At 62.9% G+C, this 114,768-nt stretch carries 94 protein-coding genes, 3 tRNA genes and 2 pseudogenes (2 of these 99 cut by a window edge); 60 read left to right on the top strand and 39 right to left on the bottom strand.

Going from position 1 to position 114,768, the window contains the following annotated elements; translation table 11 throughout:
- Together RTH74_RS24130 and RTH74_RS04820 are read right to left on the bottom strand one after the other, a co-directional pair.
- Positions 1–736, bottom strand: the 5' portion of a protein-coding gene (locus RTH74_RS24130) for a methyl-accepting chemotaxis protein (protein WP_420713136.1). The gene continues 308 nt to the left of window position 1, outside the view; the window shows 736 of its 1,044 coding nt (coding positions 1–736); its start codon is at positions 734–736; the stop codon falls past the left edge of the window.
- A gap of 1,017 nt (positions 737–1,753) precedes the next feature.
- Positions 1,754–3,367 (bottom strand): PleD family two-component system response regulator, encoded by a 1,614-nt coding sequence (locus RTH74_RS04820; protein WP_316913915.1) that lies wholly within the window; start codon positions 3,365–3,367, stop codon positions 1,754–1,756.
- Between the two features lie 258 nt (positions 3,368–3,625).
- Between RTH74_RS04820 and RTH74_RS04815 the strand changes: the two genes are divergently transcribed.
- The 7 genes from RTH74_RS04815 (at position 3,626) to RTH74_RS04785 (ending at position 9,774) form a co-directional block, all read left to right on the top strand.
- Complete coding sequence (locus RTH74_RS04815) at positions 3,626–4,687, top strand: DUF2333 family protein (protein ID WP_316913914.1); 1,062 nt, start codon at positions 3,626–3,628, stop codon at positions 4,685–4,687.
- Positions 4,687–5,238 (top strand): NUDIX hydrolase, encoded by a 552-nt coding sequence (locus RTH74_RS04810; RefSeq protein ID WP_316913913.1) that lies wholly within the window; start codon positions 4,687–4,689, stop codon positions 5,236–5,238. The genes RTH74_RS04815 and RTH74_RS04810 overlap by 1 nt, the downstream gene beginning before the upstream one ends.
- 353 nt (positions 5,239–5,591) lie before the next feature.
- Positions 5,592–5,963, top strand: coding sequence for a translation initiation factor Sui1 (locus tag RTH74_RS04805; RefSeq protein ID WP_099522625.1), 372 nt, complete (start codon positions 5,592–5,594; stop codon positions 5,961–5,963).
- Positions 5,964–6,084: 121 nt separating this feature from the next.
- Complete coding sequence (speA, locus tag RTH74_RS04800; protein ID WP_316913912.1) at positions 6,085–7,998, top strand: arginine decarboxylase; 1,914 nt, start codon at positions 6,085–6,087, stop codon at positions 7,996–7,998.
- A gap of 282 nt (positions 7,999–8,280) precedes the next feature.
- Positions 8,281–8,721 (top strand): GNAT family N-acetyltransferase, encoded by a 441-nt coding sequence (locus tag RTH74_RS04795; protein WP_316913911.1) that lies wholly within the window; start codon positions 8,281–8,283, stop codon positions 8,719–8,721.
- Between the two features lies 1 nt (position 8,722).
- Complete coding sequence (locus RTH74_RS04790) at positions 8,723–9,346, top strand: NAD(P)H-dependent oxidoreductase (protein ID WP_316913910.1); 624 nt, start codon at positions 8,723–8,725, stop codon at positions 9,344–9,346.
- Positions 9,343–9,774, top strand: a complete 432-nt coding sequence (locus RTH74_RS04785) for a carboxymuconolactone decarboxylase family protein (protein WP_316913909.1) — start codon at positions 9,343–9,345, stop codon at positions 9,772–9,774. Before RTH74_RS04790 ends, RTH74_RS04785 begins: the two co-directional genes overlap by 4 nt.
- A gap of 3 nt (positions 9,775–9,777) precedes the next feature.
- On the opposite strand, the gene RTH74_RS04780 is transcribed toward RTH74_RS04785, so the two are convergent.
- The 3 genes from RTH74_RS04780 to RTH74_RS04770 are packed head-to-tail and all read right to left on the bottom strand — an operon-like array spanning position 9,778 to position 12,650.
- Positions 9,778–10,239 (bottom strand): DUF2214 family protein, encoded by a 462-nt coding sequence (locus RTH74_RS04780; RefSeq protein WP_316913908.1) that lies wholly within the window; start codon positions 10,237–10,239, stop codon positions 9,778–9,780.
- A 12-nt stretch (positions 10,240–10,251) separates the two neighbouring features.
- Entirely contained in the window at positions 10,252–11,289 is a 1,038-nt protein-coding gene (locus tag RTH74_RS04775; protein ID WP_316913907.1) for a sensor domain-containing diguanylate cyclase, read from the bottom strand.
- Positions 11,290–11,303: 14 nt separating this feature from the next.
- Positions 11,304–12,650: an MATE family efflux transporter gene (locus tag RTH74_RS04770; RefSeq protein ID WP_125833475.1), complete on the bottom strand. Its 1,347-nt coding sequence runs from the start codon at positions 12,648–12,650 to the stop codon at positions 11,304–11,306.
- 145 nt (positions 12,651–12,795) lie between these two features.
- On the opposite strand from RTH74_RS04770, the gene RTH74_RS04765 reads away from it, so the two are divergent.
- The 4 genes and pseudogenes from RTH74_RS04765 (at position 12,796) to RTH74_RS24120 (ending at position 22,221) form a co-directional block, all read left to right on the top strand.
- Positions 12,796–17,694: an alpha-2-macroglobulin gene (locus tag RTH74_RS04765; protein ID WP_316913906.1), complete on the top strand. Its 4,899-nt coding sequence runs from the start codon at positions 12,796–12,798 to the stop codon at positions 17,692–17,694.
- A gap of 68 nt (positions 17,695–17,762) precedes the next feature.
- Positions 17,763–20,087 (top strand): peptidoglycan glycosyltransferase PbpC, encoded by a 2,325-nt coding sequence (gene pbpC, locus RTH74_RS04760; RefSeq protein ID WP_316913905.1) that lies wholly within the window; start codon positions 17,763–17,765, stop codon positions 20,085–20,087.
- Positions 20,088–20,289: 202 nt separating this feature from the next.
- Positions 20,290–21,357, top strand: a pseudogene (locus tag RTH74_RS24125) (cache domain-containing protein); the annotation flags it as partial.
- 126 nt (positions 21,358–21,483) lie between these two features.
- Entirely contained in the window at positions 21,484–22,221 is a 738-nt protein-coding gene (locus RTH74_RS24120) for a methyl-accepting chemotaxis protein (protein WP_420713135.1), read from the top strand.
- Between the two features lie 3 nt (positions 22,222–22,224).
- On the opposite strand, the gene RTH74_RS04750 is transcribed toward RTH74_RS24120, so the two are convergent.
- Both RTH74_RS04750 and RTH74_RS04745 read right to left on the bottom strand, forming a co-directional pair.
- Positions 22,225–23,352, bottom strand: a complete 1,128-nt coding sequence (locus RTH74_RS04750; protein ID WP_099522614.1) for a sensor domain-containing diguanylate cyclase — start codon at positions 23,350–23,352, stop codon at positions 22,225–22,227.
- A gap of 160 nt (positions 23,353–23,512) precedes the next feature.
- On the bottom strand, positions 23,513–23,962 hold the full coding sequence (locus RTH74_RS04745) for a DMT family transporter (protein ID WP_316913904.1): 450 nt from the start codon (positions 23,960–23,962) through the stop codon (positions 23,513–23,515).
- Between the two features lie 251 nt (positions 23,963–24,213).
- Here RTH74_RS04745 and RTH74_RS04740 point away from each other — a divergent pair, with 251 nt between their 5' ends.
- Together RTH74_RS04740 and RTH74_RS04735 are read left to right on the top strand one after the other, a co-directional pair.
- A complete protein-coding gene (locus RTH74_RS04740) occupies positions 24,214–24,924 on the top strand; it encodes a hypothetical protein (RefSeq protein WP_316913903.1) in 711 nt (236 codons plus the stop codon).
- A 101-nt stretch (positions 24,925–25,025) separates the two neighbouring features.
- Complete coding sequence (locus RTH74_RS04735; protein ID WP_316913902.1) at positions 25,026–25,823, top strand: hypothetical protein; 798 nt, start codon at positions 25,026–25,028, stop codon at positions 25,821–25,823.
- Between the two features lie 33 nt (positions 25,824–25,856).
- On the opposite strand, the gene RTH74_RS04730 is transcribed toward RTH74_RS04735, so the two are convergent.
- From RTH74_RS04730 to RTH74_RS04705, 6 genes are all read right to left on the bottom strand, one after another.
- On the bottom strand, positions 25,857–26,339 hold the full coding sequence (locus RTH74_RS04730; RefSeq protein ID WP_316913901.1) for a GNAT family N-acetyltransferase: 483 nt from the start codon (positions 26,337–26,339) through the stop codon (positions 25,857–25,859).
- A 16-nt stretch (positions 26,340–26,355) separates the two neighbouring features.
- On the bottom strand, positions 26,356–26,910 hold the full coding sequence (locus RTH74_RS04725; protein ID WP_316913900.1) for a DUF4136 domain-containing protein: 555 nt from the start codon (positions 26,908–26,910) through the stop codon (positions 26,356–26,358).
- Between the two features lie 21 nt (positions 26,911–26,931).
- Positions 26,932–27,513: a DUF4136 domain-containing protein gene (locus RTH74_RS04720; protein WP_316913899.1), complete on the bottom strand. Its 582-nt coding sequence runs from the start codon at positions 27,511–27,513 to the stop codon at positions 26,932–26,934.
- Positions 27,514–27,588: 75 nt separating this feature from the next.
- Positions 27,589–28,338 (bottom strand): methyltransferase, encoded by a 750-nt coding sequence (locus RTH74_RS04715; protein ID WP_099522607.1) that lies wholly within the window; start codon positions 28,336–28,338, stop codon positions 27,589–27,591.
- Positions 28,335–28,640 carry a nucleotide pyrophosphohydrolase gene (locus tag RTH74_RS04710; RefSeq protein WP_316913898.1) on the bottom strand — a complete coding sequence of 102 codons (306 nt, stop codon included), beginning with the start codon at positions 28,638–28,640 and terminating at the stop codon, positions 28,335–28,337. The genes RTH74_RS04715 and RTH74_RS04710 overlap by 4 nt, the downstream gene beginning before the upstream one ends.
- 83 nt (positions 28,641–28,723) lie before the next feature.
- Positions 28,724–29,581, bottom strand: a complete 858-nt coding sequence (locus RTH74_RS04705; RefSeq protein WP_316913897.1) for a MaoC/PaaZ C-terminal domain-containing protein — start codon at positions 29,579–29,581, stop codon at positions 28,724–28,726.
- A gap of 190 nt (positions 29,582–29,771) precedes the next feature.
- On the opposite strand from RTH74_RS04705, the gene RTH74_RS04700 reads away from it, so the two are divergent.
- The gene (locus tag RTH74_RS04700; RefSeq protein WP_316913896.1) at positions 29,772–30,764 is read left to right on the top strand and encodes an AraC family transcriptional regulator; all 993 of its coding nucleotides are present in this window, start codon (positions 29,772–29,774) and stop codon (positions 30,762–30,764) included.
- A 140-nt stretch (positions 30,765–30,904) separates the two neighbouring features.
- Here the strand turns inward: RTH74_RS04700 and RTH74_RS04695 are convergent, their stop codons facing one another.
- Positions 30,905–32,260 carry a 3-oxoacyl-ACP reductase gene (locus tag RTH74_RS04695; protein WP_316913895.1) on the bottom strand — a complete coding sequence of 452 codons (1,356 nt, stop codon included), beginning with the start codon at positions 32,258–32,260 and terminating at the stop codon, positions 30,905–30,907.
- Between the two features lie 374 nt (positions 32,261–32,634).
- Here RTH74_RS04695 and RTH74_RS04690 point away from each other — a divergent pair, with 374 nt between their 5' ends.
- From RTH74_RS04690 to RTH74_RS04665, 6 genes are all read left to right on the top strand, one after another.
- On the top strand, positions 32,635–33,912 hold the full coding sequence (locus tag RTH74_RS04690; protein WP_316913894.1) for an acetyl-CoA C-acetyltransferase: 1,278 nt from the start codon (positions 32,635–32,637) through the stop codon (positions 33,910–33,912).
- Between the two features lie 384 nt (positions 33,913–34,296).
- On the top strand, positions 34,297–35,736 hold the full coding sequence (locus tag RTH74_RS04685; RefSeq protein WP_017678789.1) for a cytochrome ubiquinol oxidase subunit I: 1,440 nt from the start codon (positions 34,297–34,299) through the stop codon (positions 35,734–35,736).
- Positions 35,737–35,738: 2 nt separating this feature from the next.
- Positions 35,739–36,746, top strand: a complete 1,008-nt coding sequence (gene cydB, locus RTH74_RS04680) for a cytochrome d ubiquinol oxidase subunit II (RefSeq protein ID WP_099522600.1) — start codon at positions 35,739–35,741, stop codon at positions 36,744–36,746.
- 10 nt (positions 36,747–36,756) lie between these two features.
- A complete protein-coding gene (locus RTH74_RS04675) occupies positions 36,757–36,906 on the top strand; it encodes a DUF2474 domain-containing protein (RefSeq protein ID WP_099522599.1) in 150 nt (49 codons plus the stop codon).
- A 70-nt stretch (positions 36,907–36,976) separates the two neighbouring features.
- Complete coding sequence (locus RTH74_RS04670; protein WP_316913893.1) at positions 36,977–38,419, top strand: TldD/PmbA family protein; 1,443 nt, start codon at positions 36,977–36,979, stop codon at positions 38,417–38,419.
- Positions 38,419–39,738 carry a metallopeptidase TldD-related protein gene (locus tag RTH74_RS04665; protein ID WP_316913892.1) on the top strand — a complete coding sequence of 440 codons (1,320 nt, stop codon included), beginning with the start codon at positions 38,419–38,421 and terminating at the stop codon, positions 39,736–39,738. Before RTH74_RS04670 ends, RTH74_RS04665 begins: the two co-directional genes overlap by 1 nt.
- A gap of 8 nt (positions 39,739–39,746) precedes the next feature.
- Here RTH74_RS04665 and RTH74_RS04660 read toward each other — a convergent pair whose 3' ends face one another.
- A complete protein-coding gene (locus RTH74_RS04660) occupies positions 39,747–40,871 on the bottom strand; it encodes a class I SAM-dependent methyltransferase (RefSeq protein ID WP_316913891.1) in 1,125 nt (374 codons plus the stop codon).
- A 226-nt stretch (positions 40,872–41,097) separates the two neighbouring features.
- On the opposite strand from RTH74_RS04660, the gene RTH74_RS04655 reads away from it, so the two are divergent.
- The 7 genes from RTH74_RS04655 to RTH74_RS04625 all read left to right on the top strand — a co-directional run bounded on the left by RTH74_RS04655 (position 41,098) and on the right by RTH74_RS04625 (position 47,191).
- On the top strand, positions 41,098–41,757 hold the full coding sequence (locus tag RTH74_RS04655; RefSeq protein ID WP_256579229.1) for a GntR family transcriptional regulator: 660 nt from the start codon (positions 41,098–41,100) through the stop codon (positions 41,755–41,757).
- Between the two features lie 237 nt (positions 41,758–41,994).
- On the top strand, positions 41,995–42,894 hold the full coding sequence (locus RTH74_RS04650; RefSeq protein WP_316913890.1) for a transporter substrate-binding domain-containing protein: 900 nt from the start codon (positions 41,995–41,997) through the stop codon (positions 42,892–42,894).
- Positions 42,895–42,963: 69 nt separating this feature from the next.
- Positions 42,964–43,701, top strand: a complete 738-nt coding sequence (locus tag RTH74_RS04645) for an amino acid ABC transporter permease (protein ID WP_106732613.1) — start codon at positions 42,964–42,966, stop codon at positions 43,699–43,701.
- Between the two features lie 2 nt (positions 43,702–43,703).
- Complete coding sequence (locus tag RTH74_RS04640) at positions 43,704–44,396, top strand: amino acid ABC transporter permease (RefSeq protein ID WP_106738781.1); 693 nt, start codon at positions 43,704–43,706, stop codon at positions 44,394–44,396.
- Between the two features lie 13 nt (positions 44,397–44,409).
- Entirely contained in the window at positions 44,410–45,144 is a 735-nt protein-coding gene (locus tag RTH74_RS04635) for an amino acid ABC transporter ATP-binding protein (RefSeq protein ID WP_017361410.1), read from the top strand.
- Positions 45,145–45,159: 15 nt separating this feature from the next.
- Entirely contained in the window at positions 45,160–46,338 is a 1,179-nt protein-coding gene (locus RTH74_RS04630; protein ID WP_106732616.1) for a glycine hydroxymethyltransferase, read from the top strand.
- A 76-nt stretch (positions 46,339–46,414) separates the two neighbouring features.
- Entirely contained in the window at positions 46,415–47,191 is a 777-nt protein-coding gene (locus RTH74_RS04625; RefSeq protein WP_316913889.1) for a ferredoxin--NADP reductase, read from the top strand.
- On the opposite strand, the gene RTH74_RS04620 is transcribed toward RTH74_RS04625, so the two are convergent.
- A complete protein-coding gene (locus RTH74_RS04620; protein WP_106732618.1) occupies positions 47,192–48,217 on the bottom strand; it encodes a CNNM domain-containing protein in 1,026 nt (341 codons plus the stop codon).
- 196 nt (positions 48,218–48,413) lie between these two features.
- On the opposite strand from RTH74_RS04620, the gene RTH74_RS04615 reads away from it, so the two are divergent.
- Positions 48,414–48,662 (top strand): YdcH family protein, encoded by a 249-nt coding sequence (locus RTH74_RS04615; protein ID WP_316913888.1) that lies wholly within the window; start codon positions 48,414–48,416, stop codon positions 48,660–48,662.
- A gap of 68 nt (positions 48,663–48,730) precedes the next feature.
- Positions 48,731–49,018 (top strand): DUF465 domain-containing protein, encoded by a 288-nt coding sequence (locus tag RTH74_RS04610; RefSeq protein WP_316913887.1) that lies wholly within the window; start codon positions 48,731–48,733, stop codon positions 49,016–49,018.
- Between the two features lie 75 nt (positions 49,019–49,093).
- Here RTH74_RS04610 and RTH74_RS04605 read toward each other — a convergent pair whose 3' ends face one another.
- Positions 49,094–49,588: a GNAT family N-acetyltransferase gene (locus tag RTH74_RS04605; protein WP_316913886.1), complete on the bottom strand. Its 495-nt coding sequence runs from the start codon at positions 49,586–49,588 to the stop codon at positions 49,094–49,096.
- Positions 49,589–49,685: 97 nt separating this feature from the next.
- Here RTH74_RS04605 and radA point away from each other — a divergent pair, with 97 nt between their 5' ends.
- Together radA and RTH74_RS04595 are read left to right on the top strand one after the other, a co-directional pair.
- Positions 49,686–51,044 (top strand): DNA repair protein RadA, encoded by a 1,359-nt coding sequence (gene radA / locus RTH74_RS04600; protein ID WP_316913885.1) that lies wholly within the window; start codon positions 49,686–49,688, stop codon positions 51,042–51,044.
- A gap of 183 nt (positions 51,045–51,227) precedes the next feature.
- Positions 51,228–51,374: a hypothetical protein gene (locus RTH74_RS04595; RefSeq protein WP_179545810.1), complete on the top strand. Its 147-nt coding sequence runs from the start codon at positions 51,228–51,230 to the stop codon at positions 51,372–51,374.
- Between the two features lie 161 nt (positions 51,375–51,535).
- On the opposite strand, the gene RTH74_RS04590 is transcribed toward RTH74_RS04595, so the two are convergent.
- Complete coding sequence (locus tag RTH74_RS04590) at positions 51,536–51,907, bottom strand: PilZ domain-containing protein (RefSeq protein ID WP_099522584.1); 372 nt, start codon at positions 51,905–51,907, stop codon at positions 51,536–51,538.
- 165 nt (positions 51,908–52,072) lie between these two features.
- Between RTH74_RS04590 and RTH74_RS04585 the strand changes: the two genes are divergently transcribed.
- Positions 52,073–52,579 (top strand): DUF3015 domain-containing protein, encoded by a 507-nt coding sequence (locus RTH74_RS04585; RefSeq protein WP_179545808.1) that lies wholly within the window; start codon positions 52,073–52,075, stop codon positions 52,577–52,579.
- A 61-nt stretch (positions 52,580–52,640) separates the two neighbouring features.
- Here the strand turns inward: RTH74_RS04585 and glyA are convergent, their stop codons facing one another.
- On the bottom strand, positions 52,641–53,894 hold the full coding sequence (glyA, locus tag RTH74_RS04580) for a serine hydroxymethyltransferase (RefSeq protein WP_316913884.1): 1,254 nt from the start codon (positions 53,892–53,894) through the stop codon (positions 52,641–52,643).
- Between the two features lie 147 nt (positions 53,895–54,041).
- Complete coding sequence (locus RTH74_RS04575; RefSeq protein ID WP_316913883.1) at positions 54,042–58,262, bottom strand: EAL domain-containing protein; 4,221 nt, start codon at positions 58,260–58,262, stop codon at positions 54,042–54,044.
- 401 nt (positions 58,263–58,663) lie between these two features.
- Here RTH74_RS04575 and ettA point away from each other — a divergent pair, with 401 nt between their 5' ends.
- Entirely contained in the window at positions 58,664–60,331 is a 1,668-nt protein-coding gene (gene ettA, locus RTH74_RS04570) for an energy-dependent translational throttle protein EttA (protein WP_099522581.1), read from the top strand.
- Between the two features lie 64 nt (positions 60,332–60,395).
- Here the strand turns inward: ettA and RTH74_RS04565 are convergent, their stop codons facing one another.
- Together RTH74_RS04565 and RTH74_RS04560 are read right to left on the bottom strand one after the other, a co-directional pair.
- The gene (locus tag RTH74_RS04565) at positions 60,396–60,728 is read right to left on the bottom strand and encodes a PilZ domain-containing protein (RefSeq protein ID WP_316913882.1); all 333 of its coding nucleotides are present in this window, start codon (positions 60,726–60,728) and stop codon (positions 60,396–60,398) included.
- A 9-nt stretch (positions 60,729–60,737) separates the two neighbouring features.
- Positions 60,738–63,062: a DUF1631 domain-containing protein gene (locus RTH74_RS04560; protein WP_316913881.1), complete on the bottom strand. Its 2,325-nt coding sequence runs from the start codon at positions 63,060–63,062 to the stop codon at positions 60,738–60,740.
- 206 nt (positions 63,063–63,268) lie between these two features.
- Between RTH74_RS04560 and RTH74_RS04555 the strand changes: the two genes are divergently transcribed.
- From RTH74_RS04555 to RTH74_RS04545, 3 genes are all read left to right on the top strand, one after another.
- A tRNA-Asn gene (locus RTH74_RS04555) sits at positions 63,269–63,344 on the top strand.
- A 9-nt stretch (positions 63,345–63,353) separates the two neighbouring features.
- A tRNA-Pro gene (locus RTH74_RS04550) sits at positions 63,354–63,430 on the top strand.
- A 5-nt stretch (positions 63,431–63,435) separates the two neighbouring features.
- Positions 63,436–63,511: transfer RNA gene (locus tag RTH74_RS04545), tRNA-Lys, on the top strand.
- A gap of 46 nt (positions 63,512–63,557) precedes the next feature.
- On the opposite strand, the gene RTH74_RS04540 is transcribed toward RTH74_RS04545, so the two are convergent.
- The 5 genes from RTH74_RS04540 to RTH74_RS04520 form a co-directional block, all read right to left on the bottom strand.
- On the bottom strand, positions 63,558–65,438 hold the full coding sequence (locus tag RTH74_RS04540; protein WP_316913880.1) for a potassium transporter Kup: 1,881 nt from the start codon (positions 65,436–65,438) through the stop codon (positions 63,558–63,560).
- A gap of 187 nt (positions 65,439–65,625) precedes the next feature.
- Positions 65,626–66,927: an NAD(P)/FAD-dependent oxidoreductase gene (locus RTH74_RS04535; protein ID WP_316913879.1), complete on the bottom strand. Its 1,302-nt coding sequence runs from the start codon at positions 66,925–66,927 to the stop codon at positions 65,626–65,628.
- Positions 66,928–66,990: 63 nt separating this feature from the next.
- Positions 66,991–67,164: a DUF3094 family protein gene (locus tag RTH74_RS04530; protein ID WP_099522576.1), complete on the bottom strand. Its 174-nt coding sequence runs from the start codon at positions 67,162–67,164 to the stop codon at positions 66,991–66,993.
- 162 nt (positions 67,165–67,326) lie between these two features.
- Complete coding sequence (locus RTH74_RS04525) at positions 67,327–67,881, bottom strand: MOSC domain-containing protein (protein ID WP_316913878.1); 555 nt, start codon at positions 67,879–67,881, stop codon at positions 67,327–67,329.
- On the bottom strand, positions 67,878–68,507 hold the full coding sequence (locus RTH74_RS04520; protein WP_316913877.1) for a DUF1780 domain-containing protein: 630 nt from the start codon (positions 68,505–68,507) through the stop codon (positions 67,878–67,880). The genes RTH74_RS04525 and RTH74_RS04520 overlap by 4 nt, the downstream gene beginning before the upstream one ends.
- Positions 68,508–68,704: 197 nt before the next feature.
- Here RTH74_RS04520 and RTH74_RS04515 point away from each other — a divergent pair, with 197 nt between their 5' ends.
- Together RTH74_RS04515 and RTH74_RS04510 are read left to right on the top strand one after the other, a co-directional pair.
- Positions 68,705–69,394, top strand: coding sequence for an energy-coupling factor ABC transporter permease (locus RTH74_RS04515; RefSeq protein ID WP_106732628.1), 690 nt, complete (start codon positions 68,705–68,707; stop codon positions 69,392–69,394).
- Positions 69,395–69,500: 106 nt separating this feature from the next.
- A complete protein-coding gene (locus RTH74_RS04510; RefSeq protein ID WP_316913876.1) occupies positions 69,501–69,716 on the top strand; it encodes a hypothetical protein in 216 nt (71 codons plus the stop codon).
- Between the two features lie 47 nt (positions 69,717–69,763).
- On the opposite strand, the gene yacG is transcribed toward RTH74_RS04510, so the two are convergent.
- The 5 genes from yacG to pilB all read right to left on the bottom strand — a co-directional run bounded on the left by yacG (position 69,764) and on the right by pilB (position 74,536).
- Positions 69,764–69,958: a DNA gyrase inhibitor YacG gene (gene yacG / locus RTH74_RS04505; RefSeq protein ID WP_112211224.1), complete on the bottom strand. Its 195-nt coding sequence runs from the start codon at positions 69,956–69,958 to the stop codon at positions 69,764–69,766.
- A complete protein-coding gene (coaE, locus tag RTH74_RS04500) occupies positions 69,955–70,563 on the bottom strand; it encodes a dephospho-CoA kinase (RefSeq protein WP_316913875.1) in 609 nt (202 codons plus the stop codon). Before coaE ends, yacG begins: the two co-directional genes overlap by 4 nt.
- 176 nt (positions 70,564–70,739) lie before the next feature.
- Positions 70,740–71,609, bottom strand: coding sequence for a prepilin peptidase (locus tag RTH74_RS04495; protein ID WP_146746851.1), 870 nt, complete (start codon positions 71,607–71,609; stop codon positions 70,740–70,742).
- Entirely contained in the window at positions 71,610–72,830 is a 1,221-nt protein-coding gene (locus tag RTH74_RS04490; RefSeq protein ID WP_106732630.1) for a type II secretion system F family protein, read from the bottom strand.
- 2 nt (positions 72,831–72,832) lie between these two features.
- Positions 72,833–74,536, bottom strand: coding sequence for a type IV-A pilus assembly ATPase PilB (gene pilB, locus RTH74_RS04485; RefSeq protein WP_106732631.1), 1,704 nt, complete (start codon positions 74,534–74,536; stop codon positions 72,833–72,835).
- 234 nt (positions 74,537–74,770) lie between these two features.
- Between pilB and RTH74_RS04480 the strand changes: the two genes are divergently transcribed.
- Both RTH74_RS04480 and RTH74_RS04475 read left to right on the top strand, forming a co-directional pair.
- Positions 74,771–75,202, top strand: a complete 432-nt coding sequence (locus RTH74_RS04480; RefSeq protein WP_420713134.1) for a pilin — start codon at positions 74,771–74,773, stop codon at positions 75,200–75,202.
- A 263-nt stretch (positions 75,203–75,465) separates the two neighbouring features.
- Positions 75,466–76,857: an O-antigen ligase family protein gene (locus tag RTH74_RS04475; RefSeq protein WP_106732898.1), complete on the top strand. Its 1,392-nt coding sequence runs from the start codon at positions 75,466–75,468 to the stop codon at positions 76,855–76,857.
- A gap of 555 nt (positions 76,858–77,412) precedes the next feature.
- Here the strand turns inward: RTH74_RS04475 and nadC are convergent.
- Positions 77,413–78,261, bottom strand: coding sequence for a carboxylating nicotinate-nucleotide diphosphorylase (nadC, locus tag RTH74_RS04470; RefSeq protein WP_316913873.1), 849 nt, complete (start codon positions 78,259–78,261; stop codon positions 77,413–77,415).
- A gap of 422 nt (positions 78,262–78,683) precedes the next feature.
- Here nadC and RTH74_RS04465 point away from each other — a divergent pair, with 422 nt between their 5' ends.
- The 5 genes and pseudogenes from RTH74_RS04465 (at position 78,684) to RTH74_RS24110 (ending at position 84,987) form a co-directional block, all read left to right on the top strand.
- Positions 78,684–80,987, top strand: a complete 2,304-nt coding sequence (locus tag RTH74_RS04465) for a DUF1631 domain-containing protein (protein WP_316913872.1) — start codon at positions 78,684–78,686, stop codon at positions 80,985–80,987.
- Positions 80,988–81,213: 226 nt separating this feature from the next.
- Positions 81,214–81,765: a 1,6-anhydro-N-acetylmuramyl-L-alanine amidase AmpD gene (ampD, locus tag RTH74_RS04460; protein ID WP_099522563.1), complete on the top strand. Its 552-nt coding sequence runs from the start codon at positions 81,214–81,216 to the stop codon at positions 81,763–81,765.
- A 2-nt stretch (positions 81,766–81,767) separates the two neighbouring features.
- Positions 81,768–82,601, top strand: coding sequence for a regulatory signaling modulator protein AmpE (ampE, locus tag RTH74_RS04455; RefSeq protein ID WP_099522562.1), 834 nt, complete (start codon positions 81,768–81,770; stop codon positions 82,599–82,601).
- A 388-nt stretch (positions 82,602–82,989) separates the two neighbouring features.
- Positions 82,990–84,132, top strand: a pseudogene (locus RTH74_RS24115) (HAMP domain-containing protein); the annotation flags it as partial.
- 141 nt (positions 84,133–84,273) lie between these two features.
- A complete protein-coding gene (locus tag RTH74_RS24110) occupies positions 84,274–84,987 on the top strand; it encodes a methyl-accepting chemotaxis protein (protein ID WP_371919666.1) in 714 nt (237 codons plus the stop codon).
- Positions 84,988–85,065: 78 nt separating this feature from the next.
- Here RTH74_RS24110 and RTH74_RS04445 read toward each other — a convergent pair whose 3' ends face one another.
- Positions 85,066–85,845: a TatD family hydrolase gene (locus RTH74_RS04445; protein ID WP_316913870.1), complete on the bottom strand. Its 780-nt coding sequence runs from the start codon at positions 85,843–85,845 to the stop codon at positions 85,066–85,068.
- 136 nt (positions 85,846–85,981) lie between these two features.
- Here RTH74_RS04445 and RTH74_RS04440 point away from each other — a divergent pair, with 136 nt between their 5' ends.
- Complete coding sequence (locus tag RTH74_RS04440) at positions 85,982–88,036, top strand: AsmA family protein (RefSeq protein ID WP_316913869.1); 2,055 nt, start codon at positions 85,982–85,984, stop codon at positions 88,034–88,036.
- Between the two features lie 48 nt (positions 88,037–88,084).
- Here the strand turns inward: RTH74_RS04440 and cra are convergent, their stop codons facing one another.
- Complete coding sequence (gene cra / locus RTH74_RS04435; protein WP_316913868.1) at positions 88,085–89,071, bottom strand: catabolite repressor/activator; 987 nt, start codon at positions 89,069–89,071, stop codon at positions 88,085–88,087.
- A gap of 182 nt (positions 89,072–89,253) precedes the next feature.
- On the opposite strand from cra, the gene ptsP reads away from it, so the two are divergent.
- The 4 genes from ptsP (at position 89,254) to RTH74_RS04415 (ending at position 97,103) form a co-directional block, all read left to right on the top strand.
- On the top strand, positions 89,254–92,115 hold the full coding sequence (gene ptsP, locus RTH74_RS04430; protein WP_316913867.1) for a phosphoenolpyruvate--protein phosphotransferase: 2,862 nt from the start codon (positions 89,254–89,256) through the stop codon (positions 92,113–92,115).
- A complete protein-coding gene (pfkB, locus tag RTH74_RS04425) occupies positions 92,115–93,035 on the top strand; it encodes a 1-phosphofructokinase (RefSeq protein WP_316913866.1) in 921 nt (306 codons plus the stop codon). The genes ptsP and pfkB overlap by 1 nt, the downstream gene beginning before the upstream one ends.
- A 12-nt stretch (positions 93,036–93,047) precedes the next feature.
- Positions 93,048–94,772, top strand: coding sequence for a fructose-specific PTS transporter subunit EIIC (locus RTH74_RS04420; RefSeq protein WP_316913865.1), 1,725 nt, complete (start codon positions 93,048–93,050; stop codon positions 94,770–94,772).
- Positions 94,773–94,922: 150 nt separating this feature from the next.
- Positions 94,923–97,103: a hypothetical protein gene (locus RTH74_RS04415; RefSeq protein WP_316913864.1), complete on the top strand. Its 2,181-nt coding sequence runs from the start codon at positions 94,923–94,925 to the stop codon at positions 97,101–97,103.
- 143 nt (positions 97,104–97,246) lie between these two features.
- Here RTH74_RS04415 and cobB read toward each other — a convergent pair whose 3' ends face one another.
- The 3 genes from cobB to RTH74_RS04400 all read right to left on the bottom strand — a co-directional run bounded on the left by cobB (position 97,247) and on the right by RTH74_RS04400 (position 102,292).
- Positions 97,247–97,978: a Sir2 family NAD+-dependent deacetylase gene (cobB, locus tag RTH74_RS04410; protein ID WP_316913863.1), complete on the bottom strand. Its 732-nt coding sequence runs from the start codon at positions 97,976–97,978 to the stop codon at positions 97,247–97,249.
- Between the two features lie 236 nt (positions 97,979–98,214).
- Complete coding sequence (locus RTH74_RS04405) at positions 98,215–98,922, bottom strand: response regulator (RefSeq protein ID WP_316913862.1); 708 nt, start codon at positions 98,920–98,922, stop codon at positions 98,215–98,217.
- Positions 98,897–102,292: an ATP-binding protein gene (locus RTH74_RS04400; protein WP_316913861.1), complete on the bottom strand. Its 3,396-nt coding sequence runs from the start codon at positions 102,290–102,292 to the stop codon at positions 98,897–98,899. The genes RTH74_RS04405 and RTH74_RS04400 overlap by 26 nt, the downstream gene beginning before the upstream one ends.
- 329 nt (positions 102,293–102,621) lie before the next feature.
- Between RTH74_RS04400 and urtA the strand changes: the two genes are divergently transcribed.
- The 10 genes from urtA (at position 102,622) to RTH74_RS04350 (ending at position 114,666) form a co-directional block, all read left to right on the top strand.
- Complete coding sequence (urtA, locus tag RTH74_RS04395; RefSeq protein ID WP_316913860.1) at positions 102,622–103,854, top strand: urea ABC transporter substrate-binding protein; 1,233 nt, start codon at positions 102,622–102,624, stop codon at positions 103,852–103,854.
- A 98-nt stretch (positions 103,855–103,952) separates the two neighbouring features.
- Positions 103,953–104,870 carry an urea ABC transporter permease subunit UrtB gene (gene urtB, locus RTH74_RS04390; RefSeq protein WP_196446702.1) on the top strand — a complete coding sequence of 306 codons (918 nt, stop codon included), beginning with the start codon at positions 103,953–103,955 and terminating at the stop codon, positions 104,868–104,870.
- A gap of 163 nt (positions 104,871–105,033) precedes the next feature.
- Complete coding sequence (gene urtC / locus RTH74_RS04385; RefSeq protein WP_316913859.1) at positions 105,034–106,203, top strand: urea ABC transporter permease subunit UrtC; 1,170 nt, start codon at positions 105,034–105,036, stop codon at positions 106,201–106,203.
- Entirely contained in the window at positions 106,200–106,961 is a 762-nt protein-coding gene (gene urtD, locus RTH74_RS04380) for an urea ABC transporter ATP-binding protein UrtD (RefSeq protein WP_316913858.1), read from the top strand. The genes urtC and urtD overlap by 4 nt, the downstream gene beginning before the upstream one ends.
- A gap of 97 nt (positions 106,962–107,058) precedes the next feature.
- Positions 107,059–107,748 carry an urea ABC transporter ATP-binding subunit UrtE gene (gene urtE, locus RTH74_RS04375; protein WP_072423130.1) on the top strand — a complete coding sequence of 230 codons (690 nt, stop codon included), beginning with the start codon at positions 107,059–107,061 and terminating at the stop codon, positions 107,746–107,748.
- A 304-nt stretch (positions 107,749–108,052) separates the two neighbouring features.
- Positions 108,053–109,282 carry a formamidase gene (gene fmdA / locus RTH74_RS04370; RefSeq protein WP_017678855.1) on the top strand — a complete coding sequence of 410 codons (1,230 nt, stop codon included), beginning with the start codon at positions 108,053–108,055 and terminating at the stop codon, positions 109,280–109,282.
- A gap of 96 nt (positions 109,283–109,378) precedes the next feature.
- Entirely contained in the window at positions 109,379–109,726 is a 348-nt protein-coding gene (locus RTH74_RS04365) for an FmdB family zinc ribbon protein (RefSeq protein WP_017678856.1), read from the top strand.
- Between the two features lie 205 nt (positions 109,727–109,931).
- The gene (locus tag RTH74_RS04360; RefSeq protein ID WP_099522547.1) at positions 109,932–110,972 is read left to right on the top strand and encodes an aliphatic amidase; all 1,041 of its coding nucleotides are present in this window, start codon (positions 109,932–109,934) and stop codon (positions 110,970–110,972) included.
- Between the two features lie 94 nt (positions 110,973–111,066).
- Entirely contained in the window at positions 111,067–112,089 is a 1,023-nt protein-coding gene (locus RTH74_RS04355; protein WP_316913857.1) for an AAA family ATPase, read from the top strand.
- Between the two features lie 162 nt (positions 112,090–112,251).
- Positions 112,252–114,666 carry a membrane-bound PQQ-dependent dehydrogenase, glucose/quinate/shikimate family gene (locus RTH74_RS04350; protein ID WP_316913856.1) on the top strand — a complete coding sequence of 805 codons (2,415 nt, stop codon included), beginning with the start codon at positions 112,252–112,254 and terminating at the stop codon, positions 114,664–114,666.
- Between the two features lie 38 nt (positions 114,667–114,704).
- Here the strand turns inward: RTH74_RS04350 and RTH74_RS04345 are convergent, their stop codons facing one another.
- A protein-coding gene (locus RTH74_RS04345) for a peptide chain release factor 3 (RefSeq protein WP_316913855.1) crosses the window boundary here: on the bottom strand, positions 114,705–114,768 show its end. 1,520 nt of this gene lie beyond the right edge of the window; 64 of the gene's 1,584 nt are visible here — the last part of the coding sequence; its start codon lies beyond the right edge, outside the window — the gene reads right to left on this strand; its stop codon occupies positions 114,705–114,707.

Raw genomic sequence — 114,768 nt, 5'->3', positions numbered from 1 at the left:
GATGCGCCGCCTGTTGCAGGCGACCGATGACGTCCTGGATTTCCGCCGTGGCGCTGCCGGTGCGCTGCGAGAGTGAGCGCACTTCGTCGGCGACCACGGCGAAGCCACGGCCAGCCTCTCCAGCGCGAGCAGCCTCGATGGCGGCGTTGAGGGCGAGCAGGTTGGTCTGTTCGGCAATACCGCGAATCACCGTCAGTACACCGCCAATGGTGGCGGTTTCGTCGGCCAGGCGTTCGATGGCCTGGGCGTTGCCCTGAACTTCTGTCACCAGGGCATGCAGACCTTCCAGGCTCTGGCCGATGACCTGTTGGCCCTGGGCCAGGGCGCGGTCGGCGTCGCGGCTGGCGTCGGCTGTTTGACTGGCGTCCTGGGCGACCTGGCCGATTGTCGCTTCCAGCTCGCCTAGCGCGTCGCGGATCAGAGCGGTATCGCCGGCCTGGCGTTCGGCGCCGCCGTGCAGGCCGCCGCTGAGGTCGGCTAGGGTGCGGCTTGAACCAGCAACATGCTCGGCATGGCCGCGGATGCTGGCGACCAGCTCTACCAGATAGCCGCGCAGGTGATTGAGCGAGTCTTCGATGTCGCGCAACTCGCGGGTGCGGGAGTGGATGCTGATCGGCGTCGCGAAATCACCGCTCGCCCATTGCGACAGCGCCGGTACCAGACGTTCGAGCACCTGTGCCAGGCGCCTTTGGATGCGGTCGATAACCAGGGCAATCAGCAGGATCAGGCCGATCATCAGGCCCTGAATCAGCCTTACCTCGCCCTGAATGCGCGCGTACTCACCTTTTACCAGCGGCTCCAGCGCGGCCAGTGCCTGCTGCACCTGGGTCACGCGCTCGGTCGTGGTCACGGCCAGTTGCTGGCGTTGCTCAACCAGCTCGCGGGTGCGTTGCAGTTCGCTGGGGTAGCGGCGCACCAGCGTCCCCAGTTCACGTTTCAGGTCGATGCCGCGATCCTGCGCCTGTCGCTCCTGCTGGGCGTCGTCCAGTCCGAGCAGCGCGGCGAAACCGACGCTGGCAGAGCTGTCGGCCTGTTGCACGCCAAGTAGCGGCAGCTTATCCAGCGTCTCGACCTGCTGGGCAAGGGCCTTGAGTTCGCGCTCGACATCGCCGAGCAGTTCACTGCGCCCCTGGCTGATGAAGCGTTCACGGGCGTGAGCGAGCTTCAGCAGGCGCGAGCCCGCGTCCTGCAGCGGCTGGCGATAGTCACCGGCTGCCGGGCCGCTGCCACTGGCTGCGTACTGGTTGAGCTGTTCCAAAGCGGCGAGCATCTCGCGCTCGGCTTGCAGCAGCAGACCCTGCGGATCGCCAGCCAGCTTGCCGGCGGCCAGCAATTGATTGGCGCTGAAGTCGCGCAGTTGCTCCAGGCTGGGGCGCAGCTCGGCGGTCAGTTGTTGCGGCAGTTGTTCAATGGATTCGTCGAAGGCGTCGATGGCCTGGGTTGCGGCGCTGTGTTGCACGGCATTGCCGCTGGCCAGATAGGCTTGGATGTTGTCGGCCACCTCGCGCTGAAACTGCTGGGATAGCGTCAGGTAGCGCTCCATCAGTTGCACCGGCTGCTGCAGTGCGCGCTGTGACCACCACAAGGTTGCCGCCAGGGCGACACAGACGGTGACCAGCAACAGAGTATTGAGGTTGGTAAGCAGCTTGAGGCGCATGACGGGCTCGATCGACAACTGAACGATGCCCGCGAGCGTATTGCGATTTGGTTACATCCTGATGACGCCGTGAACGGCGTCACGTTTGGCGGCGCTTTATTCCTCGTCGTACAGCTCCGCGCGGTTACGACCACCATGTTTGGCCTTGTACAGCGCTTCGTCGGCGCGTTTGGACAGTGCGTTGCCGTCCAGGCCGGGTTGCAGCATGGCGATGCCACAACTGAAGGTGCAGGACAGGTCCTGCGGCTGGGCTGGGTAATGGATTTCGGCGAAGCGCTGGCGAATTTCCTCCAGTACCTTGAGCGCCGATTGTTCATCGGTGTCGGGCAGTACCACGGCGAATTCTTCGCCGCCATAACGGCCGATATGGTCGGTCTTGCGCAGGCGTTGCTTGAGAAACAGCGCCAGGCTCTTGATCACCCGGTCGCCCATGGGGTGGCCGTAGGTGTCGTTGACCTTCTTGAAGTGGTCGATGTCGAGCATGGCGAAGGCCAGCGGTTGCTCTTCGCGGCGTGCGCGGAAGCAGGCGTCGTCGAGCAGTTGCAGGGTGTGAGTGTGGTTGTACAGGCCGGTCAGGCTGTCACGCACCATGCGCGCCTTGAGGTTGCGCGCACGTGCCGCGCGGTTGCGTACGGTGGCGATCAGGTGGCGTGGTTTGATCGGCTTGGTGAGGAAGTCGTCGCCGCCCTCGCTCATGGCATCGAGCTGCTTGTCGAGGTCGTCCTCGGCCGACAGATAGATGATCGGCACGCTGACGTAGCGGTCGTTGTGGCGGATCACCTTGGCCAGTTCGGTGCCGTTGCACTCGGGCATGTACATGTCGAGGATGATCAGATCCGGCTGGAACTCGGCCAGCGCATCCATTGCCAGGATAGGCTCGGTAAGGGTGTGGGTGAGGATGCCGGCGCTGTTGAGTACGCGCTCGGTGTGGGTCGCCTGGGCTTTGGAGTCGTCGACGATCAGTACCTTGTACGGGTCGTATTGCGAGACGTGAGTCAGCACTTCGATGCGTTCGAGCAGGCTCGATGCATCCAGCGAGCCAGTGAAAAACTCCTGGCCGCCGGCGCGTACGGCGGCCAGGCGTGTCGGGGTGTCGGTGTCGCAGTGGCTGAAGAACAGCAGCGGAATCTTCTGCTCCAGGCCTTCCTGCACCGAGCCTGCCAGCTCCAGCCCGGCGCCAGCGAAGTCGACGTCCATGACGATGGCGGCGGGGTGGCGTTCGGTGATGGCGGCGCGGAAAGCACGCTCATCGCTCAGTGCCTGTGCGGCCAGGCCGAAGAACTCCAGTTGTTGAGCCAGGCGTTCGGCGCGCTGTGCATCCTGCAGGGCCAGGTAGACCGGTTTGCGCAGCGGTGGCAGGAAGGTTTGCTCGAAGGCGTCGCTATGGCGCAGGCCGGTACGTGAAAGGCGTTGCATGGCCTGATTGAGGCGAGCGATCAGCGTACTGTTGAGACGGCCGCGATTTTCCACGACCTCGTCGAGGCTGGTGCCAATGCTTTGCGCCAGTTGCGCATGCTCGATCTGCTCGAAGCGTTCGGCATAACGTAGCAGGCGCAAGTTGGCTTCGGTCAACTCGGCCATGCCGGCGTCGTTCCATTCGCTGCGCTGCAGGCGCTGCCATACTTCCAGCACCTGGCGCGCCTGATGAATCACGCGCTGGGCGAAGTGATGCTTGAGGCGGTCGCGACTGGGATCCGGGTGCTCGGTCATGGGCCGACTTCTATAGGTGGTTAAGTCAGTGGTGGCTTGATGCTATCACTTGCTGCGGGCGCTGGCATTGCCGCCGATCAATTGACGGCCGTATTTCTGTCGAATAAGCGACAGAAATGTAGTTTTCCCGTACCAGCGGTAAGTTTGCGCCTGCGCCCTGCGTTTTGCAGTGGGCTTGCCTTATAGTGCGGAATAGGTCGCAACCCGTTGGCCAGGTTGTGGTCGAACACTCGAATTCGCTTAAAAAGGGACACTGTCATGCTGGACTGGAAGAATCGCTCGACGAACTCGCAGGGCAGCGCCGATAAGGCCTCAGGGCGCGACCGCAGCGGTGGCAACCTGATCGCTCGATCACTAGGCGGCCTGATCGGTGTCTATCTGCTGATCGCCCTGGTGGTTGGTTGGTACTGGAGTCAGGAGCCGTCTGCGTTTCAGGTGCAGCAGCATGCTCAGAGCGAGGCGCAGCAGGCGCAGCGCCAGATGGTGACCGGTTACACCACGGTGGAAACCCTCAAACAGGTCGCCAGCACGCTGCTCGACAAGCCGGGCGGCTACCTGTCCAACGACCTCGCGCCGCCCGGCCTGTGGCTGGACAACATGCCGAGCTGGGAATACGGCGTACTGGTGCAGGTGCGTGATTTCTCCCGTGCGCTGCGCAAGGATTTCGCCCGCTCGCAGTCGCAGTCGACCGAAGACCCGGACCTGGCCAAGGCCGAGCCGCGTTTCCACTTCGATAACAAGAGCTGGGCATTGCCGGCGTCCGAGTCTGAATACCGCGAGGGCATCAAGTCGCTGGATCGCTACCTGGCTCGTCTGTCTGATACTGGGCAGAAGAATGCGCAGTTCTATGCCCGTGCCGACAACCTCAACAACTGGCTGGGCGATGCCGGCACTCGTCTCGGCTCGCTGTCGCAGCGCCTGTCGGCCAGCGTCGGCCAGGTGCGCCTGAACGAGAACCTGCAGGTGGGCAACGACGCCGAAGAGTCCGGACTGGTAGGGCGAGATGGCGTGTACGAGACGCCGTGGCTGCAGATCGACAACGTGTTCTACGAAGCTCGCGGTCAGGCCTGGGCGCTGGCTCACCTGCTGCGCGCGATCGAGGTCGACTTCGCCGACGTGCTGGCGAAGAAGAACGCCACTGTCAGCGTGCGTCAGATCATTCGTGAGCTGGAAGCAGCGCAAGCCACTCTGTGGAGCCCGATGATCCTCAACGGCAGTGGCTACGGCATCCTCGCCAACCATTCGCTGGTGATGGCCAACTACATCTCCCGTGCCAATGCCGGCATGATCGATCTGCGTCAACTGCTGAGCCAGGGTTGATGGTCGCGATTTCGGCAGCGGAAGCGGCGCATCGCGTCGCTTCCGATCAGGAGCGGGTGGCCTGGGTCGATGAGCATGATCAGCCACTGGGTGGTGTTTCCCGGGCCGAGCTACGCGAGCAGCGCCTGATCGGACGCGGCACCTACATCCTGTTGTTCAATTCGGCTGGGCTGCTGTGCGTGCACCGGCGCACCCTGAGCAAGGCGCTGTATCCCGGCTATTGGGACGTAGCTGCCGGCGGCATGGTGCTCGAAGGTGAGGACTATCGGCTCTCTGCCGAGCGTGAGCTGGCCGAGGAGCTGGGTATCGTCGATGCCGAACTGATCGAGCATGCGCACTTTCTTTATGACGCACCGGAAAGCCGCCTGTGGTGCATGGCGTATTCCGCGGTGTCCGATGCGCCACTGCAGCTACAACCGGAGGAAGTTCTGGAGGCGCGCTTCATCAGCATTGAGCAGGCGCTGGAGGAAACTCACCGCCTACCTTACTGCCCGGACTCGTTGGCGGCGCTGGAGCGCTATATGAACAGGCCGCTTGCGGCCTCCCGATGACCCTCTCCCATTTATGGGAGAGGGTGCCCGAAGGGCGGGAGAGGGTAGTTTTGTTAGCTCCTGCGCGTAGGGTGCGCTGTGCGCACCGAAGCTCCGTCTCAGATCTAAAGGCGGTGCGCACGGCGCACCCTAGGGCGTCGTTGATTCCGAGCGCTCCGTGCACGATGGCGAACAGCGTCGCCAAAGTACCGAACAATGACGCAAATTTGGTCTTAGCAAGCCCGGCCTTTGCCGTTAAACTGCGCGGCCTTTTCGGCGGACGTCTGTCCGCCTGCGCTGCCCCTGCCTGAGTGGGGCTTCGCGGCTGAATCCGTTCAGCCAGTCGCTATCCTGACCCCTACGAGGACAAGCCGGTGGTCAAGAAAGCCTCTTCATTCTCCGCCCTGAGCGGTCTCGTCTATTCCACCGATGGTGGTCGCCATTGCCCGGATTGCAATCAGGCGGTGGATGCCTGCATCTGCAAACAGACGCGCATTCCCGATGGTGACGGTATTGCCCGTGTGCGCCGGGAAACCAAGGGCCGTGGCGGCAAGACCGTCACCACCGTCAGTGGTGTGCCGTTGGCCGAAGAGCCGCTCAAGGAGCTGGCCAGCGCGCTGAAGAAGCGCTGTGGCACCGGTGGCGCGCTCAAGGACGGGGTGATCGAGATCCAGGGTGATCACGTCGAGCTGTTGTTGGCCGAGCTGAGCAAGCGCGGGTTTACCGCGAAGAAGTCCGGCGGCTGATAAGCCCTTTTCTAAACTTCGATGACGTTACTACGGTCAACCGCCGAGCAAACGTCATCTTGCTTTCATCATTTCTAAACTGGCCGCCAGCAAGGTCAGGCTTTTCTCATGGGAGAACCCGATGTCCGCACGACGCACCCGCAAAGACGACGGCAGCCAATGGACCGTAGCCGATAGCCGCAGTGTCTACGGCATTCGCCACTGGGGCGCCGGCTATTTCTCGATCAACGACGCCGGGCGTATCGAAGTGCGTCCCAACGGCCCGGACAGCCAGCCCATCGATCTCTATCAGCAGGTCGACGAGCTGCGTCAGAGCGGTCTGTCGCTGCCGCTGTTGGTGCGCTTCCCGGACATTCTGCAAGATCGCGTGCGCCGTCTGACCGGAGCCTTCGACGCCAGTATCGAACGCCTGGAATACCAGAGCCGCTACACCGCGCTGTACCCGATCAAGGTCAACCAGCAGGAGGCGGTGATCGAGAACATCATCGCCACGCAGAATGTCTCCATCGGCCTCGAAGCGGGCTCCAAGCCCGAGCTGCTGGCGGTGCTGGCGCTGGCGCCGAAGGGCGGCACCATCGTCTGCAACGGCTACAAGGACCGCGAGTTCATCCGTCTGGCACTGATGGGGCAGAAGCTCGGCCACAACGTATTCATCGTCATCGAGAAGGAATCGGAAGTCGCCCTGGTGATCGAGGAGGCGGCCGAGCTCAAGGTCGCGCCGCAGATTGGCTTGCGCGTGCGCCTGTCCTCGCTGGCGTCCTCGAAGTGGGCCGACACCGGTGGCGAGAAGTCCAAGTTCGGCCTGTCTGCGGCGCAGATCCTTTCGGTGGTCGAGCGTTTCCGCGCGGCCGGGCTGGACCAGGGCATCCGCCTGCTGCACTTCCATATGGGCTCGCAGATCGCCAACATCGCCGATTACCGCAAGGGCTTCCGTGAGGCCATCCGCTACTACGGCGAGCTGCGTGCCATGGGCCTGCCGGTCGATCACATCGACGTCGGCGGCGGCCTCGGCGTGGACTACGACGGTACCCACTCGCGTAACGCCAGCTCGATCAACTACGACATGCAGGACTACGCCGATGCCGTGGTCGACATGCTCAAGGAATTCTGCGACCGCCAGGAAATCCCCCATCCGCACATCTTCTCCGAGAGCGGCCGGGCGATGACTGCGCACCACGCCGTGCTGCTGGTGCAGGTGACCGACGTCGAGCGGCACAACGACAAGGTGCCGGAGATCGACGCCAGCGTCGAACAGCCGGAAATCCTCCAGGTACTGATCGAGCTGCTCGACGACAGCGACCCGGAAATGGTCGCGGAAACCTACTGGCGCGCCACCCACTACATCGAGGAAGTGGCGGCTCAATATTCGTCCGGCAAGCTCAGCCTGGCGCAGAAGGCGCTGGCCGAGCAGTGCTACTTCGCTATCTGCCGCCGCCTGCACAACCAGCTCAAGGCCCGTCAGCGCTCGCACCGTGCGGTGCTCGACGAGCTCAACGACAAGCTCGCCGACAAGTACATCTGCAACTTCTCGGTGTTCCAGAGCCTGCCGGACACCTGGGCCATCGGCCAGATCCTGCCGATCCTGCCGCTGTCGCGCCTGGACGAGGAGCCGCTGCGCCGCGCCGTGCTGCAGGACCTGACCTGCGACTCCGACGGCAAGATCCGCCAGTACGTCGACGAGCAGTCCATCGAGACCAGCCTGCCGGTGCACGAGGTTCGCGAAGGTGAGGATTATGTGCTGGGCATCTTCCTGGTCGGCGCCTACCAGGAAATCCTCGGTGACATGCACAACCTGTTCGGCGACACCGATTCGGTGAATATCTACCAGGCCGCCGATGGCAGCGTGGTGCACGCCGGTATCGAGACCCATGACACCATCGAGGACATGCTGCGCTACGTGCACCTGTCGCCCGAGGAGCTGATGACCCACTACCGCGACAAGGTCGCCAGCGCCAAGATCAGCGCCCGTGAGCGCACGCAGTTCCTCGATGCGCTGCGCCTGGGCCTGACGCGTTCGTCCTACCTGGCGTCCTGATCCTCAGCTGATCGCCGTCGCCAATCGCCGAGCCAGGTGCAACGCCTGCTCGGTGCTGGCGATGGTGTTGAGCATCAGCCGCAATCCGCCCCCGAAAGTACGCTGCTGCACCCAATCCGAACGCCCTGACTAGCCATCCCGATAGCCAGGGCGCGCTCGTCTTCCTGCCAGGCAGGGCGGTGGTGGGCGAGTGGTGTTGTCCTAGTGATTTTGAAAGGTTTTGGCTCTGTCAGCTATGCCAGTCTCTGCCTAGAGTGGCGGCATCTTCGCTGGAGAACTGCCATGACCCTCGCTACTGACTGCCGTTACGACTGGCTCGTCGCCCCGGACGAGTTACGCGCCTGCTTCCCCCTGATGCGAGTTCTGCGCCCAGACCTGAGCGACGCTGATGATTTCCTTCAGCGCTTGCAGCGCCAGGCCGAGCAGGGCTATTGCCTACTGGCCGCGCGTGCTGGTGACGAGGTGCTGGGCCTGGCCGGTTGCCGCCAGCAGGAGAACCTGCTGCACGGGCGCTTCTTCTATGTCGATGATCTGGTTACCCGTGAGGACCAGCGCAGTCAGGGTATCGGCGAGCGTCTGCTGAGCGAGGTACGCGCACAGGCGCGGCGGCTGGGCTGCGTCAATCTGGTACTGGATACCGCGCTGGGCAATGCGCGCGGGCAACGTTTCTACTACCGTCAGGGTTTGCTGGGTCTGGGCATGCATTTTCGCGAGGCGCTTTGAAATGCAGCGAATTCTGTTGTTGGAGTGCGGCCCTTATGGGCAGCAGAGTCGTGGTAGTCGCCTGGCTCAAGAGCTGGTCGAGCGTTTGCGTCAGCGTCATCCTGCGGCGCAGCTTCTTGAGCGTGACCTGGCCCGCGAGCCCTTGCCGGCGTTGACGGCGGACTATGCCGGAGCCCTGGTTGCACGGGCGCGGAACGATGATCCAGCGCTGGAAGTTTCCGAATGCCTGATCCAGGAGCTGGAAAACAGCGATTGCCTGGTGATCGCCACGCCGATGCACAATTTTACGGTGCCGGCCGCGCTCAAACTGTGGATCGACTACGTGCTGCGCATCGGTCGCAGCTTTGCCGCCACCGAGGCCGGCAAGGTCGGGCTGCTGGCGGATCGGCCGACTTTCGTGGTGGTCAGTTCGGGTGGCTACTACCGTGGCGAGCAGGCCCGTCAGCCGGATTTCCTCACCTCCTACCTGCGCCATGTGCTGAGCACCATCGGTATTCACGACCTGGAGTTCATTCACCTGCAGGGCCTGGTGCGCGGTCAGGAACACGCTGAATCGATGCTGGCGCAGGCGCGCGAGCAGGTGGCTTTCAACCCCCATCTCGTGGCTCAAGGAGAAGCGTCATGAGCGCATTGCGTCAGCCCTATTACGAATTATCCGCCGAGGCGATGCAGGGCCTGCTTGCCACCAAGGCGGCGCTGGAGCGTGGCCCGCTGGGCAAGGCGCTGGTGGAGTTGCTCTACCTGCGTGTGTCGCAGATCAACGGCTGCGCCTACTGCCTGGAGAAACACAGTGAGTCGCTGCGTGAGGAGGGTGTGCCACAGATCAAGCTGGACAGCCTGGCAGGGTGGCGGGTGAGTCGTCATTTCGACGCGCGAGAGCAGGCGGCACTGGCCTGGGCCGAATCGCTGAACGATGTCGCCAGCAGCCACGCCGCCGATGGGGATTATCTGCCGTTGGAGGTGCATTTCTCGCCCCGGGAAATCTCCGATCTGACCATCGCCGTGGCCCTGATGAGCGGGTTGAACCGGTTGGCCATCGGCATGCGTCTTTGAGCGCTAACCCGTTGCGATCACGCCATAGCCGCGCGCCATCAGCGCGGCTAGCAATGGAATGAATAGCAGCGCCAAGAGTTCCAGGCGAATGCTCCAGGTCACCAGGCGAAGCTGCCGAGCGCTTGGCTCGGGTACCTGGCCAGCTTTCACGGCGCTACGCCATTTGATGAATACCAGCGTGGGCAGGATCGACAGCAGGCCGACAAGGACGAAAAGCCCGACCTTGGCATGGAACAGGCTGTTGCCCATGTAGTAGGCGGCACCCTTGCCGAACCACAGCACGCGGGCAACACCGGTGGCCAGCACCAGAACGGCGCAGATGCCATAGGCCAGGTCGGTGATCATCAGGCTGCGCGCACGGGACAGATCCAGCGGCGTCTTGAACAGCACGTGCTCGATGCTGAGCAAGGCGAACAGGGCGAAGATCGACAGGTAGTGCAGATAGGCGACGAACGCAGCTGCCATGCGTGCTTCCTCTCAGTGGTGGCAGGGCGCGAATTCGGTGCGATTGCGGCCGCCGTGCTTGGCTCGGTACAGCGCCTGATCGGCACGCTTGAGCGCATCCGCGCTGCTCTCCTCGGGGCCCAGCAGGGCACAGCCGAGGCTGGCGGTCTGCTGCAGTTGGGCCTGCTCCAGCTGCATGGGCTGGCTGGCGATAGCCAGGCGGATGCGCTCGGCAATCTGCAGCAGTTCCTGCTCATCGTGCACCCGGGTGAGGATGACGAATTCCTCACCGCCATTGCGGGTCACTACATCCTGCGGACGCACCGCGCCGCTCATGCGTCGCGCGCTCTCCCACAGCACGTGGTCGCCGCCATCGTGGCCATGGGTATCGTTGACCCGCTTGAAATGATCCAGGTCGCAATAGATCAGGCCCAGGCGTAGCTGGCTACGCTCGGCCGCGGCCTGCTCCAGCGGCAGAAAGTGCAGCAGCCCGGCGCGGTTCCAGAGTTGCGTCAGTGGGTCGAGCATGCCCTTGCGCTGCTCGCGGCTGAGGGCGTCGCGCAAATCATCGAGCTGCAGCGAGTTCTGCTGCAGTTGCAGGTAGCCTTCGGTCAAGTAGGCCAGGTCGCGCAATTGGGATTTCTCTCGCTCGCTCAGTTGGCGTGCTTCAGGGTCGGCCAAACACAGGGTGCCCAGCGGGATGCCCTCTGCGTCGTGCAGCGGCCAGCCGGCGTAGAAGCGCGCGCCAGGATTGCGTAAGGCCAGCTCGGTACCGGCAAAGCGCACGTCGACGTGGCTATCCTCGATAAACAGGGGCTCGTCCTGCATCACGGCGTGGGAACAGTAGGATAGGCTACGTGGTGTTTCCGACAGGTCCAGGCCTTGGCGGCTCTTGAACCACTGGCGGTCACGGTCGACCAGGGTGACCAGCGCCGTTCTGACGCCGAACAGGTCGTGCGCCAGGCGAGTCAGTGTGTCCAGATAAGGGTCGGCAGGGGTGTCGAGTAGTTCCAAGCGATCGAGCGCCTGTTGGCGCAGGGTCTCGTTAACGGGACTCGGGGTATCGAGCATGGGGCGATCTCTCCTTAAGCAGGGGAAGGGAACCACAGGTCGCGACGGCTCAGTTGCCAAGCATAGACAGCCAACACCAGACTGCGCAGCCCCATGAATGCCAGAAATGCCAACCACAGCCCGTGGTTGCCCAGGCTTTGCAGCCACCAGGCCAGCGGCAACGCCAGGGCCAGCGCGATGAGCATGGCGTCGCGCATCTCACGGGCGCGCGTAGCGCCTATGAACAGACCGTCGAGCAGGTAACTCCACACCGCCAGCAGCGGCAGCACGGCCAGGTACGGCAGGAAGGTCAGCGCCAGTTCACGTACTTCGGCGATGTTGGTGAGCATGCCGACGAACCAGTGGCCGCCAAACAGGAAGAACAGCGCGAAAGCGGCACTGGCCAGCAGCGACCAAGTTCCGGCCACCAGCAGCGAACGGCGCAGCGCATCGCGGTCACGCGCGCCCAGCGCATGGCCGCAAAGGGCCTCGACGGCATGTGCCAGGCCGTCGAGGGCGTAGGCGGTCAGCGTCAGTCCATTGAGCAGCAGTGCGTTGGCCGCCACCGTGGCATCGCCCAGGCGCGTGCCTTTCACGGTGATCAGAAAAAACACCAATTGCAGTGCCAGGGTGCGGATGAAGATATCGCGGTTGACTGCCAGCAATGGGCGCCAGTTGCTCCAGCGTTTCAGCGCGCTGCTGTCGAGGCGGCCGGGATAGCGTGCCAGCGCGCTGCGGGCCAGCCACAGGCCGAGCAGGGCGCCGCTCCATTCGGCGATCACCGAGGCCCAGGCCGCACCGGCCACGCCCCATTGGAGACCGAGCACGAATAGCAGGTCGAGTGCCACGTTGATCAGGTTGGCAGTCATCAGAATGGCCAGCGGGCCTCGCGCGCTCTGCGTGCCCAGCAGCCAGCCGATCAGGGCATAGGTCGCCAGGCTGGCGGGCAGGCCGAACAGGCGAATCTGAAAGTACTGGCGCGCCAACTGATCCAGCTCGGCGGAGGGTTGCATCAGGCTCAGCGCCGCACCGCTCAACGGCAGTGCGAGCAGGCCCAGCAGCAAGGCCATGAACACGCCCAGCCCGAGCCCCTGCACCAGCACCTGGCGCAGGGCGCTGCCGTCCTCGCGACCTGCGGCCTGGGCCGCGAAGCCGGTACTGCCCATGCGCAGAAAACCCATCGCCCAGGTCAGCAGGGTATAGAGGCTGCCGCCTACCGCTACGGCCGCCAACTGGTGGGCATGCGGCAAGTGGCCGACCACGGCGGTATCGACCAGCGCCACCATGGGCACTGACAGGTTGGAGAGAATCATCGGGGCGGCCAGGGCCCAGACCTTTCTCTGGGTCGGCGCGTGGCGCCAGGCTTCGAACAGGGTGTACATGGGGGCTTCCGTTCCAGCAAAGCGCCGATTATAGGCACAGGGTGGACTGTGCGCAGCTTGGCGGATTTCGTCGCTTCGCCTCGTCGGCGCTGTAGCCGCTCGGCTATAGTATCGGCCTTCGCGCCCCCACTCTCCGGAGCCCGCAATGCCGAACAAAGGACTGCTTCTGGCCTTGGTGCTGAGCCTGCTCAGCGCTTGTGATTCTTCTGAACCCCCTGCCACGGTGACCCCCGCCGCTCCTGCTGCGCAGCAGCCGCAGGCGCCCAAACCAGCAGTCGATCGCGACGCGCTGGCCAAGCGCTATGCCGGACGCGAGCTGGAAGTGGTCGACGTTTCCGAGGTGCAGCTCGACGGCGCCAGTGCACTGTCGGTGACCTTCTCCATCCCATTGGACCCCGACCAGCCCTTTGCCGAACGCTTGCATCTGGTCGACAGCACTGCCGGCAAGGTCGACGGCGCCTGGGAGCTGACCGACAACCTCAGCGAGCTGCGCCTGCGCCACCTGGAGCCGCAGCGCAAGCTGGTGCTGACCATCGATGCCGGCCTGAAATCGATCAATGGCGGCAAGCTCGCCAAAGAGCAGGTCAGCCGCATCGAAACCCGCGATCTGCAGGCCAGCGTCGGTTTCGCCAGCCGTGGCTCGCTGCTGCCGACCCGACTGGCCGAAGGCCTGCCGGTGATCGCGCTGAACGTCGACAAGGTCAACGTCGAATTCTTCCGCATCAAGCCCGAGGCGCTGCCGCGCTTCCTGTCCCGCTGGGGCCGGGCCAGCAATCTGGATACCTGGGAGGCGCGCGAACTGCTGCCGATGGCCGATCTGGTCTATGGCGGACGCTTCGACCTCAATCCGGCGCGCAATACCCGTGAAACCTTGCTGCTGCCCATCGCCGGCCTGGAGCCGTTCAAGCAGCCGGGTGTGTACCTGGCAGTGATGCGTGAGGCCGGCAGCTACAGCTACTCGCAGCCGGCGACGCTGTTCTCCCTGAGTGATATCGGCTTGTCCGCGCATCGTTATCGCGACCGTCTCGACGTGTTCACCCAGGCGCTCGAAGGTGGCAAGGCGCAGTCCGGCGTGCAGCTCGAGCTGCTCGATGGTGAAGGCGCGCTGCTGGCTGAAGGCAAGACCGATTCGGCTGGCCATGCACAGCTGCCCTTGCCGGAAAAGGCTCAGGTGCTGGTGGCCAAGCAGGACGAGCAGACCAGCCTGCTGCGCCTGAACACACCGGCGCTGGACCTGGCCGAATTCGACATCACCGGGCCCAAGGCACATGCCCTGCAATTCTTCGTGTTCGGCCCGCGCGATCTGTATCGCCCTGGCGAAACCGTGCTGCTCAATGGCCTGCTGCGTGACGCCGACGGCAGCCCGGTCAAGGCTCAGCCGGTCAGCGTCGAGGTGCGTCGCCCGGATGAGCAGATCAGCCGCAAGTTCGTCTGGAATGCCGGTGATGACGGTCTCTATCAGTATCAGCTGCCACTCGCCGAAGAGGCCCCGACAGGCCGCTGGCAACTGTTGCTCGACCTGGGTGACGGCAACCCGCAGCTCTACGAATTCCTCGTCGAGGACTTCCTGCCCGAGCGCATGGCCCTGGAGCTCAAGGGCCAGGAGCAGCCTTACGCGCCGAGCGACAGTGCCGAGTTCGCGGTGACTGGCCGCTACCTCTACGGTGCCCCGGCCGCTGGCAACCGCCTGACCGGGCAACTCTACGTGCGTCCGCTGCGTGAGGCGGTGGCGAGCTTGCCGGGCTATCAGTTCGGCGACATCACCGAGGCCGACCTGAGCCAGGACCAGGAGCTCGACGAGCAGAATCTGGATGACCAGGGCCGCGCCATGCTGCGCCCGGAAAATCGCTGGAGCGACGCCAAGTCGCCGCTGCGCCTGATCCTCCAGGCCAGCCTGCAAGAGTCCGGTGGTCGCCCGATCACCCGCCGCATCATCCAGCCGGTATGGCCGGCCGAGCGTTTGCCGGGCCTGCGTGGGCTGTTCGACGGCGAGGAAGTCGACGCCGACAGCCTGGCCGAGTTCGAAATCCTCGTGGCCGACGCCGCCGGCAACAAGCTGGCGGCCGACAACCTCAACGTGCGCCTGGTGCGTGAGCGCCGCGATTACTTCTGGAGCTTCTCCGACGGTGAGGGCTGGCGTCACAACTACAACGAGAAATTCCTCACCCTCAGCGACGAGCCGCTGAAGATCGCTGCCGGTGGGACTGCCAAGGTCAGCTTCCCGGTGGAGTGGGGCCCATACCGGGTCGAGGTTGTGGACAGCCAGACCGGCCTGGTCAGCAGCCTGCGTTTCTGGGCCGGCTACCGCTGGCAGGACAACGCCGACGGTGGCGCAGTGCGCCCGGACCAGGTCAAACTGGCGCTGGACAAGCCTGCCTACGCCGCGGGCGAGGTGGCCAAGATCACCGTCACCCCGCCGGCTGCCGGCAATGGCTACCTGCTGGTCGAGTCCAGCGAGGGGCCGCTGTGGTGGCAGGAAATCAGCGTGCCGGCCGAGGGTAAGACCTTCGAGCTGCCCATCGACAAGAAATGGGCGCGTCATGACCTCTATCTCAGTGCTTTGGTGGTTCGTCCCGGCGAGCGCAAGGCGCAGGTCACGCCCAAGCGTGCCGTCGGCTTGCTGCACCTGCCGCTGGAGCGCGCTCCGCGCAAGCTGGCAGTCAGCCTGGAAGCACCGGAAAAAATGCGTCCCAAGCAGCCGCTGAAGGTCAAGGTCAGCGCACGCAATGCCGACGGCAGCATCCCTGACAAAGTGCATGTGCTGGTTGCTGCGGTCGACGTGGGCATCCTCAATATCACCAGTTACGCCACCCCCGATCCTTTCGCCAATTTCTTCGGGCGCAAGGCCTATGGCGCTGACCAGCTGGACATCTATGGCCAACTGATCGAAGCGCAGGGGCGTGTCGCCAGCCTGGCCTTCGGCGGTGACGCCGGCCTCGCCGCCGGTGGCAAACGTCCGGATACCAGTGTGCTGATCGTCGCCCTGCAGAGCGATGCGCTGAAGCTGAATGACAAGGGCGAGGGCGAAGTCAGCCTGGATATCCCCGACTTCAACGGTGAGCTGCGCCTGATGGCGCAGGCCTGGACCGACGAGCGCTTCGGCATGGCCGAGGCCAAGACGGTGGTGGCCGCACCGCTGATCGCCGAACTGTCGATGCCGCGCTTCCTTGCCGGTGGTGACGAAACCACCCTGGCGCTGGATCTGACCAACCTGTCTGGCAGCGAGCAGAAGCTCGACGTGCAACTGGGCGTGGAGGGCCAACTGCGCCTGCTCGGCAAGGGTGAGTCGCCGATCAATCTGAAGGATGGCCAGCGCACCACCTTGCGCATTCCGGTGCGCGCCGAAGGTGGCCTGGGCCAGGGTCGTATCCATGTCGAGGTTCAGGGCCTGGCTCTGCCGAACGAGGATCTGGCTGACTTCAGCCGCGAGTGGACGCTGGGTATTCGTCCGGCCTATCCGGCGCAGTTGCAGCACTTCCGCGCGGTACTGGGGGAGGGCGAGCCGTGGAGCATGCCGGCGGGCACCCTCAATCAGTTCGAACCTGCCGGGCTGGAGGCCGTGTTGGCGCTGTCGAGCCGTCCGCCGCTGAACCTCGGTGAGCAGATTCGTGCGCTCAAGGCATACCCCTACGGCTGTCTGGAACAGACCACCAGCGGCCTGTATCCGTCGCTCTACGCTGACGCCGCGAGCCTCAAGCGCCTCGGCCTGGAAGGCGAGCCGGACGAGCAACGGCGCAAGAGCATCGAGCTGGGTATCGAGCGTCTGCTCGGCATGCAGCGTCACAGTGGCGGCTTCGGCCTGTGGAGCGCCGAGAGCGAAGAGGAATACTGGCTCACCGCCTATGTCACCGACTTCCTCCTGCGTGCTCGCGAGCAGGGCTTCGGCGTGCCGCCAGAGGCCCTGAAGAAGGCCAACGACCGCCTGCTGCGCTACCTGCAGCAGAGCAGCCTGATCGAAGCCAGCTACAGCCAGGACTTCGCCCACACCCGCTTCGCCGTGCAGGCCTACGCCGGCTACGTGTTGGCGCGAAGCCAACAGGCGCCGCTGGGTGCGTTGCGCAGCCTGTTCGACCGTCGTAACGATGCGCGCTCTGGTTTGCCGCTGGTGCAACTGGCCGCCGCATTGAAACTGATGGGCGATGCACCGCGTGCCGAGCAGGCGTTGAATCAGGGCTTGATCCAACAACGCGATGGCGAACGCTGGATGGCTGACTATGGCAGCCCGCTACGTGATCAGGCGCTGATTCTCGCCCTGCTGGAAGAGCACGATCTGGCGGCTGGCCAGCGCGAGCAGCGTCTGTTCAACCTGGCGGATGAGCTGGCCGGTCAGCGCTGGTTGTCGACCCAGGAGCGCAACTCGCTGTTCCTCGCCGGTCGCGGCATTCTCGGCAAACCCGAGCAAAGCTGGAGCGCCAAGCTGGCCAGCGGCGCCTTCCAGTTCGACCTGAGCAACCAGCAGCCCGGCATCAAGCTGGAGCGTGGCGAGCTGGCCGAACCGCTGAGCGTGAGCAACGCCGGCAGCGCCACGCTGTATCAGCAGCTGACCCTGTCCGGTTACCCGACCCAGGCGCCGCGCGCCGGTGGCGAGAACCTCAGCATCGAGCGCGAATACCTCGGCATGGATGGCCGTCCGCTCGATTTGCAGCGCCTGGACAGCGGCGAGCTGGTGCTGGTGCACTTGGCCGTGCGCGCCAAGCAGCGTGTGCCGGACGCCCTGGTCGTCGACCTGCTGCCGGCCGGCCTGGAGCTGGAGAACCAGAACCTGGCGCAAAGCGCGGCGAGCCTCGACGACGCCGGCAGCAACGTCAAGGAATGGCGCCGCTCCATGCAGAACGCGCGGATCAAACACCAGGAATATCGCGGCGACCGCTACGTGGCCGCCGTGGATGTGGAGGAGTACGGCACCACCCATCTGCTCTACCTGGCCCGTGCGGTGACGCCGGGCAGCTACCGCGTACCGCCACCGCAGGTGGAGTCCATGTACCGGCCGAGCTGGCAGGCGCTGGGTAGTGCGCCGGATAGTCTGGTGGTGAGGGGGCGCTAAAAGCGATCCCGGATTCATTTGGGCTACAGTCTGCGTAGCCTGGGTGAATCCGGGAGCTTGTACTGACCATGCCATTCAAACGCTGGCGGCGTTGGCTGCTGATCCTCCTGCTCCCCCTGACCCTGCTCTGGCTAGCCGACCAACTCTTCCCACTACCCCTGCCCGAGGATGATCTGGCGCGGGTGGTGCTGGCCGAGGACGGCACGCCGTTGTGGCGCTTCGCTGACCGTGATGGCGTATGGCGCTACCCGGTGACGCCCGAAGAGGTCTCGCCCTATTACCTGGAAGCGCTGCTGACCTACGAGGACCGCTGGTTTCGCCAGCACCCTGGGGTCAATCCGCTGGCGCTGGGGCGCGCGGCCTGGCAGAACCTCACCGGCGGGCGCGTGGTGTCCGGCGGCAGTACGCTGTCGATGCAGGTGGCGCGGCTGCTCGATCCGCATGGACGTGACCTGCCCGGCAAGCTCAAGCAGCTGTGGCGCACGGTGCAGCTGGAATGGCACCTGTCCAAGGACGAAATCCTCACCCTGTACCTGAACCGCGCGCCTTTCGGCGGCACCCTCGAGGGCGTGGCGGCGGCCAGCTGGAGTTACCTGGGCAAGCCGCCGAGCCAACTGACCCGTGCCGATGCCGCGTTGCTCGCGGTGCTGCCGCAGGCGCCCAGCCGCTTGCGTCCGGACCGCCATCCCGAGCGCGCCCAAGCCGCGCGGGACAAGGTGCTGCGGCGCCTGGGCGAGTTTCAGGTGTGGCCCCAGTCCCAGGTAGACGAAGCGCTGGAGGAACCGGTGTTTCTCGCGCCGCGCCGTGAGCCAAGCCTCGCGCCCTTGCTGGCGCGGCGGCTGAACCGTGCCGGCAGCCCACCGCTGATTCGCACCACTCTCGATGCCGGCTTGCAGCTGCGCCTGGAAGACCTGCTGCTGGGCTGGCGCGCGCGCCTGCCAGAGCGCACCTCGGCGGCGATTCTGGTGGTCGAGCACGAGAGTATGGCGGTGCGTGCCTATCTCGGATCGGTGGATATCGCTGATACCTCGCGCTTCGGTCATGTCGACATGGTCCGAGCCCTGCGTTCGCCCGGCTCGACGCTCAAGCCCTTCCTCTACGGCATGGCCCTGGATGCCGGCCTGATTCATTCCGAGTCGCTGCTGCAGGATGTGCCGCGGCACTATGGCGACTACCGGCCCGGCAACTTCGCTGCCGGCTTCATCGGACCAGTGTCGGCTAGCGAGGCGCTGGCCACCTCGCTCAACCTACCCGCCGTGCAACTGCTCGAAGCCTACGGGCCGAAACGCTTTGCCGGTGAGCTGCGCAGTGCCGGTGTGCCGATTCGCCTGCCTGCGCTGGCTGAGCCGAATCTGGCACTGATCCTCGGGGGCGGCGGTTCGCGCCTGGAGTCGCTGGTGGCAGGCTACAGCGCCTTCGCGCGCGGTGGTATGGCGGCCAAGCCGCGCCTGCAGCCGAGTGATGAACTGCGCGAGCGGCGCCTGCTGTCACCCGGCTCGGCCTGGATCATCAGGCGCATTCTCAGCGGTCAGGCGCGCCCTGATCGTGACCCGCGCGCCTACCTGGCGCAGCGCCCGACCCTGGCCTGGAAAACCGGAACCAGCTACGGCTTTCGCGATGCCTGGGCCATCGGCGTCGGCCCGCGTCACCTGATCGGTATCTGGATCGGTCGCCCGGACGGCACGCCGGTGCCCGGCCAGTTCGGCCTTGCCTCTGCCGCGCCGCTGTTGCTGCAGGTTCACGATCTGCTGGTCAACCGCGACAGCCAGCGCGGTATCGCCACACCGCCCGATCCACAACCTGCCGAGGTGGGCGTGGCGGCCATCTGCTGGCCATTGGGGCAGCCGATGAGCAAGGACGACCCCAACTGCCGGCGCCTACGCTTCGCCTGGACGCTCGAAGGCACCACGCCACCCACGCTGCTGGCAGCCGATCAGCCACTGGGGAGCGGTTTGCGCGAGCGCTATTGGGTCAATGCCCAAGGGCTGCGCGTCGGTTCCGGTTGTGCCGGGGCCGAAGCGCGTGAACTGGCCTTGTGGCCTGCACCGCTGGAGCCCTGGTTGCCGCGCCGGGAACGGCGTACCGCGCGCTTGCCACATATCGATGCGAGCTGCCCGCCACCACAGAGCAGTCAGTTGTCACCGCTGTCCATCGTCGGTGTGCGCAATGGCGATCGCTTGCGTCGGCCGCAAGGCAGTCACGAACCGCTAAGGCTCAATCTTTCGGCCCTGGGCGGCAGCGGTCGGCGCTGGTGGTTCCTCGATGGCCAACCTATTGGGGAGAGCACTCAGGATGCTCCCTTCAACCACGCGTTCGCCAGTGGCCGGCATCAACTAAGTGTGCTCGACGAAGGCGGCCAGACCGCTCGTCTGGAATTCAGCGTCGGGCCCTGAGGGCAATCGGCTACCACTCTGTAGGCGCCGGCAGCTCTGGGCTGAGGACCTGATCATGGCTACGAATGATCCTGGCTGGAGGTAATAAAGCTTGGCCGTGATCCGCCGATATGAATTCTGGCGGTAACCTAATTGCAATTTGTGTACATTTTTGTATCCAATTGCCTGGCCAAACTCCACACCACCACCAGGAGAAGCCTCCATGCGCCTCTGGCAACGCAGTATTCAGTGGCAATTGATCCTCAGCATGGGCGCAGCCCTGCTGGCCAGCATTCTGATCGTCGTCGGCATCTACTCGGCGGTGGTCAATCGCCTGACCGAGCGCTACCTGATCGAAGAAGCGCTGCCAGCGCGGGTGCTGGCTATCCGTAACGATCTGGAGCGGGTGCTGACTGCGCCGATTACCGCCAACGCCTCGATTGCCGAGAACAGCCTGGTGCAGGACTGGCTGGCCGCTGGTGAGGATGCGGCCCGGCGTGATGAGTTCGCGCGCTACCTTGAGGGCGTGCGTGCCCAGCAGAACGCGATGACCACCTCCATCGTCGCCCTGACCAGTGGCAACTACACCACCGGTGAAGGGCTGATGCGCACCCTCGACCGCAGCCAGGCGGAGAACCAGTGGTTCTACCGCCTGGTCGACAGCGACCGTGACCGAGTGCTGGAAATCGACATCGACAAGACTACGCGGCTGCCCACGCTGTTCATCAACCAACGCATCAAGCAGGGCGGCAAGACCCTTGGTGTGGCCGGGCTAGGCTACAACCTGGCGGATATGTCGAAGATGATCAGCGAGTTCCGTTTCGGCGAGCGCGGCCAGGTGTTTCTCATCGACAGTCAGGGCAACGTCAAGGTGCATCCGCGTTCGGAGCTGAGCGGCACTGGCAAGCTCGGCGAGCTCTTCGGCGCCGATGCCAGCCGTCAGGTGCTTGTGGGCGATAGCCGGGCAGTACGTTTCGAGCGCGATGGCGAGACCTTTCTCGCCGTGGCGCAGAAATTCGCCAGTATCGACTGGCTGCTGGTCAGCGAAGTGCCCGAGGCTGAAGTCTATGCCGAAGCGCGCCAGGCGCTGCTGATGACCAGCCTGATTGGCGTCGCCGTGGCGCTGTTGTTCCTTGGCCTGGTAGTGCTGCTGGCTCGCGGTCTGGTGCGACCGATCCGTCAGGTGACTCAGGCACTGGTGGAAATCGGTGGCGGCGGTGGTGACCTGACGCGCCGTCTGGATGAATCGCGAGCCGATGAATTAGGCGACCTGGCGCGAGGCTTCAACCGTTTTCTCGCCAGTCAGCGCGACCTGATCGGCGATGTGCTGGCCACCAGTGAGCGGCTACGTACGGCGGTCGTTCAGGTAGCGCGGGTGGTGGAAAACACCGCAGGGCGCGCCGGCCAACAGCAGGAAATGACCGATATGGTGGCCACAGCCGTGCACGAGATGGGCCTGACCGTGCAGGAGATCGCGCGTAACGCCAGCAACGCCGCTCAGTCCTCGCGCAGTGCGCGCGAAGAGGCGCAAACGGCGCGCCAGGTGGTGGGCCAGTCCATCGCCCACATAGAACGCATGTCTGCCGATATTGGCAGTGCGGCCGGAGCGGTGACCGAGCTGGCCGAGCAGGTCGCTTCCATCGACCAGGTGCTGGCAGTGATTCGCGGTATCTCCGAGCAGACCAACCTGCTGGCGCTCAACGCGGCCATCGAGGCCGCGCGCGCCGGGGAGATGGGCCGCGGCTTCGCCGTGGTCGCCGATGAGGTGCGCACGCTGGCCAGCCGTACCCAGGCGTCGACGGACGAGATCCAGCAGATGATTCAGCGCCTCAAACAGGGCGCGGAAACGGCCGTCAGCTCCATGCACGCGGGGCAGTCGGCTACCGGCACTGGCGTCGAATCCAGTCAGCGCACCGGGCAGTCGCTCGGCGCGATTACCGAGCAGATCGAGCGTATCAGCGACATGAACACTCAAGTGGCTTCGGCGACTGAAGAGCAGAGCTCGGTGACCGAGGAAATCAACCGCAACGTGCAGGGCATCGCCGATCTGGCCCATGCCACTGCCGGTGAGGTGCGCGCCTGCCGTGAGGATTGCCAGACCTTGAGCCGCCTGGCCGATGATCTGGCTGGGCAGATGGGCAAGTTCCGGCTGTAATCCTCAGTGATCTGCCGCAACCAGGCGGTTGCGGCCTTCGCGCTTGGCGCGGTAGAGCGCACTGTCGACGCGCTTGAAGAAGGCGTCGGCATCGGCGTCATGGCTGTTGCTGAAGCAACCGATGCCAAGACTGGTGGTCAGCTCCAGACGCTGATCGTCCAACTGCAGGCCTTCCACCTCCAGCTCCTGACGAAAGTGCTCGGCCAGATCCCAGGCTTGGGCCAGGGTGGTGCCTGGCAGCAGCACGCCGAACTCCTCGCCACCCAGGCGTAGCAGTGCGTCGGCATCGCGGCGAAACACCTTGCGCATGTGTTCGGCGAAGGCGCTCAGGCAGGCATCGCCACCGGCGTGGCCGTGTTCATCGTTGACCTTCTTGAAGAAGTCGATGTCCATCAGTACCAGCGACAGCGGCTCGCCCTGGCGCACTGCATTGGCCACCAGGCTGGGAAACAGGTTATTGAATTGATAGCGGTTGCCGAGCTGGGTCAGGCTGTCGGTGCGACTGAGTAGATCGAGCTGACGCTGCTGCTCCAGCAGCTTCAGTTCCAGTTCGAGGGTGGCGCGGTACTCACGATGGTTGCGCCCCAACACCAGCACCAGATAGCTGAGGTAGAAGATCAGGGTGACCAGTATCGTGTGTTTCTGCTGCCAGTTCAGCGCCATCACTGCCAGGCCCGGCAGATAGAGCAGGGCCAGCGCCAGGAGTGCGCGGCCGCGGCGCATGGCGAAGTTAAAGGTCATCGCCGTGGCGAAGGCCACCGTGGCCAGGGTGGCGATCATTTCCGAGTCGTTGTAGGCGTTGCTGTATACCGCCAGCGCATGGGCCTGGCCCCAGCACAGCGAGGTCAGGAGAATCAGGCCCCAGTGACGGTCGAGCCAGCGCTGCAACTGCTCGGGGCTTTCGAGGCCATCAGGGCGGTGCAGCAGTCGCGCGGCCAGCAGTGCGGCGAATAGCAGGCAGCCCAGCACCCCGCTGAACATCAGGCTGCCGGGTGCTGCGCTGAAGACCCAGGTCAGCAACCAGGCCAGAAAATAGAAGAAGCCACCCAGGCGCGTGCGGATGCGGGTGTCATCCACTTCACGCCACAGGGCGAAGGTATTGGGTTGGCGCGGTACTTCGGCGTCGGTCATCGTTTTCGGCCTGCCACCGCTGGCGGCCACCTCCGGGCCGTCGCAGGCGACGTCAGAACCTTCTCCACGGGGCTTTTGTGATCACAGAAACGGCATGCCTGAGGATAGCGCCTTTTCGTGATCCCTGGAGTGTCCATTTGCCAGTATTCGTGGCCACCCGTCAGCCGCGACGGATCATCCAGATGCCGGCGACGATCAACAGCAGACCTGCCACCTTGCCGAAGGTGATCGGATTTTCGCGGAAACCGGCCCAGCCGAAATGATCGAGGGTGATGGCCATGGCCAGTTGTCCGGCGATTACCAGCACCATGAACAGCAATGCCCCGACGCGCGGCCCGGCGAAGGCCGCGGTCGCGATGAAGAAAGCACCGAGCAGGCCGCCGCTCCAGTGCCACCAGGTCAATTCCTTGAGCGCACCGAGGCCAGGCATTTCACGCTGGCTCAGGGTCATCAGCAGTAACGCCAGGCTGCCAACAGCAAAGGAAATCAGTGCGGCGGCGAAGACACTGGAGAGGTGACGGGCAAGCTGGCCATTGATCCCGGCCTGCAGAGGCAGCACCGCGCCGGCAAGGAAGGGCAGGGCCAGCAGCCAGCCGCTGAAGTGGTTCATGGTGAGCTCCGAGGACTACTAAAGAGCGCAATTATGCGGCGCTCTGTTGCAGGGTGCAGCTGACAACTCTCTGGTATGTCCAGTGACTCTGATCACCGCCATCCAGAATTGGCTACTGCAGCACGTATGTAAAAACCATTTGGATTCTGTGCGATGTGCCTGCTTTGCATGGTGGCCAAATAGCATTACTCTTGCGCGCTTGTCTCTGGCCCTTCGTGTCAGGCTCACTTACACAAACATGGATGAACACTATGAAAGGAATTCGTGCCGGTCTGGCTGTTGTATTCGTTGCACTGGCTGCACTGACCGGTTGTGCCACTCCTCAGCCGCCGGTTGCCATGGATCAAGCGTTCTGGGCTGAGAAGCAGGATCGCATTGGCATCGCCATTACCGAGATTCCAGCGCCTTCGGTTCAGATGACCGGGCAGCAGGGCCTGCTGGACATTGCCGTCAACAAGGGTATGGCCTCAGGACTGACCAAGAAGGTCGAAAGCTGGGACTCCACCAGTCTGCGCGGCTTGCAGCAGAAGGTCGCCGAGCGCCTGCAAGATCAGGGCTACACCGTCAAGCTGCTGGACAAGCCCTATGACTTCAAGGACTTCAAGAAGGCCGAACGCAAGCTGGGGTACGCCGACCTCGACATGACGCCGCTCAAGGCTCAGGAAGGGATCGATAAAGTGGTTCTGCTCATGCTGGGGGTTAACGGCACGACTCGCAGCTATTACGGCATGATCCCGACCAGCGATCCTGTGTCCGTGGTGACGATGGTTACCACCATTGTCGACCTGGATGACAACCGCCTGATCTACTTCCAGCCCTCGGCTGTCAGTCGTGCAGCGGAAGGCGAGTGGGATGAGTCGCCTGAGTATCCCAATCTGACCAATGCGTTCTACAAGGCGTTGGACGAAGCCGAGCAAAAGATGCTGCTGCCTTTTGACGCGCAGCAGCTATCCAGTAACTAATCGTGCGACTCGGGCTGGTCGGTGCCGGTCTACTGGGGCTTGCAGTATCAGGCTGTGCGTCCCATCCAAACCTGGCGCCTGCTCGCAGCGACACATTGGAAATGCAGCTGGCACAGGGCTTTCAGCTGGTCATCGAAGCCCCGGAAGATGGTTGGTTGAATGCGGATGTAGTGATCGATGGTTCTCGGCTTTCCGAGGCAGGTGAGCAAACTTCCAGGCATCTCAGCGGTACCATGCAGGGTGTTGCGAACTCCGGTGCTGGAGCAGGTGGTGGTGCAGCCGTCGCAGGCACGGTCATTGGCTCGATGCTACTGGCCAACCTGTCGCAGTCAGCGATCGAGCGGGATGCTCGTCGGGCCGCCAAGGGCCAGATCGATCCTGTTGATCAGGCTCTGAGCGGTCATGACTGGGCCGACTACTACCACCTTGCGTACAGCCGAGAGTTGAGTAAGCAAGGCTATGCGCCGTCCCTGGCCGCAGATATCAGCCTGCGAATCGTCCCACGAGTGCGTTTCAGCGAGAGAATGCAGGTGTTGCGTCTGGTGACTGAAGCTCGGCTGACCCAAGGCAACAAAGTTCTCTATGCCGGGCGCATCGAGTCGTTTGCCGAACCGATGCAATGTGAAGATTGCCTGAGCCTTTGGCTGGCGCAGGACGCGGCCCATTTGCATGCCGCTGCCAATGCTGGCGTGGATGACAGCGCCGCATTGTTGGCAAGCGACTGGCGCACGAGCAGATTCTCCGGTATCGCCAGTCAGGAGCAGACGCTGCGCTATCAGCTTGGTACGGCTCGTCATGTCGAACGCGGCCGTTTACTACCGCTGGGAAACTCCCGCTCGGTTTTTCTTGATCTGCGCGGATGGCTCAAATCCATGCCGGTTGCTGTCGATGCTCGCTAACGAGTCGCCAGCAGGGCAAACCGCCGGCGAGCTCTAGAGTCGTTTTTCCAGCTGCACCAGGGCGACACGGCTGCCATCCGGGGCGCGGCGTTCGACGATACCGACGGTCTTATAGCCAAGACGGGTGTAGAGCAGCAGGCCGCCAGCGTTGGCGTTGAAACAGGACACTTTCATCAGCGGCGCCTTGTAGCGCTCGCGGGCAATCCCTTCCATCACTTCCACCAAGTGCTGAGCCACGCCTTGGCTGCGTGCCCAGGGTGCCACCATCAGGTTGCCGAGGGCGCAGAACTCGCCGTGCTGCCATTGGTAGAAATTGGCGAAGCCGGCGACTTTTCCAGCCAGTTCCACCACGGTGCTTTCACGCCGCTCGGCGATGGCGGCAGCGAGCTGGCCGACGTTGAGTGGCCAGATAGCCTTGGGGTAGCAGAAGAACAGTTCATCGACGTTCTGCGGGAAGCCGACCACGTCACCGAGGTCGGTGGCCGTGGCCGGGCGGTGTTGCAGGTTTGCGTTCAAACGGGGCGGTCCTTGTTCAGCGCGGTGGATACTGAGAGAGCACCTGGGTGACGGTTTCGCGGATCGCCCGCTCGCGCTCTTCCGGTGTCGGTGGCTGGCTGCGCATCACCTGCTCACCGCTGCCGCGCCAGACCAGTTTGCCGTCTTTGCCGTCGTACAGGTCGATCTGCAGCGTCGCGATCTTGTAGTCCACACGGCGCGTTTCGGTGAAGGCCGGGCCGCCCCAGTAACCTCCCCAATAGCCGCCCCAGCCACCACCGTACTGGGTGGTGATCTGATCCTGGCGCTCGTCGACGATCAGCACGCTCTGCACTTTCAGGTCGCCCTTGCCATCGGCCGCCTGGCGCAGGCCGCGTTGCTCGAGTTGCTCGGCGACAGCCTGGCTGATTCGCGCTTCGGTGATGTCGCTCTTCAGGCGTGCGTCATCGGGTTGGTAGGCGAGCTTGTCGTCCATCCAGCTCCAGCTGCGATAGGCGCCGAAGTCACGGCTGGGGTCGAAGTCGCGCTCCAGGCTGACGCTGGCGCAGCCGCTCAGGAGCAGCGCCGCGATCAGGTAGGACAGGTTACGCATGGTGCTCTCCAGGGCTGTCGATCAATAGGGTGGGTAGCCGTTCAGCGCGCTGCGGATGGCCGCACGCATGGCGTCGGCCTGCGCCGCCTGGTCCTTGCCGGCCACCGCTTCGCCGCTGCCGGACCAGACCACCTGGCGGTCGCGTGGGTCGATCAGTTCAATGCGCACCACGGCCACTTTTTGCTCGTAGGTGCGCACGATGGGGACGCTACCATAGGCGCCGTAGCGACGGTCCCAGTGGCTGCCGGTGCCGTAGTAGCCGCCGACGTTGTCCTGGTATTGGCGCAGGCGGGTTTCCTGGTTGATGCTGGCGCTGACCAGCACGTCGCCAGGGCCATTGAGCGCCGGGCGCAGGCCATACTGGTCGAGGCCGGCGCTGACGCTGTCGGCCAACTGATCGCCGCCAGGCGCGCGGCCATCCAGCCAGCTCCAGCTGCGGTAGCGGCCATAGTCACGCGGCGCGGCAGGGTAGGCGCTACGGTCGAAGGTGGTGGCCGCTTCAGGCGGCGCCGGTGGCATGGGTAGCGACTCGGCCTGGTAAGGGTTCTTGCTCTGGCAGGCGGCCAGCAGCGGCAAGATGAATAGGGCTATGGCGGTGCGCATGGTCGTCTCCGTGGTCGCGTGCGGCATCCCCGATGGTTTCAGGCTACGCCGGCCTGCCAGCTTCGTCCAACGCACTCAGCGTGGTCGGCAGATCCAGTGCAGGTAGCGGCCGAGCCCCTCGAAGCTGGGATGGCGGCGGTGCGCCAGCTCCATTTCCAGCAGGTCGATCAGTTCGGCCTTGGCCTGGAATTGCTGCGGCATGTAATCGTGGAACACGCGTACGCCGCTACGGCTTTCGACCTGCCAGTCGGCGGCGAGTTGCGTGCTGAGCTCGCGCGGGTCGACCGGCTGCTGTGGCGTCAGGCTCTGCTTCTCGCCGGCGAAGTGTTCCTTGCGCAGTTTGCGGAAATGCCCCTTGAGCAGGTTGCGGTAGATCAGCGCGTCCTTGTTGTAGAAGGCCAGCGACAGCCAACCGTTCTTGGCCGTCAGCTGGTGCAGTACCGGCAGGATGGCCGCCGGCTCGGCCAGCCACTCCAGCACGGCGTGGCACAGCACCAGATCGAAGGGCTCCTGCAACTGGCCGAGCAGATCCTGCCAGGGTGCCTGGAGGAAAGTGGCATTCTGGCCTGCCTCGGCGAAGCGCTGGCGAGCACCTTCGAGCATGGGTTCGGCTGGCTCGGCCAGGGTGATCTGATGGCCACGTTGGGCCAGCCACAGGCTCATGTGGCCCAGGCCGGCGCCGACGTCCAGCACGCGCAGCGGGCGATCCGGCAGCGCTTCAGCGAGATCAGCCTGCAGCACTGCGAGGCGTATGGCGCCCTTGGCGCCGCCATAGATCTTCTCGGCGAAACGGGTGGCGAGTTCGTCGAAGTGGCGGTCGCTCATTTGAGGAAGCGCCGTTCGTTATCGGCGAGCTTGTCGAGCACCGCCTGATTCATGTCGATGCCCAGTTCACTGCACAGCTGCACGAGATACAGCACTACGTCGGCTACTTCCTGCCCGGCGTGGGCGAGCTGGTCGACAGGCAGCTGGCGCGACTGCTCTTCGCTCAGCCACTGGAAGATCTCCACCAGCTCGGCCATTTCCACGCTGGCGGCCATGGCCAGGTTCTTAGGGCTCTGGTAACGGCGCCAATCGTTGTGATCGCGAATGGCGTGCATGCGGGCGGTGAGTTCAACGAGGTTCATGGTGTGGCTCCGTTCGAGCCGCATAGCTTCGGCTCGAACGGAGCGTGCTGCAAGATGTCCTGCGCTCTTACAGGATGTGGATATCAGTTTTCCAGCGGCTGCCAGCTCCCAGCCATATGCGGGGTGTCACCTTCGCCGATCAGGCGGAACTGGCCGCTGGCGTCAGGCTCGCTGGCTTGCAGGGCAACCTGGGTGGGCAGCAGCACGGGCTTCTGGAAGCGTACGTCCACCACGTAGCCGGCCTGCGGCAGGTGGGCGTGCAAGGCCGCGAGGCTGCGCGCCTTGTTCCACAGACCATGAGCGATGGCGCGCGGGAAGCCGAACAGACGTGCCGTTACGGCGTAGAGGTGGATCGGGTTGTAGTCGCCGGCCACACGCGCGTAACGCCGGCCTGTATCGGCAGGGGCGGCCCAGTCGGCCAGTGGCGTCAGCTCCAGCGACGGCTGTTCGGCGCGTAGCGGCGCCTGGCCGTCGAGACGCAGGGCGCGGCAGAGAATGCGGCTGTCACCTTCCCAGAGCAGGCCGAGCTGATCTTCCAGGCGGGTGATCAGGCTGAACGTGGCGCCTTTGTCATGCGGCTGCAGGTCGGTCACCTGCACGCTGATCTGGAACGGTCCGAGCCCGCCCATTGGGCGCAATACGCGGATACGGTTCTCCAGATGTACCAGGCCCAGCAGCGGGAACGGAAAGCGGCGGTCGGTGAGCAATTGCATCTGCAGACCGAAAGCCAGCACATGCGGATAGACCGGTGGCAGGTAGGGACTGTCTGCGATGGCGCAGACCTGGCGATAGCGAGCCAGGTGCTTCGGGTCCACGTCCACGCGGCAGCGCAGGCCGATATTGGGTAGCTGGCGGCCGGTCACCTTGCGACGCAGGGCCGCGCGTAGGAACAGGCCGGGCAGAGCCGGAGGTGTATCGAGGTCGAGCCAGTCGATGGCCATTGGCGAACTCCTTGGCGAATGAATGACAGCAGCTTAACCCTCAGACCTACACTGGCATTGGCTGTTCTGCCCAGCTTGTGTGTAGGCCAGTCAATCCGACCTGCGACGCGGTTTGCGCGCGGTGGCTCGCTGACCCTAAGATGGCGCCGCTCACGAAAAATGCTCACTAATAAGAAGAACAGCAGGAATCATGCGTGATCTGACCGACGATGTGGCGCTGATGCGCCCGGTAATCGATGCCCTGCGTGCCAGCGGAACCGATCCTGACCGCGTGCTGGTGCGCGTTGGCCTGCCTCCTGGTGGGCTGCCGGCTGGCCGCTTTCCTCACGCCGCCCAGGCGCCATTCTGGAAGGCCGCCAGCGAAGAGTGTGGCGAGGAGCATGTCGGCCTGTACCTGGCGCAGCACCTGCCCGCCTTCCATGGCCTGCTGTTGGAATACCTGTTTCTCTCCAGCGAAACCTTTGGCGTTGGCCTGCGCCACGCGCTGCGCTATGTGCGCCTGCTCTCCGACACCCTCAGCGCGCGCCTGGACGTGGAAGGCGACGTGGCCGTGCTGACCCTGGGACTGGAGGCCGATACGCCGCGGCACTTTCCGGAGATGCTGGCAGGGGCGGTGATCCGCCTGTTCGCGGCACTGACCGAAAATGATTTCCGCCCACGTGAAGTGCGCTTCATGCATGCTGAGGGCGCGCCCGCTGAGCGCTACCAGGCGGTCTATGGTTGCCCGGTACGTCTGGGCGCCGTGGACTGTGCACTGCTGTTCGATGCTGCAGTGCTGGACAAGGCCTCGCGCCACGCAGCCCCGGAATTGCTGCGCATGCACGAGTCGCTGGCGCGGCGGCAGTTGGCGGAAGTGGAGAGGCTGGACCTGGTGCGCCAGGTGCGAGAGCTGATCGCTGAGCTGCTGGTCGATGGCGGAGCGACGCTGGAGCAGGTGGCCGGTCGCCTGAACATGCCAGCGCGACGCCTGCGTGAGCGTCTGGCCATGGCCGGGGTACGCTTCAACGACCTGATCACCGATTACCGCTGCCGCCTGGCCAAGGAGCTGTTGCTCAAGACCGACGAGCGTATCGAAGTGATCGTCGAACGCACCGGCTTCTCCGAGCCGAGCACCTTTTACCGCGCGTTCAAGCGCTGGGTCGGGGAAACGCCAGTGGAATTTCGCAAGCGCGGCAAAGCCTGAAGTCGTAGGGTGCGCCGTGCGCACCACGCATCCGCTGGATGAATGGTTGACCTCGGTGCGCGCGGCGCACCCTACACGAATCGCTCTGGCAGTAGGGTGGGCTGGGCGGCGATCCGCTTCAGCCCACCCTCGCAACGGTCTCAAGCCCCCAACAAACTTTGCCCGCACACGCGCAGCACCTGCGCAGTCACTGCGCCGGAACCCGGCTGGGCGAACCAGGCCACGGCCTCGGCGACGTCCTGCGGCAGGCCACCCTGACTCATCGAGTTCATCCGTCGCCCGGCTTCGCGGATACCCAGCGGAATGGCGGCGGTCATCTGGGTTTCGATGAAGCCAGGGGCCACCGCGTTGATGCTGATGCCTTTCTTCGCCAGGGTCGGCGCCCAGGCCTGAGCCAGGCCGATCACGCCGGCCTTGCTCACCGCGTAGTTGGTTTGACCCATATTGCCGGCGATGCCGCTGATCGAGGCGATCAGCACCACGCGGCCGTTGTCGTGCAGCTTGTCGGCGTCCAGCAGCGCTTGGGTCAGTACTTGCGGCGCCTTGAGGTTGACGTCGATCACCGAGTTCCAGAAGGCGTCGCTCATCTTCGCCAGGGTCTTGTCGCGGGTGATGCCGGCGTTGTGCACGACGATGTCGAGGCCGTCGGGCAGGGCTTCTACCAGGCGCTGCGGCGCATCTTCGGCGCAGATATCCAGGGTCACGGCGCGTCCACCCAGGCGCGCCGCCAGCGCCTGCAGCGCATCGGCTGCCTGGGGCACATCGAGCAGCACCACCTCGGCGCCGTCACGGGCGAGCACTTCGGCGATGGAGGCGCCGATGCCGCGCGAGGCCCCGGTGACCAGCGCTTTCTTGCCGGCCAGCGGGCGTGTCCAGTCCCTGACCTGTTCACTGCAGGCGCCGAGCCGCAGCACCTGGCCGGAAACGTAAGCGCTCTTCGGCGAGAGGAAGAAGCGCAACGCGCCTTCCAGTTGCTGCTCGCCACCTTTGCCGACATACAGCAACTGCACGCTCCCGCCGCGACGAATTTCCTTGCCCAGAGAGCGGGTAAAGCCCTCCAGTGAGCGCTGCACGCTGGCGGCGATTGGGTCTTTGAGCGACTCGGGCGCACGCCCCAGCACTACTACACGAGGGCTGTTGGCCAGCCCCTTCAAGGCGGGCTGGAAGAAGTCGCGTAGCTCGATCAACTGCTCGAAACGGGTCAGGTGGCTGGCGTCGAAGACCAACGCCTTGAGCTTGGGGCCGTGCTCGGCGGTCCAGCGGGGCAGGTCGAGCTGGCCGTCGCGCGCGGTGAACAACTGATCCGTGAACTTGCTGGCGAAAGGCTGGATGGCCTTGACCAGGTCGCCTTCACCGCCGAACAGCAGGGCACCATCGATCGGTCGTACGCGGCCGGCCATCCAGCGTTCCAGGCGCACCGGCGCCGGTAGACCGAGGGCGCCAACCAGGCGGCGGCCGGTGGAGGAGTTGGCGAAGGCGAGGTAACGATCAGACATGAAGGGCTCCTGCGGGAGAATCGAAAGTCGTGTCACTGTACGCGGCAGTCGGCAAAGCGCAATTGACTCTGTTGCCTCACGCGCCGGCGAGGCGGCCAATGTTCGCGGCTATTCAAGGTTTAGCCTGTACGACCATAGGGCTAAAGTGTCAGAACCTGCTCACGATCTGCTGCGCGTCGGCCCTACTGCGTTAAAAACAGCCTCGGACTGCTCATTTACAGCTCGTAAACTGCGCGTCCTCGCCTGTTTTTGCCTTGTAGGGCTCTAGCTCGCGAGATCGTGAACAGATTATACGTCTCATATTTCTGGGAACCGGCTGACGGGCAATAGTTCGCCACAGGTTTCTTCGATTTCTCGACCAGCAAGGAGTCCACATGACCCAGTTGCGCCGGGTCGCCATCGTAGGCGGCAACCGTATCCCGTTCGCGCGTTCCAACACCGTCTACGCCAGGGCGAGCAATCAGGAAATGCTGACCAGCGCCCTTGAAGGGCTGGTGGAGCGCTTCAATCTGCATGGCGAGCGCCTCGGTGAGGTGGTGGCCGGGGCTGTGCTCAAGCACTCGCGGGACTTCAACCTGACCCGTGAATGCGTGCTGGGCTCGCGCCTGGCGCCGGAGACGCCGGCCTACGACCTGCAGCAGGCCTGCGGCACCGGCCTGGAGGCGGCGATTCTGGTGGCCAACAAGATCGCTCTTGGGCAGATCGACTGCGGCATCGCTGGTGGCGTCGATACCACCTCCGACGCGCCCATCGGCGTCAACGAGGGGCTACGGCAGATTCTGCTGGAAGCCAATCGCAGCAAGGGCACCGGCGACAAGATCAAGAGTCTGCTGAAGATTCGCCCGCGCCACCTGGCGCCGCACATTCCACGCAATGGCGAGCCGCGCACCGGCTTGTCGATGGGCGAGCATTGCGAGCTGATGGCGCAGCGCTGGGCCATCCCGCGTGACGAGCAGGATCAGCTGGCACTGGCCAGTCACCAGAAGCTCGCGGCGGCCTACGCCGAGGGTTGGCACGATGACCTGATGACGCCGTTTCTCGGTCTGACCCGCGACCAGAATCTGCGCCCGGACATCAGTGCGGAGAAACTCGCGACCCTCAAACCCTGCTTCGAACGCGGACCGCGCGGCACGCTGACCCCGGCCAATTCCACGCCGCTGACCGATGGCGCCTCGCTGGTGCTGCTGGCCAGCGAGGAATGGGCCAAGGCTCGTGGCCTGCCGGTGCTGGCCTACCTGCGCGACGGCGAGGCGGCGGCGGTGGATTTCGTCCAGGGCAAGGAGGGCCTGCTGATGGCACCGGTCTATGCGGTGCCACGCCTGCTGGCGCGCAACGGCCTGACCCTGCAGGACTTCGACTACTACGAGATCCACGAGGCCTTCGCCGCTCAGGTGCTGTGCACGCTCAAGGCCTGGGAGGACGCCGAGTACTGCAAGGAGCGCCTGGGTTTGGACGCCGCACTGGGGACCATCGACCGCAGCAAGATGAACGTCAAGGGCAGTTCGCTGGCTGCCGGCCACCCGTTCGCGGCCACTGGCGGACGCATCGTCGTCAACCTGGCCAAGCTGCTGTCGGTGGCCGGTGAGGGGCGCGGTCTGATTTCCATCTGCGCGGCAGGTGGTCAGGGTGTGACCGCAATCCTCGAGCGGTAATCCAATACGGGTGGTCGCAAGTCATCGCGATCACTCGATGTAAGCAACTCCGTGATTCGAGCGGCCCGTGTAGCGCGTGGCCGCTCTTTTTTTGCGCGCCGAGCGGCTGTGGGAGGGGCTTTAGCCGCGATGACCGCCTGCAATGAGTGGTTGCTGCGGTGGCCTGTCGCGCGGCAAATCACCACAGCGCCGGTTATGCCTTTAGCGGCTAGTCTTTTAGTGCGCATTGATCCAGATCAATACGCCTTTTCGCGCGTTACTCAGCAGCTTCTCGGCTGCATACCATTTCCATAAGAACAATTTCAGTTCGTTTGACTCCAAGACCTGGAGTCTATGGATCGGCTTGCGTGCTGGGGCCGAAATAACCCTGAATGAGGATGTGACATGTTCGGCCTAGAGGCGCTTGATCTCGCCCGAATCCAGTTTGCCTTCACCATTTCCTTCCACATCGTCTTTCCGGCCATCACCATTGGTTTGGCCAGCTACCTGGCGGTGCTCGAAGGTCTTTGGTTGAAGACCAGCAATACCCTGTACCGTGATCTCTATCATTTCTGGTCGAAGATCTTCGCGGTCAACTTCGGCATGGGCGTGGTCTCCGGCCTGGTCATGGCCTATCAGTTCGGCACCAACTGGAGTGCCTTCTCCGACTTTGCCGGGGCGGTCACCGGGCCGCTGCTGACCTACGAGGTGCTCACCGCGTTTTTCCTCGAAGCGGGGTTCCTCGGCGTCATGCTGTTCGGCTGGAACCGCGTCGGGCCTGGCCTGCACTTCTTCTCCACGGTGATGGTGGCCATCGGCACGCTGATCTCGACCTTCTGGATTCTCGCCTCCAACAGCTGGATGCACACGCCGCAGGGTTACGAGATCATCGATGGCCGGGTGATTCCGGTGGACTGGTTCGCCGTGGTGTTCAACCCGTCGTTCCCTTATCGCCTTGCGCATATGGCGACCGCCGCGTTCCTTGCCACCGCCTTCTTCGTCGGCGCTTCGGCGGCCTGGCACCTGCTGCGCGGGCGTGACAACCCGGCTATCCGCAAGATGCTGTCGATGGCGCTGTGGATGGCTCTGCTGGTGGCGCCGATACAGGCTTTCATCGGTGACCTGCATGGCCTCAACACCCTCAAGTACCAGCCGGCGAAGATCGCCGCCATTGAAGGACACTGGGAAAATGTCGGTGACGAGCCGACCCCGCTCATCCTCTTCGGCTGGCCGGATATGGAGCGTGAGGAAACCCGTTTCAAGGTGGAAATCCCCGCGCTCGGTAGCCTGATCCTGACCCACAGCCTGGATAAACAGGTGCCGGCCCTGAAGGACTTCCCGCCGGAAGACCGCGCCAATTCCACTATCGTGTTCTGGACCTTCCGCATCATGGTCGCCATGGGCCTGATGATGATCCTCACCGGCCTGTGGGGCACCTGGCTGCGCCGCGGCGAGCGGCTGTACACCTGCAGGCCGTTCCTGCACCTGGCGGTGTGGATGGGGCCGAGCGGGATCATCGCCATCCTCGCCGGCTGGTACACCACCGAGATCGGTCGTCAGCCGTGGATCATCCATGGGCTGATGCGTACCGCCGATGCTTCGTCAGGGCATAGCGCGGCGCAGTTGGGCTTTACCCTGGCGCTGTTCGTGGTGGTTTATTTCGTGCTGTTCGGTGCGGGGATCGGCTACATGCTGCGCCTGGTGCGCAAGGGGCCGAAGATCGACGAGGGCAAGGAAACGTCCGAAGGCGGGCCAGGCCAGCCGCGTACGCCAGCGCGTCCGCTGTCGGCGGCTGAAGAAGGCCTGGAAGATGGTGAAACCGACACCTTGCCGGAGAGGAGCTGAACATGGGTATCGACCTTCCGCTGATCTGGGCGGTGATCATCGCCTTTGGCGTAATGATGTACGTGGTGATGGATGGCTTCGATCTGGGTATCGGCATCCTCTTTCCCTTCGTCCGTGACGACGGCGAGCGCGACGTGATGATGAACACTGTCGCGCCGGTCTGGGACGGCAACGAGACCTGGCTGGTACTCGGCGGTGCCGGCCTGTTCGGCGCCTTCCCGCTGGCCTATGCGGTGGTACTCGACGCGCTTTATCTGCCGCTGATCCTGATGTTGCTGGGGCTGATCTTCCGTGGTGTGGCCTTCGAGTTTCGCTTCAAGGCCAAGGCCGCCAAGCGCCATCTGTGGGATAAGGCCTTCATCGGCGGCTCGCTGACTGCCACCTTCTTCCAGGGCGTGGCACTGGGCGCCTATATCGACGGTTTCGAGGTGGTCAATCGCAGTTTCGCCGGCGGTGCCTTCGACTGGCTGACACCCTTCTCGGTGTTCTGCGGCCTGGCCCTGATCGTTGCCTATGCGCTGCTTGGCTGCACCTGGCTGATCATGAAAACCGAAGGTCGCCTGCAACAGCAGATGCATGACATGGCGCGGCCACTGGTGTTCGTGGTGCTGGCGGTGACCGGCATCGTCAGTCTGTGGACACCGTTCGAGCACCCGGCGATCGCCGAGCGTTGGTTCAGCCTGCCGAACCTGTTCTGGTTCATGCCGGTGCCAGTATTGGTGCTGCTGTGCACATACGCACTGCTGCGCTCGGTGGCCAACAACCGCAACTACTCGCCATTTCTGCTCACCCTGGCGCTGATCTTCCTCGGCTACAGCGGCCTGGGCATCAGCCTGTGGCCGAACGTGATTCCGCCATCGATCAGTATCTGGGAGGCCTCCGCACCACCGCAGAGCCAGGGCTTCATGCTGGTGGGCGCGTTGTTCATCATCCCCTTCATTCTCATGTACACCGCCTGGAGCTATTACGTTTTTCGCGGCAAGGTGACGGTGGATGATGGCTACCACTGAGGGGCGTGAAATGACCAAGGTCGAGCAGGATAAAAAACCGCTGTGGCAGCGTCTGGGTTGGCTGGTGCTGATCTGGGCCTGCAGCGTCACCGCGCTGGGTATCGTGGCCTGGCTGCTGCGCCAGTTCATGAGCGCGGCGGGGTTGGGGACGCCGGGCTGAGCACGCGGTTGATCCCGGCGCGTGCTTGTTCCCATACTGGCCTCCTTTGTTCACACGCCAAGGAGGCTCGATGTTCGCCCTCAGCGATACCCTCAAACGCCGCTTCGCCGCGCTGAAATCCACTGCCGACTACTGGTCGCTGCGCCATGTGCGCGAGAGCAGGGAGTCCTACTGGGTGCGGCGGCGTGTGGCGCAGGCGCCTTCCTTCGTCGACGATGGTGGTGCCATGCTCACAGTGCGTATCGCCGGTGTCGAAGCCTATGCGGCCACCAGCGATCTCAGTCAGGCTGGCTTGCAGGCTGCACTGGAACACGCCGAGCAGATGGCCCGTGCCCTGGTCGGGCATAACCTGTTGGATCTCGCCAGCCTGTCGTACCCCACCGAGCACAGCGACGATGTGATGCCGGGCTACGAACAACCGCTGGCGGGGGCTGCCCACTGGTTCGAGCTGTTGATGGCAGAGTCGGCATTGATACCCCGCGATGCGCGTCTGGTGGATAGCCATGTCGGCCTGACCTTCACCTGCCATGAGCAGATATTTCTCAACAGCGCGGGCGCCTGCCTGCGGCGTGCCCAGCGCTATGTGTTCCCGCAGGTGGGCGTTACCGCCAGCGACGAACACGATAGCCAGAGCCGCAGCTTCGGCGGCACGCATCTGGCGCGCCAGGGCGGCGCCGAGGTGTTGCAGCAGTTGGGTGTGATCGGCAGCGCCGCGCGCATCGCCGACGAAGCATTGCAACTGCTGCTGGCGCCCAACACCCCGAACGGTTCGCGTGACCTGCTGTTGATGCCGGATCAGATGATCCTGCAGATTCACGAGTCCATCGGCCATCCGTTGGAGCTGGACCGCATTCTCGGTGACGAGCGCAATTTCGCCGGCACCAGCTTTATCCGTCAGAGCGATTTCGGGCATTACCAATATGGCTCGCCGCTGCTCAATGTCAGCTTCGATCCGGACGTGCCTGGAGAGTTGTCCAGCTACCGCCATGACGATGACGGCACGCCGGCCGAACGGCAGCTACTGATCCGAGACGGCATCCTTCAGCGTCCGCTAGGCGGTGCGCTGTCGCAATGGCGCAGCGGCTTGCCAGGCGTGGCTAACAGCCGCGCCTGCAGCTGGAACCGGCCGTCCATCGACCGTATGGCCAATCTCAATCTGGAACCGGGCGATCAGCCACTGGCCGAACTGATTGGCGGTATCGAACGCGGGATTCTGATGAGCAACAACCGCTCCTGGTCGATCGACGACGCGCGCAACAAATTCCAGTTCGGCTGCGAGTGGGGCCAGTTGATCGAAAACGGCGAGCTCAAGGGCACAGTGAAGAACCCTAACTACCGAGGCATCAGCTCGCGGTTCTGGCGCAACCTGCGTGCGGTGGGGGACACCAGCACCTTCGAGGTGATGGGCACACCCTATTGCGGCAAGGGTGAACCCAATCAGGTGATTCGCGTGGGGCACGCTACGCCAGCCTGCGTATTCGCCGATATCGACGTTTTCGGAGGGGCGGCCTGATGAATGCACGTCAGCATTTCAGCGCGTTGCTCGAACATCTGCAGGCGCAAGTCGTGGGCGAGGAGGGTTTCACCCTGGCCTATGGCGCCGAGGTGTCCAGCTTCATCCGGTTCAATCAGGGTCAGGTGCGCCAGGCCGGCGATGTGCAGCAGGTCTACGTCACTCTGTCGCTGTACCAGGGGCAGCGACATGCCGAGAGCAAACTGGCACTCAGCGGTGTGCTCGACGAGGATCTGCCGCGTCTGCAGCAGATAGTGCAGCGCCTGCGAGGCGTGCTGCCAACCTTGAGTGATGACCCTTATCTGCGCTTGAACCGTGAGGCTTGGCGCAGTGAGGTGGCGAGTGAAGCAGGTTCGCTCGACAGTGCGGTCATGGCGCAGCAGATCGTCGCTGCGGCTGCTGGTCTGGATCTGGTTGGCTTTCTGGCCGTGGGCCCCCAGTACCAGGGCTTCGCCAGTTCCTGGGGCGCATTCGGCTGGTACGCCGCGAGCAGTTTCAACTTCGAATTCAGCCTGTTTCACGGCAATGGCCAGGCGGTGAAAAGCGCCTATGCCGGTGAGCAGTGGGACGCCCAGGCGTTCGCCCGCAAGCTGGACCGCGCGCGGCAACAGCTGGAGTTTCTCGGCCGGCCGGCGAAGGCGCTGGAGCCGGGGGCTTATCGCGCCTACCTGGCACCGGCTGCGCTGGAAGATCTGGTCAGCCTGTGCTGCTGGGGCTTCGGCGCCCAGGCGCTGGCGTCGGGTGGCAGCCCGTTGCAGCGGCTGTTCAACGGTAAATCCGCGCTCAGCCCGTTGGTGACCATGGACGAGCGCATCGAAGGCGGCCTGGCGCCGGCCTTTACCGCAGAAGGGCCGCGTCGGCCGTTGCGCCTGATCAGCCAGGGGCGACCCGGCGAGCGCCTGGTCAGCTCGCGCAGTGCCGCGGAATATGGCCTGATCGCCAATGGCGCGTGCAGCGGCGAATACCCGCTGTCCTTACGGATGCATGGCGGTGAGCTGGACGAGCAGGACGTGCTGCAACGGCTCGGCACCGGGCTGTATATCGGTAACCTGTGGTACGGCAATTTCTCCGACCTGCCCGCGGCACGCCTGACTGGCATGACCCGCTTCGCCACCTTCTGGGTCGAGGATGGGCAGATCCAGGCGCCGGTCGACACCATGCGTTTTGACGATTCGCTGTTCGACTTCCTCGGCCTGCAGCTGGAAGCCCTGACCCGCGAGCCGGAGCTGCTGCTGCCGGGCGGGACCTACGGGGCCAGGCAGACGGGCTCGATGGCGTTGCCCGGCGCGTTGTTGTCGCGGTTTACCTTGACCTTGTAGTAGTGGGCCTATTTTCTCGCCTTGAGCACCACGAACTTTGGATTGGCCGCCACCTGTTCGACACCGCGGAACAGCCGCGCCAGCTTGGCGTGGTAGCCCAGGTGGCGGTTGCCGACTATCCACAGTTCACCGCCAGTGACCAGCGCGGCGCGGGCTTGCTGGAACATGCGCCAAGCGAGGAAGTCACCGACCACCTGCTGCTGGTGGAAGGGCGGATTGCACAGCACCAGATCCAGCGAGTCAGCCGGCTGCTCGGCAAGGCCATCGCCAGCGCGTATGGTCACTGGCCGCTCACCGAGTGCCGCCCGCCAGTTTTCCTGCGCTGATTGCACGGCCATGTACGACTCGTCCACCAGCGTCAGCTCCGCTTGTGGGCTGCCCAGAGCATAGGCGATGCCGAGCACGCCGTTACCACAACCCAGATCGGCGACGCGGACGCGGCCGAGGTGGCGTGGCAGATGCGAAAGAAAGGCGCGTGTACCGATATCCAGGCCGTCGCGGCAGAACACATTGGCGTGGTTGATCAACTCCAGCGCCGGTTTATCCAGGTGGTAGCGAGTGGGGTAGGGCGAGTGCGGCGCCGCCTTGGTTTCAGGCGTGGCCACGAGCAGCCGGGCTTTCTTCACCGCCAGCGAGGCTTGCACCGGGCCGATGTATTGCTCCAGCAGATCACCGGCAGCGCGCGGCAGGTGTTTGATCATTGCCCCAGCCACCACACGGGCATTCGGCGCCAACTGGTCGTGCAGACGGATCAGTTGTTCCTCGAGCAGCGCCAGGGTCTTCGGCACGCGGATCAGTACCCAGTCGAACGGCCCCTGCGGCGTTTCGCTGGACGTCACAAAGCGGACCGCCTCCACCGCCACACCATTGCGCGCCAGGTTCTTCTGCAATGCCAGATGGCCGAGGTGCGAGTCGCCGCTGCTGGTCACCTGGCAGTGTGTGGCCAGCGAGCAGGCGAGGGCGCCGAAGCCATCGTTGAGCACCAGCACCCGGCTCGTGGCGTCGATGCCCTGCTCGTGCACATGACTCAACAGGTATTCGTCGGCAGCATCGAAGGCCTGCAGAGGTTCGTTCTGCTGTTCGGGCTGGCGAATCAGGTCGAGGTCGGCGAATGGGGTGACGAGTGACGGCATGGCAGGCGTTTTCCGGAGGCGTGTGGAGCTGGCGCATCATAGCCGCTGGCGTCGCTGCACCCCAACATTCCTGAAGGCAGCCTCATGTGCTGCTGGACAAGTGTGTGCGCCAGTGGCTAAGTCTCACCCAGCGGTCTGGCGGGCGATCTGCCGGCAGGCCTTGGTAAGGCATGAGCGAGAGACAAGATTGAGCGTTTCCGAAGCAAGACCCATCCGGCGCCGAACGTTGCACAGTGAAATCGTCGACCATCTGCGTGAGCTGATCGTCAGCGGCGAGCTGGAGCCGGGTCAGAAAATCCCCGAGAAAGCCCTGTGTGAACGCTTCGATATCTCGCGCACCCCGCTGCGTGAAGCGCTCAAGGCGCTAGCGGCCGAAGGCATGATCGAACTGTTGCCGCAGCGTGGGGCCCGCGTGGTCACCATCACCGATGAGGAGTTGCAGGAGCTGTTCCCGATCATCGCCAGCATCGAGGCGCTGGCTGGCGAGCTGGCCTGCGAGAAGATCAGCGACGCGCAGATCGACGCTATCCGCCAGATGCACGAGGACATGATCGAAGCCTATCGGGCGTCACGCTCGTTGGAGTATTCGCGGCTCAATCGAGCCATTCACTTCGCCATTTTCGAGGCGGCCGACAATGCGTCGTTGCTGGCGCTGTACCGCAACCTGGAACTGCGCATTCGCAACATCCGTCACACCGTGCGCCAGGCCCCGCGGGATTGGAAAGAGGCGGTGAGCGACCACGAGAAGATCCTTCAGGCCCTCGCTGCCCGTGATGGCAGTCGGCTCGGCAAGATCATGCGTCAGCACGTGATGAACACCGCGCGCACGGTGCGTCATTCCATCGACGAGTTGCAGGACTCGGCGCTCGTCAGCGATCAAGAATAGTCGCTCACCTTCTGCATAAATCCCTCTCTTGCTGGGCGTTTTTACGCCCGATATTCGAGCATTTGCGCGAAAAATTGCTCTATCTTCGTGCAATTAAAATGAATTCATTATTTATTATTCTTTTTTGTTGACGGTGCCCTTTACCGTCCCGCAGAGTGCTCTGGCGATGCTTGCTAGGGCACGCCGGCACCCCATGAAAGGGAGTCGTTGCGCGATAACAAAACAGGGGGCAAAACCATGAAGAAGATTTTTGCGGCTTCGTCGATGATGCTGATGTTCGCAGCAGCGGGAGTGTCGGCACAGGAAGGCACACTGGCGAAGATTGCCGAGCTGGGGGAGATCAGCGTCGGCCACCGTGATGGGGCTGTGCCCTTTTCCTACTACGATGATCAGCAGCGCCCCATCGGCTATGCCATGGACCTGTGTGCGAAGGTCGTCGATGCGATCAAGCTCAAACTCGACGAGCCGGAGCTGAAGGTCAGCTACCTGCCCGTGACCGGCGCCACCCGCATGCCGTTGCTGGCCAACGGCACCATCGACATGGAGTGCGGCACCACCACCAACAATGCCGAGCGCCAGCGTCAGGTGAGTTTCTCCAACACTTATTTCGTTGCAGGCGTGCGCATCCTCTCCAAGAAGAGCGCCCCGATCGAAACCATGGCCGATGCGAAAGGTAAGACCGTGGTTACTCTCGCTGGCACCACTAGCGTCAAGGTCATCAGCGACCTCAACGCAGCACAGAACCTCGGCCTCAACGTGCTGAGCGTGAAGGACCTGGCCGAAGGCATGCTGACCCTGCAGACCGAACGCGCCGTGGCGCTGATCTTCGACGATGTGTCCATTGCCGGCGCCGCCGCGACCTCGAAGAACCCCGGAGACTTCGTCATGTCCGCTGAGCCGCTGTCGGTCGAGCCATACGGCATCATGCTGCGCCGTGGTGACGATGACTTCAAGGAACTGGTCAACGCCACCCTCGACGAGCTGTACGCCAGCGGTGAAATCAACGCCATCTACGACAAGTGGTTCGTGCAGGCGATTCCGCCGCGCGGCATCAACATGAACTTCCCGATGTCCAGCCAACTGAAGAAAGTCATCGCCGAGCCCACCGACGATCCGAACCCCGAGCTGTATCGCTGATCGAGTGGCGCCAACCCGGTCGGTGCCCTGCGCCGACCGGGCCATGACATGTACTGGATGGGCTAGGCCATGAGTTACAACTGGAACTGGTGGATCTTTTTCGAGCCTTCGCTCGATGGCACCAATACCTACCTGATGACGCTGATCTGGGGCGCCTGCTGGACGGTCGCCACGGCCCTCGGCGCCTTCACCATCGCCATCGTGCTCGGCTCGCTGGTCGGTGTAGCGCGCACCTCGCCGCTGGCCTGGATGCGTGCGCTGGGTACCGGCTTCGTCGAGCTGTTCCGCAACATTCCGCTGCTGGTGCAGATGTTCCTCTGGTACTTCGTGCTACCGGAGCTGCTGCCCACCGACCTGGGGCGCTGGTTCAAGCAACTGCCCAACGCCGCGTTCTACACGGCGGTGATCTGCCTGGGCTGCTACCACGCCGCGCGTATGGCCGAAGTGGTGCGTGCCGGGCTCGAGAGTCTGTCCCGTGGGCAACGCATGGCCGGGCTGGCCATGGGCCTGACGCTGGTGCAGACCTACCGTTATGTGCTGTTGCCGATGGCCTATCGCATCGTGGTACCGGCCATCACCTCCGAATTTCTCAGTTGCACCAAGAACACCTCGGTTGCCCTGGCCATCGGTCTGATGGAACTGACCGGCAGCGCCCGTGCGATGCAGGAGAACAGCTTCCAGACGTTCGAGGCGTTCACTGCGGCAACCACCCTGTATCTGGTGCTCAACCTGATCATCGTCTTCGCCATGCGTGCCGTCGAGCGCAAGGCCGCTGTGCCGGGCTACGGCCTGCGGAAGGAGAGCTGAACATGTTTGGCAGTTTCGACCTGGGAGTGGTGGTCGACTCGCTCCCCTATCTGTTCTACACCGGCATGAGCTTCACCCTGACGCTCACGCTGTTCGCCACCATTGGCGGCATCTTCTTCGGCTCGCTGCTGGCGATCATGCGCCTTTCGCGTTATCGCGCGCTGTCGATGTTCGCCGGTGGCTACGTCAACCTGCTGCGCTCGCTGCCGCTGGTGCTGGTGATCTTCTGGTTCTACTTCATGGTGCCCTTCGTGGTGCAGTGGATCACCGGTGCGCCGCGTCCGGTTCGCATCGACCCGTTCTGGTCGTCAGTGATCACCTTCACCCTGTTCGAGGCCTGCTACTTCTGCGAGATCATCCGCTCCGGTATCCAGTCGCTGCCCAAGGGCCAGACCCAGGCGTCGATGGCGCTGGGCCTGACCAATCGCCAGGGCCTGTTCTACGTGGTGCTGCCGCAGGCGCTGCGCAACATGCTGCCGCTGATGCTCACGCAGACCATCGTGCTGTTCCAGGACACCTCGCTGGTCTACATCCTCTCGATCACCGACTTCCTCGGCGCCGCGGCGAAGATCGCCCAGCGCGACGGGCGCCTGCTGGAGATGTACGTCTTCGCCGCGCTCGTCTACTTCGTGATCTCCCTGCTCGCCTCCTATGCCGTACGCCGCCTGCAAAAGCGCGTCGCCATCATTCGCTAAGAGTGCCTTCGCCATGATAACCATCAGCGATGTCTGTAAATCCTACGGTTCGTTCCAGGTGTTGACGCACTGCTCGACCACTGTTGCCAAGGGCGAGGTAGTGGTGGTGTGCGGGCCTTCTGGTTCGGGCAAGTCCACCCTGATCAAGACGGTCAACGCGCTGGAGCCCATCGACAGCGGTGAGATCACCGTCGATGGCATCAGCGTCACGGCCAAGGACACCAATCTGCCCAAGCTGCGCTCGCGCGTCGGCATGGTGTTCCAGCATTTCGAGCTGTTTCCGCACCTGTCGATCATGGAAAACCTGATGCTGGCGCAGATCAAGGTGCTCGGTCGCAGCAAGGCCGAGGCCGAGAAGAAGGGCCTGCAACTGCTCGAACGCGTCGGCCTCAAGGAGCACGCGCACAAGCATCCCGGCCAGCTCTCGGGTGGCCAGCAACAGCGCGTCGCCATCGCCCGCGCCCTGGCCATGGACCCGGTGGTGATGCTGTTCGACGAGCCGACTTCGGCGCTCGACCCGGAAATGGTCAACGAGGTGCTCGACGTCATGGTGCAGCTCGCCCACGAAGGCATGACCATGATGTGCGTGACCCACGAGATGGGCTTCGCGCGCAAGGTCGCCGACCGGGTGATCTTCATGGACGCCGGACAGATCGTCGAAGACTGCCCGAAGGAAGAATTCTTCGGCGACATCAACGCCCGCTCCGACCGCGCCCAGCAATTCCTGTCGAAAATTCTCTCTCACTAACGCCGGACGAAGATCATGGAAATGCCCAACGAACAGCAACTGCTGGCGATGGCGGCTGCGCGCGGCGCGGCGCTGCGTGATGGTCGCGTGGTGCTTTACGCCGGTGCCAACCTGCCCAGCGCCGAGTCGCAGCAGGCCTATGCGCCCGAGCTGAGCGCCTACCCGGCGATGGGGCCTAGCTATACCAAGGAACAACCGGATACCGATCTGGTTTCTGGCCTCGAAGTGGCCGTGCGCGAGCGCATCTGCAGCCTGTTCGGCGCGGCCTGGGCTGAGCCGCGCCTGCCCAGCTGTACCATCGCCAACCTAGCGGTGTTCCACGCTTTCAGCCGGCCGGGTGACCTGCTGCTGGCGCCTGCCGCGGCCCATGGCGGGCACCTCAGTCAGCGCCGCGGCGGCACGCCGGAACTGGCCGGGCTGCGCGTGGCCGATCTGCCATTCGACAGCCGCGCCTGCCGTCTGGACGCACAGGCCGCCGCTGAGCAGGTGCGTACGCTGCGGCCGACTCTGGTGATGCTCGGCCGCTCGGTGGTCATCACGCCGGACGATGTCGAGCCGGTGGTAGCTGCCGCTCGCGAAGTGGGGGCAAAAACCATTTTCGATGCTTCGCACGTGTCCGGGCTGATCGCTGGCGGTACCTTCCCCAACCCATTGGAACTGGGCGTCGATATCCTCACCAGCTCCACCTACAAGACCCTGCCGGGTCGCCCACACAGCCTGATCGCCGGTCGTCATACCGAAGATGGCGAGCGTCTGGCGCGTTTCATCGACCGCGCATTACTGGCCAACTACGATGCCGGCAAGCTGCCATCCTTTCTGATCACCCTGCAACAGGCCGAGGCGGACAAAGGCTCCTACGCGCGGCGCATCTGCAGGGCAAGCGAAACCTTCGCCAAGGTGCTGCGCGAGCTGAACGTGGCAGTGATCGCGCCTGGCAAGGGTCAGATTTTCACGCATCAGGTGCTGGTGCCGATGAGCGCGGTGAGGGATGCAGCTGCCACGATCAAGGCGCTGGAGCAGGAGGGCATTCTGGTCGGCACCTGCAACGACCCGACCACGCCTGGCGGCTATGCCCTGCGTGTCGGCACCCAGTTCATCGTCGCTCAGGGCCAGGACGAGCAGGTGGATAACATCGCCCGCTGGCTGGCCGCTGCCCTGCGTCGTGAGCCGGATGGACGCATGACCGTGGTCTGATGCCCCTGCGATCTGCCGGTTTTTGTCGCGCGGCTTTTGCGCGACACTGCCGGCATCATTCGCTCAGGAGTTGCACATGACCATCAGCGATGACAAGTTCACACGCGAGCGCCTGCTCGACGTACAGACACTGACACCAAGCCTGTTCACCTTGCGTACCACCCGTGATGCCGGTTTTCGTTTTCGCGCCGGGCAGTTCGTGCGTCTAGGGGTGGAAAAGGCAGACGGTTCGGTGGTCTGGCGACCCTATTCGCTGGTTTCGGCGCCGCACGACGAGTTTCTCGAGTTCTTCTCCATCGTGGTGCCGGATGGCGAGTTCACCAGCGAGTTGAGTCGGCTGCGTGTTGGCGACACCCTGCTGGTTGAGAAGATGGCTACCGGCTACCTGACCCTGGATCGTTTCGTCGACGGCAGCGACCTGTGGTTGCTCGGCAGCGGCACCGGCATCGCACCGTTCCTGTCGATCCTGCAGGACTTCGAGGTGTGGCAGCGCTTCGAGCGCATCGTGCTGGTGTACAGCGCAAGAACCTCTGCCGAGCTGGCTTACCAGCCGCTGATCCGGGGGCTTGCCGAGCTGGAGCACCTGGCCGAGTTCGCCGACAAGCTCACCTACCTGCCGGTGGTCACCCGTGAGCAGGCGCCGGATTGCCTGAGTGCGCGCATCACCGAGCTGCTCGACAGCGGCGAGCTGGAACGGGCCGCCGGGCTTGAGCTGACGCCTGAGCATTCGCGAGTGATGATCTGCGGCAACCCACAGATGATCGACGACATTCGTCAACGCCTGAAGGCGCGCGGTCTGAACCTGAGCCTGACCCGGCGGCCGGGTCAGGTGGCAGTCGAAAACTACTGGTGATCAGTCTTCGCGGATCGCCTTGAGTCGGTGCTCCCAGCGGCGCTTGGCGAAGCGGCGCATGTTGGGGATGTCGTCGGTCTCGTCGAGGATCGGCTTGCCGATGATGGTTTCCATGATGTCTTCCAGCGTCACCAGACCGCGCCAGCTACCGAATTCGTCGTACACCAGGCACATGTGCTGGCGCTCCTGCATGAGCAGGGTCATCAGGTTTTCCACGTTCATGCTTTCCGACACGACCTTGAGCGGCTTCATGATCTGGGTGATCGGTTCGGCGTCGTTCTCGGCGGCCAGGGCGTCATAACGGAACACCACGCCCAGCGGCGACTCGTCCTCGCCGATTACCGGGTAGCGGGAGAACTGGCTCTCGCGGGCACGGGTCTTGAACGCGGCGATCGATTCATCCGGTGCGGCGGATTCGCAGACGATGCGCGGCGTCATGATGTCGCGCAGACGAATCTCGTGCAGGTCGAGGATGTTGCTGATCACCCGATGCTCGTCTTCGTCGAGCTTGCCCACTTCGCGGCCGAGCAGGGTCAGCGCTTTGATTTCCTGGCGAATGTCATGCTCCGGCTCCTTGCCGCCGAACAGGCGCATGATCAGGTCTGAAAGCACGATGAACGGCTTGAGCAGCAGGATCATCGCTCGCAGCAGGCTCGGCAGGAAGGGGGCCAGGGCGCGCCAGTAACGGGCGCCGATGGTCTTCGGCAGAATCTCCGAGAGCACCAGAATCAGCAGGGTCATGACCGCCGAGGCGATACCCAGGTAACCGTCGCCGAAGACGATTGCCACCTGCGCACCGACACCGGTCGCACCAACGGTGTGCGCCACGGTATTGAGAGTCAGGATGGCCGCCAGCGGCTGGTCGATCTTGTCTTTGAGCTCTTTCAGCCTTTCGTACAGCTGAGGTTTTTCGACCTTCTGCTGAGCGATGTAACTGGGCGTGAGGGAGAGCAGGGCGGCTTCGAGGATGGAGCAGATGAACGAAACCAGAATGGAGAGGACAGCGAACGCTATCAGGAGTGTCATGTAGGGGGATAAGTAGCCAAGGGCCGATGAATTTAGCGCAAGAGCGGTAGGAAAAGCAGAAAAGCTGCAACATTTCATTTCGAAGTGCGGGCACAGGCAGTGCTCGTCGACTGACGGCTGGCTTGCTGATCGCTCATTGGCGGCACGCGGCCCAGCTTCGACTAGGCTAAAGGGACACTCTTTGGGGAGGTCCTCCATGCCGCTTGAACATCACCCGTTGACCCGCGAATTCCCTCAGCAAGGCGATACCATGCGCAAGCTGATGCAAATTGACCCACACTTCCCTCGCCTGGCTGGCGAGTACGAGGCGCTGGACAAGCGCATCTACGAAATAGAGGACGGCCGTGAAGCTGCCGACGACCTGACATTGCAGGGGCTAAAGCTGCAGCGTGTGGGCCTGAAGGACGAGATCGCCGATCTGCTGCGTAAGGCGGGCAGTGCTTGATCCGGATCAAATGAACGGTCGACGTGCAGCGCTAGGCTGGAGTCATCTTCCTTGTCAGAGGCTTCATCATGCACGTCGACCACCATCCGTTGGTTCATGACTTCCCCGAACTGCGCAACGAACTACAGCGCCTGCGCCAGAGCGATGAACAGTTCTCACGCCAGGCCGAAGAATACGAAGTGTTGGACAAACGCATCTGCCGTATCGAGGACGGTATCGAACTGCTCGATGACGTCACCCTCAGCGCGCTGAAACTCAACCGTGTTGCGCTCAAAGACGAACTTGCTCGTCAGCTCAAGCGTGCCTCCGAGCAGTGCTGTGGCTGTGGCAACGGTTGCAAGGGTTGCAAGGGTTGAGCGTAGGGGCCGGCTTGCCGGCGATATTTGTGGCAGGTTGATCGCCCGCAAGCGGGCGCCTACGGCCAAACGCTTTCAATGCACGGGCGGGTTGATCAGATAAGTCAGCAGCCCCTCTGCCTCATCTTCCGTCCAGACCGCCCTCGGCGGTCTTGGCAGCTCGCTCATCAACTGTTGCCAGAAAGCCAGGGCCACATCGTCCTGGCGGTAGAAGCGCAACAACCAGGTGCTGCCGTCGCCCATCGCCTGCTGCACCAGTGCACGACCGATACCCAGTCGGCGGTAGCGCTTGAGGATGAACAGATCGGCGAATTCCGGTGCATCGATGGCGGGCAGTTCGCTGCGCTCGACCAGCAGAAAACCGGCGATGAACCCATCAGCCAGGATCAGGCTGGCGCTCCAGCCCGGCTCCTGCCAATAGCGCTGCAGGTGCTCCTCATGGATGTAGAAACGACCGTCGACCTCGACGTCCTCCTGCTCCCAGTCCGAGCTGTCGTAGGAGTAGAACTGATAAAGATTGCGGATCAGCGGTAATTGCTCGGCGGTGGTGGGTAGCAGTTCGATCTGCATGGTGTTCCCTGGTGAAGGTCTGTGTCGGTGGTCTGTAAATCTATCCAGTAGTTCGGTATCGTTCCAGCCTTCGCTCAACAGGCAGGACGATTTCCCCATGGCCAAGGCAAAACGCATGTACGGCTGCACCGAGTGTGGCGCCACTTTCCCCAAGTGGGCCGGGCAGTGTGGCGAGTGCGGCGCCTGGAATACCCTGGTGGAAACTGTGATCGAGGGCGCCACGCCCAGCGGTCGCACCGGCTGGGCCGGCGACAAGGCCAATATCAAGACTCTGGCTGAGGTCAGTGTCGAGGAAATTCCGCGTTTTTCCACCGCTTCCGGTGAGCTGGATAGGGTGCTCGGCGGCGGTCTGGTCGATGGCTCGGTGGTGCTGATCGGTGGTGACCCAGGCATCGGCAAGTCGACCATCCTGCTGCAGACGCTGTGCAATATCGCCACGCGTTTTCCCGCCCTCTACGTCACCGGCGAAGAATCGCAGCAGCAGGTGGCGATGCGTGCACGGCGGCTGGACCTGCCGCAGGACAAGCTCAAGGTCATGACCGAGACCTGCATAGAGACGATCATCGCCACTGCCCGCCAGGAAAAACCCAAGGTGATGGTGATCGACTCGATTCAGACCATCTTCACCGAGCAGCTGCAGTCGGCGCCAGGCGGTGTCGCCCAGGTGCGCGAGAGTGCGGCGCTGCTGGTGCGTTTCGCCAAGCAGAGCGGCACGGCGATCTTTCTCGTCGGCCACGTGACCAAGGAAGGCGCGCTGGCTGGTCCGCGCGTGCTGGAGCACATGGTCGATACCGTGCTGTATTTCGAGGGTGAGTCCGACGGTCGTCTGCGCCTGCTGCGGGCAGTGAAGAACCGCTTCGGCGCGGTCAACGAGCTGGGTGTGTTCGGCATGACCGACAAGGGCTTGAAGGAAGTCTCCAACCCCTCGGCGATCTTCCTCACTCGCGCTCAGGAGGCGGTGCCCGGCAGTGTGGTGATGGCCACCTGGGAAGGCTCGCGGCCGATGCTGGTGGAGGTGCAGGCGCTGGTCGACACCAGTCATCTGGGCAACCCCCGCCGCGTCACCCTGGGCCTCGATCAGAACCGCCTGGCCATGCTGCTGGCGGTGCTGCATCGCCATGGCGGCATCCCGACCTATGACCAGGACGTGTTTCTCAATGTGGTTGGTGGGGTCAAAGTGCTGGAAACGGCGTCTGACCTGGCGTTGATGGCGGCGGTGATCTCCAGCTTGCGTAACCGGCCTTTGCAGCACGACCTGCTGGTGTTCGGCGAGATCGGCCTGTCTGGCGAGATCCGCCCGGTGCCGAGTGGTCAGGAGCGGCTGAAAGAGGCGGCCAAGCACGGCTTCAAGCGTGCCATCGTGCCCAAGGGCAACGCGCCCAAGGAGGCGCCGCCTGGGCTGCAGGTCGTCGCTGTCACGCGGCTGGAACAGGCGCTGGATGCGCTGTTCGAATAAGCAGAGTCGTGGCTAAAGCCCTTCCCACAGGCGTCAGGAGTCCGCTGTGGGAGGGGCTACAGCCGCGATCCACGCATGCGGCGTTCTGCCGCGAGTGGGGCGAGGCGAAAACTGACCGAGATCAATAGGTAGCAGGCTATCGGCGCGCAGCATGAAGGCGTATCCACTGAAGGAGATGCCATCATGTTCCTGTTCTTCGATTTCTTTTCCCGGGCTTTCAACTTCGACGCCAAAGCAGTCGAGTCGCGCGATGCACGTCGTGAGGCGCAGCGTATTCAGGCGCGTCGCCAGCGTCGTGAGCAGGCAGAAGCGGCCTGCCTGCGTCACTGACCACTAGGCTCTGTACGAAAAGTGCCTGCGCTCGGTGATGCTTCGTTAAAAACCGGTTCGGAATGCTCATTTACCACTCGTAAACTCGAGTGCGAGCCCAGTCCGTTCCTCACCGGTTTTTGCCTCGCCTGACCTTCGCTCGACGACTTTTCGTATAGAACCTAGTCGTCTTCGCCCAGCGCTGCCAGTTCGCGTTCCAGAAGCTGTTCATCGCCAAGGTTGAGTTCGACCAGGCGGCGCAGGTGGCTGATGGAGTCCAGATCGATATGGCGGCAGACGAAGCCGAGGGACTGCGGCTGAGTGCGCGTCAGCACCACCTCCATCTTTACCTTGGCTTCGTCTCCCAGTTCGATAAGGGCTTCGAAGGGCTGGTTCGGGTCACCGTTCCAGTCACGCGGGGTCTTGATCAGCAGGCCCTTGAGTGAAACATCGTGCAGAGCTGCCGACCATTGCCGCTCACCTTGAGCGATGACGGTGGGGGCGTCGAAGGCAATGCGCTGAAAGCGCCGACGCTCGTTGGCTGATTCACTCATGCCCATACTCCTGAAGGATTTACATCACTATAGCCAAGGCTGACGGCCCCGTGCTTTGCCGCTGTGTCGCAGGGCACAGCTGAGGCACATCAGTTTGACAGGTGGCCAAGTCTCACCAAAGCTCCTTGTGTGGTTTTCATTACTCGATAATGCGGAGCGATAGACATGAGCAAGCGACTGCTAGGCAAAGGTTTGGTCTTCGGCCTGTTGAGCATGGCCAGTGTTGGCGCATTTGCCGACGCTGCAGGTGGCAATGGCTGCGGCTGGGGCAACATGTTGTTCGAAGGGCAGCGTGGCATAGCCCCGCATTTTCTGGCCACCACCACCAACGGCACTTTCGGTAATGCCACCTTCGGTATGACCTCGGGTACCAACGGTTGCGACACCAGCGGTGCGCTGGGCTACAACGGCCGCTCCATGCTGGCGATGAACGGTATGCTCGATTCCATCGCCGAGGACATGGCCATGGGCCAGGGTGAAGCGCTGGACGCCTACGCCACCTTGCTGGGTGTGGAGGCCAAGGATCGTGCGCACTTCGCCAAGGTCACCCACGACAACTTCGGCAGCATCTTCAGCCAAGCCGACGCCACCAGCGAGCAGGTGCTGGCCGCGACCCTCGGCGTGATGAGCCGTGATGCGCAACTGGCGCGCTATGTGAAACAGCCGGCCTGAGGCAAATTGAAGGCAAAAAGAAGCCCGCCAATTGGCGGGCTTCTTCGTTTCAGGCTGAGCCTTAGTTGCCGTAAACCGGGAACTGGGCGCACAGAGCTTTGACCTGCTCACGCACGCGGCCTTCGACTTCATCGTTGCCGATGTTGGCCAGTACGTCGCAGATCCAGCCTGCCAGTTGACGGCACTCGTCTTCCTTGAAGCCGCGAGTGGTGACTGCAGGGGTACCGATACGCAGGCCGGAGGTGACGAACGGCGAACGCGGATCGTTCGGCACGCTGTTCTTGTTGACGGTGATGAAGGCGCGACCCAGGGCTGCGTCGGCATCCTTGCCGGTGATGTCCTGCTTGATCAGCGAGAGCAGGAACAGGTGGTTCTCGGTGCCACCGGAAACCACGTCGTAGCCGTTTTGGATGAACACCTGGGCCATGGTCTGGGCGTTCTTGATCACCTGCGCCTGGTAAGCCTTGAACTCAGGCTGCAGCGCTTCCTTGAAGCATACGGCCTTGGCGGCAATGACGTGCTCCAGCGGGCCGCCCTGGCCGCCCGGGAATACGGCGGAGTTGAACTTCTTCTCCAGCTCTTCGTTCTTGCGCGCCAGGATCAGGCCGCCGCGCGGGCCGCGCAGGGTCTTGTGCGTGGTGGTGGTGACCACATCGGCGAACGGGACCGGGTTCGGGTACAGACCGGCGGCGACCAGACCGGCCACGTGAGCCATGTCGACGAACAGGTAGGCGCCGACCTTGTCAGCGATGGCGCGGAAACGCGGGAAGTCCAGCACCTGCGAGTAGGCGCTGAAGCCGGCGATGATCATCTTCGGCTTGTGCTCGACGGCCAGGCGCTCGACTTCGTCGTAGTCGATCAGACCCTGGTCGTTGATGCCGTACTGCACGGCGTTGTAGATCTTGCCGGAGAAGCTGACGCTGGCGCCGTGGGTCAGGTGGCCGCCGTGGGCCAGGCTCATGCCCAGCACGGTATCGCCGGCGTTGAGCAGGGCCATGTACACGGCGCTGTTGGCCTGGCTGCCGGAGTGCGGCTGGACGTTGGCGTAGTCGGCGCCGAACAGTTCCTTGGCGCGGTCGATGGCGAGTTGCTCGACCACGTCGACGTACTCGCAGCCACCGTAGTAACGCTTGCCCGGATAGCCTTCAGCGTACTTGTTGGTCAGCACGCTGCCCTGGGCTTCCATCACCGCTGGGCTGGTGTAGTTTTCCGAGGCGATCAGCTCGATGTGCTCTTCTTGGCGCTGAGCTTCTTGCTCCATCGCGGCAAAGAGTTCGGCGTCATAACGAGCGAGGTTCAAATCACGGCTGAACATGGCAATCCCCTGAAAACCAGTTGGGCGGAAGAAATAGGCGGCGGATTCTACCGCAAAGGTCGCATTCAGGCATATGAAGGTCGGTCATGAGCCTGACAAATGGCCTTCATGCTGAGTTGGGCGCAGGGCCTGCTGGTGTTCGGCCAGTCAGCTGAGCATGAACAGCGCTGCGCCGCTGAACTGGGCAGTGAGCTGGCGAGCGGGCATCGGTCTACCCAGCAGGTAGCCCTGCACTTCGTCGCAGTCGTGTTCGCGCAGGAAGTCCAGTTGTGCCTGGCTCTCCACGCCCTCGGCGATCACCATCATGTTCAGGCTGTGTGCCATGGCGATGATGGCGCGAGCGATCTGCGCGTCCTGCTCACCATCGGGCAGGCCGTCGACGAAGCTTCGATCAATCTTCAAGACGTCGATGGGGAACTGCTTGAGGTAGTTCAGCGACGAGTAGCCGGTGCCGAAGTCATCCACCGCAATGCACAGTCCCAAACGCTTGAGGTTGCCGAGCGTCTGCATGGCGCTGGCGACGTCACGCATCAGTATGCTTTCGGTCAGCTCCAGCTCCAGACAGGCCGGGGCCACGCCGGTTCTGTCCAGAATGGTGGCGATCCGTGCGCTCAGATCACCTTCGGCGAACTGACGGGCCGACAGGTTGACCGAGATCTTGGGGATACGTATCTGCTCTTCTTGCCATGCCTTGAACTGGCGGCAGGCTTCCTCCAGTACCCATTCGCCGACCTGGACCACCAGGCCGAGCTCTTCCAGCACCGGAATGAACTCGGTGGGTGATACCAGGCCGCGGCTCGGGTGGTTCCAGCGCAGCAGCGCTTCGGCCCCGGTCAGGCGACTGCCGTCGCCGGAGAACTGTGGCTGATAATGCAGAACGAACTGGCCCTGCTCCTGGGCGTGGCGCAGATCGCTTTCCAGCTCCAGACGCTCCAAAGCGCTGGCGTTCATGTCAGCCTGGTAGAACTGGAAGTTGTTCTTGCCGCGCTCCTTGGCGTGATACATCGCAGTGTCTGCGTTCTTCATCAGTTGGCTCAGTTCGCTACCGTCCTGCGGGGCGAGGGCGATGCCGATACTGGCGGTGACGAAGAACTCGCGGCCTTCGAGCACGAAGGGGCGGGCCAGGCTGCAGAGAATCTGCTCAGCGACATGAATGGCGCGATTCAGTGCGCCCTCGCGGGTGGCGCGCGGCTGCAGCAACAGGGTGAATTCGTCGCCGCCCATGCGCGCCACGGTGTCGTCGCCATCGACGCAGGCCGACAGGCGCACGGCCACATCCTTGAGCATACGGTCGCCCGCAGCGTGGCCGAGCGAGTCGTTGATCGGTTTGAAGCGGTCGAGGTCGAGGAACATCAGCACCACCCATTCATCATGCCGATCCGCATGTTGCAGGGCACTGTGCAGGCGATCCTGGAACAGGGTGCGGTTGGGCAGGTGGGTCAGGGCGTCGTAGTAGGCCAGACGATGGATGCGCTGTTCGCTGGCCTTGCGTTCGCTGATGTCGCTGAAGAAGCACACATAGCTGACCAGGTCGCCTTCCTCGTCATGTACCGCGGTGATGCCGACCCAGGCCGGGAAGTTTTCCCCACCCTTGCGCTTGAGCCACACCTCGCCCTCCCAGCTGCCACGCTGGTTGAGTTGGCCGAGGATGTACTGCAGGTGTGCCGCCTGCTGGCGATCGGCGGTGAGCATGCCTGGAAGCTGGTCGAGCACTTGCCCGGCGGAATAACCGCTGACGCGGCTGAAGGCCTTGTTGACTTGTACGATGTAACCGGCCGGGTCGGTCACCAGAATCGCTGCTGTGGAGTGTTCGAACACCGTGGCAGCCATGCGCAGGTCTTTTTCCGCGCGACGTTGCTGGCTGACGTCGCGGCCGACGCCGAGGATGCCCTCGAAGCGACCGTTCTCGTCCCACATCAATACCAGGCGCAGTTCCACCGGGATCTTGTGGCCATCGGCGCGCAGGCAGTCGAAGACGAACAGCTGGTCTGGCAGTTCATCGCGCAAGCGGTTGAGTCGATCCTGCTCGCCGAGTGAGTCGCGAATCCGCTCGAGCAGCAGGTAGAGGCTGGCGAGCTGCTGCGGGTTGGCCGCGAGGCCTTGCAGGCCGTTGGCCGTTACCCATTCGGCGTCGTAACCAAGCATGGCTTCCACCGACGGGCTGACGTAGTTCAGGTTCAGGCTGTCGTCGGTGGAGACGATCACGTCGCTGATGCTTTCCGCCAGCAGACGGTAGCGTTGCTCGCTGTCACGCAGCGACTGGTTGCGCTCGATCTGCTTAGTAATGTCCTTGGCCACGCCGATCAGGCGGCTGACGCGCCCGCGATCATCGCGCGCCAGGGCCTGTTCGCGGATGCTGAACCAGCGCCACTGGCCGTCGCGGTGACGCCAGCGCAGCACTGATTCGAGCAGCAAACCGTTGCCGACCACTTTCTGCAGGTTGCGGATGCGCCAGTAGTATTCGCTGTCGTCCGGGTGCAGTACCTGCTCCCAGAAGTCCCTGCTCATCGCCTTGAGCTCGCTGATGCTATAGCCCAGCTGCAGTCCGAGGCTGTGGTTGCTGAACAGCACCTGCTTGTTCTGCATGTCATGCACGTAAAGCAAGTCGGGAACCGAGCGAACCACTTCGGACCAGAAACGCTCACGCTCGATCAGCGACAGCTCGATGCGCTTGCGGCTGGTGATGTCGCTGATGCTCAGGGTGACTGCCTGATAGTCCTGGAGCATTTCCGGCAGGCGCAGCACCAGCCAGACGTGACGCTGCAAGCCTTGTGCGGTGACCAGCTGGGTTTCCAGCTCCATCAGGTTGGGGCCTTCGAGCACGGCTACGGCCAGGCGGTAACACAGGTCGTCCGGCTGTACCGGGCCGTTGTCGATCAGTTGTTGCCAGGCCTGTTCGGTTGACTTCACCCCGAGCAGGTTGAGCGCCACCTGGTTGGCCTCGGTAATGCGCAACTGCTCGATCAGCAGTTGCTGATGCTCGGCATCGGCCTGCAACCAGCGTTGCAAACCCGCCGCATCGCGCAACTTGTGCTGCAGCAACAGGCTGCGCAGGCCGGACAGGTCGAGCACGCACAGGGCCACGCCGGTACCATCGAAGATGTCCTGGTAGCGCCTGCGGGTTTCCTGCAGCACGCGCATGGCCTGCTGTTCATCGGTCACATCGCGCAGCACCCAGACGTAACCGGCATGGCGCCCGACCTCGCTGATATCGCTACGGGTCACGGCGAACAGGCGCTCGCGCCCCTCGCTTTCGACTCTGATCAGCTCTGCTCCCAGATCACTACTTAATTGCGGGCTGTTGAGCAGCAGGGGGTCGAGATCGGGCAGTAGATCAAGCAAATGGAGTTCCCTGGCCACGCCGCTAGGAACCCCGAACAACGCTTCGGCCTGTGGGTTCAGGTAGCGCACTTTGCCGTCGGCCTGAGTAACCAGAATGCGCTCTTCGACGGCGCCCAGGGCACTGGCGGCCTGGCGAAGCGAACGGCGTGTTTCGGTATTCAGGCGCTGCAGACTGCGTTGCTCGCGTTGCAGGCCGTACAGAACCAGTAGGGTAAGCAGGCTGCACAGTGCGAACAGCAAGAACTTGCCGGCCAGGGTCGGCATCAGCTCGTTACCGGCGCGCTCTGCATCGAACAGGGCGCGCAGTTGCCAGTCACTGCCGGGCAGGGTGATCAGCTCCAGGCTCTGCGCCTGTTCTGCCGCGGTAACCGGGGCGATGATGCTGCCTGCCTGTTGCAGGTCGTCGGCGCGCGCTATCACGCGGTGGCTGAGCAGATCTTCAAGTAACCAGTTGTACTCGCTCTGGTGCTGCTCGCGCAGCCAGCCGCGCAGCGCACTGGTGCGCATGCGCAATACTCGGTGACTGTCGTCAGGCTGACGCAGCAGCAAGTAGAGAGCGCCGCCGTCCAGTGCGCTAAACGCGAAGTGATAGGGCTCCGTACCGCTGCGTTGCTGCTGGTTGCGAATGAAACTGAGGTCGCGTGACTCACTGGCGCTGTCGGCCAGCAACTGCCCGTTGGCATCGAGCCAGGCCACGCTGTCGAGGGTCGGGAAAATGCTGCGCAATGAGGCGACCAACGCGCTGCCGTCGCCAGCTCGTGCCGGACTGCCTTGCAATATCGCCTGGCCCGCCTGCGCCTTGAGGCGCATGTTCAGGCTCAGGTGCTTGGCCAGTTGGATGCTGTAACCCTGGCTCAGCTGCTTCTGGCTATCGAGCAACTGTCGATATTCCTGGGTCAGTTGCCAGGACAGCAATCCCAGGATCGCCAGCACCAACACGACCAGTGCGCGCCTCAGCGCCATGCGGCGCTTCGGTGCGCGCGACTCGCCCGGGGAGAAGGAAGGCAGGGATGAGGGAGTCGACACGTTCTGAGAACCTGCAGCCAGTGCTGGGCTATTTTAGGCGTTGGGACGCGCGAGCATGCCTGCGCTCGCGAGAGCCGGCTAGCATGCCTGCAAACGTGGCCAAGTGCCAGCTATGCCGACGAACGTAGGTTTGCCCTGTCACGCACATTCCGGTAGTTTTGCGCCGCGCGCGTGAACTGTCCGCGCGGTACTTGGCGTTCGCCTCCGCAGGGGCTAAGGTCTCTGCAAACGCCTCGCTGCAGGCTTGGTAAAGCCGGCCTGCAGCCGGTAATACGGCGGCCTGGCCGGTATGCGTCAGATGGTCAGACTGCAGGCGTTGCCGGTTTCGTCACTCGCAACGTTCTCGCAGTGCCTGCAAGGCCCGCCATTTTCAGCCCTCATTCTCACCAGTCAGGTTCTCCATGGCTCAGTACGTCTACAGCATGCATCGGGTCAGCAAGGTCGTCCCGCCGAAGCGTGAAATTCTCAAGGACATCTCCCTGTCATTCTTCCCAGGCGCCAAGATCGGCGTGCTGGGCCTCAACGGTGCCGGCAAGTCCACGCTGCTGCGCATCATGGCCGGTGTCGATACCGAGATCGACGGTGAAGCCCGTCCGATGCCGGGTATCAAGGTCGGCTACCTGCCGCAGGAGCCGCAGCTCGACCCGAGCAAGACGGTACGCGACATCGTCGAAGAGGCGGTAGGCGAGATCAAACAGGCCCAGGCCCGTCTCGACGAGGTCTACGCCGCCTATGCCGAGCCAGACGCCGACTTCGACGCCCTGGCTGCCGAGCAGGCCAAACTCGAAGCCATTTTGCAGGCTTCCGATGGCCACAACCTGGAGCGCCAGCTGGAAGTCGCCGCCGACGCTCTGCGTCTGCCGGCCTGGGACGCCAAGATCGAGCACCTGTCCGGTGGTGAGAAGCGCCGCGTGGCGCTGTGCCGCCTGCTGCTGTCGGCCCCCGACATGCTGTTGCTCGACGAGCCGACCAACCACCTGGATGCGGACTCGGTGGCCTGGCTGGAGCGCTTCCTGCACGACTTCCCTGGCACCGTGGTGGCCATCACCCACGACCGTTACTTCCTCGACAATGTCGCCGGCTGGATTCTCGAACTCGACCGCGGCCACGGTATTCCCTACGAGGGCAATTACTCTGGCTGGCTGGAGTCCAAGGCCAACCGTCTGGCCCAGGAAGCCAAGGCCGAGGCGTCGCACGCCAAGGCGATGAAGGCCGAACTGGAATGGGTGCGCCAGGGTGCCAAGGCGCGTCAGTCCAAGTCCAAGGCGCGCCTACAGCGTTTCGAGGAAATGCAGTCGCAGGAATTCCAGAAGCGCAGCGAGACCAACGAGATCTACATCCCGGCTGGCCCGCGCCTGGGCGACAAGGTCATCGACTTCGTCAATGTGTCGAAGTCCTTCGGCGACCGTGTGCTGATCGATGGCCTGTCCTTCAGCATCCCCAAAGGCGCCATCGTCGGCGTGATCGGCGGTAACGGTGCGGGTAAGTCGACGCTGCTGCGCATGATTACCGGCAAGGAGCAACCGGACGCCGGCAGCATCGAAATCGGTGAAACCGTGCAGATCGCCAGCGTCGAGCAGAGCCGCGAGGCGCTCGAAGGCAACAAGACCGTATGGGAGCAGATTTCCGACGGTTTCGACATGATCAAGGTCGGCAACTATGAAGTGCCGTCGCGCGGTTATGTCGGTCGCTTCAACTTCAAGGGCGCCGACCAGCAGAAGTTCGTCAAGGACCTCTCCGGTGGTGAGCGCGGTCGTCTGCACATGGCGCTGACCCTGAAGCAGGGCGGCAACGTGCTGCTGCTCGACGAACCGTCCAACGACCTCGACGTGGAAACCCTGCGTGCGCTGGAAGAGGCGCTGCTGGACTTCCCGGGCGCCGCGGTAGTGATTTCCCACGATCGCTGGTTCCTCGACCGTATTGCCACGCATATCCTCTCCTACGAGGACGATGGCAAGGTCAACTTCTTCGAAGGCAACTACACCGAGTTCGAAGCCGATCGCAAGAAACGCCTGGGCGATGCCGCCGCGCAGCCGCACCGCGTGCGTTACAAGAAGCTGGCGCAGTAAGTTCGTCAGATGAAAAAACGGAGCCTTCGGGCTCCGTTTTTCGTTGTGCTGGCGCGTGGCTGGTTCAGAGCCTGGCCAGCAGGCTCTCCAGCGCTTTGGCCTGGTCCTCGGCCAGATCGATGATGTGAAAGCCCGCCCAGCAATGCTGGCCGTCAGCGCCGGGGCGGCTCCACAGGCAATCGGCGCCCAGATGTACTTCCTGTACCGCATCGCTACCTGTGGTGCACACCAGGCGGCATTCCAGCACCGCATCAGCGGTGTGGAGGGTGTCGCTGAACAGCATGAAGCCATCGGCAGACAGGTCGACGATGCGGCCCAGGCGCTGCCCGCTGTTCAGGTCGAAGACCTCCAGCTGCATCTCGGTGCCATGGCGGCTGTGTTGACGACGCTCTTCCATGGAAATTCCTCAGCGGGGTTCGGCTGTGCGCCCAGTGAAGCGCTGCAGCACACGGTAGATGGCAGTCAGCGCGCGATCAACCAGTGGTGTCGCGCGTTCGGGTGTCACGATACGGGCCAGGCCCTTTTCCATCTCACTGGCCAGCAGGGTTAGAGGCTTGATCGCCACGCGCTGGCCACTGTGGTCGACGAACATGTAGTTGTGCGTGGTCGGGCTAAACCAGGAAAGCTTGAGTACGCGGCTCTTGCTGCCATCGACGAACTCGAACCAGGTGCCGAATTCGACGTTGGCCAGTTCCTTGGCCAGGGCTTGTGCGCGCGCCGAGAGCTTGCTGCGCGAAGGTGCCTGGCGAGCCAGGTCGGCATCCTCGCCGAGCATGGCGCCCAACGGACTTTCTGGCAGGGTGGGTTTGAGCTGGGCGGCCAACTGCGGTTGTTTGGCTTGCACCGCATGCTGGCAGGCCACCAGGTCCTGCAGTAGACGACGGATACCGTCTTCGTGATAGCCGCCGAGCAATTCCAGGCCCTTGCGCAGGTCGCTGAGCATCGGCACGCGCTGCTCCTGCAACTGCAGCGCCTCGGTCTCGTTCAGCGGGGTGCCGCTCCAGGCCAACTGCTCGGCCACTTCGCAGGAGCGCTTCCACTCCGTGCTCTGCTCGCCATGGCGCAGCAGGACGAAAACCAGCACATCGGCCCAGGTCAGCTCGAGGAAATTGCGGATGATTGTCGGTAGGTTGCGCTGCCCGATGCAGCGCTGAATCACCTCGAGTGCCTGCTCGCGAGCCCCCAGTAGGCGATCACGGCCCTTGGCTGCCTCGACTGCGCGGCGTTCGCGCAGCTCGACCTTGTGGCGCAGGGTTTCGACGTATTCGTTGAACTCCTCGATCAGGCTGTCAAACAGCCCCAGATCGCCGTTGAAACCGTGAATCACCCGTTCGACCACCCACTGCATCTTGGCCAGCAGGCCGCGTTCGTCGCCCTCGTTGCCATACAGCACGCCGGCTTGGGCCATGGTGTTGAGCAGGCGCCGCGCCGGATGGTGGTGCTGGGTAAACAGCGCCTTGTCTTGCAGCGCGATTTTCAGATAGGGCGTATGCAGGTGCGACAGCGCTGTCTTGCAGGCGTCCGGCAGGTTCTCGTCATCGAGGATGAAGTCGAACAGCATGCCAACCAGGTCGATCACGTCGGCTTCCTGGTCGGACACCTTGCTATCGCCGGGCAGGCTGCTGTGTGATTCCAGCTGCTGCTGCAGGTCGGCTTTGAGGCCTTCAACGGCCTGCGGTTGATGCAGGCGCTGGGCCAGTTCGTGGGCTGACTGCTGTTGCATGCGGTTGAGCGCAGCGAGCAGTTCGCTGGCGCTGTAGGTGCGGCTGGCATCACGCGGGGAAAAGCTGATGATGCTTCGTGTGCCACCGAGTAGTGGGGCATCAGGTTGGCTCTGACGGTGCTCGCCGAGCAGGCTGGACAAGCCGCTGAACAACGCGCCCGGCTCGCTGGGCGGTGGTGCGCTGAGGTCCAGGTCGAGCAGTGCCGGCTCTGCGGGCGCAGGGTTTTTACCCGGTCTGCCTGATGTTTGCTGTTGGGGCGTCGGGGCTTCTTTCGTTGGGGCGTCGGGGCGGCTGACGCTTTGAGTGATCTGTGCGCTGTACTTGAGGTTGGGCAGCACGCCGGCATCGATCAGGCGCTGGTTGAGCGCGCCATAGAGTGAATCGAGGCTTTGCATCACATGGCGATCGAAGAGCATGTAAAGGATGGTCTTGATCTGCAGCGGGAAGGGGCAGGGCGCCAGCGCATCGCGAAACGCCTGGGCAATCGCCTGGGGGCCGAAGGGGTTGCTGTCCTCACCGAGCTTCTGACCATTGTTGAGCAGCGCCAGGCGCTGTTCCAGGGCAAATAGTGGCTGGGTGCAGCGTGCCTTGACCCGGCTGACCATATTGGTGACCTGCAGGGTTTCTTCGTAATCCTCGTTCTGCACCAGGGCCAATTGTTCGGGGTCGAGTGTGGCCGGTGTCTGATCCTGCAACTTGCCGTCGAGGAAATCGGAAAAATTGTTGGCGATGGTCTGGTGGTAGCTGCGCTCGATCTGCGGGCGCTGGCGGCGGATCTCGCGCATGTTGTCGAAGAACAGCGTCTGCACCTTGTTGTTCTCGGCCTTTTCGGCGCATTCGAACAGGGTGTCATCGACCTGGCCGAATACACCACTCAGATGCTCCGCCAGGCGATTCATCACCAGTTTGCGGCAGGCTTGTACCAGGTCGCTGAAGCGCGGCTGTATACCGCGGCTGGCGAGGCTGACCACCTTGGGATGAATGGGGGGCTTGTCCTGGTTGCTCATGGACTGTCCTGGCTGGCGTCTTCGGCTGGCGCGTCCTGCGTCGTGCCACAGTTCGATGAAACATATAGTAGTCCATGGCTTGCCTGCAAAGCATTGTCGTAAAAGCAGTTTACAGGGGTTGACAGGGAAATTTTGCTACGTAAAATGGCGCGCCTCTGAAGCGGTAAAGCGAAAGCCAAAGCGCAGAAGAGCTGGAAGACCGAAGTTCCGCGATAGCTCAGTCGGTAGAGCAAATGACTGTTAATCATTGGGTCCCTGGTTCGAGTCCAGGTCGCGGAGCCAACTTCCTATCGGGGTATAGCGCAGTCCGGTAGCGCGCTTGCTTTGGGAGCAAGATGTCGGGAGTTCGAATCCCCCTACCCCGACCATTTTTGGGTCGTTAGCTCAGTTGGTAGAGCAGTTGGCTTTTAACCAATTGGTCGTAGGTTCGAATCCTACACGACCCACCATACAACGACGAAGCCCGCCAAGTGCGGGCTTCGTCGTTTCTGCGTTTCAGATTTCCACTTGAGTACCCAGTTCGATCACGCGGTTCAGCGGCAGGTTGAAAAAGCGCAGGCTGCTGTTGGTGTTCTTCAGCATGAAGGAGAAGATCATCTCGCGCCAACGCGCCATGCCAATGCGGTGGGTCGAGACCACCGTTTCCCGGCTGATGAAGTAGGTGGTGTGCATCGGTTCGAAACTCAGCCCGGGAACCTGGCATTGGCTGAGCGCCAACGGCACATCGGGGCGTTCGCTGAAGCCGAAATGCAGCAGTACGCGGTAGAAGCCTTCGCCATGCTCCTGAATTTGCACGCGCTTGCTGGCGGCAACGCGCGGGCTGTCCTCGCTGATCACCGTCAGCAACACCACATGCTCATGCAGCACCTGGTTGTGCAGCAGGTTGTGCAACAGCGCATGCGGCACGCTGTCGGTGCGTGCGGTCAGAAACACCGCAGTGCCTTTGACGCGATGTGGGGGCTGGCGGGCGATGCTGTCGCTGAACACCTCGAGTGGCAGGGCATTCTCGCCCAGGCGCTCGAAGACGATCTCCTTGCCGCGCTTCCAGGTGGTCATCAATACGAACAGGACGATCCCGGCGACCAGCGGGAAAGCGCCGCCGGCCAGCACCTTGGGCAGGTTGGCGATGAAGAACAGGCTGTCGACCAGCAGGAAGCCACCGAGTATCGGCAGCGAGAGCCACTTGGGTAGGTTCCACAACAGCAGCATCACCGCAGCGGCCAGCAGCGTGGTGATCAGCATGGTGCCGGTCACCGCCACGCCATAGGCCGAGGCGAGGGCACTGGATGAGCCGAAACCGAGCACCAGTAGCACGACGCCGATCATCAGCATCCAGTTCACCGTACCGATGTAGATCTGCCCCTGTTCGGTATCCGAGGTGTGCTGGATGAACATGCGCGGGATATAGCCCAGCTGGATGGCCTGGTGGGTCAGCGAGAACGCGCCGGAGATTACAGCTTGGGAGGCGATCACCGTGGCCAGGGTGGACAGGGCCACCATCGGCAGCAACGCCCAGCCCGGTGCCAGCAGGAAGAACGGATTGTGTGCGGCGGCCGGGTTGGCGAGGATCAGCGCACCCTGCCCCAGGTAATTGAGCAACAGGCCCGGCAGCACCAGAAAGAACCAGGCGCGGGCGATCGGCTTGCGACCGAAGTGGCCCATGTCGGCATACAGTGCCTCGGCGCCGGTCAGTGCCAGCACCACGGCGCCAAGGATGGCCAGGCCGATGCCGGGGTGGACGATGAAGAAGTGAATGCACCAGTAAGGGTTCAGCGCCTTGAGCGCTTCCGGGTACTGGCTGATGCCATGGACGCCTAGCAGTGCAAGCACGCTGAACCAGAGCAGCATGACCGGCCCGAAAAGAATGCCAAGGCGTGCTGTGCCGTGTTTCTGGATCAGGAACAGGCTGACCAAGATCACCAGCGCCAGTGGCACGACCCAGCGCTCGATGCCGTCGAAGGCGACCTGCAGGCCTTCGACCGCCGACAGTACCGAGATTGCCGGGGTGATCATGCTGTCGCCGAAGAACAGCGCCGCGCCGAACAGACCGATCAGCAGCAGCACTTTGCGCAGACGTGGGTAGTTGCGTGCGGCACGTTGAGCCAGCGAGGTCAGGGCCATGACGCCGCCTTCGCCGTCGTTGTCCGCGCGCAGAATGAACAGTACGTACTTGACCGATACCACCCAGATCAATGACCAGATGATCAGCGAGAGAATGCCCAGTACGCCCTCATGGTTGGGCGCTACGCCGTAATTGAACACTTCTTTCAAGGTGTACAGCGGGCTGGTGCCGATGTCGCCGTAGACCACGCCGGTAGCGGCGATCAGCAGTGCAATGGCCGAGGGTTTGGCGGCAGTCGTATTGCTTGGGTGCATCTGCGATGCTCCGTTGCAGGCGGATTCTGGAATGGGGATGTCAGGTAGTTGCCGAATCTGTGGCTCGGCTGAAGGCGGGGCGTTGCCGGGTCATTGCGTATTCATGCGCGATGCCTCGAATGGGCAGATGTTGGCGAGCAGGACGCTCGCCAGCGACTGGGGCGTCCGTGCCCCAGTATAGACAGCTTCAGTGCAGCTTGAGACGTGGTTCGGTGCTGCGCCCGATGCGGTCGCTGAGCATCAGCAGCAGGGTACGTGGTACGCCATACAGGGCCATCTGGTGCATGCGATAGAGCGATACGTAGAACACTCGCGCCAGCCAGCCTTCGAGCATGACGCTGCCGGTCAGGTTGCCCATCAGGTTGCCGACTGCCGAGAAGCTCGACAGCGAGATCAGCGAGCCGTAGTCGCGATAGCGGTATTCCGGCAGCGGCTGGGCGCTGATCTTCAAACGTAGCGATTTGGCCAGCAGCGACGCCTGTTGGTGTGCGGCCTGGGCGCGTGGCGGCACGTTGCGGCCCTCCGTGCCCGGCTGCGGGCAGGCTGCGCAGTCGCCAAAGGCGAATACGTCGTCATCGAGGGTCGTTTGCAGGGTCGGACGCACCTGCAGCTGATTGATACGGTTGCTCTCCAGGCCGTCGAGATCCTTGAGGAAGCCGGGGGCGCGAATGCCGGCCGCCCAGACTTTCAGACTGGCCGGGATGAAGTTGCCGTCGGCGGTTTTCAGGCCATCGGCAGTCACTTCACTGACGGCGGCGCCGGTCAGTACGGTGACGCCGAGCTTCTCCAGGGTCTGGTGCACCGGGCGGGCGATGCGCTCGGGCAGGGCTGGCAGTACACGCGGCCCGGCCTCGATCAGGGTGATGCGCATGTCTTCGGGGCGAATGCGATTGAGGCCATAGGCAGCCAGTTGTTTGGCAGCGTGGTGCAGTTCTGCAGCCAGCTCGACACCGGTGGCGCCGGCACCGACGATAGCGATATCGATCTTCGAGCCGTCTTCGCTCTCGCTGGCATGCGCGCGCAGGTAGTGGCTGAGCATGCGCCGGTGGAAGCGTTCGGCCTGCGCGCGGGTGTCGAGGAAAATGCAGTGCTCAGCGGCGCCGGGCGTGCCGAAGTCATTGGTGGTGCTGCCGACGGCGATCACCAGGCTGTCATAGCTGATGCTGCGCTCAGGCATCAGCACCTGGCCGTCGTCGTCCAGCGTCGGTGCCAGGGTGATGCTCTTGCCGGCACGGTCCAGGCCGGACATGCGGCCGAGCTGAAACTCGAAATGGTTCCACTTGGCCTGGGCCACGTAGTTCAGTTCGTCTTCCGAGGAGTTCAGCGAGCCGGCGGCCACTTCGTGCAGCAGGGGCTTCCAGATGTGGGTAAGGTTGGCGTCGACCAGAATGATCCGGGCAGCGCCACTCTTGCCCAGTTTTCTACCAAGGCGGGTGGCCAGCTCCAAACCGCCGGCGCCGCCGCCGACAATCACGATGCGATGGGACATGGATATTGCTCACAAGGCTTTGAAAAATGCGGTGTGAGTGCGAGAGGGCGAGCGCAAGGCAGCTCATAGCACCAGTCGACTCAGAAGGCGGCTCAGCAGGCCCAGGCCAATGGTTACGACCAGGACCACCGCCAGCAGCCGCCAAACGCGAAACGGTTGACGTTCGACCTGATGCTGCGGTGCGCTCAGGTATTGGTCGACTTTCTGTTGGTCTTCGGGGCTCAGGCGACTGGTCATGGGTGGGCCTCTGCTTGAATACGGCTATCTTAGCAGGCTGTTGTAAAACTATCTGCGTTGCCACTGCTGCGTTAAAAACAGGCTCAAAATGCTCATTTACAGCTCGTAAACTCCGCTTTTTCGCTTGTTTTTGCCTTGCATTGGCTGCCTCGCCTACGTTTTTCAACGGCCTGCTAGGCGTGCCCGCCAGCCTTGGCGAGCGTCGTTGTCCTGCGGGTCAGATATCGTTTCGAGGGTTTCCACGCTTACGTCGTCCTCCAGGCGGATGATGCCGCCTTCTATCACGCGAGCGGTGATACCGCCATGGCCACGCATGGCCTGGAAGGTACCGCGCCCGAGACGTTCCTCCAGGCGGGCGCAGGGTTGGCACCAGCCGGTGGTCTCCAGCAGTGCCTGGCCGATGCGAAAACGCCGACCCTTCAGGCTGAACAGATTGATGCCGGCAACCGCGATATTGCGGCGCAGCTCGCTGGGTAGCATGGGCGCATCGCGGCCGAGCAGGGCGGCAACCACGGCTAGGTGCTCCCACTGGATCAGCGTGACCTGGCGTGCATTGCGTGGCCCGGGGCGGCTGTGATCGCCGGTCAGGCCGGCTTCACGCCGCGCTTCCACGGCCTCGACTTCGAGCATCGCCTCGCGCGCCTTGGGGCGAACCCCTATCCAGCGTACCTGGCCGACCTGCGGCACCTCGGCGAGCAATTCCTGCAAGGGGCTCATAGGCCGATTCCGATGTCGAACAGCAGACTGCGCCCGAGGTTGTGCCGCAGAAAATCCGGCGCGTCCGGGTGAGCGAACAGCACGCGGGCGAAGCGCGGGCCAACCAGCGACAGCGAGCGCCAGCCCTGGCGCAGATATTCGGTGGGCGGCGGGAAGTGGCTGTTGCAGTCGAGCACAGCGCGCTTGAGGCTGACGAAGGCGACCAGATCGAGTTCGCCGAGGTCGATGCCACGCTCGCGATAGTTATGCGCCTTCTTGCGCAAGGTCGGCGCCAGACGCGCCTGCATCTCGCTGGCTGGAATACGTTTGGGGCGCGCTTCGCGCCTGACCAGTTGGCTGAGGGAAAAGGCGCTGCGGCGACGTTCCAGCTCGGCGCGCCACTCGTCATTGAGGCGCCGACCTTCATCGAGCACGAAGAACACTTCGAAATTGGCATCGCGAAACAGCACGTCCGGTGGCTCCTGGCCACTGGGTGTGAAGTCGTCGCTGTGATGGCGTATGTTCAAGGCCTGCAGTAGGCGCTGACAAACCCAGCGCTCACGCTCCCATTTCTTCGCGTTGGAGAGGAAGGCATTGGCCTGTTCGGCCTGGTGCGTGAGTAAGCGCAGGTAATCGGAATCGTCCATGACCAAAGCTTAGCCGTAGCGCTTACCCGCATGCCAGTGCTGCAACTCCAGTCGTTCCGGTGAGCGTGGAAATCCAGCAGGGTTTCGTTGGCTGTTGTCGATCAATGGCAGGGCAAGTGCTCTGCCGGCAAAATCAAGTCCGAGTACCGGTGTAGACTGCCGGGCATGGCGATGAATGAAGGAGAGGGTGTGCGCGCATGATCGCTTCCAACCTGCTGGCGTTCTCCACCTTGTTGGTCGGCTGGCTGGTCTACGGGCTAGCTCTGCTCTGGGCGGTGGCGCGGGCGCCCTGGGTCGAGCTGTTCAGTGATCTACGCCGCCAGCATCTGCTGTTCGGCACCATGCTCGCGCTGTTCTTGCTGTGGCTGGTGCGTCGCGATTTCGACTCCGGGCTTTCCTATCACTTCATCGGTATGACTGCCGTGACCCTGCTACTCGACTGGCCACTTGCCGTGCTGGCGGGCCTGGCGGCGCAGCTTGGCCTGCTGGCTATCGGCCGTATGGATCTGGCCTCGCTCGGCATCAACGGCGTGTTGCTGGTGCTGGTCCCTACTCTGATCACCGAGTTGTGCGCGCTACGTGTGGAGCGCGCGCAGCCGCGCAACCTGTTCGTCTATATCTTCTTCTGCGGGTTCTTCCCGGCGGCATTGGCGACCCTGATGACCTTGCTCGGCGGTCTCGCCCTGTTGTGGATGGACGGGCTGTTCCCCATGCCGCCCTGGCTGGACGACTTTGCCGGCTACCTGTGGCTGGTGGCGTTCCCCGAAGCCTTCATCAACGGCACCATCGTCACTGCGCTGGTGGTGTTTTACCCGGACTGGCTGGAAACCTTCAACCGCAGCCGTTACCTGCAGGCGCCCTGGAAGGAGAGCGATCGCGGCGAGTGAATGACGCCGTATTGGCCGATTGAATGCCGCCGAGCGGATTGATCCCCGTCAATATCCGAAACGGGCCTGCCGCCATGCTGTGAGAAACGCCTCCGAGGGACTCGATATGAGTGTTCACAGCTGGGCAAGAAACGCTGTTCAGGACGATTTGCATGACGCCGAAACGCAGGGCTACGAGACAGTCGTGGCATTGCGTGCGCTGCTGTCGGAGGTCGTCCAGCGGAGCAAGGCGCTACGTGATCCCCAGGAGTTGGCGCACGAACTGCAGTTTCTCGCCGACAACCTCGACGATGACCGCGACTACGCCTTTATGCGCCCCTGATGCGCGCAAGACGCTACTGTAGGAGCGGCTTTAGCCGCGATTGCTCGTCAATGCGGCCGCGTCGGCAGATCGCCGCTGAACATCTCGTCTTCCAGGTCATTGCCGGGAATCGCATGTTCCTCAGCGGCCCAGGCGCCCAGGTCGATCAGCTTGCAGCGCTCGCAGCAGAATGGACGATAGGTGCTCTCGGCTTTCCACTCGACGGGCGCACCGCAGGTGGGGCATTGAACGATCGTGGTCATGGTTGGCCTCCGCGCAGGGTCAGATAGAAGTTGTGCAGGCGCTCGACCTCCGCGTCCAGCCAAACCCTGTCTCGATCATTGACCAGTACGTCGTGGGCATGGCACAGGCGCTCTTCGCGGCTGGCCTGAGCCTGCATGATGGCGCGAACCTGTTCTTCCGAACTCTGGTCGCGGGCGATGGTGCGCTGCACCTGCAACTCGGCCGGCGTGTCGACGACCAATATGCGTTGGGTCATCTGCCGCTGACCGGACTCGACCAACAGTGGCGACACCAGAATCGCATAGGGCGATTCTGCGCGCGCCAGAACCTGAACGATCTCCTGGCCGATCAGCGGATGCAGCAGGCTTTCCAGCCAGCGGCGCTGCTCGGGGGCGGCAAATATCAGTTTGCGCAGCGCGGCGCGGTCCAGTTCACCATTGGCTTGCAGTACGCCTGCACCGAAGTGCTCGACGATCTTGGCCAGCGCCGGACGACCTGGTTCGACTACCCAGCGCGCGGCATGATCCGCGTCGACCACGTGCACACCGCGCTCGATAAAGCCTTGCGCCACTGCGCTCTTGCCGCTGCCAATGCCGCCAGTCAGGCCGAGTATCCAGGGTTTCATGACGCCAATGCAGCCTCGTTATTGCTCAAGGCCGCGATTGTAGGGGGGATTGCTGGATGATGCGAACCGCGTGTGCCGCGATCCGTCATCCCCGCGAAGGCGGGGACCCAGCTGTGAAGTCAGGATAACTCCTGGTCCCCCGCCTTCGCGGGAGTGACGAGTGTTACTGGGTTAGCTCAAAACCCAGCGAACTTCAGATAACTGCCGGTAATCACATCACCCCACAGCAGGGCGATCCACCCGGCAATCGCCAGGTAAGGGCCGAAGGGAATCGGCGTGCCGGAATCGCTACCGCGCATGCGCAGCAGGATTACCCCCAGCACCGCCCCGACCAGCGACGACAGCAGAATGGTCAGCGGCAGAATCTGCCAGCCACCCCAGGCGCCGAGCATGGCGAGCAGCTTGAAGTCGCCATAACCCATGCCTTCCTTGCCGGTGATCAGCTTGAACAGCCAGTACACCGACCACAGGCTCAAATAGCCGACAATCGCCCCCCACAGAGCATCTTCCAGGCTGGTGAACAGCCCGAAGTAATTGACGATCAAGCCCAGCCAGAGCAGCGGCAGCACCAGTGCATCCGGCAGGATCTGGTGGTCGGCATCGATCAAACTCATTGCCAACAGCCCCCAAGCCAACACCAGCATCGCCCCGGCTTGCCAGGTAAAACCGAAATGCCAGGCGACGTATGCCGAAAGCAGCCCGCAGGCCAGTTCGACGATGGGGTAACGTTTGCTGATCGGCGTTTTGCAGTTAGAGCACTTGCCGCGCAGGAACAGATAGCTGATGACTGGGATGTTCTCCCAGGGGCGGATCTCATGGCCGCAGTTTGGGCATGAGGAGTTGGGGAGGATCAGGTTGAAGGTCTGAGCGGTTGGTGCCGGCGGCAATTCCAGCACCTCGCGCGCCTGACCCTGCCAGTCGCGCTGCAGCATCACGGGTAGGCGGTAAATCACTACATTGAGGAAGCTGCCCACCAACAGGCCCAGCAGCAGAGCACACAAAACAAACGCCAGCACATGGCTGGCCAGGAAGTAGATCACAAGCATTTAGACGACGGAACCCAGCTGGAAGATAGGCAGGTACATAGCGATGATCAGACCGCCGACCAGTACACCGAGAACAGACATGATCAGAGGCTCCATCAGGCTGGTAAGGCCGTCGACCATATTATCCACTTCAGCCTCATAGAAGCTGGCCACTTTGTCGAGCATTTCATCCAGTGAGCCCGATTCTTCGCCGATGGCGGTCATTTGCACCGCCATGCTGGGGAAGGTGCCGGTGGTACGCATCGAGAAGTTCAGCTGCATGCCTGTGGAAACGTCCGCCTTGACTTTGTTGGTAGCGTTCCTGAACACAACATTGCCGGTTGCACCCGCTACCGAATCGAGCGCATCTACCAGCGGTACGCCTGCCGCAAATGTAGTGGAAAGGGTTCGTGCAAAGCGGGCAACGGCAGACTTATAGAGGATGTCGCCAACAATAGGGAGCTTCAGGACGCCACGGTCAACGGAGTCACGAAGCTTTTGCGAGCGCTTCAAGGCTTCTTTGAAGGCAAAAGCCGCAGCGAATATTATGATCAGGAAAACGAACCACCACTCTTGCATGACTTGGGAAATACCTATCACCATTTGAGTGAAGGCTGGAAGCTCGGCGCCAAAATTGGCAAATACTTCCTCAAATTGTGGTACCACCTTGATCAGCAAAATGGCTGAAACGATGACTGCAACCACGATTACTGCAATAGGATAATTCATCGCCTTCTTGATTTTGGCTTTCAGTGCCTCGGTTTTTTCCTTATAGGTAGCGATGCGATCCAGTAGGTTCTCAAGAGCGCCTGCCTGTTCACCGGACTCCACCAGATTGCAATACAGCTCATCGAAGTATTGCGGTTTCTTGCGTAGTGATGCAGCAAAGCTGTTACCACCAGCTACTTCTTGCTTAACCTCATCAACTAGTTTGCGCATATTCGGGTTGTCGAAGCCCTCGGCGATGATGTCGAAGGACTGCAGCAGCGGCACACCCGCCTTCATCATGGTGGCCATTTGCCGCGTAAACAGCGCGATGTCCATTGGCTTGATTTTCTTGCCTGCGCCACCCAAGGATAGGCTCGACTTCTTGCGCACCTTGGTGGGGTTGATCCCCTGCTTGCGTAGGTGTGCCTTAACCAAGGACGGGTTCTGTCCGTTGATTTCTCCTTTTACGACGGCACCGCTTTTATTCTTGCCTTCCCAGGTAAAAACACTGGTCTTTAGAGCTTTTTCCGCCATGGTTAATCCTTGGTTACGCGGTTGACTTCCTCAAGGCTGGTGACCCCTTGCATGGCCTTGAGCAAAGCGGAGGTGCGTAGGTCATTAAAGCCGTCTTTACGCATCTGCTTGGCAATATCGATGGAGTTGCCTTCCTCCATGATAATCCGCTGCAGGTTGGGCGTGTTTTTAACCACTTCATAAATACCGACGCGGCCTTTGTAACCGCCCTTACAGTTTTCACAGCCAGCAGGGCCATAAATCTTGAAAGTCCCGATCTTGTCCTCGGGGAAGCCTTCGGCCAGCAGGGTTTCGCGCGGTACGTTCACTTCCTTCTTGCAGCTGTTGCACAGCTTGCGCGCCAGGCGCTGGGCAATAATCAGGTTGACGGAGGTGGCGATGTTGAAAGATGGCACACCCATATTGCGCAGGCGGGTCAGGGTTTCCGCGGCGCTGTTGGTGTGCAGAGTCGACATCACCATGTGCCCGGTTTGCGCGGCCTTGACGGCAATGGAGGCCGTGTCCAGGTCGCGGATCTCACCGACCATGATGATATCCGGGTCCTGCCGGAGAAAGGCGCGCAGCGCCTGGGTGAAATCCATGCCCTGCTTGGGGTTGACGTTGACCTGGTTGATACCCTCCAGGTTGATCTCCACCGGGTCTTCGGCGGTGGAAATATTCACATCAGGCGTATTGAGGATGTTCAGGCCGGTATAGAGCGATACGGTTTTCCCCGAACCGGTGGGGCCGGTGACCAGAATCATGCCCTGCGGCTGCTTGAGGGCAGACATATACAGTTCTTTCTGTTCCTCCTCGTACCCCAGTGCATCGATACCCATCTGTGCGCTGGTGGGGTCAAGAATTCGCATCACGATCTTTTCGCCCCACAGCGTGGGCAGGGTGTTGACGCGAAAGTCGATGGCCTTGCTCTTGGAGATTTTCATCTTGATCCGGCCATCCTGCGGCTTGCGCCGCTCGGAGATATCCAGCGCGGCCATCACCTTGAGGCGGGCGGAAATACGCGGTGCAAGTTGAATGGGCGGGCGGGCAACCTCATGCAGGATGCCGTCGGTGCGAAAGCGTACCCGGTAGGCTTTTTCGTAAGGCTCGAAGTGCAGGTCGGAGGAGCCGCCTTTAATCGCATCCAGTAGCATCTTGTTGACGAAGCGCACCACAGGCGCATCGTCAGCGTCAGCGCCGCCGTCGCCTACAGTTTTGTCGTCATCCACGGCCTGTACATCTAGGCTGTCGAGGTCGACATCGGCCAGATCTTCCATACCGCTATTGGCTGAGTCGAAGAACTTGTCGATTGCATCGCCGAGCTTGTCGTCCTCGACCAGGATGGCCTCTGTATTCAGGCCTGTGCTGAACTGTACGTCGGTGACGGCCTGGTGATTGGACGGGTCGGAAAGGCCGACGAACAGCTTGTTGCCGCGACGCCATAAAGGCAGTACGCGGTGCTGGCGTACCAGCTTTTCGCTGATAAGGTCACGTGGCTGGCTTTCCTTGTCGAGGGTGTTGAGGTCGAGAAAGGAAACGCCGAACTGCTCCGAGGCCAGTTCGGCCAGGGCGCGACTCTTTACCAGCTTGTTCTGCACCAGATAAGTGACCAGCGACAGTTTGTTGCGCTGGGCTTGTTGCTGAGCCTGTTGGGCGGCTTTTTCGTCCAGCAGCTCGGCAAGGACCATCTGCTTGGCCAGGCCGGAAAGGGAAATGCTGTCGTTCATTACGGGCTCCACACATAATTCCTGCGTTATAGCCCAGTTGAAGGTGGCCTGCCAAACCGTGCTGGTGCAGGTGACGAAAAACGGCAGTTAGTGGCGTGTGTCGTACTGTGATGCGCGCATGTGGCTCGCTAAAAGCCTGTAGAAGAGAAACTTTGGAAGTTGGCACGCCCTGTGCTTTCCCTCCTGTCAGGTCAATGGGCCTGTTCAATTTCGGAGAGAATCATGAAAGCTCAAATGCAAAAGGGTTTTACCCTGATCGAATTGATGATCGTTGTTGCGATCATTGGTATTCTGGCTGCTATTGCTCTGCCCGCCTATCAGGATTACACCAAGCGTTCCAAGATGGCTGAAGTGGTTGGGTTTATGTCTTCCGCGCGTATCGCAGTAGCGGAAACCTATTCCACCACCAACACCCTGACTGGCATTGATAACGCTAAAGCTGGGCTGGCCGCCAATACCCAAGCGCTGGGTTCGTACATCAGCGGCTTGACGGTGGCTGACGGTGTGATCACTGTTGCACTAAACACTGGGATCGATTCGAGCTGCACGGGATCTGCTGCACTTACTCTGACTCCAACTGCTGATGCCACCACCGGCTCGCTGACTTGGGCGGGTAGTTCCAACACTAACTGCACCAAGTTTGTGCCTGCTAACTTCCGCAGCTGATAGTTATGGATTTAAAGCGGGCTTATAGCGCGGCGTGGCGTTTTCACGAAAGCTTGCGTCGATAGTCATAAGTTCACTATGCCAATTGATATATTTAGCACCCCGCTATCACGCGGGGTGTTTTATTTTAAGTTGTTGGCTGAGTTAGTATTAGCACTGTTGAGCGTATCTATGGACGTCAATGTCACGTGTTGATTTCTAATGGGGCGCGCAAAAAAAATCTTTTGCCTTTCATGTTTTCTTTAGGGTGTTGCTTGGTGAGGATGAATAGTTCTACTCCAGCTATAGTTTTTTATTCCCTGCTCGCCATATTGGCAATGGTTTTTTGTTTTTCTGCTGTGGCGCTATGGAGCAGTGGCTATACGTGGCATGACCAGCAGCGCATCTCTCAGCTTCTTCTGTTGTGCGCCTGTGCCCCGCTCGCTGCGCTATTACCTCAAGTTCATCTGCCACGTTCTGCTCTGCTGCTTTTGGCAGGACTGTTTCTACTGGGGCTGTTTTCGTCTGTATTTGCCGATTACCCGCTATGGGCGCTCAAGGAGTGGAGTCGTTATGGTGGGTTAGTTCTGCTGGCTCTGATTGTCGGAGGCTTGAAAGGACGCCCCGCCTGGCAAAACGCGATACTCTGGGCGATGGCGATTGTAGGCTTTATTCATGCGTTCCAGTTTCTTGTGGCTTACGCGGCGGCTTTTATCTCCGGCATGCGGATGCTAAATGCCGATATGCTGTTTAGTGGTTTCTCCAATCCGCGCTTTTTTGGCCAGTTTCAGGTGATGCTAATGCCCGTGATTGCGCTATTGGCGGATCGGTGTCGTCAGCGACAGCGTTTTTCACTCGCCGCACTGCTGGCGCTGGTACTTGTCACGCAATGGTGTATCGCCTTTGCCCTTGGGGGGCGAGGTTTGTGGTTGGGCCTGCTGGTCGGCCATCTTGCTCTGCTTATGATAAACCGCAAGTTGTGGCGTATTTTTGCATGGCAGGCTGCTGCTTGCTTGTTAGGGTTCTTGTTATTTGTGTTGCTATTCAAGCTGGTGCCGCTTTGGCTGAGCCTCGATCCTGCGCTACGTGATAACTTGCGTGCCACTCTCTCGGGGCGCGAACATATCTGGCAATGGGCCTGGGCGATGGCCCTGTCCAATCCCTGGTTGGGTGCTGGCCCCATGCACTACTCAGCAGTCTATAACCCCATCGCCGCCCACCCCCATCAGGTTGTTCTGCAATGGCTGGCTGAATGGGGCTTTGCTGCAACACTTATCGCGTTCACTCTTGGCGCTTGGGGGGTGCTGCATGGAGCCCGTCATGCGCGTCAAACACTTGCCAACGAAATGGACGCAGGGCTGTGGATGGCAATCGTTGGGGCGTTGGTGCTGGCACAGGTCGATGGTGTTTTCGTCATGCCCTATACAGAAACTTGGATGGCCCTACTCATTGGTTTGGCGATGGCTCGCTGGAGCGCTACCTCTTCAGTTGGGCGCTCTCAGGCTATCGCCGCAAGCATTCTTTCCGTTCCGATCGTGCTAGTGCTGGGGCACGTGTTGATCAATGAAGTCCCGACACTTCCACAAACCCAAGAGGCATACCTGAAAGAACATCGTACAGACTGGGCGCCTCGTTTTTGGTCGCAAGGCTGGATACCTATGGACAAAACGCGGTAATCGTTGGAAAGCCAGAAAAACTAGAGGTAGGCCACGATTATCTCGGCCTCTGCTTATACCGCGCGTAGTCTGTTCTGAGTCGCTCTTACTTGGCGTATCTGATCGGGCTTGCGGATTTTGCTATGACCGGATCGGCTTGTGACCAATATAAAGCCTCCAGTTGAGGTCTGAGCAATCATCATCCGATTACATGGGGTTTTATGTATGGGGCAAGAGTGGCGGCTGCAATGCTGTACTGCCCGTTCAATGACAGCTCTTAATAGTCTGTATTGAGCTGAGTATTGCCGGGTCAAAGTGGAAATGGGCTTTGCCCATGGCATGTTTGATGCCAACCTCCCAGATGCTCGCAGCGCTGAAGAGCAGTTCGTTGTGGCGGTCGTTGACCAGGTTGGCCGCGCCGTTTGGTAATTACGCTTCGCTAATCCTCCCGCGTTATACCTTCGGCAGCCCTGAAATTGTAGGAGCCCCGCCCCGGGGCGAATTTTTGTAAGCCAGCGCGATTTCGGTGAGGCTGCGATTCGCCGCGGGGCGCTGCTACTGCAGTGAATCGGAGTCTTAAAGCGCGAGCCTCATCGACAAATCCACCGCCTTCACATCCTTGGTCAGCGTCCCTAGCGAGATGTAATCCACGCCGGTCTCAGCTATCACACGCAAGGTGCTGTCATTGATCCCGCCCGAGGCTTCGAGCTTGGCGCGGCCGGCGGTGAGTCTTACGGCTTCGCGCATGTCTTCCAGTGATAGTTCGTCGAGCATGACGATATCGGCTCCTGCTTCCAGTGCTTGGCGCAGTTCTTCCAGGCTTTCCACTTCGACTTCCACTGGCTTGCCCGGGGCGATCTGGTGGGCGGTGCTGATGGCCTGGGCGATGCCGCCGCACGCGGCGATGTGGTTTTCCTTTATAAGGAAGGCATCGTACAAACCGATACGGTGGTTGTGGCAGCCGCCGCAGGTCACTGCGTATTTCTGGGCCAGACGCAGGCCGGGTAGGGTCTTTCGGGTGTCCAGCAGTTTTACCTGGGTGCCTTCTACCAGGTCGGCATAGTGGTGGCAGCGGGTGGCGACGGCTGACAGGGTCTGCAGGAAGTTCAGTGCGCTGCGCTCGCCGCTGAGCAGGGCGCGGGCCGGGCCTTCGAGGCGGAACAGGGTCTGGTCGGCGCTGACCTTGTCGCCATCCTTTACCTGCCAATGCACCGCGACACGCGGGTCGAGTTGGCGAAATACCGCATCGGCCCATGCCGTGCCGCAGATAACTGCCTCTTCGCGGGTGATGATCCGGGCGCTGGCCAGGCGCTCGGCCGGAATCAGCTGGGCGGTGATGTCACCGCTACCAATGTCTTCGGCCAGGGCGCGGCGGACGTTGGCTTCGATTTCACTGCTGAGGTCGGCGAGGGTCAGGTTGGGCATGGTCGGCTCCGGTGTAGTCGAGCCGCGATTATAGAGGCAGGTGGTTGCAGGGCAATGCTCCATCGCGGCGCTGGGCCTTTTGTCGTTCTGCAGAATTGATCAGGCACTTTTATATGTTGCCGCTGCTCTTAATGACGAGAGCACCCCCTTGGCCCGACTATCGGTGCAGCGCCTACGGCCTGTCAGGGTTAGGCTGTGGAGGTGCGAGTGTGGTGTATTGGCCGTCGTCCGAAGATGGCGTGTGGCTATCTGTGATCTGGGTCATGTCTGTGGGAAAAATTGGCTTGGTATGGCGCGCAGCCTCCCTATAATGGCTTTACTTTTTTCATTATTGACGCCAGGCCTTTGACGTTAAGGACGACGCTCGGTTGACGCTGTGCAGACCAGGAAGCTCGGGTTCGAGCAGTCTGCGGGAGACTAGAATGAAGACCGACGCGAACGTGGTGCACCTGAACAAGGCCACCGCAGAGCAATCGCCAACTTCGCCGGTAGGAAGACTGCCCGTGGCGCTGATTCAGGTGCGTGACAAAGCGGCGCAACAGCTCAAGCAGAACCTGCAGAGCCTGTTCGACAATGCTGACGATACCCTCTTCGAGATGGCGGATCGGGCGACCAGCAATGCCGAGCAGAATGCTTTCTTCGAGGCCATGCGCGACCTGCGGCTCAAGCGCAAGAATATCGAGCGCGGCTTTCTGCAGAAGGTGTTCGAGTCGTTCGCCAATCTCAACCAGTACGAAATTGGCAAGCCTCAACCCGCTCTGGATGCCGTGTCGTTCGATAGCCTGAGCCTGGTGCAGAACGACGAACTGGAAGAAACCGTGGCGCTGGACGCCATGGTGGCCAAGGTGATGAGCCGAGACGCTGTTGCGTTGGGCCATCTCACCACACGCCTCAATGCGGTGATCAGCAAGAAGCTGGACGACAAGAGCAACCCGCTCGGCCCGACCCTGCTCAGTGAATACTTCCTCGACGCCTGCAGCAGCCTGGGCGTGGAGATCAAGGTCAAGCTGATCATCCTCAAGCTGTTCGAAAAGTACGTGCTCGGCAGCTGCGACATGCTTTATGCCGAGGCCAATCAGGCGCTGGTCAGCGCGGGCGTGTTGCCTGAGTTGAAGTCCGCGCCGCCGCGCCGTCAGCAGCGCCCAGCAGCTTCCGCCTACAGTCAGTCGTCTGGCGAGGAAGGCATGCCGTTGCTCGAAGGCGCCGATCAGGGCGTGCAGGAAGTGTTCGGTGCGCTGCAGGATCTGCTTTCGCAAGTGCGCGGCACGTCGATGTCGCGCCGCGCTCAGACAGCCGATGCACTGCCGATCACCAGCAACGACCTGATGCGCCTGCTATCGCACATGCAGCAGCGTGCTCCGGCACAGGTCAACGTCGAAGATTTCGATCTCCGTGACCAGCTCGAGCGATTGCTCGAACGTGCCAGTGCCAAAAGTGGCAAGGCGCGAGTGGTGGGTGAGGTCGATGAAGATGTGATCAATCTGGTGTCGATGCTGTTCGAGTTCATTCTCGACGACCGCACCCTGCCGGATTCGCTCAAAGCACTGATTGGCCGTCTGCAGATTCCGATGCTCAAGGTTGCGGTGCTGGACAAGACCTTCTTCAGCCGTGGCAGCCATCCGGCGCGCCGCTTGCTCAACGAAATTGCGTCTGCCGCGCTGGGTTGGGTCGATCAGGACGATGCGCAGCGTGACAGCCTTTATCAGAAGATCGAACAGGTGGTTCAGCGCCTGCTGAACGATTTTGTCGATGATCCGGCGATCTTCTCCGAACTGCTTGCCGAGTTCATGGCGTTCACTGGCGATGAGCGCCGCCGTAGCGAGTTGCTCGAACAGCGTACCCGCGACGCCGAGGAAGGCAGTGCCAAGGCCGAGCTGGCCCGTCGTCAGGTCGAGCAGGCACTGAATGAGCGTTTGCTCGGCAAGACCCTGCCGGAAGTGGTGGTGCGGCTGCTGCAGGAAGCCTGGAGCAAGGTGCTGATGCTGACCTGCCTCAAGCACGGCGTGGACTCGGGCGAGTGGCAGGCTGCGTTGCAGACCATGGATGACCTGGTCTGGAGCGTCGCCCCGCATGAAGATCCAGAGGCGCGTCTGCGCTTGCTGGAGCTGGTGCCCGGCTTGCTCAAGGCGCTGCGCGAAGGCATGGCCAGTGCGGCGTTCGATCCGTTCTCTACCAGCGAATTCTTCAGCCAATTGGAAGTGCTGCACGTGCAAGCCTTCCAGCGCTTCAAGCGCGCTGCCCCTGAAGCCGAGTCGGCCGCGCCTGAGGATGTTGCGCACACCGATCTGAGCGAAGCGGGCGTCGAGTTGCCGTTGCTGGAGCTGCCGGCGGCCGAAGAAGAGGTTGAGGATGCCCCGGCAATGGTCGAGGTGGTCGAAGAGATCATTCTGCTCGCGCCCGGTCAGACCCGTCCGCAGGAGCCGGACGTGGTGCTCCCGGACGACGATGAGGCGCTACTGCAGGTTGATAGCCTGCGTGTGGGTAGCTGGGTGGAAATTCAGGAAGATGAAGAGCACAAGCTGCGCTGCAAGCTGGCAGCCATCATCAAGCCCACTGGCAAGTACGTGTTCGTCAATCGCACCGGCATGAAGGTGCTGGAGAAGACGCGCAACGCGCTGGCGGTGGAGTTCCGCCGCAACGCTGTGCGCCTGCTTGATGATGCGTTGCTGTTCGACCGCGCCCTGGAGTCGGTCATCGGTAACTTGCGCAAGCTCAAGCACAGCTGATTCGTTGCCAGGAGCGTTCGCCCCTGGTAACGGCTTGATTTGTAGGAGCCCAACCCCGGGGCGAAGCTTTACAAATCTTCCGATGTGTTCGATATCGGCTCGCCGTGAGGCGCGACTTTTACAGTCGTGATCTTCGATTTTCCCGCCTTTGCACATCCTGTTGCGGCCTCGCGCTTGGCCGCCGTAGCCACCTGCTCTAGAGTGGTGGCTCGTTCAGGAGCCTTCCATGCAGCTCGACCCCTCAACCGGCTGGTTTCAGGGCATCCCTCACTGCCCATCGCCGAATTTCAATGTTCGCCCTAGTGGCGAAATTTCCCTGTTGGTGGTGCACAACATCAGCCTGCCACCCGGGCAGTTCGGTACTGGCAAGGTGCAGGCGTTCTTTCAGAACCGCTTGCCGGTGGACGAACATCCTTTCTTCGCCGAGATCGCGTCCTTGCAGGTTTCCGCGCATTTCTTCATCGAGCGTGATGGCGGGCTGACTCAATTCGTCTCCTGTCTGGATCGTGCCTGGCACGCCGGGGTTTCCTGGTTCGAGGGGCGCGACAACTGCAACGATTTTTCGCTGGGTGTGGAGTTGGAAGGGACGGATGATCTGCCTTATACCGATGCTCAGTACGCCAGGTTGGCCGAGCTGACGCGGCAGTTGCTGGACGCTTACCCGGCACTGTCGACGCAGCGCATCCGCGGCCACAACGATATCGCGCCTGGGCGCAAGACTGATCCGGGGGCCGCGTTCGACTGGGCGCGTCTGCACGCCGAATTGAAGGAGAGGTAGCAATGAGTTTTCTGGTGATTCTGCTGGTGCTGTGGGTCGAGAAGTTTTCCGCCTGGCGTCTGCGCATCCAGCAGGACGGCCCCTGGTTGGCGCAACTGCAGCGCCTGCAGCAAGGCGGCCTGCAGCAGGCTCCGTGGCTGTGCCTGGCCGTTCTGGTGCTGTTGCCGGTGTTGGCGTTGGGCCTGGTATTGCTGATCCTCAAACCGCTGGCTTACGGCTGGCTGGCTTTGCCGGTGCATTTGCTGGTGCTGATTTACAGCCTGGGGCGTGGTGATCTGCTCGCAGCGCTGGGGCCGTTTCGCGACGCCTGGCGGCGCGGTGACGGTCAGGCCGCTTACCACGTGGCCGAACGTGACCTTTCGTTGCAGCCGGAGGAGGGCACCGAGCTGCTGCAACAGGTCCAGGGGCATCTGCTGTGGCAGGCCTATCAAAGCTTCTTTGCGGTGATCTTCTGGTATCTGCTGTTGGGCCCCATGGCCGCGCTGGCCTATCGCCTGTTGGCGATGAGTGCAGAGCATGCGCAGCAACCTGCTCTGCGTGAGCGCGCCGTGCAACTGCGCCACGCTTTCGATTGGCTGCCGGCGCGGGTGCTGGCTTCCAGTTTCGCGCTGGTCGGCAACTTCGTCGCTGTCAGTCGTGCCTTGCTGCATGAGCTGCTGAGCTGGGACATTTCTGCCGCGCAACTGGTGGTCAAGGCTGGGCGAGCCGCTGGTGAGATGCCGCCGCCAGTGATGGGCGAGGAGGGTGTCGATACTCTGGATCAGCTGTGGCAACTGCTGATCCGCGCTGCGGTGGTCTGGTATGCCGGTTACGCGGTTTGGGTGTTATTTATCTAGAGATCGTACCCAGGCGGTTTACAGGGCGGGGACAACCTGCTGTCACGCACAGTGGCGGGTTGCTCCCGCCCTTTGTCCTTATGTTATTCCAGTGACGAACTACGCTTACTCTTGAGAGGGAGTGAAGGGTGCTGCGCGCGTTTAACCTTAAGTTACAGAGACGCGTGTCGATAAGGCGTATAAGGAGGCGGTAGTCGACCCTGTTTGGTGATTTTCGTCACATTTGTCTGCCTGTCTTTGCCGCATAGCTCGGCGAACCCAGGTCGGTCGACACAGGGCGCCGTGATCAGTCCGTAAGAGGCTCGGCGGCGATCCAAGCAATACCTATAACAATAATGGCAACTGGAGACGTCTAGTGAAGACCGTGTTGTATCCGGCCATCGCGCTGATGAATCGCCTCAGCTTCGGTATGAAGTTCAGCCTGATCAGCGTTCTATTCTTCCTGCCCATGCTCGTCACCAACTTCTACCTGGTGCGCGACTCCTATCGACAGTTCGTTGGTACCCAGACCGCCCTGGAAAGCCTCGAGCTACTTGGCAGCAGCTTGCAGCTGCGGCGTGATCTTGAAAGCCTCAATGATCTGGTCCAGATCAACTCGATGATTGGTCAGTCCGGTCAGGCGGGGGATCTGGAGGGGCGTATAGATCAACTGCAGCAGTCGCTCAATTCGGGCCTGCAAGGGCTGCAGCCAGTGACCAGCGATGCCGAGCAGGAAGCGGAGTTCATCGCCAAGCGCGACGAATTGCTGGCCGAGCTGAAAAGCGCAGAGGCCGAGACTTCTTTGCAGAGCAAGACGGTCATCGTCGAGAAGCTGCTGGGCTCGTCCCAGGTCTTCATCAAGCTGGTGGCCAGCCAGGCGGGACTAAGCCAGGACCCGCAGCGTCAGGTGCGGCAGATTACCGAGCTGATCACCAACGTCACCCCGCAGATCACCGATGTGCTCAGTCAAGGCCGTGCTATCGGCGCCTATTCCCTGGGGCAGGGGTTTCTCAACTCGGCAGCCAGCACCAAGTTCGATGACCTGCTGTTGCAACTGGAGAAGCTACACGCCGAGTACGGCTTGAGCCTGCAGGAGGCATTGGCCGGTAACGTCGCCGCGCAGAACGGCCTGGGTGGCCTTGCCGAAGCCAGTCGCCAGAGCCTGAAGGACAGTGGCGTGCTGTTCGAGGATCAGGTGATCATCGCCGACAGTCTGGATACGCCCTGGGCGCAGTTCTACGATCAGGTCAGCCAGGAAATGGCCAAGACCTACGCCTTCAACGACGGCCTGCTGGCCTTCCTCGATAGCCAGCTGAGCGAGCGTCTGACCGAGAACCGTGCGCAGATGGTGTTGTTGGTGGTGGCGCTGGTCGTGGTGTTTCTGCTCATCGTCTATCTCTACAGCGGCTTTTACGTGTCCACCCGCTCGACCCTGAAAACCTTGGGTCAGGTGATGGACAGGGTTGCCGCAGGCGATATGACGGTCAACTTCCAGGCGCAGAGCCGTGACGAACTGGGCGAATTGGGTCAGGTGTTCAACCAGACCGTGGTGCGTATCCATGACCTGATCGAGCGCGTTGGGCAGACGGTGGGCGAGGTCGGTGGTCAGGCGGATCGTGTCGAGCTGGTTTCGGGCGAGAGCAATCAGGCGGTGGCCGGGCAGCGTGCACAGATCGAGCAGGTGGCAACGGCGATGAACCAGATGTCTGCCACTGCTCAGGAGGTGGCGCGTAGTGCCGCCGCTGCGGTGGGTAGCGCGCAGAGCGTGAATCAGGAAACGGTCAGTGGCCGGGCGTTGGTCGAGCAGCAGGTCGGCGCAATCCAGCGTCTTGCCGGAGAAATCGACCAGTCGGTGGCGGTAATCAACCAGCTGGCCAGTGACAGCGCCGCGATCAGCCAGGTACTCGATGTGATCAAGGGCATCGCCGAGCAGACCAACCTGCTGGCGCTCAATGCCGCCATCGAGGCGGCGCGGGCCGGCGAGCAGGGGCGTGGTTTCGCCGTGGTGGCTGATGAGGTGCGCAATCTGGCCAAGCGTACGCAGCAGTCCACCGAAGAGATCGAAGCGATGATCGCCAAGCTGCAAGGTGGCGTGGGGGCGGCGGTGAAGGCGATGAACGCCAGTCACCAGATGGCCGATGGCACGGTCAGTCAGTCGGCCAAGGTGCAGCAGGCGCTAGAGAACATCCTCGGCGCGGTGGGCATGATCGTCGATCAGAACCAGCAGATCGCCGCGGCGGCCGAGCAGCAGACGGCGGTGGCGCACGATATCGACCAGAATATCGTCGAGATCAACTATGCAGGGGAGCGTACCGCTGCCGGCGCCAGCCAGACTGAGCAGGCGAGCCGCGAGTTGAGCGAGCTGGTCTCGCGTCTCAAGCAGTTGATCGGCGCGTTTCGCGTCTGATCGCTCCGTGGGAGGCGCTTCAGCGGCGGTGCTTTTGCAGGTCGCGGCTGAGGCTCCTCCCACAGAGGCGACCTGGCTTTAGTTCCAGCCGAACAACTCATCCGCATTACGGCTGCTGGCCGCGGCCAGTTCCTCGGCCGTCATACCGCGCAACGCTGCCAGCTCGGCACAGATTTCAGCCAGGTATTCCGGGCTGTTGCGCTGGTTGGGGTGCATGGCCGGGGCCATGTCCGGCGAGTCGGTTTCCAGCACGATGGCCTCCAGTGGCAACTGCGCCACCACCTTGCGCAGTCGATTGGCCTGCGGCCAGGTAGCGGCGCCGCCAAGACCGAGGCGAAAACCCAGCTTGACGTATTCGCGCGCTTCCTCGTAGCTACCGGCGAAGGCGTGGATGATGCCGCCGCGTGCCAGACGAAAGCGCTTGAGGGTGGCGATGGTCGCGGCATGAGCGCGGCGCACGTGCAGCAGCGCCGGCAGTTCGAAGTCGGCAGCAAGTTGTAGCTGCGCTTCGAACAGCGCCTGCTGGCGCTGTCGATCCAACTGTTCCAGGTAATAGTCCAGACCGAACTCACCGACGGCGCACAACTTGTGGTGCCCAGCCAGTTTGCTCAGCCAGTCGCGCAGCTCAAGGAGATCCTGCGGACGATGTTCGTCCAGATAGACCGGATGCAGGCCGAAAGCTGCGTACAGGCTTTCATCTTCTTCGACCAGCTGCCATAGCCGTTGCCAGTTGGCCTGGTAGACGCCGAGCACCACCAGGCGCTGCACGCCCAGTGCGCGGCTGCGTGTGAGCACTTCGTCGCGATCTGCGTCGAAGTCGGGGAAGTCGAGGTGGGTGTGGGTGTCGATCAGGCGCATCGGTCAGCTCACGATTGGGCGTTCAGAGTCGGCTATTTTTCCCTTTCCTGCCAGAGCGAGGGAGCGTTGGCTAATCTTTTCAGTCGTATGGATATGGACGAGTTTCACTCGGGCAGTGAAATAAGGAGGTCGCTGGGTGCACCAGGTACGCAAGCTGTTGGGCGCTTTGCTCGCCGTTTTTCTGCTATTGGTGGCGGCACTGATGCTGTTTCTGGTGTTGTTCGACTGGAACCGGGCGCGGCCGCTGATCAACGAACAGGTTTCTGCGGCCTTGAACCGGCCGTTCGCCATCGAGGGTGAACTGCGTGTGGTTTGGCAGCGTGAGGCCGGACAACAGGGTTTGAGCGCTTGGGTGCCCTGGCCGCATTTTTTCGCCGAGCAGCTGCGCCTGGGTAATCCCGATTGGGCGCAGGGCGATACCTTCGTCAGCCTCGATAGCGTGCGCTTACGCCTGTCTCCGCTACCGCTTCTATGGAAGACGGTGAGCATTCCCAGTATCGAACTTGGCGCGCCGGTCGCCGATCTGCAGCGCCTGGCCGATGGCCGCGCCAACTGGGTGTTCGACCTGGGTAAGGAGGAGTCAGACGACACCGATCAGCCCAGCCCCTGGACGTTGGATATCGGCACCATCGGCTTTGATCGGGGGCAGGTGAAGCTCGATGACAAGGTCAGCAATACCCGTCTGGAGGCGATTATCCAGCCGCTGGGCGAGCCTGTTCCATTTGCCGATATCGTCGGCAAGAGCACAGCCGAGCGTCTGGCTGAGAGCAATGGCAATGCCCAGGATTACGCATTCGCCTGGCAGACCAAGGGCAGTTTCCGTGGTCAGCCACTGACCGGCAACGGCAAGGTGGGTGGCCTGCTGGCGCTGCATGACGCGTCGCAACCTTTCCCGCTGCAAGCCGACCTGCGCATTGGCGCGACTCGCATCGTACTGGCCGGCAGCCTGACCGATCCACAGAATCTAGGCGCTCTGGATCTGCGTTTGCGTCTGTCTGGCGCCAGCCTCGGTCACCTGTATCCGCTTACCGGCGTGACCTTACCGGATACTCCGCCGTACAGCACCGACGGTCGTTTGCAGGCCGACCTGCACGATGCCGATGGGGCAATCTTTCGCTACCTTGGTTTCAATGGCCAGATCGGTGACAGCGATATTCACGGTGATCTGACATTCGTGGCTCGCGAGCCGCGGCCGAAACTGTCCGGCCGGCTGACCTCCAATCAACTGCTGTTCAGTGACCTTGCACCCCTGATCGGCGCTGACTCCAGCGAGGACAAGCGCGAACGGGGCGAACGGGACGTGCAGCCGGCGAACAAGGCGCTGCCGGTTTCCGAGTTCCGTACCGACCGTTGGCGCGCGATGGACGCCGATGTGCGCTTCGTCGGCAAGCGCATCGTGCACAGCGAGCAGTTGCCGATCACCGATCTCGACACTCATGTGGTGCTCAATGATGGTGCGCTGAGTCTGGAGCCACTGCGTTTCGGCATGGCCGGCGGTGTGCTCGATTCGCACATCCGCCTGAATGGCGCGACCACGCCGCTGCAGGGCCAGATGCGTCTGCGTGCGCGAGATCTCAAGCTCAAGCAACTGTTCCCCACCTTCGCACCGATGCAGACCAGCTTCGGTGAACTCAACGGTGATGCGCGCATCAGCGGTCGTGGCAACTCGGTGGCGGCGTTGCTCGGCAGCGCCGACGGCGAGCTGAAGATGCTGATCAACGATGGCGCGGTAAGTCGCGGGCTGATGGAGATCGCCGGGCTGAACGTCGGTAACTATCTGGTTGGCAGGCTGTTCGGCGACGAGGATGTGAAGATCCATTGTGCGGCGGCCGATCTCGGCATCAAGCAGGGGCTGATGAGCACGCGGCTGTTCGTCGTCGATACCGACAATGCGGTGATCAAGGTCGACGGCAGTGCCAACTTCGCCAGCGAGCAGCTGGATTTCACCATCACGCCGTCGACCAAGGGTTTTCGTGTCTTTTCCCTGCGTTCGCCGCTCTATGTGCGCGGCACGTTCAAGGAACCGTCGCCAGGTGTGCAGGCCACGCCGCTGGCGCTTCGTGGCGTTGGCCTGGTGGCGTTGGGTGTAGCGGTGGCGCCTGCGGCGGGGTTGTTGGCGCTGATAGCGCCTAGCTCAGGTGATGAGCCGAGCCAGTGTGAGCCGCTGCTGCAGAAGATTCAGGGTGGTTAGCAGGGGGCATCAACGCTAGAGGTAGGGTGCGCCGCGCGCGCCCTACTGTCAGGTTCGGGCCTTGAAGCTGCGGCCGATGGCTTCGATGCCGGGCTGATAATCGTTGTGTTCCACCGCCCGCAGTGTCCAGGCCAGCACGCGCTCGGCGATGCGTTCGTGTTGTTGGCTCATGGCATTGACCCGCAACGGAAGAAAATCCAGCAATTGGGTATCGCCGAAGGTGGCCAGGCGCACCGTGGGCCATTGCTCGCTGCCCTGTTCACGCAGGGCATCGAATACCCCTTCGAGCAGTACGTAGGCAGTGGTCAGCAAGGCATCCGGCGGGCCAACTTCATCCATCAGAGTCTTCATTTGCCGGTAGCCGCAGGCACGGCTGAACAGCTCGCCGTGATAGACGCTGATGTGCCCGTCGAAACCGTTGAGTGCCGAATGAAAGCCGCGTTCGCGCGCCTGACTGATGACCAGTTCTGCGCGGGCGCCAAGCAGGGCGATGTGCCTGGGTTTGGGTGTGAGCAGGCTTTCGGTCAGGGTACGTCCGGCCTGCTCATCATCGCTGACCACCGAGCGGATGTGGCTGGGCGATAGCGCGCGGTCCACGGCCACGACAGGCAGGCCGGCGGCGACGATGGTCGGATACAGCGGGTCGTCTGGTGGCAGGCAACTGGCGACGATCAGCGCCTCGCAGCGGCGTGAACGGAACAACTCGAGCAACTGCCGCTCGCTGTTCGGGTCGTCGTCGGAGCTGGCGATCAATAACTGATAACCGGCGGCGCGGGCTTTCTGTTCGAGCAGCTTGGCCAGGCGCGCATAACTGGGGTTTTCCAGGTCCGGCAGGATGAAACCCAGGCAGCGGCTTTGCCCGCGGCGCAGGCTGGCAGCCTGCTGGTCCGGGCGATAACCATGCTCCTCGACGACTGCCAAGACCTTGGCCACGGTCGCAGGGCTGATGCGCCGACGTTCGGCCTGACCGTTGATCACGTAGCTGGCGGTGGTCACCGAGACCTGAGCCAGGCGGGCGATGTCGCTGAGTTTCACGGGCGCAGCACCATACAGGTAAGGGATTTCGAGCGTGCAAGCGCGGCGAGTCTACACCGACTCGACGACGACCGGGCTTCAAGGATTACCCATTATCGGATAAGGTGCCAGCGTTTGATGAAACGTTTCAGCAATTCGTTTCATCGACTAGTCTTAGCCAAAACAATAAGTCGGAGACCACCATGCTCGAACTCGATGCCAGCCAAATCCAGATGGGCCGGGCAGCGGCGGACAAGGGCGAAGCCCTGGCCATGCTTGGCGATGCGCTGGCCAGTGCCGGCCTGGCTACTGCGGCTTACCTCGAAGGCTTGCAAGCACGCGAGGCCCAGGGTTCGACCTATCTCGGCCAAGGCATCGCCATCCCCCATGGCACACCGCAGACCCGCGATCAGGTGCTGCGCACCGGCGTCAGCCTGATCCAGTTCCCTGATGGCGTGGACTGGGGCAACGGGCAACAGGTCTATCTGGCCATCGCCATCGCCGCGCAGTCCGACGAACACTTGCATCTCCTGCAACTGCTGACCCGCGCCCTCGGCGAGGGTGATCTGAGCCAGGCGCTGCGCGAAGCCACCGAGCCCGCGCAGATACTCGAGCTGCTGCAGGGCGCGCCGCAGGCGCTGGCGCTGGATGGCCAGCTAGTGGCGCTGGCACAGCCGGCCGAAGACTTCGACGAATTGCTCTGGCAGGGCGCGCGCCTGTTGCGCCAGGCCGGCTGTGCCCGCAGCGGCTTCGCCCTCGGATTGGCGCGTGGCGAGCCACTGCCGCTAGGTGATGGTTTGTGGTGGTTGCACAGCGAGGCCAGCGTCGAGCGGCCTGGCCTGGCCTTCGTCACCCCGGCGCAGCCACTGAGTTTTCGTGGTGAGGCGCTGCGTGGTCTGTTCTGCCTGGCCAGCCAGGGCGAGGCGCATCGCCAGGCGCTGGAGCGTTTGTGTGATGTGCTGATCGGTGGCCGCGCAGCGGCATTCAGCGAAGCCAGCGATAGCCGCCAGGTAATTGAAGCATTGGGCGGCGAGGTGGCGCCGGACTGGCCCAGCCTCAGCGTGCCGCTGCTCAATGCCCATGGTCTGCACGCGCGTCCGGCCAAGGCGCTGAGCGAGCTGGTGCAGGGTTTCGCGGGTGAGGTTCGTGTACGACTGTTGGGCGATAGCGCTGCCGGCGTCTCGGCCAAGAGCCTCAGCCGACTGCTGGCCCTGGGCGCGCGTCGCGGGCAGATGCTCGAATTCAGTGCCGAACCGGCCATCGCCGATGCCGCGTTGCCGTGCATTCGCGCCGCCCTGGAAAGCGGCCTGGGCGAGGCGGTCGAGCCGCTGAGCGAAGCGCTGCCCGAGGTGGCGGCGCAACTGCAGCCGGTCGCTCCCGTCGCGCCTGTTGCCGGTAGCCGCTTGCTGGCGGTCGGCGCCTCGCCGGGCATCGCCATCGGCCCGGCGTTGGTGCGAGTAGCGCCGGAGTTCAATTTTGCCGAGCAAGGCAAGGGCGTCGATCAGGAGCGCGGGCGACTGGATTCAGCTCTGGCGGCTGTCTCTGCGCAGATTCAGCGCCTGGTCGATGGCGCCGGCGTGGCGAGCATTCGGGAAATCTTCAGTGCCCACCTGGCGATGCTCGCTGACCCTGCGCTGCGCGAGGATGTCGACGCCCGCCTGGGCAAGGGCGTGAGCGCCGAAGCGGCCTGGCAGGTCGAGGTTGAGGCGGCGGCCAAGCGTCAGGAAGCGCTGCATGATGCGCTGCTGGCCGAGCGCGCAGCGGACCTGCGTGATATCGGCAACCGTGTGCTGGCGCATCTGTGCGGTATCGAGCTGCCCAGCGAGCCGAATGAACCCTACATATTGGTGATGGCCGAAGTCGTACCGTCGGACGTCGCTGGCCTCGACCGTCAGCGCGTCGCCGGCATCCTGACTGCGCGTGGTGGCGCCACCGCGCACAGTGCGATCATCGCTCGTGCCCTGGGAATTCCCGCCGTGGTCGGTGCCGGCGATGGTGTGCTGGCGTTGGCGCAAGGCACACCGCTGTTGCTCGATGGCGACAGCGGCCTGCTGCGCATCGCCCCGGATGCGGCAGAGCGTGACCAGGCGCTGCATGAGCGCGAGGCCGCACAGCAGCGTCGCGAGCAGGCGCATGCCGCCCGCTTTGACGGCGCGCAGACTCAGGACGGCGTGCGCGTGGAAGTGGCGGCCAATATCGGCGCCAGCGGTGAAACCGCCGATGCGGTGGAGTTGGGTGCGGAAGCGGTGGGCCTGCTGCGCACCGAGCTGGTGTTCATGGAACATGCCCAGGCGCCGGATCATGCCGCGCAGGAGCGCGAATACCGGCGCGTGCTCGATGCGCTGGCCGGTCGCCCGCTGGTGGTGCGTACGCTGGATGTCGGCGGCGATAAACCGCTGCCGTACTGGCCGATGCCGGCCGAGGAAAATCCCTTCCTCGGTGTGCGCGGCATTCGCCTGAGCCTGCAGCGGCCGGAGATTCTGGAAACCCAGCTGCGCGCCTTGCTCGCCTCGGCCGATGGCCGCCCGCTGCGGATCATGTTCCCCATGGTCGGCTCGGTGGAGGAATGGCGCGCGGCGCGCGACATGGTGCAGCGCCTGCGCGAAGAGATCGACGTGCGCGACCTGCAGGTCGGCATCATGATCGAAGTGCCCTCGGCCGCGCTGCTGGCGCCGGTGCTGGCGCGCGAGGTGGACTTCTTCAGCATCGGCACCAATGACCTGACCCAGTACTGCCTGGCCATCGACCGTGGCCATCCGCAGCTGTCGGCACAGGCCGATGGCCTGCACCCGGCGGTGTTGCGCCTGATCGAGATGACCGTGACCGCAGCCCATGCTCAAGGCAAGTGGGTCGGTGTCTGTGGTGAGCTGGCCAGCGACCGCCTGGCCGTGCCGCTATTGGTCGGTCTGGGCGTGGACGAGCTTAGCGTGACGCCGCGTTCGATTGCCCTGGTCAAGGCACGTGTGCGCGAGCTGGACAGCCGCCAGGCACGAACCCTGGCCGACCGCGCCCTGACCCTGGACAGTGCCAGCGCCGTGCGTGCGCTGGTGGCGGAGATGCACTGATGGCCCGAATCCTGACCCTGACCCTGAACCCGGCGCTGGACCTGACTCTGCGTCTCGACCGCCTGCAGCCCGGCGCAATCAACCGCTGCCATGAGCTGCGCAGTCACGCCGCCGGCAAGGGTCTGAACGTCGCCCAGGTGCTGGCCGACCTTGGCCACAGCCTGAGCGTCGGCGGTTTTCTTGGCCGCGCCAATGCCGCGCCGTTCGAGAGCCTGATTCACAAGCGCGGGTTTCACGACCTGTTCGTCCGTGTGCCGGGCGAGACGCGCAGCAACATCAAGCTGGCCGAAGCCGACGGCTGTATCACTGACCTCAACGGCCCTGGCCCACAGGTCGAGGCTGAGCATCTGCAACGCCTTGAGGCCGAGCTGGAGCCGCTGTTGGCCGGGTATGACGCCGTGGTAGTGGCCGGCAGCCTGCCGCGTGGCGTGACGCCTGAGTGGTTCGCCAGTCTGCTGCGGCGGATCAAGGCCAGCGGAGTGCCGCTGGCGGTCGATAGCAGTGGCGCGGCCCTGCAAGCGGCCCTGGGCGTCGCCCCCTGGCTGATCAAACCCAACGAAGAAGAACTGGCCGACGTGTGCGGCAGTGACCTGTCTGCCGCCGTGCAGACACTGCGTGCGCAGGGTATCGAGCACGTGCTGTTGTCACGTGGCGCAGACGGCGTCGACTGGCACGGACCGGACATTGCCCTGCGCGCCGTGCCGCCGCGTGTCGAGGTAGTTAGCACGGTCGGTGCCGGTGACTCGCTGCTGGCGGCCAGCCTGCACGGCCTGCTCGAAGGCTGGCCGACCGAGCGTACGTTGCGCCTGGCCACGGCGGTGGCGGCGCAAGCGGTCACCCAGATCGGCTTCGGTATCCATGATCGCGAGCGACTGGCCCGCTTCGAAGCGGCCGTGCAATTGCACCCTTTAGAAAAATAAGAGGCACCCACCATGAATGTGCTGATCGTCACCGCCTGCCCCAATGGTCAGGTCACCAGCGTGTTGTGTTCGCGCCTGCTGCAGGCCGCTGCCGAGCGCCTGGGCTGGCAAACCCGTGTCGAGGTACATGACGCGCGCGCGATTGGCTCGCCGTTGAGCGAGGCCGAGATCGCCGCTGCCGACTGGGTGTTGGTGGTCAAGACCGGTGAGCTGCCGCTGAGCCGCTTTGCCGGAAAACGCTTGCTGCAGGCCACCCCGGCCGAGGCGCTGGCCGACCCGCAGCGTTTCCTGCAGGACGCCGCCGAGCGCGCCCAGCCCCATGCTGAAAGCCCCGAGGTGGCGTCCAGCGGCCGTCGTCGGCTGGTCGCGGTCACCGCCTGCCCGACCGGGGTGGCGCACACCTTCATGGCTGCCGAAGCGCTACAGCAGGCAGCGCTGCGTATGGGCCTTGACCTGCAGGTGGAAACCCGCGGTTCGGTCGGTGCGCGCAACCTGCTCGATGATGCCGTCATCGCGGCAGCCGATGCTGTGCTGCTGGCCACCGATATCGAGGTGGATACCAGCCGTTTCGCTGGCAAGAAGGTCTATCGCTGTGGCACTGGCGTGGCGCTCAAACAGCCGCAACAGACGCTGGAGCGGGCCTTGAGCGAGTCGCGTCCGCTGAGCGAGGCCGCGTCAACCGAAGGCAAGGCCGCGGCCAGCAGCGGCGAGAAGTCCGGTCCCTACAAGCACCTGCTCACCGGTGTTTCCTACATGCTGCCGATGGTGGTGGCGGGCGGCTTGCTGATCGCCCTGTCGTTCGTCTTCGGTATCGAGGCGTTCAAGGAGGAGGGCACCCTGGCCGCTGCGCTGATGAAGATCGGCGGCGAGACCGCGTTCCAGCTGATGGTGCCGCTGCTTGCCGGCTACATCGCCTATTCCATCGCCGATCGTCCTGGCCTGGCGCCAGGGATGATCGGTGGGTTGCTCGCCAGCTCGCTGGGCGCCGGTTTTATCGGCGGTATCGTCGCTGGCTTCATCGCCGGCTATTCAGCCAAGGCCATTGCCCGCTGGGTGCGCTTGCCGGACAGTCTGGAGGCGCTCAAGCCGATTCTGATCATCCCGCTGCTGGCCAGCCTGATCACCGGCCTGGCGATGATCTACGTCGTCGGCAGTCCTGTGGCTGATGTGTTGCAGTCGCTCACCCAGTTCCTCGACAGTATGGGCAGCACCAATGCCATCCTGCTTGGCGCATTGCTTGGCGGCATGATGTGCGTGGATCTCGGCGGGCCGATCAACAAGGCGGCCTATGCTTTTTCGGTCGGTCTGCTGGCGTCGAGCAGCTATGCGCCGATGGCTGCGACCATGGCCGGCGGCATGGTGCCGCCGATCGCCATGGCCATCGCCACCGTGCTGGCACGGCGCAAGTTCGCCCAGAGCGAGCGCCAGGCCGGCAAGGCGGCCGGGGTGCTGGGGCTGTGCTTCATCTCCGAGGGAGCGATTCCCTTCGCCGCGAAGGACCCGCTGAGGGTGATCCCGGCCAGCATTGCCGGTGGTGCGCTGACCGGCGCACTGTCGATGTACTTCGGCTGCAAGCTGATGGCGCCGCACGGCGGGCTGTTCGTGCTGCTGATTCCCAACGCCATCAACCATGCGCTGCTGTACCTGCTGGCCATCGTCGCCGGCAGCCTGCTCACCGGTGTGCTCTATGCATTGATCAAACAGCCCGAGGCACAGCCGTTGGCGGTCGAGGCATGAGAGGCGCATGGCGCTGCGCCTCGGTTACACTGAGTTGAACGGCGCCTGGGAAGTAGGAGTCTGTTGAATGGTCCGTGCGCCGATGCGCAGTCACGGATCGTCGCTGGTTTCGTGGCGCAGTCGCCCTCATAAAGAAAGGATCTTTTGTCGATGACCCAAGCTCTCGCGCATCGCTGGCGCTTCTTCCGTGCCGGTGGCTTCGATCAGGTGCAGCTGGAAACTCCCGAGGACCTCGCCGCCCTGCGTGGCCTGGACCAGAAACTCTGGGCCAGCCTGGCCTGTCCGGTGAACAACCTGGAGCTGGACCGGCGCATGCTGCAATACATCGACCTGAACAAGGACGGTCGTATCCGTGCTCCGGAAATTCTCGATGTGGTGGATTGGACGCTGGCACGCCTGCGTGATCCGGCCGTGCTGTTCCAGGAGGGACCGCTGCAGTTGTCGTCGCTCACCGACGACGCCGTAGGCACACGCTTGGGGCTGGCGGCTCGGCGTCTGCTGGGCGTGCTCGGGCGGTCCGATGCCGAGAGCCTGACGCCGGCTGATACCGCCGATCTGGCGAAGTTGTTCCCACCGCACGAACCCAATGGTGATGGCCTGGTACCGGCGACTCTGACCGAGGATGCCGAGCTCAAGGCCGCCATCACCGACATCATCGCCTGTCTGTGGGCGAAGACCGATCGCAGTGGCGAGCCCGCTATCGGCGTCGAGCAGATCACCTCTTTCTTCGATCAGGCGCGTCAGATGCATGCCTGGCATGCGCGCGCCGCCGAACAGGGGCTGGATGCTTTTGGTGAAGGCACGGTGGCGGCGGTCGAAGCGTTGAGCACCGTGCGCGCCAAGATCGACGATTACTTCACCCGCGTGGCCATGGCTGAGTTCGATCCGCGCGCCGCCGCCTTGATGAATGCCAAGGAAGAGGAGCTGGTGCGTCTGGCATCGCTGTCGCTGGCAGATGCGGGCGAGGTCGCGGGCTTGCCGTTGGCAACGGTGCAGCATGGTGACGAGTTGCCGCTGAGCAAGGGGCTCAACCCGGCCTGGCAGCATGCTGTCGATGAATTCCGCCAACGTGTGGTAGTGCCGGTGTATGGCGAGCAGGACAGCCTGTCGCGCGAGCAGTGGCAGCATCTGGTCGCATTGTGCGGCAACTACCTGGCCTGGCGCGCCGAGACGCCGAAGGTGGCGATTGCCGAGGTACTCGAACGCGGCCGTATTCTCGAGCTGGTGGAGCAGGGCGCCGAAGCGCGCCTGCTGGCGCTGGTGGAAGAGGACAAGACCGTGGCCGAAGCGGCGGACGGGTTGGTCGAGCTGGACAAGCTGATTCGCCTGCGTCATGGCCTGGTCACACTGCTGCGCAACTTTGTGTCCTTCCAGACGTTCTATTCGCGTCACGAGAAGGCCGTTTTCCAGGCCGGGGTTCTGTATATCGACGGCAAGAGCTGCGAGTTGGTGGTGGAGGTCGAGAATGTCGAAGCCCACGCCAAGGTGGCAGCGGCCAGTGATTGCTTCCTGCTCTACTGCGCCTGCACCCGTCGCGGTGAGCCGGTGCGCGGCAAGGAAAGCCTGAATATCGTGGTGGCAGTGACCGCTGGCAGCGAAGGTGATCTGCAGGCGGGGCGCCACGGACTGTTCTACGACCGCGACGGTAACGACTGGGATGCCACGGTGGTCAAGGTGGTACAGCACGCGATCAGTATTCGCGAGGCGTTCTGGTCGCCGTATCGACGTATTTCCAAGCTGGTTTCCGATCAGGTGCAGAAGCTCGCGGCCAGTCGCGACGCCGACATGGTCAGCAAGACCGCCGCCAAGGTCGGTGAGACCGGTGCAGCTCCAGCCGCCACATCTACCCCGGCGTTCGACATCGCCAAGTTCGCCGGTATCTTCGCGGCCATCGGCCTGGCGGTCGGTGCTTTGGGTACGGCGTTGGCGGCGGTGGTCACGGGGATTCTGTCGTTGGCCTGGTGGCAGGTTCCATTGCTGTTCATCTGTGTGCTGCTGGCCATCTCCGGGCCGGCCATGCTGCTGGCCTGGTTCAAGCTGCGGCGCCGTAGCCTGGGGCCGATCCTTGATGGCAATGGCTGGGCGGTGAATGCCCAGGCTCGTATCAGTATTCCCTTCGGTACCGCGCTCACGCAGATGGCGGAACTACCCAAGGGCAGTGACCGCGCACTGCGCGACCCTTATGCCAACAAGCCGGTGGTGTGGCCCTGGATCATCGCGCTGTTGCTCGTGCTGGGCGTGGGGTATTACGCCTGGAGCAATGGGGTGTTCAGCCCGGAGCCGCAGGTGCCGGCTGAGGCAGTGGCGCCTGTTCAGGACGCTGCCGGTTAGAGGGTCCTGCCGGGCGTTGTGCCCTTTGTAGGGGCGGTTGGGCCACGAAAGCTGTTCGTGGCTGAAGCTGCTCCTACGGGTTGGAATGCTAAGTCGGCCAGCCACTTGTGTATTGGTGGGTTTCACCCGCCCTACGTTCTCTCTCAGCCGGCTAACAGCTCCGCCACCCAGCGGGGCAATTGCTCGGTGGCTGGGCCATAGCGTTTCTCGGTGAACAGCGAATGGCCCTGGCTCGGCTCCAGATTGATCTCTAGCGTATGCGCGCCCGCGCGTCTCGCCTGTTCGACGAAGCCCGCCGCCGGGTAGACATGGCCTGAGGTGCCGATGCTGACGAACAGCTCGCACTGCTCCAGCGCGTCGTAGATACGCTCCATGTGATAGGGCATCTCGCCGAACCAGACGATATCCGGCCGCAGCGTGCCCTTCAGGCCGCAGCAGGTGCATGCCCGCGTGACCGGCATGTCCTCCAGTAGCGGAAAACGCTGCTGGCTATTGCTGCACAGCATCGACTGCAACTCACCGTGCATGTGCAGCAGGCGTTTGGAGCCGGCGCGTTCGTGCAGGTTGTCGACGTTCTGCGTGACCAGCAGGAACTCGCCTTGCCAGGCACCCTCTAGCTCCGCCAGAGCCAGGTGCCCGGCATTCGGTGCGATGGTCGGGTCGCGCAACTGCGCGCGGCGCATGTCATAGAAGCGCTGCACCAGTGCCGGATCGCGGGCAAAGCCTTCGGGCGTGGCCACCTCTTCGATGCGGTGGTCTTCCCAGAGGCCGTCAGCGGCGCGGAAGGTACGGATGCCGCTCTCGGCGGAGATACCGGCGCCGGTGAGAATGACGATATTGGGATGGGGCATGGCGGCTCCGAAGCAGGTCTGCATTGCAGTAACTCTAAGCCAATTCCGAATACCGTAGGGTGCCCCGTGCGCACCTGGGCAAAGGCGTTGGTGCGCGCGGCACACCCTACATGTTGGTCAGTTCGGCAATGGCGGGTTGCACCCGTCCTACGCGTGGGTCAGAGCCGTAGCCCGGATGAAATCCGGGAATCACCGGCACATCGCTCCCGGATTGCATCTGGGCTGCGCGGTTGCCGGTCTTGGAACAGTGGGACCTTGGGTCATCCCCGTTCGCTCATCGCTGCCAGCGCCACCGAGGCAGCGGCGGTGCGGGTTTCCACGCCGAGCTTCACGTAGACGTGCTCCAGATGCTTGTTCACGGTGCGTGGGCTTAGGCCGAGGATGTCGCCGATATCGCGGTTGGTCTTGCCGCAGGCGACCCAGCGCAGCACCTGCACCTCGCGCTCGGTGAGTTGGAAGCGCGCTGATAGTTTGGCATGCGCCGGGGCGTCGTCGAGGCTGAGGCTGACGGGTTTCGATGCAGCACGCGCGGCCTGGAGTATGCGCGCGGTGCGCAGGTGCGAGGCGACGCGGGCGAGCACTTCCTCGGGGTTGATCGGCTTGGTCACGTAGTCGATGCCGCCGGCCTCGAAGCCCTGCACCACGTGCTCGCTGTCGGTCAGGGCGGTCATGAACAGCACGGGGATATCGGCGCTGCTCGGCTCGGCCTTGATACGCCTGCAGGTCTCGAAACCGTCCAGCCCCGGCATCATCGCGTCGAGCAGAATCAGGTCTGGCCTGCGCCGCTGGATGCGCCCCAGCGCGCTGGCACCGTCCAGCGCCACCAGTACCATGTAGCCGGCATCGTCGAGCGCGTCGGAAAGCAGCGCGAGGTTGTCTGGCGTGTCGTCGACGATGAGGATGATGCCGCGCTCGGCTGGCAGGCTGGCGGGCGAGCACGACTCAGAATGGTGGAGCGGCGCATTCATGTTCGGCCTCCTTCAGTTGGCGGTTGAATTCATCGAGCTGGAAGTTTTTCACCAGCAGACGCAGGGTGGCGGTGAAGCTGGCGCAGGCCGGGTCGCGCTGGTCGATGTCGTCCAGGCGTTGCTGGATGCCGCGCACATAGCCCAGGGCGCCCAGTTCACGCAGTGCCTGCAGGTCGTCGCTGCCCGGCAATGTCATGGCCTCGGGCGGCGGCAAATGCTCCTGGGTGCGGCGCAGCCAGGTCAGGCTGAGCTGATGCTGGATGCGTTCGAGCAACTGCGGGGTGTACACCGGTTTGGCCAGGTAGTCGTCGCAGGCCGCGGCGATGCTGCGTTCGCGGTCGTCGGTGAAGGCGTTGGCGGAGATGACGATGATCGGCGCCTGGCACTGCGTGTTGCGGCGAATCAGGCGACTGGTTTCCCAGCCGTCCATCTGCGGCATGGACAGGTCCATCAGGATCAGTGCCGGGTTGTGCAGCGCTACCTGGCGAATCGCCTCCTGGCCACTGGCGGCCTGGATCACCTCGAAGCCCAGCGGCTCGAGCATGCCGGCGAGCACGCGGCGATGTTCGAGGTGATCGTCCACCACCAGAATCAGACGGCGCTCGCCCTGGTAGCCGGTGATATCGTGTTCGACGTGCACCACCGCCTGCGGTACGCGCACTTCGGAGAGGAACAGGCGCACCTGAAAGCGCGTGCCCTGGCCGGGTTCGCTGTGCACCGAGAGCTCGCCGCCCATCAACGAGGTGAGCATGCGGGTGATGGTCAGACCGAGGCCGACACCGTTGTCCTGGCGCATCAGGTCGCCGCGTTCGAAGGGCTGGAAGATGCGTTCGATCTGCTCCGCAGCGATGCCGATACCGGTGTCGATGATCTCGAAAGTGGCTGTCTCACGCATGTAGCCGACGCGCAGGCATACCTCGCCGCGCTCGGTGAAGCGCACGGCGTTGCCCAGCAGGTTGATCAGGATCTGCCGCACGCGTTTCTCGTCGCCGCGCACTACTGCCGGCATGCGGCCGATGCACTCGAGGCGAAAGCGCAGGCCTTTCTCGGCCGCCTGTGGGGTGAACATGCGTTCTAGCTGGTCGATGAATTCCGGGAAGGGAATTTCCGCCAGCTCCAGGTGCAGCTTGCCGGCTTCGATCTTGGCCACGTCGAGCAGGCCATCGATCAGCGACAGCAGGTGCGAGCCGCTGCGCAGGATGGTCGCCAGGGCATCCTTGTGTCGGTCCGGCATGGCCGCGTCGCGCTGCAGTATCTGGGTGTAGCCGAGGATGCTGTTGAGCGGCGTGCGCAACTCGTGGGACAGCCCGGTGACGTAGCGGCTCTTCGCCGCATTGGCCGATTCGGCGGCTTCCTTGGCCTGCTGCAGTGCTTCGTCGGTCTTGCGGTGGGCTTCGATTTCCTGCATCAGCAGCAGGGTTTGCCGATCCGATTCCTCTTGCGCCACGCGCCGACTTTCGCGGGTCAGTACCAGCCACCAGGCGAGCATGGCGGCAAATAGCGAGAGGGTGAGGAAGGCTTTGAGGAAGGCCTGGAACAGCGTCTGACGCATTTCCGGTTCCTGCGTCGGCAGGCCCAGCGAGACCTGGCTGTAGATCAGCGCCAACGCGCCGAACAGCATCAGCACCAGCAGGCCCAGCAATCCCAGGTACTGCGCCAGGCGGCTGTGCAGCCGTGGGATGGACGCGCGCGGGAACAGCCAGCCGATGAAGTCATCGAGCTGATCACTCAGGCGGGCTCTGGGTTTGCAGCGATCCTCGCAGCGCGCGTCGAGCGAGCAGCACAGCGAACAGATCGGTGCGCCGTAGGCGGGGCAGTGCGCGGTGTCCGGCTCCTCGAAACGGTTGTTGCACAGGCAGCATTGCACCTGCCCAGCTTCGGTGTAGGGGTAGAGCAGGTGCGGCTGGCGCTCGCGAGCGATGTAGTAGCGCCCGCCAGTGAACCAGGCCAGCAGCGGCGCCAGCAGGAACGCTGAGCCGAGCGCCACGGCCGGTGAGGCTGCCTGCGCCAGGGCGCCGAACAGGCCGCCGTGGGCGAGCACCGAGAGCAGCGAGGCGATCAGCATGGCGCCGACGCCCACCGGGTTGATGTCGTAGAGGTGCGCGCGCTTGAACTCGATGTACTTCGGCGACAGGCCCAGCGGCTTGTTGATCACCAGGTCGGCCACCAGTGCGCCGATCCAGGCGATGGCGATATTGGCGTAGAGGCCGAGCACTTCCTCAATCGCCTCGAACACGCCCAGCTCCATCAGCATCAGCGCGATGGCGACGTTGAACACCAGCCACACCACGCGACCAGGGTGGCTGTGGGTGATACGGGCGAAGAAGTTCGACCAGGCCAGCGAGCCGGCGTAGGCGTTGGTGACGTTGATCTTCACCTGGCTGACGATGACGAACAGCACCATGGCCGCCAATGCCCATTGCGACGAGGCGAACACGTAGTTGAAGGCCACCAGGTACATCTGCGTCGGCTCGGCGGCGCGCTCCATGGGGATTTCATGCTGCAGGGCAAGAAAGGCGAGGAAGGCACCGGCGAGCATCTTCAGCGCGCCGGGGATGATCCAGCCGGGGCCGGCCAGTAGCAGCGCCGTCCACCAACGCACGCGGTTGGCGCGGGTTTTCTCGGGCAAAAAACGCAGGTAGTCGACCTGCTCGCCGATCTGTGTGATCAGGGCCAGGGCGACGGTGCAGGCGGCGCCGAAGTGCAGCAGGTTGAAGCTGCCGGGGTCGCCCTCGCGGCCAGCGAAGCTGGTCCAGTCCGACAAGGCCTCGGGGTTCTTGGCGATGACGAACACGTAGGGCAACACCAGCAGGAACAGCCATACGGGCTGCGTCCACATCTGCAGGCGGTTGATCAGGGTGATGCCATAGGCCACCAGCGGAATGATGATGATCGAGCAGATCACATAGGCCAGGGCCAACGGGATGTTGAAGTACAGCTCCAGGGCCAGCGCCATGATCGCCGCTTCGAGGGCGAAGAACAGGAAGGTGAAGCTGGCGTAGATCAGCGAGGTGATGGTCGAGCCGATGTAGCCGAAACCGGCACCACGGGTCAGCAGGTCCATGTCCAGGCCGGAGCGGGCGGCGTAGTAGCTGATCGGCAGGCCGGTGAGGAAGATCACCAGGCTGACCGCGAGGATCGCCCACAGGGTGTTGGTGAAGCCGTAAGACAGCGCCAGTGCACCGCCGATGGCTTCCAGGGCGAGGAACGACACGGCGCCGAGCGCGGTGTTGGCGATGCGCAGCTCCGACCACTTGCGAAACGACCTGGGCGTGAAGCGCAGGGCGTAATCCTCCATGGTCTCGTCGGCGACCCAGGCGTTGTAGTCGCGGCGAATCTTGATGATGCGCTGGGTGCCGGTTGGTTGCACGGGCGAAGTCCTGATCGTGGGCGGATTGTAGGAGCGGCTTCAGCCGCGAAGCGTTTTCACAGCAGTAGCGCCATACCGCTCAGCCGCTCCCACAGAATGAGCATCAGCAACTTCCATGCCCCGGCCCAGCGAGGCCTCTGCCGCGCGCGCGGGCTTCTGTCTGCCTGGTTTTTCTGCGCCCAGCTTGCACCAGGCTGGAGCAGGGCGCTGTACGTCAGATGACGTATGCCCTTACGTCATGCTGCGTATACCCCGCTCGGTGGGGCAAACGCATCCTAGCTGCGAAGCCGGCGTGGTTCGGCACGAATAACCAGTACAGGAGCACGACCATGGACTCTCAACCGATTCGACTTCTTCCCCGCCGGCTGGCGGTGGGGGCCGCAGCGCTCTCGCTGCTGGCCGCCAGCCTGTTCAGCCATGTGGCCAGCGCCGAGGTGAACAGCACCGGCCTGGCGGTGACCGACAGCGAGGTCACGGTCGGCATTCTGCATTCGGCCACCGGCACCATGGCCATTTCCGAAACCGGTTCGATCCAGGCCGAACGCCTGGCCATCGAGCAGATCAACGCCAGTGGCGGTGTGCTCGGACGGCAGATCAAGGTCATTCAGGAAGATGGGGCTTCCGACTGGCCGACCTTCGCCGAGAAGGCGCGCAAGCTGCTGGTCGGTGACAAGGTCGCCACTGTTTTCGGCTGCTGGACCTCGGCTTCGCGCAAGGCGGTACTGCCGGTGTTCGAGAAGGAGAACGGCCTGCTCTACTACCCGACCTTCTACGAAGGCCTGGAGCAGTCGAAGAACGTCATCTACACCGGCCAGGAAGCGACCCAGCAAATCCTCGCGGGCCTGGACTGGGTCGCCAAGGAGAAGGGCGCCAAGACCTTCTACCTGCTGGGCTCTGACTACATCTGGCCGCGCACCTCGATGAAGATCGCGCGCAAGCACATCGAGAACGTGCTCGGCGGCAAGGTGGTCGGCGAAGAGTATTACCCACTGGGCAACACCCAGTTCGGCTCGCTGATCAACAAGATCAAGCTGCGTAAGCCTGACGTGGTCTTCGCTGCCGTGGTCGGTGGCTCCAACGTCGCCTTCTACAAGCAGATGAAAGCCGCCGGCGTCACCGCCGACAAACAGACCCTGCTGACCCTGTCGGTCACCGAAGACGAGCTGCTGGGTATCGGCGGCGAGAACATGGCTGGTTTCTACGCCTCGATGAAGTACTTCCAGAGCCTGGACAACCCGAACAACGCCGCCTTCGTCGAAGCCTTCAAGGCCAAGTACGGCAAGGATACGGTGATCGGTGACGTAACCCAGGCTGCCTACCTCGGCCCATGGCTGTGGAAAGCCGCGGTGGAGAAAGCCGGCAGCTTCGACATCGACAAGGTGGTCGCCGCTTCCCCGGGTATCGAGCTGGACACCGCGCCGGAAGGCTACGTCAAGGTGCACGACAACCATCACCTGTGGAGCAAGACCCGCATCGGTGAAGTGCAGAAAGACGGTCAGTTCAAGGTGGTGTTCGAGTCCGATCTGATCGAGCCGAACCCATTCCCGGAAGGCTACCAGTAAGCAACACCCTCTCGTAGGAGCCAGCTTGCTGGCGATCAATGAATCGCCGGCAAGCCGGCTCCTACCGGCTTTTCTCTTTTCTTCTGGAGACCATCGACATGGAATGGCTATCGGAATTCGGCGCCATCGCAGCCATGCAGGGGTTCAACGGCTTGTCCGTGTTCTGCGTACTGCTGCTGATGGCTCTGGGGCTGGCGATCATCTTCGGCCAGATGGGCGTGATCAACATGGCCCATGGCGAGTTTCTCACCATCGGCGCCTACACCACCTTCGTGGTGTCCTCGCTGACGTCCAGCTACGCACCGGCCTTCGGGCCTTACTACTTCTTCCTCGCGATCATCCTCTCGTTCTTCATCGCCGGCGCCATTGGCTGGCTGGTTGAGTGGGCGATGATCAGCAAGCTCTACCAGCGTCCGCTGGACACTCTGTTGGCCACCTGGGGCCTGTCCCTGGTGATGCAGCAGGGCTTTCGTTCGATCTTCGGCGCGCGTGAAGTCAGCGCCACGCTGCCGGACTGGCTGATGGGTTCGTGGAACCCGACCGAGGCCATCGACATTCCGCGCAACGGCCTGTTCGTCATGGGCCTGACCCTGCTCCTCACCGCGCTGCTGTTTCTGATGATCTATCGCTCGCGCTGGGGCCTGCAGGTCCGCGCGACCATGCAGAACCGGGTGATGGCACGCTCCGTGGGTATCAACACCAAGCGCGTCGACCGCATGACCTTCGCCCTCGGCTGCGGCGTCGCCGGTGTGGCGGGCGCGGCCTTCACCACCATCGGTTCGACCGGGCCGACAGCAGGTTCGCTGTACATCGTCGATACCTTTCTGGTGGTGGTGTTCGGCGGTGCGTCCAGCCTACTCGGCACCATCGCTTCGGCATTCAGCATCGCCCAGGCGCAATCGCTGCTGGAGTTCTTCACCAGTGGTTCGATGGCCAAGGTGTTCACCCTTTCTGCCGTGGTGCTGATCCTGATGTTGCGTCCGCAGGGGCTGTTCGCCAGCAAGGTGCGCAAATGAAAAAACACTTTCAACCTACTGCGCGTCCCATCTGCGGCGGCGCGCGGTGCTCGCTTCCTCGACGTACTGTGTGTACGCCTTCGTCGCTGCGCTCCGGGCTTCTTGCAGCTGGGGCTGCTCGCTACGGTTCAACGCGACTGTTTGTATGCAGGGGGACTGACTGATGAAAAACGCATACGAAAGCCTGCTCGGCGGCAAACAAGGCGCCATCGGCCTGGCTCTGCTTGCCGCGCTGATTCTGGTGGTGTTCCCGCTGGCGCTGGATGCCTTCCGCCTGAACATGGTGGGCAAGTACCTGACCTACGCCTTCGTCGCCGTTGGCCTGGTGTTGTGCTGGGGCTATGGCGGCATCCTGAGTCTGGGCCAGGGCATCTTCTTTGGTCTGGGCGGCTACTGCATGGCGATGTTCCTCAAGCTCGAGGCATCCGACCCGGAGAGCACCAAGATTCAGTCCACGCCGGGTATTCCAGACTTCATGGACTGGAACCAGATCAGCGAACTGCCGCTGTTCTGGGAACCCTTCCACAGCCTGAGCTTCACCCTGATCGCCGTGGTAGCGGTGCCGGTGTTGCTGGCCTTGGTGATCGGTATCGCGATGTTCAAGCGCCGCGTCGGCGACGTGTACTTCTCCATCGTCACCCAGGCCATCGCGCTGATCCTCACCGTGCTGATCATCGGCCAGCAGGGTTTGACCGGCGGGGTCAACGGCATCACCGACCTGCGCACGCTCAAGGGCTGGGACATCCGCAGCGACGAGGCCAAGCTGATCCTTTACTTCGTCAGTGCGGCGCTGCTCATCGGTTGCATTCTCATTGCCCGTTTCATCATCGCCTCCAAGCTCGGTCGCCTGCTGCTGGCGATGCGCGACAAGGAAGAGCGGGTGCGCTTCTCCGGTTACGACGTGGCCAGCTTCAAGATCTTCGTGTTCTGCGTCGGCGCGGCGTTCGCCGGTATCGGCGGGGCGATGTTCACCCTGCAGGTGGGCTTCATGTCGCCGAGCTTCGTCGGCATCGTGCCGTCGATCGAAATGGTCATCTTCGCCGCAGTCGGCGGGCGCCTGTCGCTGCTCGGTGCGGTGTACGGCGCGTTGCTGGTCAACTTCGGCAAGACCTACTTCTCCGAGAGCTTCCCCGAGCTGTGGCTGTACCTGATGGGCGGCCTGTTCATCGTCGTGGTCATGTACTTCCCCAATGGCCTGGCTGGGCTGTGGGAGAGCCACGGCAAGCGTTGGCTGGCCCGTTTGCAGCGCAAGCCACAGGTGGCCGCTGCGCCAAAGCCCGTTGCCGTTGCCCCCAGCAAGCGCCCAACCCCTGAACTGGAGACCACGCCATGAACAGCCCCGCAGGCTTCCAGGCCGCCAAGCCGGTACTGGCCATCGAGGGGCTGACCGTGTCCTTCGACGGCTTCAAGGCGGTCAACGACCTCAACCTCTACGTCGACCGCAACGAGGTACATGTGGTGATCGGCCCCAACGGCGCCGGCAAGACCACGGTGCTCGACCTGATCTGCGGCAAGACCCGAGCCACCGCCGGCAGCATCGATTTCGACGGCCGTGAGCTGACCAAGATGCGCGAGTTCGACATCGTTCGTGCCGGCGTCGGGCGCAAGTTCCAGAACCCGTCGATCTACGAAAACCTGACGGTGTTCGAGAACCTGGAAATGTCCTACCCGGCCGGGCGCAAGGTGTTCGGCGCGCTGTTCTTCAAGCGCACGCACGAGGTGATCGAGCGGGTCGAGCAGGTGGCGCAGGAAATCATGCTCGGCGATCACCTGCACCGCCAGGCCGACCTGCTCTCGCACGGGCAGAAGCAGTGGCTGGAGATCGGCATGCTGCTGATGCAGGACCCGCAGCTGCTGATGCTCGATGAGCCAGTGGCCGGCATGAGCGTCAGCGAGCGAGTAGCCACGGCCGATCTGCTCAACCGCATCAGTCAGGGTCGCTCGGTGCTGGTCATCGAGCACGACATGGAGTTCGTGAAAAGCATCGCCCACCGCGTCACCGTGCTGCACCAGGGCAAGGTGCTGGCTGAGGGCAGCATGGAGGCGGTGCAGAGCAACCAGAAGGTGATCGAGGTGTACCTGGGGCATTGATGGCCATGGCTACGAAACGGTGCGCGCGGCGCACCCTACACCCGGGTATTAGACCGTAGTGTGCGCCGTGCGCACCGTCTATGTTGGAGTGACAAGTATGTTCCAGATCAGCAACCTAGCTTCCGGCTACGGCCAGAGCCAGATCCTCCACGAGCTCAACCTCGACGTGGCGAAGAAAGAAATCGTCGCGGTGATGGGCCGCAACGGCATGGGCAAGACCACCTTGTTCAAGAGCCTGATGGGCATCCTGCCGCAGTGGGGCGGGCAGGTTCGCGTGGACGGCAAGGACGTGTCGAAACTGGAAACCCATCAGCGGGTGGAAAGCGGCATCGCCTACGTGCCGCAGGGGCGGATGATTTTCTCGCACATGACCGTGCTGGAAAATATCCAGACCGGACTCCCGGCCTCCGCCGGGGGCAAGGTGCCGGACGATCTCTATGCGTTGTTCCCGGTGCTGCTCGAAATGCGCCACCGCAAGGGTGGCAACCTTTCCGGTGGGCAGCAGCAACAGTTGGCCATCGCCCGCGCCTTGGCCACCAACCCCAAGGTGCTGCTGCTCGATGAGCCGACCGAGGGTATCCAGCCGTCGATCATCAAGGACATCGCCCGCAGCCTGAAGGAGATCCGCAACATGCGCGATCTGACCATCGTGGTGTCCGAGCAGGTGCTGTCGTTCACCATGGAAATCGCAGACCGCTTCCTGGTCATCGAAAAGGGCAAGTTCGTCGTCGAGGAAACCCGCGACAAGGTCGATGAGGCGAGCATCAGCCGTTATTTGTCGGTGTAGGTTTCCATGCAGTCGACGTAGGAGCGGCTTCAGCCGCGAATCGCTCGCCAATCGCGGCTGAAGCGCAATGCCGCCCAGCGGCTCCTACGAAGGTGCAAACGCTTGGTTTTTACGTTTTACGGCCGCTGCGTTCTCCATGCAGTGGCCGCTTTTTCGCGCCCGCTAAAAATGCCTGAAGCCCTCGTGAATACGGACTCCAAGGCATACGTCATCCAACGTATTGGCCGATTTCACCACGCGCCCGAGACTGACTCCGTACCCCGGCACAGGCCGGCATTCCTCACAGGTCTTATGGAGCTCAGTCATGACCGATACCCTGATCAAGGTCGACCTCAACCAGGCTGCTACCGATAACGAACAGGTACACAACCGCTGGCACCCGGACATTCCCATGGCCTGCTGGGTCAACCCGGGCGATGACTTCATCCTCGAGACCTATGACTGGACCGGCGGTGCGATCAAGAACAACGACGACGCCAGCGATGTGCGTGACGTCGACCTGTCCACCGTGCATTACCTGTCCGGCCCGGTAGGCGTGAAAGGCGCTCAGCCGGGCGACCTGCTGATCGTCGAACTGCTCGATATCGGCGCCAAACAGGACATGCTCTGGGGCTTCAACGGCTTCTTCTCGAAGAACAACGGCGGTGGTTTTCTCACCGACCATTTCCCCTCGGCGCAGAAGTCGATCTGGGACTTCGAGGGCATGTTCACTAAGAGCCGGCACATTCCCGGCGTGCGTTTCGCCGGCCTGATCCACCCGGGGCTGATCGGCTGCCTGCCGGATCACAAGATGCTCGCCGACTGGAACAAGCGCGAGCAGGCACTGATCGACACCAACCCGACCCGCGTACCGCCGCTGGCCAACCCGCCGTTCGCCAGCACCGCACACATGGGCAAGATGAAGGGCGAGGCGCGCGACCTGGCGGCCGCTACTGGCGCGCGCACCGTGCCGCCGCGTGAGCATGGCGGCAACTGCGACATCAAGGATCTGTCGCGCGGCTCGAAGATCTTCTTCCCGGTTTACGTCGACGGCGCAGGCCTGTCGGTGGGCGACCTGCACTTCAGTCAGGGCGACGGCGAGATAACCTTCTGCGGCGCCATCGAGATGGCCGGCTGGGTGCACATGAAGGTCGAGCTGATCAAGGGTGGCATGGCCAAGTACGGCATCAAGAACCCGATCTTCAAGCCCAGCCCGATCGTGCCCACCTACAACAACTACCTGATCTTCGAAGGCATCTCGGTCGACGACGACGGCAAGCAGCACTACCTGGACGTCAACCTGGCCTACAAGCAGGCCTGCCTCAACGCCATCAACTACCTGACCAAGTTCGGCTACTCGCCGGCCCAGGGCTACTCGCTGCTCGGCTCGGCGCCGGTGCAGGGGCATATCAGCGGCGTGGTCGACATCCCCAACGCCTGCGCCACGTTGTGGCTGCCGACCGATATCTTCGAGTTCGACATCAACCCAAGCGCCAGCGGCCCGACCAAGTTCCTCGACGGCAGCATCGACCTGCCCATCGCCTACGACAAGTGAGCGTACCCGCCTGTGGGAGGGGCTTCAGCCGCGACAATCGCCGCTAAAGCGCCTCCCACAATGCGCCGTCGTCCTATCTTTTGCGAGGAACCAGCCATGCCCATCTACGAATACGACTGCCCGAGCTGTGGCGATTTCACCGTGCTGCGGCCGATGGCCGAGCGTGACGCCGCTTGCGCCTGCCCGTACTGCGACACGCCGAGCGAGCGGGTGATCCTCAGCGCGCCGGGCCTGACCAGCATGGCCGGCAGCCAGCGCCGCGCCCATGAAACCAACGAGCGCAGTGCCCACGCGCCTCAAAGCCTCGAAGAGTACAAGGCCAACCGCAAGCACCCGGCCGGCTGTAGTTGCTGCGGCCCGAGCAAACCGGTCGAACGCACCAAGGCCAACCCCCATGGCCTCAAGGCCAGCCCATCGGCACGACCGTGGATGATCAGTCACTGAGGCTGTTTATTGGCTCCCCGCCTGCGCGGGGATGACGTGGTTTTTCACCGTCATTCCCGCGAAGGCGGGAATCCAGTTTGCAGAACGTTCCTGTAGGAGCGGTTGGGCGGCATTGCGCTTCAGCCGCGATAACCAGCGACACACAGAGCATTTCGCGGCTGAAGCCGCTCCCACAAACAAGCAGTCAACCGGAGGACATACAGCCATGCGCCACGGCGATATTTCCAGCAGCCCTGATACCGTCGGCGTCGCCGTCGTCAATTACAAGATGCCGCGCCTGCACACCAAGGCCGAAGTGCTCGACAACGCGCGCAAGATCGCCGAGATGATCAAGGGTATGAAGCTCGGCCTGCCCGGCATGGACCTGGTGGTATTCCCCGAGTACAGCACCATGGGCATCATGTACGACAAGGACGAGATGATGGCCACCGCCGCGACCATCCCCGGCGAGGAAACGGCGATCTTTTCCGCCGCCTGCCGCGAGGCCAAGACCTGGGGCATCTTCTCGCTCACCGGTGAGCGTCATGAAGAGCACCCGCACAAGGCGCCGTACAACACGCTCATCCTGATCAACGACCAGGGCGAGATCGTTCAGCGCTACCGCAAGTGCATTCCCTGGTGTCCCATCGAGGGCTGGTATCCGGGCGACCGCACCTATGTGTCCGAAGGCCCCAAGGGCATGAAGATCAGCCTGATCATCTGCGACGACGGCAACTACCCGGAAATCTGGCGTGACTGCGCGATGAAGGGCGCTGAGCTGATCGTGCGCTGCCAGGGCTACATGTACCCGGCCAAGGATCAGCAGGTGCTGATGGCCAAGACCATGGCCTGGGCCAACAATTGCTACGTGGCGGTGGCCAACGCCACCGGCTTCGACGGCGTGTACAGCTACTTCGGCCACTCGGCTGTGATCGGCTTCGACGGCCGCACACTGGGCGAGTGTGGCGAGGAGGAAATGGGCATCCAGTACGCCCAGCTGTCGGTGTCGCAGATCCGCGATGCGCGCGCCAACGACCAATCGCAGAACCACCTGTTCAAGCTGCTCCATCGCGGCTACACCGGCGTCTACAACTCCGGTGATGGCGACAAGGGCGTGGCCGATTGCCCGTTCGAGTTCTACCGCACCTGGGTGCTGGATGCGCAGAAGGCCCAGGAGGACGTGGAGAAACTCACCCGCTCGACCATCGGTGTGGCTGACTGCCCGGTGGGTGAATTGCCGCATCCGGGCAAGGAACGCACGGCCTGAACCTTCGTATGTCGCGGCTAAAGCCCCTCCCACGGGATACCACTGTAGTAGGAGGGGCTTTAGCCGCGAGCTTTTCAAGCACCTGAGGCGGTCTATGCCCTTCGCCAACGACCTGATCGACAGCAACCGCGAGCGCCTGGAGCAGCAGGGCGTTACCCGGCTGCAATCACGCTTCCTCTTCGAGCCCGTTACCGTGATGGCCTTGCTGCGTTCGCGCATCGTCGGCCAGGACGTGGTGCTGGCGCAGGTCGAGGCCATGCTCAAGGTGGTCAAGGCCGATATCGGCGAGCGCGAGCGGCCACTGGCGGTCAACCTGTTCATGGGCCCGACCGGCGTTGGCAAGACCGAGATCGTGCGCCTGTTGGCGCAGGCCATCCATGGTCGCGCCGATGCCCTGTGCCGCATCGATATGCACACCCTGGCCCAGGAGCACTACGCCGCTGCCCTGACCGGTGCGCCGCCCGGTTACGTTGGCAGCAAGGAAGGCACCACGCTATTCGATGCCGAAGCCATCGCTGGCAGTTTCGGCAGGCCCGGCATCGTGCTGTTCGACGAACTGGAGAAGGCCAGCCCCGAAGTGCTGCGCAGCCTGCTCGGCATTCTCGAACATGGCCGCCTTACATTGACCGCCGGTAGTCGCACCCTGGATTTCCGCAACAGCCTGATCTTCATGACCAGCAACGTCGGCGCGCAGCAGGCGCAGCGCTACCGCGAGCGTTTCACGCGCGGTTGGCGGCGCTGGTTGGGGCTGGCACCGAAGGGCGAGGGTGCATTGCTGGAGCAGTTGTTGCACGAGCGTTTCGAGCCGGAATGGCTCAATCGCCTCGACCGCATTCTGGTGTTCGAGCGGGTCGACGAGCAGTGGTTGGATGCCTTGTTGAATATCGAACTGGACAAGCTCAATCAGCGCCTGGGCCGTCAGGGCCGCTCACTACAGGTGGAGCAGAGTGCTCGCGCCTGGCTGTGTCGCGAACATGACGTGCGTTTCGGCGCTCGCGCGCTGGCGCGTCGTGTCCGCACCGAGTTGGAGCCGGCAATTGCTGAACGGCTATTGGCGCAACCGGATCTGCTCCGCTTGTCCTGCACAGCTAAAGATGGCCACCTATTGATCAATTAGCAGCCGGTTTTTCTACACTCTGTAGAGCGTTGGGTGGCGACATGTCCAGCATACGGCTTTGCAAGTGCAGCCTTACTCGCAGAATCGCTGAACTCTATCCCTCACTTCGCATCCACAGATCACGGCCCCGATCTCCGGGGGCAGCGTTTCGGGGAGCGAGCAATGACTGACAACAAGGCGCAGCTCCTGCGCATCACGCTTACGGTTTGGGCGACAGTCGTTCTGGGCGCGCTGCTGGCGCTCGGTGGCGCTTATCTGCTGTGGCTGGGCGGTTCCTGGTACTACCTGCTGGCCGGCCTCGGCCTGCTGTTGGTGGGCGTGCTGATTCATCGCCGTCAGCGCGCGGCGCTGTGGCTGTATGCCCTGGTGTTGCTGGCGAGCCTGGCCTGGACAGTCTTCGAGGTGGGTTTCGATTGGTGGCAGATGGCGCCGCGCATCGACCTGTGGTGCGTGCTCGGCCTGTGGCTACTGCTGCCCTGGATCAACCAGCATATCGCGCCTGGGCAACCCTGGCGTGACGGTGCCAGCGTGATGCTGGGTCTCGGCCTGCTGCTGGGAGCGGGCATGGCTGGTTATTCGTTGACGCAGGACTATCATCGCTTGCCCGGCCGCTTCGACGAGCCGCGTATGGCCGCTGCCGGTGTGGCGACAGCCAGTCGTTCGGCCAGCGAATGGACTGCCTACGGCGGCTCGTCGCGTGGCGAGCGCTATGCCAGTGCCGAGCAGATCACCACGGCCAACGTCGGGCGGCTGAAGAAAGCCTGGGAATTCCACACGGGGGATCTGCCCGGTGAGGGCGACCCCGGCGAGATTACCAATCAGGTGACGCCGCTCAAGGTCGGTGACAACCTGTTCATCTGCACGCCTCACAGCATCGCCATCGCGGTGGATGCCGACACCGGTGAGGAGCGCTGGCGCTTCGACCCGGCGATCAACCGTCAGGCCGAGTATTACCAGCACATGACCTGCCGTGGTCTGGCTTACCACGATGCGGCAGCCTATCGCGGCCCACTGATTGCCGCCCGAGATGGCGCAGCGCCGGCGCCTTCACCGGCTGCGACAGCGCGCTGCACCCAGCGACTGTTCCTGCCGACCAACGATGCCACGCTGTACGCGCTCGATGTGCATGACGGCAAGCCGTGCGAGGACTTTGGCGAGGCCGGCATGGTCGACCTTAAGGTTGGCCTGGGCGATGACGCGCTGGGTGTCTACCTGCCTACCTCGCCGCCGGTGGTCACCGAGAAACTGGTCATCGTCGGTGGTTCGGTGACCGACAACGGCTCGGTGGATTCGCCGGGTGGGGTGATCCGTGCCTACGACGTACGCACCGGTGCGCTGGTGTGGAACTTCGATCCTGGCCGTCCCGATGCCACCGAGCCACTGCCGGCCGGTGAGACCTACGTGCGCAGCACGCCAAATTCCTGGACCATCGCCACGGCGGACGAGGCACTGGGCCTGGTGTATATCCCCATGGGCAACCAGACGCCAGATCAGTGGGGTGTGCAGCGCAGCGCCGAGGCCGAACGTTTCACTGCAGCTCTGGTGGCGCTGGACCTGGAAACCGGTAAGGTGCGTTGGGAATTCCGCACCGTGCATCATGACCTCTGGGATCGTGACCTGCCGTCTCAGCCCACCCTGGTGGATATCGAAGGCGCTGATGGGCCGGTGCCGGCGATCATCCAGCCGACCAAGCGCGGCGACCTCTATGTGCTTGACCGGCGCAGCGGTGAGCCCATCGTACCGGTCAGCGAGCATCCAGTGCCGCAGGGTACGGTGGAGGGCGACTTCACCGCGCCGACCCAGCCAGCATCAAAACTCAGCTATGCCCCTGACGAGCCGCTGCGCGAACGCGACATGTGGGGCGGTACGCCATTCGATCAGTTGATCTGCCGCATCCAGTTCCATCGCCTGCGTTACGAGGGCGACTTCACTCCGCCATCGGAGCAGGGATCGTTGATCTACCCGGGCAACGTCGGCGTGTTCAACTGGCCATCGGTGGCGGTCGACCCGCAGCGGCAGATTCTCTTCGGCGCGCCTAATTACCTGGCGTTCGTCTCGCGTCTTGTCAAACGCGAGGAGGCGCAGGATGTTCGTTATGGCAGTGGCGAAACCGGTCTGCAACCCAATCGTGGCGCGCCTTACATGGTCAGCCTGAAGCCGTTTCTTTCGGTCCTCGGTCTGCCTTGCCAGGCGCCGCCATGGGGCACTGTCACGGCGGTGGACCTGCGCAGCATGGACAAGGTCTGGCAGCGCAAGAATGGCACCAGCCGCGACAGTGCCCCGCTGGGCATTCCCCTGACCGTCGGCGTGCCGAACCTCGGCGGCCCTTTGGTCACTGCTGGTGGTCTGGGCTTTCTCAGTGGCACGCTGGACTACTACCTGCGCGCCTACGACATGCGCACCGGCGAGGAGTTGTGGAAGGACAGGCTGCCGGCCGGCGGCCAGGCCACGCCTATCAGCTACGTGTCGGAGAAGACCGGCAAGCAATATGTGGTGGTAATGGCCGGCGGGCACGGTTCGTTCGGTACGCGCCTGGGCGACTCGCTGGTGGCCTGGACGCTGGAGGAGGATGAGTAGATAGCACAAGGCCCGCAGAGCGGGCCTTGTTCGATGGATCAGTGATGCTCGCGCGTCGCGCGGAATTTCACGTCTGGCCAACGCTCTTCCATCAGGCTGAGG

This window comes from Pseudomonas sp. zfem001 (assembly GCF_032621725.1).
Taxonomy (GTDB): Bacteria; Pseudomonadota; Gammaproteobacteria; order Pseudomonadales; family Pseudomonadaceae; genus Aquipseudomonas; species Aquipseudomonas sediminis.
The sequence above is the reverse complement of the archived record's forward strand: the minus strand, read 5'-3'. Positions and strand labels throughout refer to the sequence as shown.

Bases quoted from the DNA above. Each gene is read 5' to 3' on its own strand.
- RTH74_RS04585 (WP_179545808.1), top strand. From the start codon at position 52,073: ATGAGCAAGCGACTGCTAGGCAAAGGTTTGGTCTTCGGCCTGTTGAGC.
- urtC (WP_316913859.1), top strand. From the start codon at position 105,034: ATGAAAAACGCATACGAAAGCCTGCTCGGCGGCAAACAAGGCGCCATC.
- RTH74_RS04710 (WP_316913898.1), bottom strand. From the start codon at position 28,640: ATGAACCTCGTTGAACTCACCGCCCGCATGCACGCCATTCGCGATCAC.
- RTH74_RS04690 (WP_316913894.1), top strand. From the start codon at position 32,635: ATGACCCAGTTGCGCCGGGTCGCCATCGTAGGCGGCAACCGTATCCCG.
- RTH74_RS04635 (WP_017361410.1), top strand. From the start codon at position 44,410: ATGATAACCATCAGCGATGTCTGTAAATCCTACGGTTCGTTCCAGGTG.
- RTH74_RS04665 (WP_316913892.1), top strand. From the start codon at position 38,419: ATGAATGCACGTCAGCATTTCAGCGCGTTGCTCGAACATCTGCAGGCG.
- RTH74_RS04735 (WP_316913902.1), top strand. From the start codon at position 25,026: ATGCAGCTGGCACAGGGCTTTCAGCTGGTCATCGAAGCCCCGGAAGAT.
- pilB (WP_106732631.1), bottom strand. From the start codon at position 74,536: ATGAACGACAGCATTTCCCTTTCCGGCCTGGCCAAGCAGATGGTCCTT.
- RTH74_RS04620 (WP_106732618.1), bottom strand. From the start codon at position 48,217: ATGACACTCCTGATAGCGTTCGCTGTCCTCTCCATTCTGGTTTCGTTC.
- ptsP (WP_316913867.1), top strand. From the start codon at position 89,254: ATGCTCGAACTCGATGCCAGCCAAATCCAGATGGGCCGGGCAGCGGCG.
- RTH74_RS04355 (WP_316913857.1), top strand. From the start codon at position 111,067: ATGCCCTTCGCCAACGACCTGATCGACAGCAACCGCGAGCGCCTGGAG.
- nadC (WP_316913873.1), bottom strand. From the start codon at position 78,261: ATGCCCAACCTGACCCTCGCCGACCTCAGCAGTGAAATCGAAGCCAAC.
- RTH74_RS04765 (WP_316913906.1), top strand. From the start codon at position 12,796: ATGCCGAACAAAGGACTGCTTCTGGCCTTGGTGCTGAGCCTGCTCAGC.
- RTH74_RS04475 (WP_106732898.1), top strand. From the start codon at position 75,466: ATGAATAGTTCTACTCCAGCTATAGTTTTTTATTCCCTGCTCGCCATA.
- ettA (WP_099522581.1), top strand. From the start codon at position 58,664: ATGGCTCAGTACGTCTACAGCATGCATCGGGTCAGCAAGGTCGTCCCG.
- ampD (WP_099522563.1), top strand. From the start codon at position 81,214: ATGCAGCTCGACCCCTCAACCGGCTGGTTTCAGGGCATCCCTCACTGC.
- pbpC (WP_316913905.1), top strand. From the start codon at position 17,763: ATGCCATTCAAACGCTGGCGGCGTTGGCTGCTGATCCTCCTGCTCCCC.
- RTH74_RS04670 (WP_316913893.1), top strand. From the start codon at position 36,977: ATGTTCGCCCTCAGCGATACCCTCAAACGCCGCTTCGCCGCGCTGAAA.
- RTH74_RS04495 (WP_146746851.1), bottom strand. From the start codon at position 71,609: ATGCTTGTGATCTACTTCCTGGCCAGCCATGTGCTGGCGTTTGTTTTG.
- RTH74_RS04515 (WP_106732628.1), top strand. From the start codon at position 68,705: ATGATCGCTTCCAACCTGCTGGCGTTCTCCACCTTGTTGGTCGGCTGG.
- urtD (WP_316913858.1), top strand. From the start codon at position 106,200: ATGAACAGCCCCGCAGGCTTCCAGGCCGCCAAGCCGGTACTGGCCATC.
- RTH74_RS04785 (WP_316913909.1), top strand. From the start codon at position 9,343: ATGAGCGCATTGCGTCAGCCCTATTACGAATTATCCGCCGAGGCGATG.
- ampE (WP_099522562.1), top strand. From the start codon at position 81,768: ATGAGTTTTCTGGTGATTCTGCTGGTGCTGTGGGTCGAGAAGTTTTCC.
- RTH74_RS04630 (WP_106732616.1), top strand. From the start codon at position 45,160: ATGGAAATGCCCAACGAACAGCAACTGCTGGCGATGGCGGCTGCGCGC.
- RTH74_RS04795 (WP_316913911.1), top strand. From the start codon at position 8,281: ATGACCCTCGCTACTGACTGCCGTTACGACTGGCTCGTCGCCCCGGAC.
- RTH74_RS04360 (WP_099522547.1), top strand. From the start codon at position 109,932: ATGCGCCACGGCGATATTTCCAGCAGCCCTGATACCGTCGGCGTCGCC.
- RTH74_RS04695 (WP_316913895.1), bottom strand. From the start codon at position 32,260: ATGTCTGATCGTTACCTCGCCTTCGCCAACTCCTCCACCGGCCGCCGC.
- RTH74_RS04465 (WP_316913872.1), top strand. From the start codon at position 78,684: ATGAAGACCGACGCGAACGTGGTGCACCTGAACAAGGCCACCGCAGAG.
- RTH74_RS04650 (WP_316913890.1), top strand. From the start codon at position 41,995: ATGAAGAAGATTTTTGCGGCTTCGTCGATGATGCTGATGTTCGCAGCA.
- RTH74_RS04510 (WP_316913876.1), top strand. From the start codon at position 69,501: ATGAGTGTTCACAGCTGGGCAAGAAACGCTGTTCAGGACGATTTGCAT.
- RTH74_RS24110 (WP_371919666.1), top strand. From the start codon at position 84,274: ATGAACCAGATGTCTGCCACTGCTCAGGAGGTGGCGCGTAGTGCCGCC.
- RTH74_RS04365 (WP_017678856.1), top strand. From the start codon at position 109,379: ATGCCCATCTACGAATACGACTGCCCGAGCTGTGGCGATTTCACCGTG.
- RTH74_RS04700 (WP_316913896.1), top strand. From the start codon at position 29,772: ATGCGTGATCTGACCGACGATGTGGCGCTGATGCGCCCGGTAATCGAT.
- RTH74_RS04610 (WP_316913887.1), top strand. From the start codon at position 48,731: ATGCACGTCGACCACCATCCGTTGGTTCATGACTTCCCCGAACTGCGC.
- RTH74_RS04790 (WP_316913910.1), top strand. From the start codon at position 8,723: ATGCAGCGAATTCTGTTGTTGGAGTGCGGCCCTTATGGGCAGCAGAGT.
- RTH74_RS04770 (WP_125833475.1), bottom strand. From the start codon at position 12,650: ATGTACACCCTGTTCGAAGCCTGGCGCCACGCGCCGACCCAGAGAAAG.
- RTH74_RS04720 (WP_316913899.1), bottom strand. From the start codon at position 27,513: ATGCGCACCGCCATAGCCCTATTCATCTTGCCGCTGCTGGCCGCCTGC.
- urtB (WP_196446702.1), top strand. From the start codon at position 103,953: ATGGAATGGCTATCGGAATTCGGCGCCATCGCAGCCATGCAGGGGTTC.
- RTH74_RS04445 (WP_316913870.1), bottom strand. From the start codon at position 85,845: ATGCGCCTGATCGACACCCACACCCACCTCGACTTCCCCGACTTCGAC.
- RTH74_RS04520 (WP_316913877.1), bottom strand. From the start codon at position 68,507: ATGGACGATTCCGATTACCTGCGCTTACTCACGCACCAGGCCGAACAG.
- speA (WP_316913912.1), top strand. From the start codon at position 6,085: ATGTCCGCACGACGCACCCGCAAAGACGACGGCAGCCAATGGACCGTA.
- RTH74_RS04705 (WP_316913897.1), bottom strand. From the start codon at position 29,581: ATGGCCATCGACTGGCTCGACCTCGATACACCTCCGGCTCTGCCCGGC.
- RTH74_RS04810 (WP_316913913.1), top strand. From the start codon at position 4,687: ATGGTCGCGATTTCGGCAGCGGAAGCGGCGCATCGCGTCGCTTCCGAT.
- cydB (WP_099522600.1), top strand. From the start codon at position 35,739: ATGGGTATCGACCTTCCGCTGATCTGGGCGGTGATCATCGCCTTTGGC.
- RTH74_RS04605 (WP_316913886.1), bottom strand. From the start codon at position 49,588: ATGCAGATCGAACTGCTACCCACCACCGCCGAGCAATTACCGCTGATC.
- glyA (WP_316913884.1), bottom strand. From the start codon at position 53,894: ATGTTCAGCCGTGATTTGAACCTCGCTCGTTATGACGCCGAACTCTTT.
- RTH74_RS24120 (WP_420713135.1), top strand. From the start codon at position 21,484: ATGACCGATATGGTGGCCACAGCCGTGCACGAGATGGGCCTGACCGTG.
- RTH74_RS04820 (WP_316913915.1), bottom strand. From the start codon at position 3,367: ATGACCGAGCACCCGGATCCCAGTCGCGACCGCCTCAAGCATCACTTC.
- RTH74_RS04535 (WP_316913879.1), bottom strand. From the start codon at position 66,927: ATGTCCCATCGCATCGTGATTGTCGGCGGCGGCGCCGGCGGTTTGGAG.
- RTH74_RS04415 (WP_316913864.1), top strand. From the start codon at position 94,923: ATGACCCAAGCTCTCGCGCATCGCTGGCGCTTCTTCCGTGCCGGTGGC.
- RTH74_RS04490 (WP_106732630.1), bottom strand. From the start codon at position 72,830: ATGGCGGAAAAAGCTCTAAAGACCAGTGTTTTTACCTGGGAAGGCAAG.
- RTH74_RS04530 (WP_099522576.1), bottom strand. From the start codon at position 67,164: ATGACCAGTCGCCTGAGCCCCGAAGACCAACAGAAAGTCGACCAATAC.
- RTH74_RS04615 (WP_316913888.1), top strand. From the start codon at position 48,414: ATGCCGCTTGAACATCACCCGTTGACCCGCGAATTCCCTCAGCAAGGC.
- RTH74_RS04560 (WP_316913881.1), bottom strand. From the start codon at position 63,062: ATGAGCAACCAGGACAAGCCCCCCATTCATCCCAAGGTGGTCAGCCTC.
- radA (WP_316913885.1), top strand. From the start codon at position 49,686: ATGGCCAAGGCAAAACGCATGTACGGCTGCACCGAGTGTGGCGCCACT.
- RTH74_RS04525 (WP_316913878.1), bottom strand. From the start codon at position 67,881: ATGAGCCCCTTGCAGGAATTGCTCGCCGAGGTGCCGCAGGTCGGCCAG.
- fmdA (WP_017678855.1), top strand. From the start codon at position 108,053: ATGACCGATACCCTGATCAAGGTCGACCTCAACCAGGCTGCTACCGAT.
- RTH74_RS04750 (WP_099522614.1), bottom strand. From the start codon at position 23,352: ATGACCGACGCCGAAGTACCGCGCCAACCCAATACCTTCGCCCTGTGG.
- RTH74_RS04815 (WP_316913914.1), top strand. From the start codon at position 3,626: ATGCTGGACTGGAAGAATCGCTCGACGAACTCGCAGGGCAGCGCCGAT.
- RTH74_RS04685 (WP_017678789.1), top strand. From the start codon at position 34,297: ATGTTCGGCCTAGAGGCGCTTGATCTCGCCCGAATCCAGTTTGCCTTC.
- RTH74_RS04775 (WP_316913907.1), bottom strand. From the start codon at position 11,289: ATGCTCGATACCCCGAGTCCCGTTAACGAGACCCTGCGCCAACAGGCG.
- cobB (WP_316913863.1), bottom strand. From the start codon at position 97,978: ATGCAGACCTGCTTCGGAGCCGCCATGCCCCATCCCAATATCGTCATT.
- RTH74_RS04540 (WP_316913880.1), bottom strand. From the start codon at position 65,438: ATGCACCCAAGCAATACGACTGCCGCCAAACCCTCGGCCATTGCACTG.
- coaE (WP_316913875.1), bottom strand. From the start codon at position 70,563: ATGAAACCCTGGATACTCGGCCTGACTGGCGGCATTGGCAGCGGCAAG.
- RTH74_RS04565 (WP_316913882.1), bottom strand. From the start codon at position 60,728: ATGGAAGAGCGTCGTCAACACAGCCGCCATGGCACCGAGATGCAGCTG.
- RTH74_RS04350 (WP_316913856.1), top strand. From the start codon at position 112,252: ATGACTGACAACAAGGCGCAGCTCCTGCGCATCACGCTTACGGTTTGG.
- RTH74_RS04725 (WP_316913900.1), bottom strand. From the start codon at position 26,910: ATGCGTAACCTGTCCTACCTGATCGCGGCGCTGCTCCTGAGCGGCTGC.
- RTH74_RS04645 (WP_106732613.1), top strand. From the start codon at position 42,964: ATGAGTTACAACTGGAACTGGTGGATCTTTTTCGAGCCTTCGCTCGAT.
- RTH74_RS04590 (WP_099522584.1), bottom strand. From the start codon at position 51,907: ATGAGTGAATCAGCCAACGAGCGTCGGCGCTTTCAGCGCATTGCCTTC.
- RTH74_RS04660 (WP_316913891.1), bottom strand. From the start codon at position 40,871: ATGCCGTCACTCGTCACCCCATTCGCCGACCTCGACCTGATTCGCCAG.
- RTH74_RS04625 (WP_316913889.1), top strand. From the start codon at position 46,415: ATGACCATCAGCGATGACAAGTTCACACGCGAGCGCCTGCTCGACGTA.
- RTH74_RS04740 (WP_316913903.1), top strand. From the start codon at position 24,214: ATGAAAGGAATTCGTGCCGGTCTGGCTGTTGTATTCGTTGCACTGGCT.
- RTH74_RS04405 (WP_316913862.1), bottom strand. From the start codon at position 98,922: ATGAATGCGCCGCTCCACCATTCTGAGTCGTGCTCGCCCGCCAGCCTG.
- RTH74_RS04480 (WP_420713134.1), top strand. From the start codon at position 74,771: ATGCAAAAGGGTTTTACCCTGATCGAATTGATGATCGTTGTTGCGATC.
- RTH74_RS04715 (WP_099522607.1), bottom strand. From the start codon at position 28,338: ATGAGCGACCGCCACTTCGACGAACTCGCCACCCGTTTCGCCGAGAAG.
- RTH74_RS04640 (WP_106738781.1), top strand. From the start codon at position 43,704: ATGTTTGGCAGTTTCGACCTGGGAGTGGTGGTCGACTCGCTCCCCTAT.
- RTH74_RS04745 (WP_316913904.1), bottom strand. From the start codon at position 23,962: ATGAACCACTTCAGCGGCTGGCTGCTGGCCCTGCCCTTCCTTGCCGGC.
- RTH74_RS04595 (WP_179545810.1), top strand. From the start codon at position 51,228: ATGTTCCTGTTCTTCGATTTCTTTTCCCGGGCTTTCAACTTCGACGCC.
- urtA (WP_316913860.1), top strand. From the start codon at position 102,622: ATGGACTCTCAACCGATTCGACTTCTTCCCCGCCGGCTGGCGGTGGGG.
- urtE (WP_072423130.1), top strand. From the start codon at position 107,059: ATGTTCCAGATCAGCAACCTAGCTTCCGGCTACGGCCAGAGCCAGATC.
- pfkB (WP_316913866.1), top strand. From the start codon at position 92,115: ATGGCCCGAATCCTGACCCTGACCCTGAACCCGGCGCTGGACCTGACT.
- RTH74_RS04675 (WP_099522599.1), top strand. From the start codon at position 36,757: ATGACCAAGGTCGAGCAGGATAAAAAACCGCTGTGGCAGCGTCTGGGT.
- RTH74_RS04780 (WP_316913908.1), bottom strand. From the start codon at position 10,239: ATGGCAGCTGCGTTCGTCGCCTATCTGCACTACCTGTCGATCTTCGCC.
- yacG (WP_112211224.1), bottom strand. From the start codon at position 69,958: ATGACCACGATCGTTCAATGCCCCACCTGCGGTGCGCCCGTCGAGTGG.
- RTH74_RS04420 (WP_316913865.1), top strand. From the start codon at position 93,048: ATGAATGTGCTGATCGTCACCGCCTGCCCCAATGGTCAGGTCACCAGC.